Below are 115,343 nucleotides of genomic sequence, written 5' to 3'. Positions count from 1 at the left end.
CCGCCGCCGGTTCGGCCAAACTCTCGGTCGCCGCGCATCCCGGCTATGCCGCCACCGGCCTGCAATCACATACCGACTCCTTCTACGACGGTCTCATGGCCGTGGGTAACCGGGTATTCGCGCAGAGCGCGCACATGGGCGCGCTGCCGACGCTGTACGCCGCCGTCGCGCCCGAGGTCGAACCCGGCGGCTACTACGGACCGGGCGGCCCGCTGGGGCTGCGCGGCCATCCGGCCCGCAGTGGTTCCACCACCGCCTCCCGCGACGAGGTCACCGCGCGGCGCCTCTGGGAACTCTCGGAACAACTGACCAAGGTCACCTTCCCCTTCACCCGCCGCTAACCCCGCCCGGCCCCGCCACGCCCGGCCTCGCCACGCCCGGCCCCGCCACGCCCGGCCCCTCGAATGCGCGGCCGATACTCCCGCTCAAAGGTTCGCGGCCGTCTCGGTCTGGACTGACGGAGCGGAGGAGCGAAGCGGGGGAGCGGAGGAGGGAAGACCGAGACCTCGGGGCCGCGAACCCCGGCCCGGAGCGCAGCGGAGGGCCAATTAGACACAGTGTCGGACGCCACACGCATGAAGTGTCATTTCTGGTACGGTGCAGGACATGCAGCGCGTGTATTTCTGGTTTAGCCAGCCGGCCCCGGGTGGGTCGAGCGGCGTGAACCTGCGCTGACTTCCTCCACCCCGAGCCGGACACGAGACCGGCTCCACGGGGAATTCGAAACCCTCTGCGTGGGTCGGCCTGAGAAAAGGAACCCACGATCATGACACTCGCCGCGGATCTGACACGGCACGCCGACCTCGACGACCAGCGCACGCTGAGCGTGAGCCCGCTGCTGTCGCCCGCCGACGTGCGCGCCTCGCATCCGATCGACGACACCCTCGCCGACGTCGTGCGCGCGGGCCGCAAGGCCACCGTCGACGTTCTCAACGGCGACGACGACCGCCTCATGGTGATCGTCGGCCCGTGTTCGGTGCACGACACCGATGCCGCCATGGATTACGCGCGCCGCCTCGCGGCCAAGGCGCAGGAACTCGGCGACCGGCTGCACGTGGTCATGCGCGTCTACTTCGAGAAGCCGCGCACCACGCTCGGGTGGAAGGGTCTGATCAACGACCCGCACCTGGACGGCAGCTTCGACATCAACACCGGTCTGCAGGTCGGCCGCCAGCTGCTGGTGGACATCACCGCGCTGGGTCTGCCCATGGCGGTGGAATACCTCGATCCCATCACCCCGCAGTACATCGCGGACCTGGTCTCCTACGGCGCGATCGGCGCCCGCACCGCCGCCAGCCAGGTGCATCGCCAGCTCTCCAGCGCCCTGTCCATGCCGGTCGGCATCAAGAACGGCACCGACGGTGACGTCCAGGTCGCGGTCGACGGCGTGCGCGCCGCGGCGGCCAGCCACGTCTTCCCCGGCACCGACCTCGACGGCCGCTCGGCGCTGATCCGCACCGCGGGCAACCCGGACTGCCACGTGATCCTGCGCGGCGGCAGCAACGGCACCAACTTCGACGCCGACTCCTGCGCGGAAGCCCTGCTGCGCCTGGAGAAGTCGTCGCTGGCCCAGCGCCTGGTGGTGGACGCCAGCCACGGCAACAGCAACAAGGACCACAACAAGCAGGTCGACGTCGTCACCGACATCGCCGAGCGCATCGCCGGCGGCGAGCGTACCGTCGTGGGCCTGATGATGGAGAGCTTCCTGGTGGCCGGCCGCCAGGACCTCACCCTGGGCAAGGCCGAGGAGCTCACCTACGGCCAGTCCATCACCGACGCCTGCCTGGACTGGAACGTCACCGCCGAGCAGCTCGACCGCCTGGCCGACGCGGTCGCCCGCCGCCGCGCGCAGGCCTGAAAACCCGCGCCGCCGAGCGTTATTCGCCGCCCCGCGGGGTGGCGATGACGCACAGCAGGTCCCCGGCGTGCGCCACGCGCTGATCGAAACCCGCCGCCGACAAGTGTCCGAACAGCTTGTCCGGGGCGGGTTTCGGGCTTTCCGGAGGATCGTCGGGCCCGCCGTAGCCGTACCCGAGATACAGGATTCCGCCGGGCGCGAGCAGCTCGCGCACCATCGCGAGTCCGCCATCGGCGTCGCGAGTCCAGAACAGATTCACGTTGCACGCCAGGATCCGGTCGAACGGGCCGCCCGCCGCCCGGAGCAGCGCGGTCGTGCCCGGGCCCGGCACATCCGCGTGGACCAGGTGCAGCCTGCCCGAATCGAGCAGGGCGGCATGCTTTTTCGCCGACCGGGCGATCGCGGTGGCGGACCGGTCGACGACCACCAGCGTGCCGGTGCGCAGCCCAGCGGCCAGGTATGCCGCCGACGGACTCGACCCCGCGCCGATCTCCAGGATCCGATCGCTCGCCCGGATGTCCAGCATCCGTGCGATCCATTCGAACCGGTCCTCGCCGGCCATCAGGCGGGCCGCGGGGAGATCGGCCAGGCCGGGGCGGGGCCCGGGGGATCGCTGATCAGGCGGCTCGCTATCCAGCAGTCGTGGCGGGTGCCGCGCTGGAGGGTGCCGCCGCGCAGCAGGCCCTCGTAGCGGAAACCCGCGCGCCTGGCCACCGCGGCCGAGTCGTGATTGCCCGCAAGCGCCCGCCATTCGATGCGCACCAGGCCCAGGAAGCCCGGGTCGAAACCGGCCGCGCAGACCAGGTTCACCGCGCGGGTCATCAGCCCGCGTCCGCGCAGTTCGGGGGCGAGCCAGAAGCCGATCTCGCTCGCGCCGTCGTCGCGGCGGGACTCGCTGGGGCCCAGGCCGATCATGCCCCGCACCGCCCCGTGCTCACCCAGCCGCAGCGCCCATGTGGGGGTGCGTGCGGCCCAGCCCGGGATCACCGCGTCGCACACGAAAGTCTCGGCGTCACTGCGGCGGTAGGGGACCGGCATGGTGGTCCAGCGGCCGACCGACGGCTCCTGACAGCAGGCGGTGATGGCGTCGATGTCGTGCACGGTCGGCGGGGAGAGCCAGAGCGGGCCGTCCGAGAGCGTCTGCGGATCCACCGGGCCATGCTGACACGGAACCGCGCACGGGCGCACCGGGTTTGCGGGTCCGGTGCGGGCCGGGCCGGGTCCCCTCCGTAGCATCGGAGCGATGGTTGCCGCTCTGCTCGCCGACTTGTTCGAAGGCCACAGGTCCCACCTGCTGTCGGTGGCCTACCGCCTCACGGGCAGTGTCGCCGACGCCGAGGACGCCGTGCAGGAGGGCTGGCTGCGCCTGGCCGTGGCCCGGCAATCGGAGATCGAGGACCTGCGCGCCTGGCTCACCACGGTCGTCAGCCGCATCTGCCTGGACCGGCTGCGCAGCGCCGCCGTCCGCCGCGAACAGTACGTCGGGCAGTGGCTGCCCGAACCCATCGTCACCTCCGCCGCGCCGTCCAGCACCCCCGATCCGCTGGCCGCGCTGGTGCGCAAACAGGACTGCCGATTCGCCGCCCTGGTCGTCATGGACGCGCTGACCCCGCCGCAGCGGGTGGCCTTCGTGCTGCACGACGGCTTCGGGGTGCCGTTCGACGAGATCGCCGGCGTGCTCGACATCTCGGTCGAGGCCGCGCGGCAACTGGCGGTGCGCGCCCGGAAAGCCTTGGCGCACACGCCCGAACCAGTCCCGGACGAGGAACACAACCTCGCCGTGCAGCAGTTCCTGGAGGCGCTGCTGCGGGGCGATGTGAACAGCGTGATCGCCGCGCTGCACCCGGACGCGCGCACCATCGGCGACGCCGGCGGCACCACCGGCACCGCGATCAACATCGTGGAGGGTGCGGAGAAGAACACCCGCCTGTGGCTGGGCCTGCGCGCCCGGTACGGCTTCAACGATCCCGAACGTCTCGCGGGCGGTTTCGAACCCGTGCTGGTCAACGGGCAGCTGGGCATGCTCATTCACGAGCGCGCCTCGGAGAACGGCTACCCGGGCACCCCCATGCGGATCTACGGCTACACCGTGCGGGACGGAAAGGTCTGGGGCATCTACGATCTGGTGAATCCGGCCAAGCTCACCGGCGTCCGGCTGCCGAATTAGCTCGCGCTGATCCGAATGCGCGCCGCGCCCGGCGCACCCCCGGCGAGCCGTGTGCTCGGCGGGGGAAATGCCGACGTGAACCCGTCGCCGAGCTGCCCGGCCCGCGCTCGAGCCCCGCGGGACATCGCGCTGAGCTGGGAGCGAGCGGCCGCGCCGAACCCGGCCGGGCGGCTCGGCGCGCCCGGTTCGACTATTCTCCGGGCATGCCCGAAATTCCCACCGTCGCCCGGCTGCGCCCGTACGCGTCGACGATCTTCGCGGAGATGACAGAGCTCGCCGTGCGGCACGGTGCGGTCAATCTGGGGCAGGGTTTCCCCGACACCGACGGGCCCGCGGGCATGCTGGAGGTCGCCCGTCAGGCCATCGCCGACGGCTTCAACCAGTACCCGCCCGGCCGCGGGGTGCCCGCGCTGCGCCAGGCCATCGCGGTGGACCGGGTCCGGCGCTACGGCACCCACTACGACCCGAACAGCCAGATCCTGGTGACGGTCGGGGCGACCGAGGCCATCGCCGCCACGATCCTGGGCCTGGTCGAGCCCGGCGACGAAGTGGTGCTCATCGAGCCGTACTACGACTCCTACGCCGCGGCCGTGGCGCTGGCGGGCGCGCACCGCCGCACCGCGCGACTGGTGCCCGACGGTGACGGCTTCGTCCTGGACCTGGACAGCCTGCGCGCCGCGATCACGCCGAAAACCCGGATGCTGCTGGTGAATTCGCCGCACAACCCCACCGGCACCGTGCTCTCGCTCGCCGATCTCACCGCCATCGCCGAATTGGCCATCGAACACGACCTGTACGTCATGTCCGACGAGGCGTACGAGCACCTGACCTTCGACGGGCATCGGCACCACAGCATTTCGACGCTGCCCGGCATGTACGAGCGCACCATCGTGATCTCCAGCGCCGCGAAGACCTTCAGCGTCACGGGCTGGAAGATCGGCTGGGCCTGCGCCCCCGCCCCGCTGCTGGACGCGGTGCTCGCCGCCAAGCAGTTCCTCACCTTCGTCGGCGGCGGCCCGTTCCAGCCCGCCATCGCGCACGCCCTCACCCACGAACAACACTGGGTCGAGGCGTTGCGCGACACCATCGCCGACAAGCGCCTGCGCCTGTCCGCGGCCCTGTCCGAGGCGGGCTTCGGCGTGAAACGCAGCGACGGAACCTATTTCGTCTGCGCCGACATCACCCCCCTCGGCGCGACCGACGCCTACGACTTCTGCCGCGAACTCCCCGCCCGCCTCGGCGTGGCGGCGGTCCCGGTCAGCGTCTTCGCCGACGACAAGGCGAGCTGGAATCACCTGGTGCGCTTCACCTTCTGCAAGAAAGAGGAAACGATCGCCGAGGGCGTCCGCCGCCTGCGCGCGGGCAGCACCGCCGCGACCAGGTAGCCCCGCCCCCGGCCGCCGAGCAGTGGTCGGACATCGGCGGATTCGTTCCTGACGCCCCCCGCGCTTCTTCTGGCCTGCGAGCAGCGGGGACGGCTCATGTCGGTTCGGATGCGGCGTGCGCGGCCGCCCGCGCCGTCGGATGGCCGGCGAGCTCGCGTCGTGCCGTGTTGGTCGCCGTGCGGTCCAGCGGTCGCCGACTGGACCGCGACAGGGCGCGGCCGGTCGCGCAGGATCGAGGACATGATCGGAACTGCGGCGGTGCTCGGGGTTGCGGCGGCGGCACTGACGATGGTGCTGACGCCGGGGCCGAACATGATGTATCTGGTGTCGCGGACCGTCTCGCAGGGGCGGCGGGCCGGTTTCGTCTCGCTGGCCGGGGTCGCGGTGGGGTTCGCGGTGTATCTGGCGGCGGCCACGGCCGGGATCACCGCGGTGTTCGCGGTGGTGCCCGGGTTGTATCTGGCGCTGAAGCTGGCCGGGGCGGCGTATCTGGGCTGGCTGGCGTGGAAGACGCTGCGGCCGGGCGGGGTGTCGGCGTTCGCGCCGGCCGAGCTGCCTGCGGACCCGGCCCGGCGGCTGTTCACCATGGGCCTGGTCACCAACCTGCTCAATCCCAAGATCGCCATCATGTACATGGCGCTGATCCCGCAGTTCGTGGTTCCCGCGGCCGGGAGCGTGTGGTTGCAGAGCCTGTCGCTGGGCGCGGTGCAGATCGCGGTGGCCCTGACGGTCAACGCGCTGATCGTGGTGAGCGCGGGCGCGGTCGCGACCTTCCTCGGCGGCCGCCCGCTCTGGCTGCGCGCCCAGCGCTACGTCACCGGCACGGTGCTGGGGGCGATGGCCGCCCTCGTCGCCACCGACCGAGCCCGTCCGCTGCCCGCCTGAGTCCACGCGAATCCTGTTGCGCGCGAGCGGCAGTACACCGGCGGCGACTGGTGCGCCGTCGCCGGGCCGCACCCGCACCGGCCCGGGACTCGCGCTACAGGTGCAGGCTGCCCGGGTACAGGTACTCGTCGGCGGGCGGCTCGGTGCGATCCAGCCACGCCTCGAAGAATCCGGTCAGCTCGTGGGTTGTCCTGGACTGCATGAACTTCCGGAACTCCGGCATCGAGGCGTTGCCGAAGCGGTGCGTGCTCACGAACTCCTGGATCGCGGGGAAGAACACCGCGTCCCCGATCGTGCGGCGCAGCGCGTGCAGGAACAGCGGCCCCCGGTAGTAGACCGAGGTGAATTCCTTTCCGGCGCCGGGGTTCTGCAGCGCGTTCTGCCAGAACTTGGGATTGCCGTAGAACTCGTCGAGGGTCTCGTGGTACATCGCGTCCACGTCCTTACCCTCCTTGCGCTCGGGCCACAGGTAGTCCGCGGTGTAACTGGCGAAGCATTCGTTCAGGCAGATGTCGGACCACTGCTTCACCGACATGGAGTCGCCCCACCACTGATGGGCGATCTCGTGCACCACCGTGTCGAGTTCGGTCCAGGGCGCGTAGATGGGCCGGGACTGCGTCTCGAGCGAGAACTCGAGTTCGGTGTCCACGTAGATCCCGCCCGCAGTGTCGAACGGGTAGGGCCCGTACAGCTCCTCGCTGAAATCCAGGATCTCGGGCAGTCGCCGTTCGGTCTCCATCGCCTTCATCGCCTCCGGCGCGAACGCGCTCAGCAGCGGGGTGCCGTTGGCGCGCCGCTGCTCCAGGAATTCGAACCGGTCGATGGCGATGGTGGTCAGATAGCCGATCACCGGCTGGCGCATCTCGAAATCCACGGTGCGATCCGCGCCGCGCACCTCGTCCCGCACCTTCGCCCCGATCGACATGACCTCCCATTCGGCGGGCACCGTCGCGTGCAGCGTGAAAGTGGCCTTGTCCAAAGGCGTGTCGTTGAGCGGATACCAGCTGCTGGCCGAATGCGGTTCGCCCGCGGTGAAGGCCCCGCCGCTGGGGGACAGCACCCAGCCCTCGCCGTCGGTGTCGGTCACCGCGCCCGCGTAGTCGACCTGCACCGAGAACGGCAGCCCGGGCAGCAGCGGCAGCAGCGGCGTGAGCACCAGTTCGTGCTCGCCGGTGCGCTCGAACCAGGCGGGCAGATTGTTGACCGACACCTTGGTGACCGGCGGCCCGCTGTAGTCGAGGTTGAACATGCGCAGCGGCTGCGTCGCGGTCGCGTCCACCCGGGTGGAACCGGTCAACTCGTGCGTCTGCGGCACGTAGCCGAGAGTGACGTCGTAGTGCCGGACGTCGTAACCGCCGTTGCCGTCCAGCGGATAGTAGGGGTCGCCCACACCCGCCGCGCCCACGAACGGATCGCTCACCTCGGCCCGCGCCGGACTCGCCGTCGCCACGGCCAGCGCCGCGACGCCGATCACGGTGTACCGCCGCCACTTCGTGCTGCTCATGCGCCGCGCAAACCCCTTTCCGGCGTTCATCGCCGATGAGGCGATGCTAGCCGCCGTGCGCTCGTGAGCCCGGCAACCGACTCGTTGCGGCCCCTTCGCTGGGGCGCCGATCGCGGCCGGCGGCCCCGGCGTCAGTGGCTGGTGGAGCCGGACACCGCGACGCTCGCGCCCAGCCCGATGATCATCACGCCGCCCGCGCCGCCGACCGCCTCCAGCCGCTTGGGCGAGCGCGCGAACCACTCCCGGGCGAGCCCGGCCATCAACGCCCACGAGGAGTCCGAGACCAGCGCGATGCCGATGAAGATCAATCCGAAGATCAGCAGCTGCAGCGGGACGGGCCCGCCCTCGGGCGCGACGAACTGCGGCAGCACCGCCGAGAAGAAGATGATGGCCTTCGGGTTGCTCACTCCGACCAGGAACGCCTGTCGCAGCATCCGCCCGCCTTCGCCCGGATCGGCGGACGCCTCCCAGGCCTCGCGCAGCGACCGGCGCTGCCGAATCGCCTGTATTCCCAGGTGAATCAGATACACCGCGCCCGCCAGTTTCACCACGGTGAGCGCGATGGCCGAGGCCGCGATCACCACGCCGAGACCGGCGGCGACGAACAGCAGGACCACGAGCACCCCGGCGGAATGCCCGAGCACGGAGAACATCGCGGCCCGGCGGCCGTGGGTGAGTGCGCGGCCGATGACGAACAGCACGCCCGGACCGGGGATGACGATCAGGGCCACGGCGGCAACGAAGAAGGCCACCAGATTCGCGCCGGGGATCATCCTGTCGATGCTACTCAGCGGCACAAGCCTTTTCGCCGGAACGACGGCGGGCTACCCGCGCAGTTCCTCGGGCAGCTGCTGGGGATCGAGCAGCAGTCGCTTGGCGTCGACCCGGCGGGCCTTGGCGGCCAGGTCGAGATTATCGGTGAGCAGCTGCCACTCCACTTCGCGGATGGCGGCGCGAGCCCGTTCGATGACGTTCAGATCCCGGGTGCCCCAGGCGATGGGCATGGCGCTGACCGTCTGCCGCAGATCGACCGACCCCGGTGCCCGATCGACCCGGACCGTGACCGCGGGCACCCGCTCCCCGGCGCGCGCGTGATGGCCGGGCAGCGTGCGCACCGAGCGCGTCACCAGCGCGTAGCGCGGCCCGTCCGAACTGGGTTTGGCCAGCTTCACGAGCGCCAGCAGCAGGACCCCGCGGCCGTTGATCTCCGACACCACCGCCGGCACGAGTTCGCCTGCGGCGTACAGCTTGTCGACCCGGCCCCGGTGCGGGGTCCACAGCCCGATGAACAGCGAGGTGGCCGCGCCCAGCGCGAACGCCACCGCGAGCAGGTACGACCACGGATGATCCAGCCACACCAGGTAGGCGGTGCCGACCCCGAGCAGCACGGCCGCCCCGATCGCCACCACCCGCAACCGCCGCAGATCCGCGACGACTTCGTTGACCGCCCGGGCATGCTCACGGTCCACCGCGAATTCGAAGCGTCGCACGTGCGTTCCCTCTCGCCTACTGGAGGCTGTCTCTCCAGTTATCCTAACGTCGGCCCCAGCAGGTCGTCCGCATCGGTGATGCGGTAGGCATACCCCTGCTCGGCCAGGAAACGCTGCCGGTGCGCGGCGTATTCGGCGTCCAGGGTGTCACGCGCGACCACCGAATAGAAGTGCGCCTGGCCGCCGTCCTGTTTGGGTCGCAGCAGCCGCCCGAGTCGCTGCGCCTCCTCCTGCCGCGAGCCGAAGGTGCCCGAAACCTGAACCGCCACAGACGCTTCCGGTAGATCGATGGAGAAGTTCGCGACCTTGGACACCACCAGCACCGGGATCTCCCCGCGCCGGAAGGCGTCGAAGAGCTCCTCGCGCTCCTTCGTGCGGGTGGAGCCCTGGATGACGGGCGCGTTCAGATGCGCGCCCAGTTCCTCGAGCTGATCCAGGTACGCCCCGATCACCAGGCTCGGCGAACCCTGGTGCCGGGCCAGAATCGATTCCACCACCGGCAGTTTGGTGCGCGCGGTCGAGCACAGCTTGTAGCGCTCCTCCGGCTCGGCGACCGCGTAGGCCATGCGCTCGGCGTCGGTCAGCGTCACCCGGACCTCGACACAGTCGGCCGGGGCGATCCAGCCCTGCGCCTCGATGTCCTTCCACGGCGCGTCGTAGCGCTTGGGGCCGATGAGCGAGAACACGTCGCCCTCGCGGCCGTCCTCGCGCACCAGGGTCGCGGTCAGGCCGAGGCGGCGGCGCGACTGCAGATCCGCGGTCATACGGAACACCGGCGCGGGCAGCAGGTGCACCTCGTCGTAGATGACCAGGCCCCAATCGCGGCTGTCGAACAGCTCGAGATGCCGGTACTCGCCCTTGGATTTCCGCGTGATCACCTGGTACGTGGCGATGGTGACGGGGCGGATCTCCTTGCGCTCGCCGGAGTATTCGCCGATCTCGTCCTCGGTGAGCGAGGTGCGCGCGAGCAGCTCGCGCCGCCACTGCCGCCCGGCCACGGTATTGGTGACCAGGATGAGGGTGGTCGCCTTGGCCTTGGCCATCGCCGCCGCGCCGACCATGGTCTTGCCCGCGCCGCAGGGCAGCACCACCACGCCCGAGCCGCCCGCCCAGAACGAGTCGGCGGCCAGTTCCTGATAGTCGCGCAGGTGCCAGTTGCCGCCGGAGTAGTCCAGGTCGATGGTGTGCGCCTCGCCGTCGACGTACCCGGCGAGGTCCTCGGCCGGCCAGCCGATCTTGAGCAGCATCTGCTTGATGCGCCCGCGCTCGGAGGGATGCACCACCACGGTGTCCGGGTCCACACGCGCGCCGAACATGGGCGCGAGCTTCTTGTGCCGCAGCACCTCCTCGAGCACCGCGCGATCCAGGCTCACCAGGGTCAGGCCGTGCGCGGGATTCTTCACCAGCTGCAGGCGGCCGTACCGGGCCATGGTGTCGACGATGTCCACCAGCAGCGGCTGCGGGACCGCGTACCGGGAGTACTTCACCAGCGCGTCCACCACCTGCTCGGCGTCGTGCCCGGCCGCGCGCGCGTTCCACAGCGCCAGCGGGGTGATGCGATAGGTGTGCACGTGTTCGGGCGCGCGTTCGAGCTCGGCGAAGGGTGCGATGGCCTGGCGGGCGGCGTTGGCCGCGGCGTGGTCGATCTCCAGCAGTAGTGTCTTGTCGCTTTGAACGATGAGCGGACCCTGGACCGAATCGGTCACGGCACCTCCTGGCTTGTCGGACCCGATCGGGCCGTTGTCCATTGTTCCTGATCGCGCCGACAGGTTGTCGCGCGGAGCGCGGGTCCGCTACCACCGGCGCGAGCACCGCCGGTGACGGGCAGGGGGCCGGGCGGGTGGGGACGGTTCTGGTGTCCGGCACGGCCGGGCGCGCTCGTCGAGCGTGGACAACGTCCACCGCGGCTCGAGTATTTCGGCCGAAACGATCAAGCCCCCAGTTTTCGTGGCTACGATCACACCCAACTTGGGCAACTGTCCAAGTTGGACGATTGATCCACACCGCCCGGTGCACGAGATCGGGCGGCGACACCTGAATAGAGGTTGCCGATGCGCAGGGGACACCGAGGCGGACGATGGGCGGCGGGTCTGATCACCGCGGCGCTCGGGGCCGCGCTACTGACCGCGCCGCCGAACGCGACCGCCGCACCGGCGGGCGAGACCCTGCACATCGAGGGCGGCGACTTCGTCGACGAATCCGGACGCGTCGTGCTGCTGCACGGTGTGAACAACGTGGACAAGGACGCGCCCTACGTCGAACTCGGCGACGGCTTCACCCTCACCGACCAGGACGCGGCGCTGCTGGCCGGGCACGGCTTCAACACCGTGCGGCTCGGGGTCTCCTTCGACGGCCTGATGCCCACCCGCGGCGTGGTCGACACCGCCTACCTGGACCGGGTCGGCGCGGTGGTGGACACCCTGGCGCAGTACGGAATTCACACCCTGCTCGACAATCACCAGGACGGGCTGTCGAAGATCTGGGGCGGCAACGGCTTTCCCGAATGGTCGCTGAGTTCCCGCCCGAGCGCCCTCGAACCCAACCTCGGCTTCCCGCTCTACTACCTCATGCCCAGCATGAACCTGGGCTGGGACGAGGTGTGGAACAACAACAACGGCGTCCTGGACTACCTGGGCCAGGCGCTCGGCGCGCTCGCCGCCGAAATGAACGGGCGCGCGGGGGTACTCGGCATCGAGTTGATCAACGAGCCCTGGCCGGGCACCCCGTTCCTGTCCTGCTTCCCCAACGGCTGCCCCGGCTTCGACGCCAAATATCAAGGGGCCATGCAGAAGTTGACCGACGCGGTGCGAGCGCGCAACGGCGACATCATGGTGTTCTGGGAACCCAACGTGACCTGGAACGAGACCATGCCCACGAACCTGGGCAAGAATCCGCCGATCACCGCGCCGCAGATCGCCTTCGCCCCGCACGACTACTGCATCCCCAGTCAGCTGGCGATCTATCTCGGCCTGCCCGCGTTCCTGCGCGGCCTGTGCCCGGTGCAGCAGGACAAGACCTGGGGCAACATCGACAGCTTCACCGCGCGCACCGATCTGCCCACGGTGGTCACCGAATTCGGCGACGGCGACCCGACGGTGCTGCGCAACACCCTGAAACGCGCCGACGAGCGTTTCATCGGCTGGCAGTACTGGCACTACTCCTCGCGGTTCGGCGCGGGCGGCCCGCGCCCGGATCCGTTCCTCGGCGACATCGGCCGCGAACTCGTGCGCACCTATCCGCGGGCGACCGCGGGCACGCCGGGGCGCATGATCTTCGATCCGGCCGACGGCGATTTCGCCTACCGCTACACCCCGCGCGCGCTCGCCGCGCCGACCGAGATCTACGTATCGGATCTGCACTACCCCGGCGGCTACGAGGTGCGGGTGGACGGCGGGACGGTGACCTCCGCGCCGGGTGCGCGCCTGGTGACCGTGACCGCCGCCGGCTCGGGGCCGGTCAGCGTCTACATCAACCGGCCCGGCTCCCCGGGCGCGACCGTGCCCACCGGGCCCGTGGGCACCGGATCGGGCGGTTCGTCCGCGGGTTCCGCGGACTCCGGATCGGGTTCGGGTTCCGCGGATTCGGGTTCGTCCCCGGGTTCGGCCGACTCCGGTTCGGCGGGTAGCGGATCCGGGCGCTGACCGGGAATATTTTCTGGGTTCGCGGGTGTAACGACCGTTCGCCCGGGAACGACACACGTGCGAGGCGCCGCTGCTGGACATGCGCCCAGATCGAGAGGGAACACATGATCGCCTTCAGCCCGCAGCTGTTCACCCAACTGCTCCCGATGATGCTCGGTTACGCCTGGTTGGGTATGCGCGGACTGTCCATGCTCTGAGATCTTCGGCTCGCACGTCGGAAACAGGCGGCCGCGGTGCTGCGGCCGCCGATCTCGCACAGGTATCCTCACCGCGTTCACGGCAGCCGTGAATGGTTCGGTGAGAAAGGTTTTCGCACGTGAAGTTCGCAGGTACGAGGCTGATCACGCGCCTCGTCATCGCCCTGGTGGCGATGGCCGTGGCAATGTTGGCCGTCACCGGGTGTTCGATGATCAAGGACGCCAGCAAATCCGAGACCGCCAAGTCGAAGGTCGGTGACTGCATCAACGTCATCGAGGGCTCGATGGTCGATTCCAAGACGGAGCCCATCGACTGCTCCTCGGAGAAGGCGGTCTACAAGATCGCCCAGGTCTTCGACACCAAGACCGAGTGCAAGGACGAGCAGACCTCCTACGAGGAGACGCTCAACGGTGGCACGACCGCGTTCCTGTGCCTGACGCCCAACTTCAAGGAGGGCGCCTGCTACAACGAAAGCCCCACCACCGGTTACAAGTTCGTGGATTGCAACGCCCCCGAGGCGAGCTTCAAGGTGACCAAGCGGGTCGACGGCCAGGCCGACGAGTTCCTCTGCGATCCGGCCACCGACACCAACTTCCACGCCCTGACCGAAGCCAAGATCACCTTCTGCCTGGGCAACCCCAAGTAGATCGGCCGACTCTCGGGGGCTTCGCCCCCCGAACCCCCGACGGAACCTGGCTTCGCCCGAACCCGGGCGGGCGGCGAATTCGATCGTGGCCTTCGGTGAAACCCCGGCGGCGGCGTCCCAGTGACGTTGTCCCGGGGTTTTCGCGTTCGCGCGGACGTCAGTCGATCAGGGCGACCGAGGCGATGCGATGCAGGGTGAACTGGCGGACCGCGCCGGTCACCGGATCGACGGCGTCGAGTTGACCGCTGGTGATGTTCAGCGGTTCGACCACGCGCTGGGTCGCGACGCCGGCGGCGTCCACGTAGCTGATGTGCACGCTGCGGCGGGTGCGGGCGGCGAGCTGCAGCAGGTTCATGGTGGCGGTGGTGGTCGTGCGGGAACCGTCCGCGCGCACGGTCTGCCCGCCCCGGGCATGGGCCGCGCGCTCACCGGCGCGCAGTTCGGCGACCAGTGACCGGAGTTGGTCGGGGGAGGGCGGATTGGGCCGCCACTGCTGCTTCTGCTGCCCGCGCCCGGCGATGCGGGCGCCCCGCGCACGAAGGTCCACGATCGCCCCGGAGGAATCCTCGCCCGCCGGGCTGAAACCCGCGGCGCGCAGCTTCTCCAGCACCTCGCCGAGCGCGGCCTGGGAGATCGCGACCGTAGGCGCCACCGCGCGCAGCGCCAGCTCACCGGCGACGGGCGCGGCCAGCACCTCGGCCAGCAGCGCGGGATCCTCACTGCGCACGAAGGATTGCGCCATTCCCGCGCGCAGGCGGCCGTGCCTGCGGGCCACATCGTCGATGAGATAGGTCAGCGCCTGGGGCACGGGGGTGCGCGAGTGGGTGGTGAACAGGTGGTGCAGTTCGGCCGCGGTCGCGCCCGCGTCCAGCGCCCGCCGCACCGAGTTCTCGCTGACCCGGTACACCGTTGCCGCACCGGCGGATTCGACGTCCGCGACCAGCGACACCCGATCCTGCAGGTCGGGAATCAGCGGCCCGGGCGCGATGACCGTCAGATCCGCCTGCACCAGTACGTGATCCACGGGTGCGGGCAGCGCGGCCGCCATCTCGGACTCGGCGTCCTCCTGGCTACCGTGCAGCAACGCACGGCCGGCGGAGGTGATCGCCCCGCGTGCCACCAGGCCGAGCGCCTGCGCCTCGGCCAGGGTTCGCTCCACCGACTCCAACCGGTAGTGCCGCCGCCAGCGCGGCTGCCGCCACGCCAGCGCGCGGCCCAGATCGGCGGTGGACACGGTGGTGCCGGTGGGATATTCGGCCAGCAGGCTCAGGATGGCGCGGCGATCGCGCACCGCGTGCGCGTTCCGCAGCTCGGGGGAGAGCGCGGCCAGGGGTTTGTCGTTGGCGTCGCGCAGCCCGATCATCCACGGGAAGCGGTCCAGCTCCAGCCAGGCCTGGGCGAGCAGCACCCAGCGCCGCGCCGGCGGCACGGCCAGCCAGGCGTCGGACACCGCGGTGGGCGCCCAGAAGTCGTCGTCGCCCGCGTCCGGGGCCGGCTCGGGCGTGCCCCGATCCAGCAGCCGTGCCGCCGCCAGCACCTCGGCGAGCAGGCCGACCCGCTGTTCGTCCACCCCGGTCTGCTTGACCACGCGCCGCGCCTCGCGCACGCCGAGTCCGCCCGAGCGCAGCACCGGCGCGGGCGCCTGGCCCAGCACCTCGAGCACGGCGGCGCTGTGCCGCAGCAGTTCACCGACCTCGCCGGCGGCCGCGGCGTTCACGTCGGCGGCGGCCAGTTTGATCAGCGCGGGTTTGGGGGCGGCGAGCGCGTGCGGATCGGTGACCGGTTCCCCGCGCAGCACCTGACCCACCGAGACGGGCAGCTCCACCGTCTCCTCGTCGATCCGGTTCAGCAGGCGCAGCCCCAGCAGCCGGGGCACCGGCCGGTCCGCCGGGGTGCCGGGCGCCGCGTCCCGGGTGCGCCCGCGCGGGCCCGTGGTGGCCAGCTTCTCCAGCAGGCCGCGTTCCTGGATGCTCAATTCGCCCAGGGCCGCGGCGATCTCGGGTTCGGTGAGCGCGTCCGGCAGCTCGGTGGTGCTGCCCAGCGGCCACGGCAGCGCTTCCTGGGCGGCCGGGGTGAGATGCAGTTCGGCGTCCGCGCCCCAGATGATCGCGCGGGCGCGCAGTTTGTCCACGCTCGCGTTCAGCGCGGTGACGGTGACCCGATCGCCCAGCAGTTCGCGCAGGCGCGGCCTGGGCACGGGCGCGCCGGTGCGCGGATCCGCGGCGCCCTGCACCACCAGGGTCTCGATGACCGCGAAATCGAGGGTGTCGAGTTCGTCGGTGGCCCGCAGCACCGAGGCCCGCTGTTCGGTCCGGCCCGCCAGCACGGCCATGGTGCCCGGCAGCGGCACAGCCAGATCCGGGCGCAGCTGCAGCAGGGCGACCAACTGGTCGTCGCTGAGCGCGGCCAGCCATTCGGGGAGGGTTGCCGGAATCGGAGCGGCCTTGGCGGCGCGGCTCTTTCGGGCCTTGGGGGCGGTGTCGGTCACTTCACCCGACCCGGGACACGGGTACGACGCAACGGCGGAATCGGGCGCGGTTCAGCGACCGCCGCGGCGACCGGGGTCGCGTCCGCGGCGGTCGCCGGACAGTGTGCCGCGCCGATAACCGCATGGTTGTCGGATGTGAGGCGAATCAGCGGTTGATGACCGTGTGCGGATGCACGTAGGGCAGCTGATCGACCGGAAGCGGGAACTCGGTGTCCTCGCCGTACGGCGAGAGTCCACCCGAGCGGGTCGAGGAAAGCTCGGTGACCGCGTGGTCTCCCTGGGCCGTCTCCGGCCAGCCATTGTCGACGTAGGGTTTCTTCGATTTGTTCACCACGGCCTCATTCTGGCATGCGAATCACAAACGCCCCGCATCGACATTGATGCGGGGCGTTTGCGCAGTGCGAACGGTGACGGCTCAGCCCGGGAGCAGGCCCTTGTTCGCCTGGTAGAAGTTCACGATCTGCGGGTCGAGCTGCCCGCCGGCCTTGGTGGCGTTGAAGAAGTCCATCACCGGCTGCGGGATCGCAATGCCCTGCTGCTGGACAACTTCCACCGCGCGATCCACGGCCTGGAAGACTTCCTGGGCGCCGTTGGCGGCCTGGGCGGGACCCGGGTTCGGGTTCCAGCGCGGCGCTTCCTGCTGCGGCGCGGGCGCGGTGCGCTGCGTCGGGCCGCTGGTCAGGCCGAGGCTCGACGAGCAGGACGGCCACGCGCCCCAGCCCTGGGTGGCGAGCACCTTCTCGGCGACGGCGATCTGCTGCTCGCGGCTGGCCTGGTTGGCGGTCGCGGCGTAATCGCCGCCGCCGTGGGCCTTCCAGGTGCTGGGCGAGAACTGCAGCCCGCCCTGGTAACCGTTGCCGGTGTTGATGCCCCAGTTACCGCCGGCCTCACACTGTGCGAGACGGTCCCAGTCGGAGTCGGGTGCCGCACTGGCGTTTCCGGCCAGGGCCACTCCTGCACCGCCGACGATCGCGCTGGTCAGTGCGACCTTGGCGACGGTGCGTCCGGTGTTACTCGGCTTGCGATGGCGTCCACTCATGTTCGGGTCGTTCCTCTCGTACGCTCCTGCGAGACCGACTACCGGGGGCGAACTGAGAGGTCGTCCGGCCCGGCGCGCTGCTGCGCGCTGTTTCTCGCCCTCACCCCTTCGTCCAGTTGGGGGTCCGTACCCGCGGGGTGAGGTTGGTGCGGCGGGCCGGTGGCGCCGGGCTGACCCGGCTGATGAGTGACCATACGGCGGTCTCGGTCAAAAATCACCATTTGGTAACCGTCGTGTCCGTCGGGTCGCTATCCGGCGCAACGGGTTCCGTTTCGCTTCTGTGCAGGTGGTCGCGGCGAGCCCGCGCCGATAGGCGTCCGTCACCCTGCCGTGACCGTTTCGTTATGTGATGAAGATCACAAGTGTGCAGCCGTGGCGAACGGGGCAATCCGTCGTGTCGGCGTCGGCCGGTACGGTGAATTGCGCGGTACGCCACGGCATCGGAAGCGGTGCGCGCGCGGCATCGGAAATTGCCCCGCCCATATCCGTGCGACGGGTGTGCCGGACTAACGCGCGCGGCGGCCCGACCACAGCGCGTAGCCGATGCCGAGCAGAAATGCGAGCGGCGAGAGCATCGCGACCAGATAGAGCCACAACCATGGCTCGGTATCGGTCAGCAGACCGATGACGAAGATGGCGATGATCGCCAGCAACCCCACCGCGAATAAAGCGATGATGATGGTGAGCGGCCAGCCGCCGGACCTGCGCGGAGCCTGCCGCGAAGAAGAGTCGGACACGTGAAGACCGTAAAACTGATGTGCTCGCGCTATTCACACCGGGGTAGACTCGATGTCATTCGCGTCCTGCCTAGCTGTGGGGCGCGTTCTTTTCGCAAACGGTGAAGGTTGCGGACGATTGGTCCGACAATCACGACAGTGCCCGGATAGTCCCGGGCATCGAATAGTGAACGGGTGAGCGCAGTGCCGACCGGCAAGGTGAAGTGGTACGACGTCGAAAAGGGCTTCGGTTTCCTTTCCCAGGATGAGGGTGAGGACGTCTACGTTCGATCGTCGGCCCTGCCCGAGGGTGTCGAGGCGCTCAAGCCCGGGCAGCGGGTGGAGTTCGGAATGGCCGCCGGTCGCCGCGGGCCGCAAGCGCTGAGCCTCAAGCTGCTGGAGACCCCGCCGCCGCTGCGCAACGAGCGCGCCGAACGCGGTGAGCGCCGCCGCTCGAACGAGGCGCCGGTCGTCCGCAAGTCCACCGATGAGCTGCACGGCCTCATCGAGGACATGATCACCCTGCTGGAGACCAAGGTGCAGCCGGACCTGCGCCGGGGCAAGTACCCGGATCGCAAGATGTCCCAGCGGATCGCGGAAGTGGTGCGCGGCGTGGCTCGGGAGCTCGACCACTAGTTGTGGTCGCGTAGGACATTCGGGCCCCGGTGAGCTGACGCTCACCGGGGCCCGTTGTGTGAGTGGGGATTCCGGCCGGGGCCGGGTTCGCGCCGAAGGCCGGGCCTCGCATTCGTGGCGCGTGGTCCGGGGCGCGCGGCCCGGACCACGCGCGGGATTCGGCCCGCTAGGAATCCTTCTGGATGCTCTGGATCGACCAGACCGCGTGCGGGATGTAGCCCTCGTTGCCGTCCGCGTCGCGGGCCGGGACCGGGAGCTGGATCTCCACCACGGCCAGTTGCAGGCGCGGGTCGGGCGGGGTCTGCACCGTGATGGCGCGCGCGTTCTCCGGGTAGTCGCGGTGCGTGGCAACCTGTTTCACCGCGGTGCCGTCCGGCAGCGCGTAGACCATCACCATCTGCCACGGGGCGTCGGAGATCTGCTTGGGCAGCGACAGCTGCAGCGGGTAGCCCGGCGGCACGTCCAGCGCGGCCACGAACTGGCTCTCCTCGCAGTCGCGCAGATCGAGCATGTTGTTCTCGACGTGGACGGTGCAGTACATGAACGGGTCCACGGTCACCGACTTGCCGTGCGCGTACGCGGTGATCTGCGGGTCCGGCGCCTCCACGTCGCGGGCGACGTAGGCGATGACGGCGAAATAGGCCACGGCCACCACGAGCAGGGCCGCGAGCAGTGCGACGATCGTGCGGGCTTTGGGTGTGCTCACCGTTGGTTCCTGTCCGTCACTGAGTGGGTTCGCCGGCGCCGTGTGCGCCGGGGATCTCCTGCTTCGCGTGTTGCGGTCGGTTACCGCCCAAACCGGGCAGCAGCGAATGCCCACGGTAGCTGACGACGGTTTGTATCAATCCAAGTGCCATGACCGCCGTGACCGCGGCGAAACCTTCCCACCACACGGTCGGCAGCAGTACGCCCATGGAACCGCCCAGCACCCAGGACAATTGGAGAACGGTCTCCGAACGCCCGAAGCCCGAGGCGATGGACTCCGCGGGCAGGTCGTCCTGGATCGAGGCGTCCAGCGACACCTTGGCCAGGGCGCTTGCCCCCGCCGCGACCAGCGTCGCGACCGCCGCCCCGATGAGATTGTTCAGCAGCGCCGCCGCCACCGCGACGCCCACGCAGGCGCAGGTGCAGGCCAGCACGATCGGGGTCGGGCGGCCCAGCTTCATGCGCGCCCCGCTGAAGTTGCCGGCGAAATTGCCCAGCGCCGCGGCCGCGCCGACGATGCCGAGCATGGCGGCCTGCTGTGCCGGGCGGTGTTCGGTGGCCTTGGCGACGAAGGCGACGTAGAAGGTCAGGAAGCCGGTCAGGATGCGGACGGTGCCGTTGCCCCACAGGCCGGTCACCACGGCCCGGCCCAGCGGCTGGCGGCGGCGGCTCGGCTGCACCGTGACGTCCTGGCCCGGTTCCAATACCTCGGTGCGCGAATCGGACCCGTGATAGGTCAGGGTCGCGGGCACCTCGCCCTCGGTGACCTCGACCCAGGACGGAATCCGCAGACTCAGGTACGCACCGAGTGCGGCCAGGCAGGCGGCGAACACCAGCACGCCGGGCGAATGCGCGATCACCGCGATCAGGCCCGCGATGCCGCCCGCGCCCAGGGTCCCGCCCACCAGGCCGAACACGGTGAGCCGGGAGTTGGTGCGCACCAGGTCGATTCCCGGCGGCAGCACGCGCGGGGTCACCGCGCTCTTGAGCACCGAGAACGATTTGCTCAGGATCATCATGCAGAGCGCGAGCGGATACAGCGCCCAGTTGTCGATATTGAAGATCAGCAGCAGCGCCACGCCCACGCGGATCGCGAACGAACCCGCCAGCGCGAGTCGCCTGCCGCGCTGCAGGCGGTCCAGCATCGGCCCGATCAGCGGCGCGATCACCGCGAACGGGGCGATGGTGATGAGCAGATACAGCGCGACCTTGGTCTTGGATTCGGCGGTGGCGCTGGCGAAGAAGAGCGTGTTGGCCAGGGCCACCGCGACCGCGGCGTCCGTCGCGAAATTGGCCATGGTGGCGTAGACGAGCGCGGTGAGGCCCGATTCCTCCGCGCCGTCGGCCTTGGCCGCGCGCTGGAAGGTGGCTATGCCGCGTTCGGTCAGTTCCCGGCTGCGCCGCGCCGCGACCCGGGTGACGGTCAATTTCCGTGGCGGCTTGTGCAATCCGGTGTACTCGGGTTCGGCGGCCGCGCCCTGTGCGAACTCCTGGCCCGGCGACGTCTCCGGGCGGGTGGGATGCGGTTCGCCGCGGGCGGGCGGGGGATCCTGCTCGCGCGCACGCTGATTCGCGGCCGGGGCCGGGCGGGTCGGGTGGTCGTCGTGGTTCGCGGCGTCCCCGTGCCCGGCGAGGGGCCGGGTGGGCGGCGCTTCGACGCGGCGTCGCGACCAGCGCGCGGTGCTCCCGCGCGCCGGCGCGCTGCCCGGGGCGGCGGGCTGCGCCGCGCGTGCGCCGCCGGGGGCGTCCGGGGTCGGCGGGACGCGCTGATCCGGGGTATTAGCCGGGGGATAGCGGTCGAAGCCGGGGTGGCGATCGAGGACGGGAGACTCCTCGTCCCCCCACCGACCGGCGTCGGCGTTCGGGTCACGGGGAGTTGGCACGTACCCAATTCTTGCAGTGCCGAGCGACAGCGGCTGCACTACCGCCGGTGCGACCCGCCACAATCGCGACATTCACGCACCGCGTGCCGGGATTTTCCCCGGATCCGGCGGGAACGAATCGGACCTTGTGCCGGTCCTTCGCATACCGCCGCCCAGCAAGATTCGGGCCTCGTGCGGGAACCGGCGCACAACGTTCGCCGGCCTGAAACGCACCGGTGCGCCGAGGCCCGCATTCGTTCGCAACCGGTACGAATGGACCTCGTGTCGGGACCGGCGCGCAGCGTTCGCCGGCGCGAACTCACCTTCGTGCCGGGACGTTCACTCGTCCCCGGCCGGTACGAATCGGACCTCGTAGCTGGTGGGCCAGTTCTTGCCGGTGAGCAGGAAGCGGTCGGTGCCGGGCAGGTGGGCGATGCCGTTGAGGACGTCGGTGTCGCGGGTGCGGTCCTGCTTCGGGAGCAGGCCGGAGGCGTCGATGACGTCCAGGACGTCACCGGTGTCGGGGTCGATGCGGACGATGGTCTCGGTGGGCCAGTCGTTGGCGTAGATCGAACCGTCCGGGGCGCAGTCGAGTTCGTTGATCCGGGTGCCGGAACGGCTGGTCAGGGTGACCGTGCCGGTGGGTTCGAAGGTCACCGGGTCTCGGAAGGTCAGGGTGTCGCTGCCGTTGCTCATGACGATGCGGCCGTCGCGGGTGCACAGGCCCCAGCCCTCGCCGTCATAGCTGGTGCGGCGGATTTCGGCCAGGGTCGACGGATCGCGGGCGATGGCGATCTCCTCGCGATAGGTGACCTGCCAGAGCAGGTTTCCGGCCCGGGTGATGCCCTCGCCGAACAGCGGTGCGGGCAGATCGGCGCGGGCGAGTTCCCTGCCGGTCGCCAACTCGCTGGTCCGGATGAAGGACCGGCCGGGCAGCCCGGTGCTCTCGTACAGCACGGGGCCGTCCACTTCGAGGCCCTCGGTGAACGCCGCGGTGTCGTGCGGACGGGTCGAGACCACTTCGACACGCAGGCTCGGCGTGTCGCCGGGGTCGGAACATGCGGTGGTCGTGGCGGCCAAGGCCGTGGCGACGGCCACCGCGACCGGGACGCTCGCTACCGGTGCATGACGTTTGCGCTCCATACGGCAAAATGTAGGGCGTGAGCGCGGTTGGAGTTTCGGAGTCCGTTGTACGGCCGATCCTGGCGGAGGCGGTCGATCTGGCTCGCCGTGCGCTCCTGGAGCTGGAGCCGTTCGGCGTGGGCGTGCATGTGGGTGTGACGGCCGAGGGTGATTCGGCGGCCACGCATTACTTCGAGGCCACCCTGCCGGGCTATCGGGGCTGGCACTGGGCGGTCGTGGTGGCCGCGCCCCCGGAGGCCGGCCATGTGACGGTGAGTGAATCGGCCCTGCTACCCGGTCCCGAGGCGCTGGTCGCGCCCGACTTCCTGCCGTGGGATCAGCGCATTCGCCCCGGCGATCTGGCCCCCGGCGACCTGCTCGCCCCGCCGCTGGACGATCCGCGCCTGGTGCCCGGATACCTCGCCACCGGCGACCCGGAAATCGACGAGGTCGTGCTCGAACTCGGTTTCGGCCGCACCCAGGTGCTGAGCCGCGTCGGCCGCGAGGACGCCGCCGACCGCTGGTTCTCCGAGTTCGGCCCCGACACCGACATGGCCCGCGCCGCACCCTCGACCTGCGGCCGCTGTGGCTTCTTCGTGCCCCTCGCCGGCGCCCTGCACGCCGCCTTCGGCGTCTGCGCCAATGCCATGGGCGCGGACGGGCGCGTGGTGCACACCGAATACGGCTGCGGCGCGCATTCGGACACCGAGCTCCCCACCGGCGCGGGCTCCCCGGCCTACGAGGCCTACGACGACGCCGCGGTGGACCTGATCCCCAACAGCGAGTTCCGCCCGGCCGCCGCCCCCGAACCCGGCGAAACCGGTTCGGCCGAAACCGAATCGGCGCGGGTCACGGAGACCGCGCCGGAAGCCGCCACCGCCGAGGCGGATTCCGTGCCCGCTGCGGACGCCGCCACCGGCGAAACCGCGAGCGAGGGTGTTGACCCGTCCGCGACCGCTGGTGAGTCCGCGAGCGTTGGCGAGTCCGCGAGTGCTGGTAAGTCCGCGAGCGTTGGCGGGTCCGCGAGTGCTGTCGAGTCGGCGAGTGCTGTCGAGTCGGCGAGTGCTGTCGAGTCCGCGACCGCTGCCGAGTCCGCGAGCGTTGTCGAGACCGCGACCGCCGGAGAGACCGCGAGCGTTGGCCAGTCCGCGAGTGCTGGCGAGTCCGCGACCGCTGGCGAAGCCGCGAGCATTGTCGAAACCGCGACCGCCGGCGAGTCGGCAGCCGTCGGCGAGACCGCGACCGCCGCTGAGGTTGTCGCCGGAGCGAGCGCCGAACCCGCAGGGGCCGAGCCCGCTGCGGCGTCCGCCGGCGTCGAATCCGGCCCCGCGCCCGAGGTTCCCGAGTCCGCCGCGGCCGAGCCCGCCCCCGGGCTCTTCGACCTCGATCCCGACTCGGTCACCGATGACGCCTGGGCCGTCGCCGAGGTCAGGGTCGATGCCGAGTCCGACCCGACCGATTCGGGCGCTGCGGCAGAGTAGTTTCATCCGTTCGACATTGCGCGCGGTCCGTGTCCCGGGCCGCGCGCGCCGGTTTCCGGGTGCACGCCCCGCCGTGCCGGTAACGTGCGCGGGCCGGACTTCGACGTGAGGCTCAGGCGCGATCGCCCCGTGCGGGCCGGTCGGGACTCGTCGCTCCCGCTCGCGGGGCCGGTCCGCCGGTGGTCGTGCGAGAGTTGCCGCGGTGTGCGCGGTTCGGTGTGATCAGAGCGGAAGGGGTGCGTGGAGTGAACGGCGACAGGGGAGTGGGGGATCCGTTCGATACCGCTGCGCTGCGGGCCGGGGTGGTGGCCGCGTGGCAGGGGTCGCCGACCCGGTTGCGGGAGGACGCCACGACCGAGGCCGACCTGGTGCGGTCGGGGTATCGGGATCGGCTGCTGACCGAGCTGGCGCAGAACGCCGCCGACGCCGCGGCCAAGGCCGGGGTGCCGGGGCGGGTCGCGGTGTGGCTCGAGGGCCGAGTGCTACATGTCGCCAATACCGGTGTGGGACTTGACATTTCAGGTGTGCACGCGCTGACCGCGTTGCGTGCGTCGAACAAGCTCGGGTCCGAGCCCACGGTGGGCCGGTTCGGGGTGGGCTTCACCGCCGTGCTGACCGTGTCCGAGGAGATCGAATTCCGGTCGCGCGGGGGCTCGGTGCGATTCTCCCGGGCCGAAACCTGGGCGCTGCTGGGCGCGCAGGGCATCGCCATCCCGGAGACCGAGGCGGAGTTCGTGCCGCCCGCGCTGCGGCTGGCCTGGGCGCTCGACGAACGCCCGGCGGTCGGCTTCGACAGCGAGGTGGTGCTGCGCCTGCGCGACGACGTGGACGCCGCCGCCCTGCTCACCACCATGCGCGCCGAGGCGGTGGATCTGCTGCTGGAGCTACCCGCGCTGGCGAGTATTCGCATCGGCGACCACGAGATCAGCAGCACGGTGACCGAACTCGACGGCGGCCTGCAGGAACTGCGCGTCTCGGGCGCGGACCCGCAGACCGACGCCGACGAACGCCGCTGGTGGCAGTACCGCACCAAACATGCCCGCTGGCTGCTGCCCCTGCGGGCCGGCCGCCCGGTACCCGCGCGCCCCGACGTGCTGCGCGCCCCCACCCGCTCGGACGAGGAGCTCTCCCTCCCCGCGCTGCTCATCGCCGACATCGCCATGCAGCCGGACCGCCGCCGCCTGCTCCCCGGCGCACGCCCGGCCGAATTGGCCACCGGCTACGCCGATTTCGCCCGCGCCCTCCCGCCCGCCGACCGCCTGGTGCTGGTCCCGCCCCCCGCCTTCGCCCGCAGCGAGGCCGACAACCTCCTGCGTGAGGCGCTGATAGCCGAACTGCGCGACCAGGACTGGCTGCCGGTGCTCACCGTGGCCGCCCCCGCCGTGGCCGACCCGGTCTTCGACGTCGACGCCGCCCTGGCCGCCGCTCCGGAGCACCCCGCGACGCCCCCCGGCGAGTGGGATCGCCGCGTCGGCGATGCGCGGCCGGGTGACGACGACGCGGTGCTCGACGATGACCCCGTCACCGCGGACGACGAGTTCGGGGCCGACTCCTGGTCCGTGGTCAGCGGCGCCGTGCCCTCCGCCCCGACCTCCATCGTCCCGACCGCGGCCGTCGAGAGACCACGACGGGCCAGTGTATTCACGGGCGTGACAAAGGAATTGGCGGCCATGCTCGCCGATATCGTGGGCCCGCTGGTGATTCCGGAACTGTCGGGCCGCGCGGTCGCCGACGCGCTGTCGGTGCTGGACGTGCACCGGCTCGGGCTCGCGCGCATCGCGGAGCTCTCGGCGAGCCTGGACCGGGAACCGACCTGGTGGTACTCGTTCTACGACGCCCTCGAACCCTTCGTGCTCGACCCGCTCGCGGTCGAGGAGCTCGGCGCGCTGGCGGTCCCGCTGGCCGACGGGCGGCTCGTGACCGGCCCGCGCACCGTGGTGCTCGACGACCAGATGGAGAGCGCCGCCCCCGTGCACTGGGCGCGCCTGGTGCACCCGGAGGCGGCGCACGAGCTGCTCGGCCGGCTCGGCGCCCGCCCCGCCACCGCCGAGGATCTGCTCAACGACCCGGGCCTGCAGGCGATCCTGGAGGACGATCCGAGCGACCCGGACACCGTCGACGCGGTGCTGAGCCTGGCCGGGCACGCCACCGCCACCCCGGGCGCGTTGCCCACCTGGCTCAGCCTCATCGAATTGCCCTCCGGCACCGGTGAATTGCTGCCCGCCGACGAACTGCTGCTGCCCGGCGCACCCCTGGCGAGCCTGCTCGACGAGGATTCGCCGTTCGGCACCGTCGACCCGGAAACCGTTGCGCGGCACGGCGAGCAGGCGCTGCGCGCGATCGGCGTCGGCTGGGGTTTCACCGTCATCGCCGAAGCCGACCCGACCGGCCCGGACCATCACCTCGACGGCGCCGAGGAATGGTGGGAGGGCCTGGCCGAGGATCCGCCGGAGCTGCGCGCGGTCCGCGACCTCGACCTGGTGGACGAGGACTCGTGGCCGGATGCGCTGCGGCTGTTGCTCTCGGACCCCGACACCCGCCCGCTGCTGGCGGACCGGGCCGGCTACACCGCCTGGTGGTTGCGCCGCTACGCCCATATCGACGGCGTCCCACTGGGTTTCCACCGGCATCCCGACGACACCGACTTCGACGGCCTGCTACCCCGGCTCGACGGTTTCGGTTATCAGGACCTGGTCGTGCTGCGCGCGATCCTGGCCGATCCCGAGGTGATGACCGCGCACCTGGCCGAGGAGCTGCTCGACGCGCTCTCCGATCCCGCGAAAACCCCCTCGCCCGAGGCTATTTCGCAAACCCACCGGCGCATGTCAGCGGCCCTGGCCGACGGCACCCTGGACGTGGAGGACCTGGATCCCCCGCAGCGGGTGCGCGCGCTGTCCGGCGCGGTGATCGACGGCGCGGACGCCCTGGTGCTGGATCGCCCGTGGTTCGGTGCGGTGCTGCCGCCCGAGCGACTGGTGGCCGGCGACATCGAGCACGCGGAATCCCTTGCCGCCCTGCTGGATCTGCCGCTCGCCTCGCAGGCGGTCACCGCCGAGGTGCTGGGCGAGGGCAGGCACACCGACTGGGCCGCCGAACCGCTGGGTGTGCTGCTGCGCCTGCAATTCGGCGTGACCGCGCCCACCGGTGCGCTGGTGATCCACGACGACCTGCGCGTGCGGCTGAGCGGCGCGTACGAAGCGACGGTGGCGGTCACCCTGTGGCAGGACGGGGAGGTGACCCACGCCCAGGCGCAACCGCGCCTGATCACCGGCGGCGCGTAGCCGGTCGCCGGGGGCCGGTGCCGACCGGCCCCCGCTGCGCGGTCGCGGGCGTGCGGTTGCGCCGGAGTCGGAGCAGCGCTCGATCGGCCCGCGAACTGGTCCGGCGCGGACGGCTCCGAAGAGCCGCCCGCGCCGGGATGCGGTGGATGGGCTTGCGGCCCAGGGGAATCGATTCAGGAAGCGTGCGTGCTCACCATGCCGGCGAGCACATCGAGCTGCTCGCGGACCGCGGCGCTGTCATTGTCCACGAGCCAGCGCAGCACGATGCCGTCGATGGTGGCCAGGACGAAGCGGCTGAGCGTGCCGACGGGAACGTTCCACTGGGTGCCGGTGGCTTCGCGGGCATGCTCGATGACATCACCGAGGGTGGAGTCGTTGAACGTGTACTGCTCGCGGGCAATCGCGAGTTTTGCCGGAGTTTGTTCACCTTCGCGAAGTGCGTAGGTAGTCGTTTCGTACGTGAGTAGTTGGCGTTCCGGTGTGGCTTCGATGTTCAACCACATGAGTTCCAGGGCGACGCGCACCAATTTTTGAAGCGCTTCTTTTCCGGTTCCGACGTCTTGCCATACCGTTTCGTTGGCGTCGACGGAATCTCGCAATTCCATCGAAAGCGCCTTGACCAGCTCGGTCATCAGCTGGTCCTTGTTTTCGAAACAGTAATGCACCACACCGAGCGAAACACCGGCAGCCTGCGCCACATCGCGCGTGGTAACTCCTGCCACGCCCTTTTTTTCGGCAAGGCCGATGGCTGCCTCGATAAGGTGGGCCCGTCGTTCTTCGACGCTCAATCGGGAGGACACTCCAGGGAGTTAAGCCTCCGCGAAGCGCCCAGTCAATTCGCGTGCTCGGAAAATCTCGCCTGGACGAATGTCCAGTTGTATGGTTCGCTCGCACCCAGGACGAGAGGAGGCGCGAATGGCGCTGTCGGACAACGGAACGGCCGGGGACGATCGGACCGAGCCGGTTTCGCGTGCGGTGTCGCGCCGGACGGTGCTCGCCGGAGCGGGCGCGGGCGCGGCCGTGCTGGCGGTGGCCGCGAACCTCGCGCTACCGGAGACTCCGGCGCGCGCCGAATCCGGCGAATACCTGGTCGGAGTGGGCATTTCCGACATAACCGGCCCTGCGGCCGAGTGCGGCATGATGGGCTACTCGCAGTTCGGCCAGGACACCGCCGGCATCCATCTGCGCCCCCGCGTGCGCGCGTTCGTCTTCGTCACCGACGGTCAGCGCCTGGCCTACGTCGTCGCCGACAACGGCATGATCTTCCAGTCCGTGCACCGCGGCGTCATGCAGGCACTGGCCCAGCGCTTCGGCGACCGCTACACCGAGCAGAACGTGGTGCTGACCTCCACGCACTCGCACGCGACCTGCGGCGGAGCGGCCCACGACTACGCCTACAACCTCTCCATCCTCGGCTTCCAGCAGCAGGTGTACGACATCGAGGTGGCCGCGATCGTGGAGGCCATCGCCGCCGCGGACGCCGATCTCGCACCCGGCACCCTGGAATTGGGCCACGGCGAATTGCACGACGCCAGCGTGAACCGCTCGAAGATCGCCTTCGATCGCAATCCCGAAGCCGACAAGGCGCACTTCCCCAATGGCATCGATCCGAATGTCACCGTGCTCTCGCTGCGCCGCGGCGGCCGCCCGGTCGGCGCGATCACCTGGTTCGCCACCCACAACACCTCGATGAGCAACAAGAACCGGCTCATCAGCGCCGACAACAAGGGTTACGCCTCGTACGCGTTCGAGCACACCGAGCACGGCGTGCGCTATCTCGACGGCGCCGACTTCGTGGCCGCCTTCCCGCAGACCAATCCGGGTGACATCTCCCCGAATCTGAATCTGAGCCCCACCTCCGGGCCGACCGAGGACGAGTTCGAGAACACGCGCATCATCGGCGAGCGCCAGTACCACGCCGGAAAGTCGGCGCTGAGCGCCGCGCGCTCGATCGGGGGCCCGGTCGGCAGCGTGCTCTGCTACATCGACATCGCCGACACCGCGGTGGACGGGCGCTGGACCGACAGCGGCCAGCCCCGGCACACCGCGCCGGCCTGCGCGGGCGTCTCGCTCATCGCGGGCAGCGTGGAGGACGGGCCGGGCCTGCCGGGCGTCCCGATCCCCGAGGGCGTGCGAAACCCGTTCGTGGACGCGCTCGGTGGCGCGAACGCGCCGGTGCCGGGCTGGCTGGCCGACGCGCAGGCGCCCAAGGCGATCGTGGCGCCGCTGGGCCTGATGCCGCCGGTGGCGTGGGTGCCGAGCGTGGTGCCGCTCCAGCTGGTGCGCATCGGAGAGCTCTACCTCGCCTGCGGCGGTGCGGAATTCACGGTCGTGGCCGGCCTGCGTATCCGGCGCACGGTCGCCGAGGCGCTGGGCGTGCCGCTGGAGCGGGTGCTCATGCAGGGCTACGCCAACGCCTATCACGAATACGTCGCCACCCCGGAGGAATACGACGCGCAGCAGTACGAGGGCGGCTCGACCCTGTACGGCCGCTACACCCTTCCGGCCTACCAGCAGGAATTCCACCGGCTGGCAACGGCTTTCGCGCAGAACCAGCCGGTTCCCCGCGGCCCGGCCCCGCGCGACGTCTCCGGCATGCAGCCGAACCTGGTGTCACCCCCCGGACCGGACGCCACCCCCGCGGGCGCGGCCTTCGGCGATGTCCTGACCCAGCCCGCCGGGTCCTACGCGCCGGGCGACCAGGCCTCGGTCGAGTTCGTCTCGGCCCACCCCAAGCACAACCCGCGCCGCAACGGCACGTTCCTCGAGATCCAGCGCGCGGCTGGCTCCGGCTGGACCCGCGTGGCCAACGAGGGCGAATGGCCGGTCAAGTTCTTCTGGAGCAAGCGCGACAGCGCGGCGTCGGTGGCCCGCTTCACCTGGGACATCCCCGCCGACACCGCTCCCGGCCGCTACCGCTTCCAGCACTTCGCCGACAACCTGACCTCCGACGGCGCCCTGCACCCCTTCACCGGCGTCAGCGCCGAATTCGATATCCGCTGACCACTTACTCCAGGCCGAGCTGGGCGCCCTTGTCGCCGCGGCGGGAGCCGCGGCGCTGGATCGCGAACAGGGTGTAGCCGAGCAGGCCGACGGCCATGCCCATGAGGCAGACCGGGCGGGCGGTGGCCCAGTCGTCGTTCACGTAGACGGCGATGGTCGCGAGCAGGAAGCCGAGACCGCCGATGGCCAGGACCGGGCGCGGATCGGTGAAGCGTGCGGGGATCTCGGGCACGGCGGGCGGCTCGGGCTGGTTCACGGGATCCAGCCTAGAACTTCGCGAGCAGGAAGGCCGGGCGGCCCGCGCCCGGGTGTGCTCCCGGCCGGGCCTGGTACCGGTGTGGCGCACCGGCTCGCGATCCGCTGCCCGGCGACCGGGCAGGGCTGCTGGGAGGGTGCTGGGCGGCGATAGGGGGAGCGCGGCCGGGGCCGGGGCGAGTACGGGGTACCGGTCGGTTCCGCGCCCGTCCGCGCGTACGGGGTCCGGTACGGGGAGAAGGGGTGGAGCGGACCCCCGCGAACCGCCGTCCCGGGCGCGGGTGGTCCCGTATCGTTTGCCTCTGTGACAACGCCTTCCGATATTCGAGCGCTCGCTGGTGAACTCTCACTGGCGGTGGTGCGCTTGACGCGACATCTGCGGGGGAGGCGCGCCGATGCCCAGATTTCGCTGACCCAGCTCTCCGCGCTCGCGACGCTCAATCGCGATGGCGCCATGACCCCCGGCGCCCTGGCCGCCCGGGAGCGGGTGCAGCCGCCGTCGATGACCCGCGTGATCGCCTCGCTGTCGGAAATGGATCTGGTGGAACGCAATCCGCATCCGACCGACGGCCGCCAGATCATCGTGTCGCTGTCCGAGCAGGGCCGCGCTCTCATCGCCGATGAGACCCACGCCCGCGAGGCCTGGATGACCGAACAGCTGGGCGGGCTGACCCCGGATCAGCTCGCGGTGCTCGAAGAGGCCGTCTCCATCATGAAGACCATCGTCGCCGAATCGGAGTGAGCGAGCGCGGATCGGACCGCGCTCGCCTCGAAACCGCCTCGCGCGCCGCGGGTCTCAGGCGGCGGCGCCCCAGGCACGATCGCTGGGCACGATCTCGCGTCCGAGCGGGAACAGCGACACCGGGATCAGCTTGAGATTGGCCCAGGCGAACGGGATTCCGATGATGGTGATCGCGAGCGCGATGCTGGTGAACAGGTGCCCCAGCGCCAGCCACCAGCCGGCCACCACGAGCCACACGATATTGCCGAGCATCGAGGGCACGCCCGCGCCGGGCTTCTCGACCGCTTCGCGGCCGAAGGGCCACAGCACGAAGGTCGCGATCCGGAAGGACGCGATGCCCCAGGGGATGGTCACGATGAGGATGCAGCAGATGAGTCCGGCGATCACGTAGCCCACCGCCATCCAGAATCCCACCAGTACTAACCACAGGATGTTCAGAATCAGCTGGATCGGCTTCACGTCCTCCAGCATGCCAGCGCGCAGCGTTGCCGACCACCGGGAAAACCCTGACTTATCGGTGGCGGGCGCTGCCGGGGGTGGATGCGGAAGCACGGGGATCACCCGGCGAGGGTAGGTTGCGCCCTGCGTCAGCGTTAATCTTCGGCAATTCGCTAAGTAACGACCTCTCTATCGAGAATGGTGTCCGTACAGGAATGCCGAGTGATCAGAGGCAAAGCATGAGCAAACATTCTCGATGAGGGACCTGTCCGGCGCCGGATTCGGCATCACCCGCATCGACTCGAGCCGGAGCGACAGCTCCCCGGCCGCCGTCCCGCGCGGCACGTTCACCGCCGACCCCGTGCGGATGCCACTGGCCTCCGACGGCGAGACGCTGTTCGACAGGACCGGCGGCCCGTTCCGGGCGAAGATCGCCGAGAAGTAGGCGAGCCCGCCGGACCCCGGCCGGGGATCGACCCGGCCGGGAGATCGACCCGGCGGGGACCCACCCCGGCGGGACGGAAACTGCCGGGCGGCAGTCTCTTTGCCGCCCGGCCGCGCCGCCCCCGGAATCAGTTGCGCTGTGGCACTGCGCCTCCGGCCACCGGATCAGAAGAACCAGCCGAGCTCCGCGTCGCGTTCGGTGCTCAGCGCCCGATCGAACGCGGCCAGCTGCGCACCGTCCTTGGCCTGAATTCGGTTGGCGGCGGCCAGCACCCGGGCGCGGTGCGCGCCGAAGTAGAGGCTGCCGAGGGTATCGATGCTCAGTTCGATGTCGGCCGGGCGCGTGGTCGGCTCGCATTCGGCCACCCCGTCCCGCACCCGCAGCGCGAAGGCGCCGCCCGCGTCGCGGAACGAATCCTCCACGCCCAGCACCAGATCCAGGTTGCCGCCGTAGGTGCGAGCGGTGAGCGCGGCGGGCACGTCCATGACGCGCAGCCACAGGCCGTCGTAGCGGCCCTTGACGCGCACCAGGCGTGGATCGGTCACCAGGTGGGGGAGCGGGTCGTCGTCGGTGAGCGAGGCCTCGATCCGGTCGGTCAGATCCAGGCTCAGCAGCACCCGCCACAGCGCGATGTGCGCCTCGGTGGTCACCGCGCGCAATTCCACGACGGTGGTGACGTTCTCGTGCTCGCCCCACTTGCGGCGGTAGAGCGCGTAGCCGTCCGGATGGGTCAGCACGAACAGGGTGGAGGCCCCGTCGCGGTAGCGCTCGGTGTCGGCGAACCAGATGTTCCAGTTGGCGTCCGGGCGATCCTGCCCGCCGGGCGTCTGCCGCCGCCAGCGGTCGTACACCGCGCGCAGATGGTCCCTGGACTCGTCCAGCGTCGCCAGCCGCACCCCGCCGGGATCCGGTGTGGTGGGGCGGAATTCGGCCCGGTGCCGGTCGATCGACACCTCGTTCATCGCGGTGGTCGGGCCGTAGCCGAAGCGGCCGTAGATGGTGCCCTCGCTGGCGGTGAAGATGGTCAGCGGAAGGCCCTCGGCCTCGGTGCGCGCGTGCTGCTCGATGTAGAGCGAGCGCAGGATGCCGCGCCGGCGATGGGTGGGCGCGACGGTGACCGCGGAGACGCCGGCCGCCCGCACGGTGTCGCCGCCGGGCACGGTCAGGGTCATGACGCGGTCCACGGTGTGGCCGACGATCTGCCCGTCGTCGACGGCGACGATCGCGCGCTCGATGGGGAAGATGCCGGGGATGTTCTCGATCTCGGGCGGGTCGTAGCGCATGCCGAAGCAGATCTCGGCCAGCTGCACGATCGCGGGGAAGTCCTTCTCGGTGGCAGAGCGCAGGGTGATGTTCGATGCCATGACCGAACCATCCCATGAATTCGGGTCCACTCGCATCGGCTTTTTCCTGAGAATCGCCGGGCGCCCCGTAAAGATCATCGGGAGAACGAAAAACCGCCCCCGGAGATCCGGGGGCGGTTTCGAGTGTTCAGGTCGCCGAGCTCACTACCGCTCGTTGATGCCCACGTAGGGGCGCTCCTCGTAGCCGGTGTAGATCTGGCGCGGGCGGCCGATCTTGAGCGGCTCGGAGTGCATCTCGCGCCAGTGCGCGATCCAGCCGGGCAGGCGGCCCATGGCGAACAGCACGGTGAACATGCGGGTCGGGAAGCCCATCGCGCGGTAGATCACGCCGGTGTAGAAGTCGACGTTCGGGTACAGGCGACGCTCGATGAAGTACTCATCGGTGAGCGCGGCCTCTTCCAGCGCCTTGGCGATATCGAGCAGCTGGTCGTCGCCGCCGATCTTGGCCAGGATGGTGTCCGCGACCTGCTTGACCAGCGCGGCGCGCGGGTCGTAGTTGCGGTAGACGCGGTGCCCGAAGCCCATGAGCTTCACGCCGTCTTCCTTGTTCTTGACCTTGCGGACGAACTCCTTGACGTCGCCGCCGTTCGCCTTGATCTCGTCGAGCATCTCGAGCACGGCCTGGTTCGCGCCGCCGTGCAGCGGGCCCCAGAGCGCGTTGATGCCGCCGGAGACGGAGGTGAACAGGTTGGCGTCGGACGAACCGACAAGGCGCACAGTCGAAGTCGAGCAGTTCTGCTCGTGGTCGGCGTGCAGGATGAGCAGCATGTCCAGCGCCGCGGCGACCTCGGGGTCGACCTCGTACGGCTCGGCCGGGAAGCCGAAGGTCATGCGCAGGAAGTTCTCGACCAGGCTCAGCGAGTTGTCCGGGTACAGGAACGGCTGGCCGACCGACTTCTTGTAGGCGTAGGCCGCGATGGTGGGCAGCTTGGCCAGGAGTCTGATGGTGGACAGCTCGACCTGCTCGGGATCGCGGGGATCGAGCGAGTCCTGGTAGTACGCCGACAGCGCGTTCACCGCGGACGACAGCACCGGCATCGGGTGCGCGTTGCGCGGGAAGCCGTCGAAGAACCGCTTGAGGTCCTCGTGCAGCAGGGTGTGCCGGCGAATGCGGTTGGTGAAGTCGTCCAGCTGGGCCGGGGTCGGCAGCTCGCCGTAGATGAGCAGGTAGCTCACCTCGATGAAGGTCGACTTGCCCGCCAGCTGCTCGATCGGGTAGCCGCGGTAGCGCAGGATGCCCGCTTCGCCGTCGATGTAGGTGATGGACGACTTGGTCGCCGCCGTGTTCATGAAGCCGGGGTCGTAGGTCACGAACCCGGTGCTGGCGAGCAGCTTGCCCAGGTCGATCCCGTCGTTGCCCTCGACCGCCTTGGCGACCGTCATGGGGTACTCGCCACCGGGGTAGGACAACACCGGCTTGGCGTCTGCGTCGACGTTGATGATGTTCTCAGCGGGCACGGAAGGATCCCTCTCAGGCTTGAAACCATAGGCATCGGACGCGGATGGCGACGACGCGCTTGGTTCAACGCTAGTCGCTGTCCAGTACGCCCGAGTAATGAGGGTGGTCGATTACTACCTCACAGTCGCTTCGTTCGGACGTGAGGTGCGGTGCGGTCATGTGCTATCCGCATGAACCGCCCCCTCCGCGCGATCGGCCACGTTGATCACAACACCCGGGCGTGTCTCCCGGGCCGCCGGTGTGCGCGCGCGTCGGCCGTGGTCACGGCCATCAGCCACGCACCTCCGAATGGGCCCGGGCCACGCGGTAGCGGATGAAAGCGGGGAAGACCAGGGCGGCCACCACCATGCCGATCACCACCAGCACGCCGCCGCCCGCCGCGGCCGCGGCAGTACCCACGGCGGCTGCCGCGAAACCGTGCGCAACATCACCGATGCGCGGACCGCCCGCGACGACCACGATGAACACGCCCTGCAGGCGGCCGCGCATCTCGTCGGTCGCCACCGACTGCAGCATCGTCGTGCGCAGGGCGGCGGAGAACATGTCGACCGCGCCGCCGAAGGCCAGGCAGGCGAAGGCGATCCAGAGGGCGACCGTGACGGTGAGGCCGTGCCCCGCCGCCCCGACGGCCACGCCGAAACCGACCATGGCCAGGCCCCAGAGCACGATCAGCCACACGACCGCCAGGCCCTGGCGCCGGATGCGGGTGAGCCAGCCGGAGAACACCCCGCCCAGCACCGCGCCCACCGACATGGCCGCGAACAGCAGCCCCAGGGCGTGCCCGCTGGTCTCGGTGTCCCCGAAACTGTCCTGCGCCATCTCCGGGAACAGCGCGCGCGGCATGCCGAACACCATGGCGACCACGTCGACGGCGAAGGAGGCCAGCAGGATTCGCTGCGTCGCCAGGTAGACGAACCCGTCCGCGACCTCGCGCAACCCGGCGCGCCTGGCCTCGCCGGTGGGCGGAATGGGCGGCAGCTTCCAGGTGGCCCACAGCGTGGCCAGCAGCGCCAGGGCGTCGAGCAGGTACAGCGTGGCCAGCCCGCTGAGCGGAATCATCATGCCCGCCATGACCGGTCCGGCGATGGCGCCGAACTGCATGACCGTCATGGACAGCGAATTGGCCGCGGGCAGTTGCGCTTCGGGCAGCAGCCGGGGATAGATGGCGGCGCGGGCGGGCTGATTGACCGCGAAGAACGCCTGCTGCACCGAGAACAGGCCCAGGATCAGCCACACGTTGTTCAGCTCGGCCGCGGCCTGCGCCCAGAACGCCAGCGCAGTGAGGCCGGTGCCCGCGCCCGTGATGAGCAGCAGTTTGCGCCGGTCCATCACATCGGCCAGCGCCCCGCCCCAGAGGCCGAAGACCACGAGCGGCACCAGGCCGAAGAGCCCGGCAAGGCCCACATACGAGGAGTTGTGGGTGATGTCGTAGAGCTGCTTGGGCACCGCGACCACCGACAGCTGCGCGCCGATGACCGTGACCACGCCGGTGGTCCACAACCGGCGGAAGTCCGGGTTCTTCAGGGGGGTGATGTCGGCGAGCAGCTTCACCGGCGTGAGGTTAGCGGCGAAAAACCCCAGCTGCCTAGGGGTTTAGGTAGAAACATCCCATCATTTGGACGTGATTCATCCCACGAGTTTTTACCTTGTCGGACGGCGTCGTCGATGCGGTTGTGCGGCAGTGCCGTTCGGGCGCGCACGGGTGGCCCGGCGGGCACTGCGCATCGTTCAGCCCCCGTGACCCGGGATGGGACGCGGGAGTGGCCGTCCGCCTCCGGTCACGGCTGCAATCGCTCCACCTTCATGGCCGCGACATCGGTGTTGCCCGGCTCCAGGGTGACCCGCAACCGGTTGTGCATCCGGCTGCGCCGCCCCTGCCAGAACTCCAGGTACTCCGGCCGCAGCTGGAACCCGCCCCACTGTGGCGGCACCGGAATCGACTCGACGTCCTCGAAGCGGGCCTCGGTGTCGGTCAGCTGCCGATCCAGCTCCGCGCGTGAGGGCACGGTCCGCGACTGCCGCGACGCCCACGCCCCCAGCTGCGAGCCGCGCGGGCGCGACCGCCAGTAGACCTCGGTCACCTCCGGCGCGACCCGGTGCACCGGACCGCGCACCGTCACCTGCCTGCCCAGCGCGGGCCAGGCGAAGGTGGCCGACGCGTACGGGGTCGCCAGCAGCTGGCGACCCTTCGCGGAGTCGTAATTGGTGTAAAAAGTCACACCCTCGGGCGAGAGCCCCTTGCACAGCACGGTCCGCGAGGCCGGTCGCGGACCCGTCTCGGCGAGCTCGACCGTCGCCAGCACCATGGCGTTGGGATCGACCACCCCGGCCTCGGTCGCGTGCTCGATCCAATTGCGCAGCAACGGTTCCCAGCCGTGCGCCAGCCAGCTCTCGTCGAGGTCGGTATCGCGGCCCGGATGGTTGCTTCCGGCGTCCACGCCGTACTCCACCCGCAGGGCCGAGAGGTCGAGGTCGGGAGTGGCGTAATTCTCCTGGTCGGGCATGGGCCAGAGGTTACTCCGGAGTAATGCGCGCGTTAAGGTCTAGGAGATCGGCGTGGCCGCCCAGAGACCGGGCGGCCCGACTTGCAAGGAGAGTCACAACATGACTGCCAGCGCTGCGGCCAGCCCTGTCATCCCAGCTGATTTCGTCAGCGGCCTCGAAGGCGTGGTGGCGTTCACCACCGACATCGCCGAACCGGACAAGGATGGCGGCGCGCTGCGCTACCGCGGCGTGGACATCGAGGACCTGGTCGCGAACCGGGTCACCTTCGGTGACGTGTGGTCGCTCCTGGTCGACGGCGAGTTCGGCCACGGCCTGCCGCCCGCCGAGCCCTTCCCGCTGCCGATCCACACCGGCGACGTGCGCGTCGACGTGCAGGCCGGCCTGGCCATGCTCGCTCCGATCTGGGGTTACCAGCCGCTGCTGGACATCGACGACGACACCGCCCGCGACAACCTCGCGCGCGCCTCGGTCATGGCGCTGTCCTATGTCGCGCAGTCCGCGCGCGGCATCTACCAGCCCGCCGTGCCGCAGAAGCAGATCGACGAGTGCACCACCATCACCGAGCGGTTCATGACCCGCTGGAAGGGTGACCCGGACCCCAAGCACACCGAGGCCATCGACGCCTACTGGGTCTCGGCCGCCGAGCACGGCATGAACGCCTCCACCTTCACCGCCCGCGTCATCGCCTCCACCGGCGCCGACGTGGCCGCCTCGCTGTCCGGGGCCATCGGCGCGATGTCCGGCCCGCTGCACGGTGGCGCACCCGCCCGCGTGCTCCCGATGATCGAGGCCGTCGAGAAGTCCGGCGATGCGCGGGCGCTGGTCAAGGGCATCCTGGACCGCAAGGAAAAGCTGATGGGCTTCGGCCACCGGGTCTACCGGGCCGAGGATCCGCGCGCCCGCGTGCTGCGCGCCACCGCCCAGCGCCTGGACGCCCCGCGCTTCGAGGTGGCCGCCGCCCTGGAGCAGGCCGCCCTGGCCGAGCTACGCGAGCGCCGCCCCGATCGCGCCATCGAGACCAATGTCGAGTTCTGGGCCGCGGTCATCCTGGACTTCGCCGAGGTCCCGGCGCACATGATGCCCGCGATGTTCACCTGCGGCCGCACCGCCGGCTGGTGTGCGCACATCCTGGAGCAGAAGAAGCTCGGCAAGCTCGTCCGCCCGGCCGCCATCTACACCGGCCCGGCCCCGCGTCTGCCCGAGACCGTGGTCGGCTGGGAGACCGTCGTCCGCAAGTGAGTCACCGGTAAGTACCCGGGACGCAATGACATTCGCGGCTCGCAGCGGGATTCCGCTGCGAGCCGCGAGTCTGTGTTCAGGGGGATTGCCGGGTGGTCCCCGGATTACTGGGTCTTCACCACGATGCTCTTGACGATCTTGTCACCGAACGTCTGCTTCTTGTCGTCCCACAGCGGCCACAGGAAGCCCAGGTAGCACGGCAGCGCGTCGAGGATGTGGGCGAAGCGGCGGCCGATGGCAGCCCCGGCGCCGAGCAGCTGACCGTCGGCCTCGCGAATCACGCGCAGCTTGAGGGCCTTCTTGCCGGGAGTCTGGCCGGAGGTGCCTTCCAGATAGCCCTGGAAGAGCATGCCCGCGATACTCGCGCCGATCGACAGCAGGAGCAGCACCAGTCCGATGGCGGACAGGCCGCCGCCGGTGCAGGGTTCGTAGCTCGTGCTGTCGAAGTCGCAGCTGAGCGGCTCGGTGAACGCGGCGCGCGCGATGACGTTCAGCAGCGCGCCCGGCAGCCCGAAGATGATCGCGTCGATCAGGAACGCGCCGACGCGAGAGCCCCAGTCGGCCAGGGCGCCCTGCGGTGCGCCGTAGGGCGAGTACCCGGGTTGCGGTGCGCCGTAAGCGGGTTGCTGGGGAGCGCCGTACCCCGGCTGCGCCCCGTAGGCGGGTTGCTGGGGAGCGCCGTATCCGGGCTGGGGTGCGCCGTATGCGGGCTGCTGCGGCGCCCCGTACCCCGGCTGCGGTGCTCCGTATCCGGGTTGCGGTGCGCCGTAACCCGGTTGGGGCTGCTGCTGCGGGTAGCCGCCGTATCCCGGCTGCGCGTCGTAGCCGGGCGCGCCCTGCTGCGGGGGGTAGGAGAATCCGCCGGGCTGCTGAGGCTGCTGCGGATAGGGGTTGTTCGGGTAGGTCAATGTAAATCCTTGTGCGAAGGACGAATCAGCCGTGCGGCCGTACCGTGCGGCAGTTGCCGCTGATTGGCTCGGCCACCTGGCGACCCAACCGGTCACAGTCTGGTATACGACGGCCCCGCCTGCGCGCCGGGGCTGGTCGGATGTGAGAAAAGCCGCCCCGGAACCGCATTCGCGCGCCCCGGAACCGCATTCGCGCAGCACGGTGGCGAATCGGTTGCCGGTGAGCGACATCTGGAAAAACGCTGATTCCGGCGCTGGCCACCGGGTTTGTATTCGCATAACCTGCATCGGTGCTGGACCACCGATTGCCGCGTCGCGGTTTCCTGGCCGCGGGCGCGGCCCTGGCTGCCGGACTCGTGACCGCCGGCTGCGGTGTGGCGAACGGTAATTCGTCCGACCACATTCTCGAATCCGAACCCAACCCCGCCGATCCGCGGCTGGTGCCCGCGAGTCTGCCGGTCACCCTGACCGACGGCGGCACCGCCGCGGTCGTGGCCAAGTACGCCGGGCACAAGCCGAGCCAATGGGGCGCGGACCTGTCCGGGGTCCGCACCTCCTTCGCGGCGCAGGGCAAACAGTTCGCGCTGACCCTGGACGCCTGCGGCGGCCCGGGCAACAACGACATCGACGAGAATCTGCTGAGTCTGCTCATCGCGCAGCGGATTCCGGCCACGCTGTTCCTGAACAAGCGCTGGATCGACGCCAACCCGGCGCGCGCCGAGCAGCTGGCGGGCAACCCGCTGTTCGAGCTGGCCAATCACGGCGTCGCGCACAAGCCGCTCTCGGTGAACGGCCGCGCCGCCTACGAGATCAAGGGCACCGCCTCCGTACAGGAGGCCGTGGACGAGGTGTGGCTCAACCACGAGCGCCTGACCGCCGTCTCCGGCCGCGCCCCGCGCTTCTTCCGGCCCGGCACCGCGCACTACGACGATCTGGGCGTCTCGATCGTGCAGGACCTGGGGGAGACCCCGATCGGCTACACGATCAACGCGGACTACGGCGCCACCGCCACCGCCGCCCAGGTGCAGGCCGGCCTACTGGCCGCCAAACCCGGCGGCATCGCCCTGGCCCATATGCACCGCCCGCGCTCGGGGACGGCCGCCGGGCTATTCGGTGCCCTGCCCGCGCTGCGCGACAAGGGTTTCCAGTTCACCCACCTGCCGTAGCCGAAAGGGCGCCGGTCCGTGCCCGGCCGTGCGGCCGAGCGCCGATGCGGATAGCGCTCGCGCACAGTCGTTCCCGCCGGGCGGGCCGCTCAGCGCGGGAGCGCCCGTGAGACGGCCCAGTCCACCGCTACCGATTCGCCGCGGTCCACGGTGAAGAAGGCGACCTCCAGCCGCCCGCCCAGGTCGATCAGCTCCAGTGCGGCCAGCGGCACCGGCGTGGTGAGCCGTACCCGCCACGGACCGGGCTCGTCCCACGCCCGTAGTTCCAGATCCAGGCGCAGCACCGGATCCTCGCGCCCCGAGTAGTCGGCCGCGACCGGGCTCGCGGTCAGCACGGTCGCCCGTGCCCGGCGGCCGTCGCTCAGGATCTTGGCGATGTTGGCGCGGGCGGACTCGCCGGGCGCGGGCACGTAGACCACCACCCGGTGCGGGTCGCCGGGGTCGACGCGGCACGCGACCGTGTCCCCGGGCTGGGTCCACTCCAGATCGGCGGCGGTCATCCGCTGGCGGACCCGGGTCTCGTAGGGATGGCGGCCGGACAGGCGCACCCGGACCCGGATCTCGTGCCGATCGCCCGCGCCGGGGGAGTCGGGGCCGGGTGCTCGCACGCTCAACACGGTCGCGATGCCCTCGCTGCCGTGCAGTAGCAGTTCCCGGCGCGCGGCCTCGTCGAGATCGGGCCCGCGCCGGGCGAGACCGCGGGAGCCGAATTGGGTGGACAGCCGCGTCAGAAATCCGCCCCGGCGCTGTCCGCTCGATGATGCCGTAAGGCTATAACCTTGTGGCCCAGCCGAATTCGCGAGCGCGTCGGACTCGGCGGCGGTGGCTCCTGATCTCCCGTGCTCGGCCGTGTTCATGGCAGTGAACCGTAACGGCTGTGTGGCTCGCACCACAGCGATACTCGCCGGTTGCCCGGGGGCGGCCGCCGATCCCTCCGCGGGGCCCACCCACTCGATTCACCCGGCACCGGCAGGCTTTAGTCTTGTCGCCATGACCTCTGCGTTCCCGACCATCCCCGACGATCTCAAGCCCGCCGACGGACGGTTCGGCTGCGGACCCTCCAAGGTGCGTCCCGAACAGCTGCAGTCCCTGGTGGATACCGGCGCCTCGGTGTTCGGTACCTCGCACCGGCAGAAGCCGGTCAAGGACGTGGTGGCCCGGGTGCGTTCCGGCCTGCGCGAATTGTTCGCCCTGCCCGACGGTTACGAGGTCGTGCTCGGCAACGGCGGCACCACCGCGTTCTGGGACGCCGCCGCCTTCGGCCTGATCCGCGAGAAGTCGCTGCACCTGACCAACGGCGAGTTCTCCTCGAAGTTCGCCTCGGTCGCCAAGGCCAACCCCTTCATCGGCGACCCGATCGTGGTCAAGGCCGAGCCGGGCAGCGCGCCCGAGCCGACCTCCGATCCCTCGGTCGACCTCATCGGCTGGGCGCACAACGAGACCTCGACCGGTGTCGCCATCCCGGTGTCGCGTCCCGCGGGCTCGGAGAACGCGCTCATCGCCATCGACGCCACCTCCGGCGCGGGCGGTCTGCCGGTGAACATCGCCGATTCCGACGTGTACTACTTCGCGCCGCAGAAGTGCTTCGCCTCGGACGGCGGCCTGTGGATCGCGCTCATGAGCCCGGCCGCGCTGGCGCGCGTGGAAGAGATCAAGAACTCGGGTCGCTTCACCCCCGAATTCCTGTCGCTGCCCATCGCGATCGACAACAGCACCAAGGACCAGACCTACAACACCCCGGCGCTCGCGACGCTGTTGCTGTTCGCCAACCAGATCGAGTGGATGAACGGCAACGGCGGCCTGGACTGGGCCGTGAAGCGCACCGCCGATTCCTCCTCGCGGCTGTACTCGTGGGCCGAGACCAGCGAATACGCGACCCCGTTCGTCGCCAACCCCGATCACCGCTCGCAGGTTGTCGGCACCATCGACTTCGCCGAGTCGGTCGATGCCGCACAGGTTGCGAAGGTGCTGCGCGCCAACGGAATCGTCGACACCGAGCCGTACCGTAAGCTGGGCCGTAACCAGCTGCGCGTCGGCATGTTCCCGGCCATCGACCCCGAGGACGTGTCGCAGCTGACCCGCAGCATCGATTGGGTCGTCGAAAACATCGGCTGATACCCGTGATTCGGTGCCCCGCCGCTCCGAGCGGAGGGTGCCGAAAGAGACACCATATGCGGCGCGAGAGTCTGGCGACAGATTTTCGCGCCGCGTGTCTTGCCCCACGAATCACAGAAGTGCACTACTGTTCCAGAACGTGGGCGGTGTCGCGAGCCTGTCAGCTGTTTATAGAAGCAGCACTGTGCTAGATGCAGTGACAAGGAGGTAACGGTGCGTGAACTTCGAGTAATCGGATTGACGCCCGATTCCACACACATCGTGTGCATCGATACCGAGAGCGGTCAGAAGTACCGCCTCGCCGCCGACGACAAACTGCGCGCCGCTGCCCGCGGAGATCTTGCCCGGTTCGGACAAATCGAGATCGAAACGGAAGCCACGATGCGCCCACGCGATATCCAGGCTCGAATCCGTGCCGGTGCCTCGGTGGAGCAGGTCACCGAAGAGTCCGGCATGCCCGCGAGCAGAGTCGAGCGTTTCGCGTACCCCGTACTGCTCGAACGCGCCCGTGCCGCCGAACTGGCGCAGAAGGCCCATCCCGTCCGCAACGACGGCCCGGCCATCGAAACCCTGATCGAGATCGTCTCCGCGGCGTTCGCCGAGCGCGGCCACAATATCGAGGTCGCCGAGTGGGATGCCTGGAAGGACGAGAAGGGCTACTGGGTCGCCCAATTGCAGTGGCAGGCCGGACGTTCGGTCATCGCCGCGCACTGGCGCTACCAGCCCGACGCGCACGGCGGCTCGGTGGTGCCGCTCGATGATCCGGCCGCCGACCTGATCGACCCCGACTTCGGCCGCGCCCTGCGCGGCCTGGCCACCATCCTGCCGGACCAGACCGCGTCCGCCGTGGTCGAGACCGTGTCCGCCCCCGCCCCGCGCGAGGAAAGGGCCGAGTACGAGCCCGCGTCGGCCCGGGCGGCCGGCCAGCAGGATCTGGACGGCTACTACGAGCAGCGCGCAGCCGTCGGCGACGGCACCGTGCCCGCGGTGACGGCGGCCGCCCCGGCGCCCGCGCCGATCGCCCCCACCGCCCCGGCGACCCCGAATCCGCCCGCCGCACCGGCGCATTCGGCTCCGGTGCACACCGCGCCCGCGCATACGGCGCCCACGCACACCGCGCCCGCTCACCAGGCGCCCGCACAACCGGCCCCCGAGCCCGTCGCTCCGGCCGCCCCCGCTCCGGCGCCCGCGGCCCCGCCCGCCGAGCCCGCGCCTGCCCCGGCTGCCGCCGCGGCATCCTCGACTCCGGCCGCGAGCGCGGACAAGCCGGCGGCCAAACCCGCCGCGCCCAAGCAGAACCGCGCCAAGCGTGGCGGCAAAGCGCCCATGCCGTCCTGGGAGGACGTGCTGCTGGGCGTGCGCAGCTCGGGTCACTGAGTTCGCGCGACACCGAAGGACACCCGGTCACGGCCGGGTCGCCGCGGTCGCTGCCCGCGGCGGCCGCCCGGCCGTTCTCGTTCGGTCGGCCGCCGAGTTCGCCGCGCCGGTAACAACGTTGGGCAACGGCGACAATTCGGCCGCCGGTGCGGGTAGATTTTGACGTGGTGGCGGTGGTTGCCGGGTTGACTCCACGCCGACGCCGACAACGGCCACCGGGTGTTGCTCAAGAGTTGCCAACTTGGGTCGCAACAATCGGGAGGTGCCGTAAGTGCCGTCCACAGTCTCTTCGCTCTGGTACGTCGATGCACCCGACCCCGCCGCCGTGCTCCGCGCACACCCCGGGCCCGATCCCGAGGCGGCGCTGGCCCTGGCCAGACAGCTCAACCCCGACCGCGACGTGGTGCCCGCCGCAGCCGGCACCATGAAGGTCTGGGGCGGACCGGATCCGGAATCGACGTACATAGGCTGCTATCCCGGCGTCACCGTCGTGTGCTCGGCGCAGGCCGCGCTGCCCCGGCCCACGGCCCTGCCCGAACTGCTGGTCCGCCCGCTCGCCTCCGAGCACACCTATCTCGTCTCCTACGACCTCTCCCTGGGTTGGGGCGCTTTCGCGTACTGGGAGCGCGGGGAGTTCCGACGCTCGTTCAGCGCCAGCCGCGTCAACATCCTGGAGGACGAGGGCATGCCGATGGTCTGGGAGCGGCCGTACTGGGCGGGGGAGCACCCCATCGCGCTCGCGCCGGGCGTGCTGCCGGATCCCCAGCTGCTGCCCTTCGACCCACCCGATTTCGCGGACGCTGCCAACGGGCTCTGGCTCGGTTTCCGCTATCGCGGGCCGCTCGCGAGTCCCGGCGCCACCGAGGCGGGTGCCGCGGAGCCGCTGACCTCCGATCAGATCCAGGTGTGCGGCTTCTCGCTCTTCCCCAAGGGGCGGGCGCCCGCCGCCGATCCCGGACCCGAGCCGATCGCGGAGCACAACGGCAGACGCGGGCTGCTGGGCTGGCTGCGCGGCGGGCGCGATCGGCACCACGTGTCCTAGCCCGGCGCCGGCGGGGGCACACCGGATGGCGTGCGCCGGTACGGCGATCACCGTCCCGGCGGGCCGAACGTCCGTACCCGGCGGGCCGAACATCCGCGCGGACGGGCCGAACGTCCGAGCGGCGGGTGGATCGCCTAGGCCAGCAGGGCGATCCAGCCCAGCAGCACGCCGGTGGCCAGGCCCGCGATGACCCAGCGCGTCACCGGCTGGAACCGCCAGCGCCAGGCGGTCGGGGCCACGCCGCCGACCGCGATCAGATTCACCAGTGCCGCCAGCAGCGGATGGATCTCGGCCAGGGCCGTGCCGAAGGAATACACCCCCGCCGCGGTCAGCGCCGCCACCAGCACGCTGACCGGCACGCCCATCGCCCACGGGGTGGGTTCGGAGTAGCCGTAGCCGTAGGGTCCGTCCGGGGGATAGCTCACTGGGTTCGCACTCTCTCGTAGAAGGCCATGGCGGCCGCGGTCGCCACATTGAGCGAATCGGTGCCCGGGGTCATGGGGATGCGCGCGCGAATATCGCTGGCGCCCATGGTCTCCGCGGTCAGGCCGGGGCCCTCGGCGCCGAGCAGCAGCGCCACCCGCTCGCCGGTCATGGCGGTGGCCAGGTTGCTCGCCGCGGGATCCGGCGTGAGCGCGATGATCTGAAAACCTCTCTCGCGCAACACATCCAGGCCCTGCGGCAACGGCGGCAGCGGGGCGAAGGGTATGCGCAGCACATGGCCCATGGACACCCGCACCGAGCGCCGGTACAGCGGATCCGAGCACCGGTCGCCGAACAGCACCGCGTCCGCGCCGAGGCCGGCGGCGTTGCGGAAGATCGAGCCGATGTTCTCGTGGTCGTTCACGCCCTCCAGGACGGCGACCGTGCGCGCGCCGTCGAGCACCTCGGCGGCGGTGAGCGCGGGCGGGCGGCGGGCGACTGCGAGCACGCCCCGATTCAAATGGAATCCGACGATCTCCGCCATCACCTGCGCGCTCGCCCGGTAGTACGGCACGTCGAGATCGCGCAGCGGCTCGGCCAGCACCTCGTGCTTGCGGGCGACCCCGAGCAGTGCGATCGGCGTGAACCGCGACGCCAGCATGCGTTCCACGACCACGGTGCCCTCGGCGACGACCAATCCGCGGCCGCCCGGCAGATCCGGTCGCCGGTCCGCGTTGGCGAGATCGCGGAAGTCGTCGGCGCGCGGGTCGCTGGGGTCCTCGATATCGATCACGTCGGCCACGATCGTCCATATTGCCGCTGTGCCCGCCCGGCCCCGCGCGCGGTGCCTGATTACGGGGTGGCGGCGCGCCAAGGCATAAGGTGATCAACGATCCCGATCCCCTAATCGAAGAGGACAACCCATGAGCAAGCCCGAAATCGAATTCCAGGAGGGCGACGCCCCCACCACGCTGGTGATCAAGGACCTGGTCGTGGGCGAGGGCGCCGAGGCCACCCCCGGTGCCACGGTCGACGTGCACTACGTGGGCGTCGAGTTCGCCAGCGGCGAGGAGTTCGATTCGTCCTGGAACCGTGGCGAGTCCATCACCTTCCCGCTGCGCGGCCTGATCCAGGGCTGGCAGGAAGGCATTCCGGGCATGAAGGTCGGCGGCCGCCGGCAGCTGACCATCCCGCCGGAGCTGGCCTACGGCAAGGCCGGCGCGGGTCACCACCTGTCGGGCAAGACCCTGGTCTTCGTCATCGACCTGCTGGACGTGCTGAGCTGACCTCGAGCTCGTCGCACGATCGCGCCCGCCTCGCTGTTCGCGAGGCGGGCGCCGTGTTTCGAGCGGGGCCCCGGCGTCCTCAGCCGACGATCGTGTTCATGATCGTGCCGGCGCTGGTGGCCGTCGCGCCGCCGATCATGGCGTTGGCGACCATCTTCGGCGAGCCGGCGCCGCCGCCCCACTTCTCCCAGGCGAACTTACCGCCGCCGTAGGTGATGGCGGCGATGCCGGACATCTGGGTGAACCAGGTGAAGTAGCGGAACATCTTCATCATCTTGTCCGCCATGGGCGGGGTTTCCGCCGTGGGATTGCCGATTTGGGCCAGGACCGTGCTGTACATGTCGTGCGCGGCCAGCATCATGCTCACGATCGTTTCCTCTCCGGTACCGGGGGCGCTGGGGTGGAGCCGTGGCGCGGGGCAGGGCGGGAGCGAGTTGTGAAAACGGATCGATTAGAACAATTCGGACATGATCTTAGCTCGGCGAACCGCTGAATGTTGCTGATTGTTTGCGAAACTTAGGTTCGAACGATGTCGACCGGATCGGTCAGCGCGGTGGCGATCACCGACTGCTGGGCGACGCCGCGCTGGGGGAGCGCGCTCAGCGCCTGATTCGCCTGCTTGCCCAGGGTAGTGGTGACGGCCTGCAACTGGGTCACCCCCGCCGTGAGCGCCTGCAGCGCGCCCTGCAACTGCGCACTGCCCTCGTCGGCGAGTTGCGGAATGCTCGCCGCGAGCGAGCCGCCCTGATTCAACTGCGCGCCGGCCTCACCCAGCCGGGTCGCCGCGTCGCGCAGCAGCTGACCCAGCGACGTCTCCGGGGTCACCGTCGCCCCGACCAGCTCGCCCACGCCCGAGAGCTGCGCGCCCGCCTGCCCCGCCACCGTCTGCAGACCCTGCAGCTGGGTGATGACGCTCGCCAGCCGGGGATCGCTCGCGAAGGGCAGCCCCTGCAGCAGCGGCACCACGGTATCGATGCCGGTGCTGAGCTGATCGGCCGCCCCGGAGACCTGCCCGACCGTCACCCCGGTCGAATCCAGCGCCGCCGCAAGCTGATTCGCCTGCGTGGTGGCCGCCGATACCGTGTCGTTCAGCGTCGCGATCGCCGAGGTCAGCTGACCCGCACCGGCTTTGGCCTGCTCGAGGAAACCGAGCATGTCATCGGCGCCGGAGCTGAACTGCTCGGCGCCCGCGGCGGCGGCCTGCACGCCCATGTCGAGCATCTGCGTGGTCAGCGCGACCTGGGTGACCGACCCGCGGGCGGCGTTCATGGCCGCGAACACGGTGTCGAGCCCCGTCGCGCTGATCCGCCGGGTCACCTCGTGCACGGCGTCGGTCACCAGCGCCTCGTCCGCGTTCTCGTGGGTGCTCACGGTGACCTGCGCCCGCTGCGGCTTGTCGGTGGCCAGCGAGGTGATGGCGGTGGACAGGTCGGGCGGCAGGGTGATGACGGCGGCGTAGTCCGCGGTGCTCGCCTCCTGCACCACGTCCCATTCCCGCACCCCGCCGTCCTGCAGGGCGATCGCGATGCGCTGCCCCATGGGACCGGTGTCGCCGTTGACGAGAGCCACCCCGGTGGGGGCGGGCGCGTCGCGCAGCAGGGCGACCGCGCCCGCGGTGACCGCGGTTGCCAGCAGCGTGACGAACAAGATCCAGCGAGCGCGTTTTCCGAACACGGTTGACACCGTAGAGGGCCGAATTGGCGCTAGCTCTGGCGTTTTTCTGAGAGTTCGGTGAAGTTCGGCGGCAATCCCGCTCCGGGCGCGGGCAATTCGAGCACCAGGCGTACACCGCCGAGGGTGCCTTCGTCGAAGTAGGCACGGCCGCCGTGCAATTGCGCCTGCTGCGCCACCAGCGCCAGGCCGAGTCCCGAGCCGCCCTTGCTGGCCAGACTGCCGCGCACGAAGCGTTCGAAGACCGCCGCGCGCTCGTGCTCCGGAATACCGCGGCCATTGTCGTCCACGGTGATGACGATGTGCCCGAACAGATCCCGATGCGCGGACAGCAGCGCCAGCGTGGCGTGCCCGTGCCGCGCGGAATTGGCCAGCGCGTTGTCCACTGCCAGCCGGAGCCCGGTGGGCAGGCCGCGGGTGATCAATTCGGCGTCGGTGTCGATGAGCACCTTCAATTCCGGGAAATGCCGCATGGCGTCGTGCGCGGCGGCATCGCAGAGCTCGGCCACGTCGGTGTCCACGTGATCGCGTTCGTGGGTGAGATCCCCGGCGGCCAGGCGTTCGAGCGCGGCCAGGGTGGATTCCACCCGGTTCTGGCCGCGGTGCAGGTCGGTCAGGATCTCGATGCGCTGCGCCTCGTCCAGGTCCAGGGTGCGCAGCACCTCCAGATCGGTGCGCATCGCGGTGAGCGGGGTGCGCAGCTCGTGCGCGGACACCGCCGCGAAATCGCGTGCGGTCTCGAGCGCCGCGGCCGTCTCGGCCTGGGCCCGGTCTATGCGTTCGAGCATGAGGTTGACCGCGTCCGCGAGCTGTTCGGATTCGCGCACACCCGCGCCGTCGACCGGCAGCGGCCCGCCGGGCTCGCCGTGCCTGCTCAGCTGCCGGGTGAGATTCTCGATGGGCCGCACCGCCCGCCCGCCGAAGAGCCAGCCCAGTCCGGCCGCCGCCGCCACCGCCAGCCCGGCCGCCCACAGCACCCAGCGCCGCTGGGTGGCGGTGACCCGCTCGGTCTCGGTGGTCGGAATGCCGAGGGAGACAATGCGTCCCGGCGGCTGGTTCAGGGTGGTGGTGAGCACGCGATAGGTGTTGTCGCCGACCGTGACGGTATGGCTGCCGACCGGCAGCGCCGGCAGCTGCACCGAGGTGCTGGCCATCGAACCGTCGTCGTTGCGCACGGTCAGCGCCAGGTCGTTGGTGGGCCCGAGCACCCCGAGCACGGTCACCGCGACCACCGGCTCGATGAGCACCACCCGCGAGGTGAGCGCGAGCTGCTGATCGGCCTGGGTCATGTTGTTGCGCTCGATGGCGTACATGGTGAACCAACTCAGCACGGCCACAATGATTGTCGCGCCCAGCGCCGCCGCGGCCGCCACGCGTGCGCGCAGCGAGAAGGTGCGCCGGGCACGCCGCCGGGCCGGGCTCATTTCGGGGTGCGCAAGACGAATCCGACGCCTCGAATGGTGTGCAGCAGCCGGGGTGTGCCGTCCACTTCCAGCTTGCGCCGCAGATATCCGACGAACACGTCCACCACATTGGTGTCGGCCGCGAAGTCGTAGCCCCACACCAATTCCAGCAGTCGCTCTCGGCTCAAGACCACACCGGCACTGCGGGCCAATGTGGAGAGCAACTCGAATTCCCTTTTGGTGAGCTCGATTTCCGTGCCGTGCAGCAGTGCGCGATATCCCGCGACATCGACTTCGAGCGGCCCGACGGTGATAGCGCCGGGAATGGTGGAGACCGGGGTATCGGTGCGGCGGCGCAGCAGCGCCTTGATACGCGCCACCAATTCCGCGAGTACGAAAGGCTTTACGAGATAATCGTCGGCGCCGGATTCGAGGCCGGCAATTCGATCGTCGACCGAACTGCGCGCGGACAGCACGCAGATCGGGACCTCGTTGCCCATTGCGCGCAGGGCCGTCACGACGCCGGCGCCGTCCAGCACCGGCATGTTCATGTCCAGCACCACCGCGTCGGGCGGATCGTCGGTGACCGCGCGCAGCGCCTGCGCCCCGTCCCGGGCGATGATCACCCGGAAGCCGGAGAGCCGGAGCCCGCGTTCGACCGAAACGAGCACGTCCTCATCGTCATCGACGACCAAGACAGTAGGTACCTCGCCGCGTTCGCCCACGGGTTCCATTCTCGCAGTCTCTGCCTCAGTAGTTGTGGCAGGTGTCGGCGACGAGTTGGATCGTCGCGCCGATGCCGGAGGCGTTCGGGTTGGCCTCGGCCTGGGCGGCGGCCTCGGGGTTGGCGCGGACGTAGGCGTCGAACTCGGCCTGCCGCTGTTCGATCGGCTGGTTGAACTTGGCTTCGAGTTCGGCCTTCTGCGCGGGGTTCTGATCGAGCATCGACGCCAGCGCGGGCGCCTTGTCGTGCAGTGCGGCATCGACCTGCGCGAAGCTGCACGTCGAATTCAGCAGGGGCGCGGCCATATCCAGGGGGCCGGCGGAGGCGGTGGCGGGAACGAGTGCGAGGGCGAGGGTGGCGAGGGCGCCGGCGCCCAGGACCGCTCCGGTCCGGCGACTACGGACGAAACTCATGCATCGACCTTTCTAGGCTGCGCGCGGATCAGGTGATCCGCGCCCGCACGACGCTAGGGCACCCGCTCGAGAGGGGCGTGAGCCCTTTCTGAGAAAACCCTATGGGTGGCGCCGGGCGTGGCGGCCCGGGTCAGGACGTGGCGGCCGGGTCCTCGGCAGGTGCGGCGGGCGCCGTGGGCGTCTCGGGCTCGATCCGGCTGAACGGCATGGTGGCCGCGTCGGCCGCGCGGATCCGCTCCCGATCGTCCATGACGGTGACCGCGTCGCGGATCTGCCGTTCCAGGGTGGGCAGCATGGCGGCGTCCTCGATGGTCGGCGGCACCTCGTACTCACCGCCCGCCGCGATCTGGCGCATGGTGCGGCGCAGGATCTTGCCCGAGCGCGTCTTGGGCAGCGCGGTCACCGGCACCACGTCGTAGAGGGTGGCGATGGCCCCGACCCGGTCGCGGACGCGCTCGATCACCTCGGCGCGCAACTGGTCGGCGTCGATGTCGACCCCGGCCTTGAGCACCACGTACCCGATGGGCCGCTGCCCCTTGAGCTCGTCCGGCACCCCGACCACCGCGGTCTCGGCGACCAGCGGATGCCCGGCGATCGCGGCCTCGATGCCGCCGGCCGAGAGCCGGTGCCCGGCCATGTTGATCACGTCGTCGCTGCGGCCCAGGATGTAGAGGTACCCGTCCTCGTCGAAGTACCCGGAGTCGCCGGTCAGATAGTGCCCGGGATAGGCGGCCAGGTAGGAGCGCTCGAACCGGGCGTCGTCGCGCCACAGGGTGGTCAGGGCGCCGGGCGGCAGCGGCAGCCCGATGACGATGTTTCCTTCTGTATGGGGGGCTACCGCGTTGCCGTCGGAGTCCAGCACGCGCAGCCGGTAGCCGGGCACCGGCACGGAGGCCGAGCCGACCTTGATCGGGAGTTGTTGCAGGCCCAGCGGATTCGCGCACACGGGCCAGCCGGTCTCGGTCTGCCACCAGTGGTCGACGACCGGGCACTCCGGATTCCCGCTCAGCAGGGTCCCGGCGGTCCATTCGTAGGTGGCCGGATCCAGGCGCTCGCCCGCGCAGAAGAGCGCGCGCAGGGTGGACATGTCGTGCCGGTGCGCGAACTCGGCCTCGGGATCGGCCCGGCGGATGGCGCGCAACGCGGTCGGTGCGGTGAACATCACCTCCACCCCGTAGTCCTGAACCAGCCGCCAGAAGGTGCCGGCGTCGGGGGTGCCGATCGGCTTGCCCTCGTAAAGGACGGTTGTCGCACCCACCAGCAGCGGCGCGTAGACGATGTAGGAGTGCCCGACGACCCAGCCGATGTCGGAGGTCGTGAGCATGACCTGCCCGCCCGAGACGTCATAGATGTTGCGCATCGACCAGGCCATGGACACCGCGTGCCCGCCGTTGTCGCGCACCACGCCCTTGGGTTTACCGGTGGTTCCGGAGGTGTAGAGGATATAGAGGGGATCGGTCGCGGCCAGCGAAACCGGTTCGGCCGGTTCGGCGCCGAGCAGCGCGGCGTCCCAGTCCAGCCAGCGCGCGGCCACCGTCTGTGACGAAGCGGGCAGGCTGTCGGTGGCGGCCTGCTCGGCGGGGAAGCGGATCGCGGGAAACCCGTCGCGCTGTTTGACCAGGACGGTCCGCGGCGCGGTGGTCCGGGCCAGGTCCAGGGCCTGCAGCACGATGGGCGGGTACTCGATGCGGCGGCCGGGCTCCAGGCCGCCGGAGGCTGTGATGATCAGCACAGGCTCGGCGTCGTCGATGCGGGCGGCCAATTCGTGGGCCGCGAAACCGCCGAAAACGACAGAGTGGACAGCACCGATGCGGGCGCAGGCGAGCATCGCGATCACCGACTCGGGAATCATCGGCATATATATGACGACTCGATCGCCCGTCCGAACACCCAGGCGCAGCATGGATCCGGCAAATCGGGCGACTTCGTCGAGTAATTCGGCATATGTATAAACACGCCTGGCGCCGGTCATAGCGGAGTCGTATATTAGGGCGGGCTGATTGGCGCGACCCCCCTCCTGACCGCCGAAAGTGCCGTCCGGATCTGTGATCTCGCGCACATGCCGATCGAGTGCGTTGTAGGAGGTGTTGAGGCGAGCGTCCGGGAACCAGCGCGTCGTGGGGCGGGCGGTGGAGTCGACAATCTGGGCGGGCGGTACGTCCCAGCTGATGTATTCGGCCGCGGTGCGCCAGAACTCCGAGGGGTCGACCAGGCTCAATTGATACGCCGGTCGGTACTCCTGCTTCGCGTTCAACCCCGTGACTCCCTAGCTCCGCATCAGCACGCATGTGAAGGGCAGCGATGCCCGCCTCGATAGATCAGCCTGATTGTGGCAGACTTCACGCGACGTCCGGGCGGACGCCGCGACCTTTGATTTTGCCTGCAAACGGCTGGTCAGAGACCGGTGGTTGCCAAGAGGTCACACAAGAAGTTATTGATCCGTTAGAATCGCATGTCACATATTTCGGCCGTCTTGGACGCAATTTCTCGGCCAGCCGCAGTTCTCGCCTCGCTCCGCTCGCCGGGCCCCGCGTGCGATCGCGGAGGCTCGCCGATGGCGCGTGGCTGGGGCCAGTTTGGAAAGTGAGTGGGAGATGCGTGACGCCGCAAGGTCGTCCGGCAGCAATAAGCGCTGGGCGCTGAGCAACTGGGACCTGCGATGGAAGGTGACGGCAGTACTGGCCGTCCCGCTTTTGGTCGCTGTCGTCCTGGGTGCGTCGAGGATCTCGGCAGAGTTCTCAGAGTCGACGAGGCAGTCGACCGCAGTGGAGCACGTCGCCGTCATTCCGGCGATCACGGGTTTGAGCGCGGCCGCCGGTCAGGTGGTCGGCGGGCAGATGGTGAAGATCGGAACCCAGTCGTTCACGACCGAGCCGGAACTGGCGACGCTGGACACCGCCATCAAGTTCGCCGAGCGGGCGACGGGTGAGCTGAACTCGATGCCGACCGCGAAGGCCGCGCTCGAAGACATGATCGTCGCCTCGAAGGCGGTACTGGCGCAGGGGCTCGCACCCCTGGCGACGACCGTCGAGGGCACCAATCAGATCGAACGGATCCGCGCCAACAGCGTCCGGACCGTGGAGACCATCGTCTCGACCATCGCCGACAAGTCCGTCGACCAATCCAAACTACGTCTGGTCGACGCCCTGAACACCCGCGTCGTGCTCGTCGGTCAGATCGCCGGTTTCGCCGAGGTGCTGCGCAGCAACACCAAGGACGGCCTGCGCGACATCCAGATCTCGATCAGCACCGAGCGTCAGATGCTCGGGGTCATCGGCCACCGCTTCCCCGACGGTGACGCGCTCATCTCCGACCTGCAGGGTCAGATCGACACCCGGCTGCAGCTGATCACCAGCCCGCAGGCGCAGGCCGGGCAGCTGCCCGCGACCGAGCTGAAGGACTCGCTGGTCGTCAGTATCGGCAAGTACCAGGAGATCAGCACCAACGCGACCCGGGACATCGTGGCCCGAGTCGACTCGCTCGCCTCCACCGCGCGCGGCGACGCCGTCCGGTACTCGATCGTCGTCATCGCCACCATCCTCGGCGCGCTCGCGCTGGCCGTGCTGATCGCGCGCGCGATGATCGTCCCGCTGCGCCGCCTGCGCCTGGCCGCGCTCCGCGTCGCCGAATACGACCTCGCGCAAGAGGTCACCGCGCTGCGTGACGGCGCCGACCCCGAAGACGTGCCGCTGGAACCGATGCCGGTGCACACCGACGAGGAGATCGGCCAGCTGGCCCGCGCGGTCGACGACATCCACGGGCAGGCGCTGCGCCTGGCCGCCGATCAGGCCGCGATCCGTACCCAGGTCAACGACATGTTCGAGACCCTGGCCCGGCGCTCCAAGTCCCTCGTCGACCATCAGCTCACCCTCATCGAGGCGATGGAGTACGACGAGAAGGACCCGCGCCTGCTCGAAAACCTCTTCCGCCTGGACCATCTCGCCGCGCGTATGCGCCGCAACGGTGACAACCTGCTGATTCTGGCCGGCACCAAACAGCGCCGGACCAAGTCCGCGCCGGTCGAGATCGCCGACGTGCTGCGCGCGGCCATCTCCGAGGTGGAGGACTACGAGCGCGTCAAGCTCGGCGCCACCCCGCGCGGTTCGCTCACCGAACCCGCCGCCTCCGACCTCGCGCACCTGTTCGCCGAGTTGCTCGACAACGCGCTGCGCGCTTCGCCGCCGGAGACGGACGTGAAGTTCACCTTCGCGCAGGCGCACGACACCGGTCTGCTCATCGAGGTCGCCGACCGCGGCATCGGCATGCCGCCCGCGGAGATGGCCGAGATCAACCGCAGACTCGAGACCACCGCCGAGGTGGGCCCCGACACCGCTCGCCACATGGGTCTGTTCGTGGTCGGCCGGCTGGCCGAGCGGCACGGCCTGACCGTGCGGCTGCGCCCGACGTTCGACACCGCGCGCGATCCCGGCGTGACCGTGACCGTGCACGTGCCCAAGGCGCTCATCGTCGGTACCGGCGGCGGCGCGATTTCGGTACCGCCGCAGCCGAATCAGCAGGCTCCGGCCCCGCAGGGCGCGGGCAACCAGGGCGGCACCCCCGCTTCCATGCAGATGCGCGCGGTCACCCGTACCGCGACCGGCAACGTCATGGTCACCGTGGATCCGGGTGTGAGCGGGCCGATTCCGGCCGGCCAGGGCCCGGCGCCGGCCCCGGCCGCCCCGGCTCCGGCGGCTGCCAAGAACACCGGCGGACTGCCGCAGCGCAGCCCGGGCACCCAGATTCCGGCCGGCCTGGCCGGTACCGGCCAGCCCGGCGGCGGCGGTCTGCCGCAGCGGCAGCCGGGTACCAACGGCCCGACCATGAAGCATTCGGTGGCGGCTCCCGGCGCGGGTGCGCCGGGCGGCCTACCCCAGCGCGCGCCGGGCGCGCAGATTCCTCCCGGCGCCGACGCACAGCCGGGCGCGTCCCTGCCGCCGCGGCAGCCGGGCGATGGTCCGGCCCGCCCGGGCGGCGGTCTGGCCGCGAACATGATGCGCCGCCAGGGCGCTCCCGGCGGTATGCCCCAGCGTCCGGCCGGTCCGGGTGCGCCCGGCGGTCCGGGCGAGCCGGGTGGTCTGCAGCAGCGCGGCCCCGTGCCGCCGCAGCAGCGTGATCCCAGCGGTCTCGCACCGCGCGGTGACGGCCCGGGCGGGCTGCCGCAGCGCGATCCGTCTGCCGGTGGGCTCGCCCCGCGTGACCCCGGTACGGGTGGTCTGCCCCAGCGTCAGCCCGGTTCCAACGGCGCCCCGTCGCGGGAGCCGAGTGTGGGTCTGCCGCCGCAGCGTTCGGCCGCGGGCGGGCTCCCGCAGCGTGATCCGGGCAAGAATGGTGCGCCGCAGCGTGATTCCGCGCTGGGCGGCCCGCAGGGTCCCGGCGCCGGTGGCAACCTGCCGCCGCGCGAGGGCGGACTGCCGCAGCGCGGCGCCGCCCCGCAGGGTCCCTCCGGGCTCCCGCAGCGCGAGGCCGGTCAGAACGGCGCCCCGCAGGGCGGGCTGCCCGCACGTGACGGATTGCCGCAGCGGGACGGTGGTCTCCCGCAGCGCGGCGAGGCCGGTGCTCCGGGCCTGCCGCAGCGTGATGTCCCGGCGCCACGTGACGGTGAGCCGAACGGGTTGCCGCAGCGCGGCCCGGGTGGGCTGCCGCAGCGTGGCGAGGCCCCGAACGGCCTGCCGCAGCGCGGCGACGCCGCCGGTGGTCTGCCGCAGCGTGATTCGGGCCCGGCCCGGCGTGAGCCCGGGAACGGCCTGCCGCCGCGCGACGGTGGTCTGCCGCAGCGCGAGAACGGCCTGCCGCAGCGTGAGAACGGTCTCCCGCAGCGCGGTGACGCCGGTGCTTCCGGTCTGCCGCAGCGGGATCCGAACGCGGGCGGTCTGCCGCGGCGCGGCGCCCCCGGCGCGCAGCCGGACCCCTTCGGCGGTCTGCCCCAGCGTGGCGAGGCCGGTGCTCCCGGTCTGCCGCAGCGTGGCGAGGCCCCGGGTGGTCTGCCGCAGCGTGGCGCGACCGGTGGTCTGCCGCAGCGGGATCCGGCGTCCGGCGGGTTGCCCCAGCGCGCCCCCGGTGGCGGTCTGCCCCAGCGGGAGCCGGGTGCGGGTCTGCCGCAGCGTCCGGCGCCGCTGCCGGGTGTCGGTCTGCCGCAGCGGGATCCGGCCGCGTCCGGTTTGTCCCAGGGCGAGGAGTCCGGTGATCCGAAGGATCGCGGACGCCACAGCTTCCGTTCCAATCCGCAGAAGGCCGCTTCGTTCTTCCAGACCCGGCTGCAGCCGGCCGGGGAGTCCGAGGCGTCGATGGGTACGCCGATCTTCGCTGAGATGATGTCGGCGTGGCTGTCGGATCCGAGTGCGGACCGGTCCCAAGTGGCCTCCTCCTTCGAATCACCCGGTGATGAGGGTTGGCAGGCCGCACAGCGCGCGGTGCAGGCCGAACCGCAGCGGCGTACCGCCGCGGGTCTGCCGCAACGTGATCCGGGCAACCGACTCGTGCCGGGCGGTGTCAACGGAAACGCTGACAAGGCCGCCCATCGCGACCCAGAATCCATCAGGTCGAGTTTGGCAAGGCATCAGCAAGGTGTCCGGGATGGCCGCGCAATGAAAGAAATGAACCTAACCGGAGATAAAGGAGACCGATGAACCCCGATCTAGGTGGTACGAAGCGTCAGCTGGATTGGCTGGTTTCGAACTTCGCCAATGAGGTTCCCGGCGTTGCGCACGCGGTTCTCGTGTCGGCCGACGGCCTATTGATGGCCGCGAGCGCGCAGCTGCCCGTGGACCGTGCCGAGCAGCTGTCCGCTGTAACCGCGGGCCTCGCGAGCCTGTCGGTGGGTGTGTCGAATCTGTTCGAGGGCGGCACGGTGCTGCAGTCCGTCGTGGAGATGGAACACGGCTACCTGCTGCTCATGGCAGTCGGCGACGGCTCGTACCTCGCGGTGCTCACGAATACCTCGTGTGACATCGGTCAGGTGGGTTACGAGATGGCGTTGTTGGTCGAGCGAGTGGGCCAGACGGTTCAGGCCACACCTCGCGTCACGATGGGTTCCTGATGGCGGGATGGACATAGACAACGAACGCGTTGGGAGCGCCGAACCCAGCCTGGTTCGCCCTTATTCGCTGACCGCCGGTCGCACGCGGCCGAAGGTGGAATTGGCGTTGGAGGCGCTCGTCGCATCGCATCCGGTCGCCCTCGAGCGGCAGTTCGAACTCACCAACATCGAAACGTCCATCGTGGAGTTGTGCAGAGAATCGCCGTCTGTCGCGGAGGTGGCAGCGCGCCTGGGCATTCCCATCGGGGTCGCCCGGGTGCTGGTCGCCGACCTCATCGAAGCCGGCCATGTGCGGGTTTCGGCGACATTGAAAGACGATTCCAGCGACGATGAACGTCGCGAGCTGATCGAAAGGGTTCTCAGTGGACTCCGGCGTATTTGATTCGACGACACAGGTCGATACGCGCACCAGCAAGCCCACGTCGGCCAAGATCGTGGTCGCCGGCGGCTTCGGTGTGGGCAAGACGACCCTGGTAGGTGCCGTCTCGGAGATCGTTCCGCTGCGCACCGAAGCTTTGGTGACCAATGCCAGTGTGGGCGTTGACAGTTTGACCGGAGTGCCGTCCAAGGCCACCACCACGGTGGCCATGGATTTCGGTCGCATCAGCCTCGCCGACGATCTGGTGCTGTACCTGTTCGGTACACCTGGCCAGTACCGCTTCTGGTTCATGTGGGACGACCTCATCCGCGGCGCCATCGGCGCGGTGGTGCTGGTCGACACCCGCCGGCTGGAGGACAGTTTCGCCGCGGTCGATTACTTCGAGGCGCGGAACCTACCCTTCCTGGTGGCGATCAACGAATTCGACGACGCGCCACGGTATCCGGTCGAGGACATCCGCCAGGCGCTGGCGGTGCCGGCGGACACCCCGATCCTGTCGATGGACGCCCGTCGCCGGGAGCCGGTGAAGCAGGCGCTCGTCGCGGTGACCGAATACGCCCTGCGCAAGGTCGTGCAGGGGTACTAGCGGGACGCGACCGCCGACGTTGACCGCAGCGACGTCGGGGTCAACTATGCTCGCGCGCGTGAAGATCTCGGCGCGCGAGTGGCTCGGCGACATGCTCGATCCCGGTTCTTTCGAGAGCTGGGATCGACCGCCGGTGGCCGTCGACGCCGCGCCCGGGTACCGGGCCGAACTGGCGCAGGCGGAGCGGTCGGCGGGCACCGACGAGTCGGTGCTCACCGGTTCCGGGTTGCTGCGCGGGCGGCTGGTCGCCGTGATCGCGTGTGAGTTCGGGTTTCTCGCAGGCTCTATCGGCGTCGCCGCGGCCGAGCGGATCACCGTCGCGGTGGAGCGCGCGACCGAGCTCGGCTTGCCGCTGGTCGTCTCGCCGACCTCGGGTGGCACCCGAATGCAGGAGGGCACAGTCGCTTTCGTGCAGATGGTGAAGATCGCCGGAGCTGTCGCGGCGCATCGAGCGGCCGGGCATCCGTATCTGGTGTATCTCCGCAATCCGACCATGGGTGGCGTGTTCGCCTCGTGGGGATCGCTGGGGCACATGACATTCGCCGAACCCGGAGCGCTGATCGGGTTCCTGGGGCCGCGCGTCTACAGGGCGCTGTACGGCCGGGACTTCCCGGACGGGGTGCAGACGGCCGAGAACCTCTATCGCAACGGGGTCATCGACGGTGTGGTGCCGGTGCGTGTCTTCCGCCGCATCGCGCATCGCGCGCTGAACGTGCTGTGCGGGCCGGCCGCCGCGTTGCCCGAACGTCAGGGCGACGCCAGGGAATTCGACACCGGCATCGGGGTTTTGCGCGCCGGGAGCGAGCTGTACGGGCCCGCGCTGCGCGGCGCCGATGACATGCCCGCCTGGCAGTCGGTGCTGGTCTCGCGCCGGGGGGATCGGCCCGGCGTCCGAGAGTTGTTGCGGCACGCCACCGATCGGGTCCCGCTCTCGGGTACCGGGCAGGGCGAGGCCGATCGCACCGTGGTGCACGCCCTGGGCTCGCTGCGCGGTCAGCCCTGCATCCTGTTCGGCCACGATCGCGCGGGCCAGTCCGCCGATCAGACCATGGGTCCCGCCGCCCTGCGCGAGGCCCGGCGCGCCATGCACCTGGCCGCCGAACTGCGCGTTCCCCTGGTCCTGGTGATCGACACCATCGGCGCGTCGCTCTCGCGCGAGGCCGAGGAACGCGGTCTCGCTCCCGAAATCGCCCGCTGCCTGGCCGATCTCGTCACCCTCGACACCCCCACGGTCTCGGTCCTGCTCGGTCAGGGCAGCGGCGGCGGCGCCCTGGCCCTGCTGCCGGCCGACCGCGTGCTGGCCGCCGCCAACGGCTGGCTCGCCCCCCTCCCGCCCGAGGGCGCGAGCGCGATCGTCTACCGCGACACCCTGCACGCCCCCGAACTCGCCGCCGCCCAGGGCATTCGGTCGAAGGACCTCCTTGCGAACGGCATAGTCGACGCGATAATCCCCGAATACCCCGACGCCGCCGACGAACCCGTCGACTTCGCCCTGCGCACGGTGTCCGCGATAGCCGCCGCCCTGGCCGACCTGACCACGAAGCCGGTCCCCGAGCTCCAGTCCCTGCGCCGCAACCGCTACCGCCGCCTGGGCCTGCTCACCCCCTGACGCCCCCGCCGGGATTGTTGCCGCCACCGACTTCGGGGGCTCCCCGAACTCGCTGTCCCGCACTAATTTCCTCCGTGACAGCAATTAGCCGCGTGCGCCAGGGGGTCACGCCGCAGTCGAATCACGGAGGTTCTCCCATGCGCACCACAGCTCGTCTACTCCTGATAGGCACGATCGCCGCTGCGGCGTTCGCGAGCGGCGGCGCCGTGGCGTCGGCCGACACCCGGCCCGCGGAGGTGGCGGATTCGGGATCGGCCGCCGGCTCGTCGCAAGCATCGGTCGCCTTGGTCGTGGGAGACCTCCTGCGGTTGCTGCAAGCGGGTTCCGGCCCGGGCGGCGACCAGGCCATCGCCGGATTGCGGGAACTCCTCGTCGATTCCGGCTCCTTCACCCGATGCCAGCTCGACCCGCCGAGAACGTTCCCTTGCCTGGGCACCCAGTAAACCGTCGGCCGGCTCCGCGCAGCCGGCCGCTACTCGAACCAGCACTTGCAACGAATTACCTGGAGGCCCAATGCGTTCGACAGCTCGTTTACTCATGATCGGCACGATCGCCACCGCGGCACTCATGAGCGGTTCCGCCGCTGCGTCGGCTGATACCGCGCCCGCGGAAGTGGCGGGATCGGGATCGGCGGGTAGCTCCTCGGGTTCGGGCGCCCTCGAAACGAAACTCCTCCTGGATCTGCTGGCAGTGGGCTCCGGTCCGTCGGGCGGCGTCATCCCCGGATTTCGGGAGTTCCTCATTGATTCCGGGTCCTTCACCCGATGCCAGCTCGACCCGCCGATTCTGGGTCCCATCTGCTTGGACCCCCGGTAGCCGGCCTGCCGACGCGAACCGTGGAAGCTGAAAGTTAGCTACTTCACAAAGCCTCTGCCAGGGCTAACACGCCGGGGAGCGTGGTTGACGTGCGCGGAAAGGGCTCCTACCGTCGGAACGGTGACTTACCGGAGCGAGACCAGCGCAGTGCCGTCGATCGTCCTGGGGGACGGGCAGATCATGCCCAAGCTCGGATTCGGGGTGTTCAAGGTCGACGCCGACGAGACGGTGGAGATCGTGAGCGCCGCTCTGGGGGTGGGGTATCGGAGCATCGACACCGCGGCGGTGTACGGCAACGAGGCCGAGGTGGGGCGGGCCATCGGGAAGTCGGGGCTGGCGCGGGACGAGGTGTTCGTCACGACCAAGCTCTGGAATTCCGAGCAGGGGTACGACGCGACCCTGCGCGCGTTCGACGCCAGCATGGAGCGGCTCGGGCTCGATGTGCTGGATCTGTATCTGATTCACTGGCCGATTGCCGGGTCCAATCTGTACGTCGACACCTTCCGCGCCCTGCAGGCGTTGAAGGCGCAGGGCCGGGTCACCTCCATCGGGGTCTCGAACTTCCAGCGCGCACATCTCGAGCGTGTGATCGGTGAGACGGGGGAGACCCCGGTGGTGAATCAGATCGAATTGCACCCCTATCTGACCCAGAACGAGCTGCGCAAGTTCCACGCCGAGCAGAGCATCATCACCGAGGCGTGGAGCCCGCTGGGCCGGGGCGCGGAGTTCGAGGATCCGGAGATCCTGGCGATCGCGCAGGAGACCGGCCGCACCCCCGCACAGGTGGTGTTGCGCTGGCACATGCAACTGGGCAACGTGGCGATTCCCAAGTCGGCCACGCCTTCTCGTATCGCGGAGAACTTCGAGATCTTCGATTTCGAGCTCACCGGTGCGCAGGTCGCGCGGATCACCGGCCTGGACCGCGGCTCCCGCCTCGGCCCGGATCCGGACACCTTCGACGCGGGCGCGCCCGAGTAGCCTGCGGCGCCGGCGCGCCGGCGGGGCCTTCGACCCCTGGTGCGCCGGACCGGCCTGCGGCGTCAATTCACCGGCAGGCCAAGGTATTCGGTGATCTCCGCTGCTGCCGCGCGCCCGGCGCGATTCGCGCCGATGGTGCTGGCAGAGGGCCCGTACCCGATGAGGTGAATGCGCGGATCGGCGGCGACCTGGGTCGCCAGCCGCCCGGTCATGGTGATGCCGCCCCCCGGCCCGCGCAGGCGCAGCGGAGCCAGATGGTCCAGGGCACTGCGGAATCCGGTGGCCCACAGGATCACCTCGGCGGCCTGGAACTCGCCGTCCGCCCAGCGCACGCCGCCGGGTTCGATGTGGTCGAACATGGGTTTGCGGTCCATGACCCCGCGGGCGCGGGCCGCGCGCACCCGATCGGTCTCGAGCAGGCCGGTCACCGACACCACCGACCCGGGCGGCAGGCCGCGCCGGACGCGGTCCTCGACCAGCGCCACGGCCGCGCGCCCGTCCTCGGGTGCGAACGCGCCGTCCCGGAACACCGGTTCGCGCCTGGTCACCCATGTGGTCTTGGTCACCGCGGAGATCTCGTCGAGCAGTTGGACGGCGGTGATGCCGCCGCCCACCACGATCACGTGCTTGCCGGCGAATTCGGCGGCGTCGCGGTAGTCGTGCGCGTGTAATTGCCGTCCCGCGAAGGTATCCGCGCCCCGGTAATAGGGAATGAAGGGTTTGTCCCAGGTGCCCGTGGCATTGACGAGACCGCGCGCGCGAATGGTCCTGTCCGCGCCGCCAATAGAAACTGTTTGGTCTGAATTCGCGCCCGAGTTCGCACCGCCCGCCCGGGTCTCGGCGTGCAGCAACCCGTCCACTTCGGCATCGGGGCAGGTCGCGCCCGTCGCGCGGTCGCAGACCACACGCACCGAGCGCGGCCGCAGCACGCGCAGATCGAACCGCTTCTCGTAGAGCGCGAAATAGTGCGGCACGGCCGTCGCGGCCTGAACGTCGCCCGCGCCCACCGCATCGGCGGCCAATGTCTCCGCGAATGACATGCCCGGCAGATCGTGCACCCGATTCACGGTGCTCAATGTCAGTGACGGCCACCGGAATTGCCACGCCCCGCCCGGCGCGGGGGAGTGGTCGACGATGAGGAAGTCCCGTTCGGGCGTCAATCCGAGGCGGCGCAGGTGATAGCCGACCGACAATCCGGCCTGCCCGGCGCCTATCACCAGGATGTCGACATCGGGTGTTGCTGTCACGGACCCGACGGTACGCCCGCTTAGAGTGAAGCAAAGCACGGGTACGCAGCTCAGTGGGGAAGGACAAATGCTCGGAGTCAGCCGCGATGGCGAGGTCGTCACCATCGAACTGCAGCGTCCGCAACGGCGGAACGCACTCAACGAAGAGCTGGTGGGCTTGTTGCACGCCGCGATCGACGAGGCCGCGGCCACGTCGCGGGTCATCGTGCTGACCGGCCAGGGCCCGCTCTTCAGCGCCGGCGCGGATCTGGACGGTGTCTACTCGGACAGTTTCCTGTCCGGCCTGCTCGCCATGCTGCACGCCATCGAGACCGTGCCGGTGCCGGTGATCTCGGCGATCAACGGCGGGGCCTTCGGCGCCGGGGTGCAGCTGGCCCTGGCCTCGGATCTGCGGGTCATGACCTCGGATTCGTTCATCGCGGTACCCGCGGCGAAACTCGGTATCTCCGTTGATCGCTGGACCGTGCGCCGACTATCGTCGCTGATCGGCTCGAGCCCGGCCCGCACGGTGCTGCTGGGTGCGGAACGGATCTCGGCGCAGGACGCCTACACGTTCGGATTCGCCAACAAGATCGGCACGCTCGCGGACGCCCAGATGTGGGCGAAGCACATCGCCGAGCTCGCCCCGCTCTCGCTGCGGCACATGAAGCTCGTCTTCAACGACGACGCCACCCGCGGCGAGGACACCAACGCGCAGGCCGATGCCCTGCGCGCAGCCTGGACCAGCGAAGATGCGCAGGAGGCGCGAGTGGCACGGATGGAGAAGCGTCCCGCGAAATTCCAGGGCCGATGAACGGGGGGCGCATGACCGCGAATTCGCGGAAACTGGTGGGTATGGCAGCTGGTGCTTTCGGTATCTCCTGGTTGGTGCGGGCGGCGTGGGGCATTCCCTCCGCCATCGGTGCGTCGATGTCGGCCATCGCCCCGACCGCCACGGGTGCGGCGACCTATCGCAAAGGGCAGTTCCACAACACCGAGCCGAGCAGTCAGCTCACCGGCTCGGGTCTGGAACTGCTGTATCAACTTCTGACCCAACGCAATTCGGGCCGCCCGCCGGGCCGCATCCCGGTGCAGACGCCCGCGCTGCCCGAGCAGGCCGCGGATCTGGCGGTGACCTGGTACGGCCACGCCACCTGCCTGGTGGAGGTGGACGGCTACCGCGTGCTGACCGATCCGGTGTGGAGCGAGCGCGTCTCGCCCTCGCCGCTGGTCGGCCCGGCCCGGCTGCATCCGGTGCCGACCCCGATCGAGGCGCTGCCGCCGGTGGACGCGGTGCTGATCTCGCACGACCACTACGACCATCTGGATCGCGAGACCGTCGACGCCCTCGTCACCGGGCAGGACGCGGTCTTCATCGTGCCCATCGGCATCGGCGCGCACCTGCGCCAGTGGGGCGTGCCCCAGGATCGGGTCGTCGAATTGGATTGGGCCGCTTCGGTCGCCCTCTCGGATCTGAACCGCAATCGCGACGACGGCACCGACCTGGTGATCACCTGCTCCGAGGCCAGGCATTTCTCCGGCCGCGGCCTGGTGCGCAACACCACGCTGTGGGCGTCCTGGTCGATCGCCGGTCCGACCCGCCGCGTCTACTTCGGCGGCGACACCGGCTATACCAAGGCGTTCGCGGAGGCGGGCGCGCGCCTGGGACCTTTCGATCTGACGCTGCTACCGATCGGCGCCTACGATCGGCATTGGCCGGATGTGCACATGAATCCGGAGGAGGCGGTCCGATCGCACGCCGATCTGTGCGTCGGGGACGCCGGATACGGCCTGCTGGTGCCGATTCACTGGGCCACCTTCAATCTGGCGTTCCACGGCTGGTCGGAGCCCGTCCGGCGGCTGGTCGCGGCGGCGCAGGAGGCCGGTACCGAGGTCGCCGTGCCCAAACCGGGTCAGCGGATCGACCCGATTGGCCTCCCACCACGGGATTCGTGGTGGGAGGATGTGCGCGAATGACCGAAGACCGAGAGTGAAGGAGTGCAGCAGCTGTGAGTCTGATTGACACGCTCAAGGGATTGGTCGGCAAGGGCAAGGAAGTGGCGGCCCAGAACGCCGATAAAATTGAGAACGCGGTAGACAAGGCCGGTACGTTCATCGACGGCAAGACCGGGGGAAAGTACTCCTCGCAGATCGAAAAGGGTTCCGAGGCCGTCAAGAACGCGATTCCGGCCGACGCCGCAGCCGGAGCCGATGCCCCGGCTCCCGCCCCGGAAGCGGCTCCCGCGCCCGCCGCGACCCCCGCCCCCACCGAGGCCGTGGCCGAACCGGAGCCCGCGCCGGCGCCGGATCCCGTGCCGCCCGCCGCGGACGAGGCGCCGAAGAACCAGCCGCCTGCCTAGTCCGCCGCCGCACATCTCACGGGCCGTTCGGGTCCGGCGGATCGCGCTGCGCCGCCGGTGACCGAGCGGCCCGTCGGCGTTGTCGCCGGGCCGCATGCCGGGCCGGACGCTCGATCGGTGCCGGGTGCCCGGAATTCGCGCGGCCCGGCCCTAGACTGCACCCCATGAGGTCCCGGCGGGATTTCGGGGGCGTCGAGGTTGGGCTCACCAACCTCGACAAAGTGCTGTATCCGGCGACCGGGACCACCAAGGGCGAGGTCATCGACTATTTCACCGCAATCGCCCCCGCCCTGCTGCCGCATATCGCGCAGCGCCCCGTGACCCGCAAGCGCTGGCCGAACGGGGTTCGCGAGACCGCGTTCTTCGAGAAGAATCTGCCCGAGCACGCGCCGAAGTGGATCGAGCGGCGGTCCCTGGCGCACTCCGACCGCGATGTGGTCTATCCGCTCATCGATTCGGTGGCGGGCATGGCGTGGCTGGGCCAGCAGGCCGCGCTGGAAGTGCATGTGCCGCAATGGCGTTTCGCGGGGACGGCCCGGGGACCGGCCACCCGGCTGGTCTTCGATCTGGATCCGGGACCGGGCGCGGGGCTGGCGCAGTGCGCCGAGGTGGCGCTGATCCTGCGCGATGTGGTGGCCGAGGTGGGCCTGCGGGCGTTCCCGGTGACCAGCGGCTCCAAGGGGATTCACATCTATGTGCCCCTGGACCGGGAATTGGGTCCGGACGGGGCGTCGGCGGTGGCCAAGCAGGTGGCGACGAACCTGCAACAGCTGCGCCCGAAACTGGTGACCGCGACCATGGCCAAGGCCGCGCGCGCGGACAAGGTCTTCCTGGACTGGAGCCAGAACAATCCGGCCAAGACCACCATCGCGCCCTACTCCCTGCGCGGGCGCGAGGAGCCGTGGGTGGCCGCGCCGCGCGAGTGGGACGAGATAGCGGATCGGAAGAAGCTGCGGCATTTGCGCTTCGAGGAAGTACTGCGCCGCTTCGCGAGCGACGGTGATCCGCTCGCCGAACTGGACCCGCCGCTGGAAGCGGATTCCGTTGCCGCGCAGCCGGATCGGCTGCACACCTACCGTTCCATGCGGGATGCCGCGCGCACGCCGGAACCGGTCCCCGCGTCGCCGCCCGCCCCGAGTGCCGGGAATCGCTATGTGGTGCAGGAACATCACGCCCGCCGGCTGCACTGGGACGTGCGCCTGGAGCGGGACGGCGTCCTGGTGTCCTGGGCGGTGCCCAAGGGGCCGCCGGTCGATACGCACGAGAACCGGCTCGCGGTGCACACCGAGGATCATCCGCTCGAATACCTGGATTTTCACGGCTCCATCCCGCGCGGCGAGTACGGCGCGGGGGAGATGGGCATCTGGGATTCGGGGACCTACGAGACCGAGAAGTGGCGGGACGACGAGGTCATCGTCCGGTTCAGCGGGCAACGGCTGAACGGGCGCTACGCGCTGATCCGGACCGAGGGTAAACAGTGGCTCATGCACCTGATGAAGGATCAGTCCGCGGGTGTCTCGAAAGCCGTTGGCGGGCAATCTGATTCACCAGGAAGCGCGGCGATGCCGCGCGATCTGCTCCCCATGCGCGCCACCGACGGTGACGTCTCGGAACTGGACGCCGAGCACTGGAGTTTCGACCTCGTGCGCGACGGCGTGCGGCTGATCGCCGAGATCGAGGACGGCACGGTGCGATTGCGCGGCCGCACCGGGCGCACCGTCACCGGAAAGTACCCGGCCCTGGCGGAACTCGGTCCCGCGCTGACCGGACATCGCGTGGTGCTCGACGGCGCGGCCGTCGTCTTCGACGAGCACGGCCGCGCCGATTCCGCACTGTTGCGGGCGGATCCGAGCCGGGCCGTGTTCGTGGCCACCGACATCCTGTTCCTGAACGGCACGTCACTGCTGCGCAAGCGCTATGAAGATCGCCGGCGGGTACTGGAAGCACTGACCGGCGCGGCGGCCGTCCTGGTGGTCCCGGCGCCCCTGCGGGGCTCCGGCGCGCAGGCCCTGGCCCGCGCCCGCGCGGACGACGCGCCCGGGGTGATCGCCAAACGGCGGGACTCGGTCTACCTGCCCGGCAAGCACGGGCAGGCCTGGATCTTCACGCCGAGCGCACCGCCGGACGGCGAGCGCTAGCCGGACTTCTCCAGCAGCGGTGCGATGGTGTCCACATCGGTCTCGATGACGTGGCCCTGGAAGGCGAATTCGTCCCAGGCGCGGGCCAATCCGGCCTCGTCCTTGCCGCCGACGGCGTCGCGCACCACGATCGGTACGAACCCGAGATCGGTGGAGTGCGTCACGGTCGGCGCGATGCCGATCTCGAGGGCGACGCCGGTGATGGCGTACGCGCCGATGCCCAGATCACGCAGGGTGGAGGCGAGCGGCGTGCCCTCGAAGGCCGACATGGAGGTCTTGTCGAAGACGATCTCGCCCGCGCGCGGTTGCAGTTCGGGCACCAGCTGGAAGCCCGGGGTGTCGCGCTGCAGGATCGGCACGACGGCCTCGACCGAGTCGACCTGCTGCCAGCTCATGGCCATGCGCAGCGCGAAGGCGCCCATCAGCCGTTTCGGCAGGAACATGTGCCGCAGGAAGATGATCGGGTATCCGCCGCGGCGCGCCGCCTCGACCACCCGTACCACGCGTTCGATGATCTGCGGCCCGTGCTCGAGTTGCCCGAGCACCCCCACCTGCATGTCGTAGACGATCAGCGCCATGCGCTCGGGCGCGCACACGTCCTCGAGCGTCTCCGGAATCTCAACACCGTTACCGTGCCGCATCGCTCTCCGCTATCGGTAGCTCCCACAACAACTTTCGCCCGCCCACCCTACGCGTGTCCGGTCGCGCGCGAACGCGGTCCAGGTCAGGCCGGGGCCGGGGCGGCCGGGCCGGGCGCGGTGGCCGCGGGTGCGGGCTCGGGATGGAATCCGGGCAGGAAGCGATCGGCGAACGGGATCATCAGGTGGATGAGCGGCCCGATGCCGAAGGCGTAGACCAGGGTGCCGACGCCGATGCTGCCGCCGAGCAGCCAGCCGATACTCAGCACGGTGACCTCCAGGCCGCTCCGCACCAGCCACACCGGGCGGCCGGTCCGCCGGACCAGTCCAGTCATCAGGCCATCGCGCGGACCCGGCCCCATGCCCGCACCGATGTAGAGCACGGTGGCGGCGGCGTTGAGCACGACGGCCGCGACCATGGCCGCGATCCGGGCGGGCAAGCCGTCCACCTCCGGGAGCAGCCACAGCCCGGTGTCCACCGCGATGCCGATGACCACGACATTGCTGACGGTGCCCAGTCCGGGCCGCTGCCGCAGCGGAATCCAGGCCAGCAACACCACCGCACCGGTAATGGCGACCACGGTCCCGAAACTCAGCGGCACGTGGTCGGCGACGCCCTGGTGGAACACGTCCCAGGGGTCCAGGCCCAGCGCCGCCCGCAGCATGATCGCCATAGACAGCCCGTACCACCACAACCCGACGTAGAGGGCGATCACCCGGCGTAACAGCATCGGCCCATCATCCCGCCCACTGGCCTGTGGATAAATATCCAGTAACCCGCATCTGGACCCTTCGTTGATCCACAACCCCCGGTCCACACCCCGGGAAGACTGTGGATAACCGGCGACTGCCACTCGGCTCGGCCGACCGGCATCGGATCCGCGGCGGGGCGGACGGCCGGACCGGGACGCTCGCCCGCGGGGGAGGCGGCGGTGTCGCGATCCGAGCCGCCGGGGCGGCGCATCGATCCGAGTCGATACCGATCGGGTCGCTGTGTCGCTGTGTCGCCGGAGGCCGGGCGCCGCGGCGTCGTACTCTGACGACGGATGTCCGGTTTGCGAGTTTCGGTGAGTGTGTGAACCGGGGCAATAGGTATGAATCGCGCGACGGTGGGGTGCGTGTGGTGCGCTCCGAACGGGCCGTTCGATCCGCCTGTGAGGCAGTGTATTTCGGTCGCCTCGCCGTAGCTGCGACGCGCGGGAGCACGTTGACCTGCGGGTATTCCGGGCAGTACGTTTGAAACTCCGATGCGCTGGAATATGGAGGACGGCGTGACGCGCGTCTTCTCGTGCCCCGAGCGTCGGCGAAAGGGACGCTGGAGGCGTGTATATGCGGTGGGATGTCGCATCGGTCAGGGGAATCTCGAACAGCGCGCGAAGGGGTGCGGACAGAGTGCGAATGTGGGGCCGGATCATCCTGGTCGCGCTGGTGGCGATGGTCGCGGCCGCGGTGGCGATGCCGCTCACGCACGCGAACGTCCCGTTCCCCGATGACGATCCGTTCTACGCCGCGCCGGCCGGGCTCGGGGCCGCGGACAACGGCGCCGTACTGAACTCGCGCCCCATCTCGGTGTTCGGCCTGCCGCTGCCGGTCGCGGGCTGGCAGGTGCAGTACCGCAGCACCGATTCCGCCGGTGCGGCCGTAGCGGACATGGCGACCGTGCTGGCCCCGCTGCTGCCCTGGTTCGGCCCGGGCACCCGCCCGCTGCTGTCCTATCAGGTCGCCGAGGACAGTCTCGGCACCCGCTGCGCGCCCTCGTACGCGCTGCGCGGCGGCCGTGATTTCTCCATCGTCAACACCCTGCTGGACGTGCCGTTCCTGACCGAGATGCTGCGCCGCGGCTGGGCGATCGTGGTCTCGGACTACGAGGGTCCGCAATCGCGCTTCTTCGACGGCGTGAACTCCGGGCGCGGCGTCCTGGACGGCGTCCGCGCCGCCAAATCCTTTCCACCGCTGGGGATCACCGATGCCAGCCCGATCGGTGCGTGGGGCTATTCGGGTGGCGCGTTCGCGACCCTGTGGGCCATGCAGCAGCGCGCGAGCTATGCCCCGGACCTGTGGTTCGCGGGCGTGGCCGCGGGCGGGGTGCCCGCCGACATCGCCGCCATCGCGCAGCGGGTGAACGGTCAGGGGCAGGCCGGTCTGGCGGTGCTGATCCTGGTGGCGCTGGCGCGCAACGATCCCGGCTCCGGCCTGTACGACGCGCTGAATCAGAACGGCCGCGACCTGCTGGTGCGGGAGGCGAACGCGTGCGGAGCGGATCTGGTCGCCAGATATGTCAATCGACAGCTCGACGACTACTCCGACACCCCGAATCTGCTGTGGCACCCGGCATTTCGCACCGCGACCCTGCGTCAGGAACTGGGCGGCAACGCACCCGACGTGCCGCTGTACCTCTATCACAGCGTCGAGGACGACGTGATCCCGGTCGAGGGCTTCAGCGCCCTGGTGGAGAACTACTGCACCCAGGGCGCGAACCTGACCGCGGTGCATTCGGGCATCTCCGGCCACAATCCCGCCGCGGTCGTCGAATCTCTGGGCGTCCTGGGCTATCTGTCGGACCGATTCGCGGGGATTCCGGCCACGCCGGGCTGCAACGTGCGCTGATCCCCCCGTGTGTTTCGGCTACCGGCGCACCCGCCCGGGTCGGTGTGGGCTGACACCTCCCGGGCCGGTGATCATCGGGACCCGCGTCGCGAACCCTCGGGGGCGGCCGGAATCAACCGCGCCCCAAGTGATTCGGAGTAATCGCTAGAACTCGCTGACGCTCGCCCACTTGGTGGTGCCCGGGGCGGCCGCCAGGGTGGAGATCAGTTCGATACCGGCGACGAACAGCGTCGGACCACCCACCGCGAGCGAGCCGATGATGCTGCCGACCGCCGCACCGGTGATCAGCCCGGCCACGATGCCCGGACCGGTCGGGGAGCTGATCAGCGCGCCGATCAGGGCGCCGACCGCGGTGCCGATGAAGGCTCCGACCGCGGTGGCGATGCCGAACTGGCTGGAGAAGTTCGCCATCGCCTTCTGGTTCTCGATCGGCGAGGCGATCTCCTGCACGGCGGCGGGACGGGTCGCGGCCGCGTCCTTGACCGCGGTCAGCGACAGGGTCCGGGCGTCGTCGCTGATGGTGCTCGGCAGCGGGTGGACCAGGCCGTCCGCGACGAACGACAGCGGCAGGGCCACCACCGTGTTGCCCGCGGTGTCCTTGATGTTCACGGTGTTTCCGGCGTATTCGAACTCGCCGTCGGTGAGGGTGGTGACCACGGTGTTGCCGACCAGGCGTGCCTCGTAGCCGATGTCGGGCGTACCCGGCTCGGCCTGTGCGATCCCCGCCCCCGCGATGGCGACGGCGGTCACGACGGGTGCGGCGACAGCGGTGAATTTGCGCAGCATTGTGTTGTGTCCAATCTTCATCAGGTTTCCGGGCCAACGCACGCCCAACACGAACAATTCCGTTCCAGCCGGAAATATGTTGAGCCCCCGTGCTTTTGCGCTACCCCGCGTTCTTGGACACCACGTTAGCGTGCCGGACCGACACGTCGAATCATTTTCGGGACCGGTGTTGGTCAAATGAGCAGGTCGATACCGAATCCCAGGACGTATACCGCCGCGATGATCGCGAAGGCCACCACGTCGGCGCGGCCCGGCGCGCCCGGGCGTGCTGTGAGTTCGCCGGTGCCGCCGCGGGTGGTGATGGCCTCGCCGAGTTCGCCCGCCCGGCGGCTGGATACGGCCATGGCGGCGGTCAGGATGTCGACGAGCGGGTTCTGCTCGGCCATCTTCATTACCGAATCGCGGGGGCGCAGCCGGCGCGCCGCGCGCAGGATGCGCATCTCCTCGAGCAGCAGTGGCAGGCCGCGCAGGGTCAGCGCGATGACCACGGCCCATTCGTCCACCGGGATCCGGTGCCGCACCCCGTGCCGGGTCCAGCCGACGCGGCGCAGTGGCGCGGCGAGTTTGGCCAGCGCGGGCGCGACCTCGCCCATCGGGGTGGTCCAGGCGATCAGGAACGAGGCCCCGAGCAGGATGAAACCGAAGATGACGACCTTGGTGTACGACAGCACCGCGGTCATCCCCACCGGCGCGTTGATGAGCGCGCCGAGCGCGATGCCCGCCCAGAACCACCACGGGAAGCGCGGCAGGGTGCCCAGCGGAAGTTTCGCCAGCACCCACACCAGCACCAGGAAGGCGACGGCGATGGCGATCAGCGGCCAGGACGGCACGAACATGAGCAGCACGCTCACCGCGAACGCGCCGATCATCTTGGTGCCGGCCCAGAGCCGGTGCACCGGGCTGTCGACCGGCACTTCGCGCAGTACGACGCTGCTCATCGGAATCCTCCGGTGAAATCGTGGGTGGCGGGCGGCGCGGCGACGGTGTCGCTCTCGGCGATGCGGCCCGCGCGCAGGTGCACGATGCGGTCGCACACGGCGGCGACGTCGGCTATGTCGTGCGAGATGACGATCAGGGTGAGGCCCGAATCCCGCAGCCGGGCAATGAGTTCCACGACTCCGGCGCGGCCTTCGGGGTCGAGTCCGGCCAGCGGCTCGTCCAGTACGACCACCTGCGGGCGGCTGGCGACCATCGCGGCCAGCACCACGCGTTTGGCCTGACCGCCGCTGAGTTCCTCGATGGACCGCGAGGCCAGCGCCCGGTCCAGCCCCACCGCGTCCAGCGCCCGGGCGACCGCGGCGGTGCCGTTGCCGCCCCAGTCCTCGATCTCGGTGCCGACGGTCTGGCGCTGCAACTGCAGCCGGGAATGCTGAAAGGCCAACTGCACGGCGCGAATTCGCTTGTGCACCGGCTTGCTGCCGGTGAGTTCGCGCAGTTCGCAGCTGCCGGAGCTGGGCAGGGTGAGCCCTGCCATGATCCAGGCCAGGGTGGATTTGCCCGAACCGTTGCCGCCCACGATGAGCAGCGCCTCCCCGCGCCGCACGCTCAGGTCGACCCCGTGCAGGGCGGGCGCCTCCCACGGGGTGCCGCTGTTGTAGGTGTGCCGGACGTCGCGCAGTTCCAGCACGGGGTTGCCCATGGGCCGCCGGCGCTGATCGCGGACCGGCCGCGGCCAGGCCGGGAGCTGGTCGACGGTGCGCCCGCCGCGCAGGTGGATCACCCGGTCCGCGGCGGCGGCGTCGGCTTCGTGGTGGGTCACCAGCACCACCGCCATGTCGTGGCGGCGCGGCAGATCCGCGAGCAGTGCGACCAGGTCGCGGCGGCCCTCCGGGTCGATCATCGAGGTGGCTTCGTCGGCGAGCAGCAGCGTGGGTTTGCGGGCCAGGGCCGCGGCCACCGCCAGACGCTGCTGTTGCCCGCCGGACAGGGTGGCGGTCTCGCGCCCGCCCATGTCCTCGAGGCCGACCTCGCGCAGCAGCCCGTCGATGTCGACCTCGGCGGCGTGGCCGGTGGGCAGGCCCCACACCACGTCGTCGCGAACCAGGACGCCCAGGGTCTGGCTCTCGGGGCGCTGCAGCACCATGGCGGTGCCGCCGCGCAGGCCGAGTCCGGCCGCGCCGGGGCGGGTGACCGTGCCGCCGGTCGGCGGGCGGCCCGCGAGAATTCGGGTGAGCGTGGACTTTCCGGAGCCGTTGTGGCCGACGACGGCGATGAACTCGCCGCTGCGGACGGTCAGGTCGATGCCGTGCAGGGCGTCGGTGCGCGCGTTCGGATAGCGGAACGTGACCTCGCGCAACGTGATCGGCAGCGGTGCGATGGGGCGGTCGTCGGCGGGCGCGTCGAGCAGGTCGTCGCGGCCGGGCAGCCAGGCCAGCCGGTCCAGCACCGAGCCGAGTACGAACCAGGAGATGACGCCGCTGGCGAGCATCGCGAAAACCACGCCGCCGCCGACGAACAGCCACCACCAGCGCAGGACGTATTCGGTGGCCTCGGCGATGCCCCGGCCCAGCGGCTCCAGCGCCGACTGGCGCGCCGCGATGTTCTCCAGGCCCTTGGCCGTGTTGGCGATACTGTCGAACAGCAGTTGGCGCGCCCGGGAGAACAGCAGCAGCATTCCGACGGAGAACGATGCACCCAGCAGGCCGGTCAGCAGGGAGAGTCCGAGCACCGCGAGCAGGCCGCCGTGCCGTCGTTTGACGATGCCGATGATGCCGCCGACCACCGCGACGCCGACCAGGTTCACGGCGGGCACGAGTCCGCCGGCCACGAAGGTCACCAGGGTCGCGGCGATGGTCGCGGTGATCAGGGCGCGCAGGCGGTGCCGATGCGCGAGCAGTCCGATCGGCACGGCCGCCACCAGTTGCAGCGCGGCGGCGAACGGAACCAGCGAACCGACGGTCACCAATCCGACGGTCGCGCCGCCCAGGACCGCGCCGGTCGCGAGTTCGATGGGGCGCAGCGCGCCCGCGGGCAGCGGGGGGCCGGTCGCGGCGGCGCGGGTCTGGGACGAATCGGTCACGCACACCAGTCTGCCGTGTGTGCGGCCGGACCCGGGGATACCTCCACGACATCCCCACACAGCTGATTGCATTCATGCGCATTCGTGCATATATTGGTCGGCGTGGGACATGATCATTCGCACGGCGTCACGCCGTCCAGCGCCTCGGGCAAATACCTGCCCCGCCTGGTGCTCGCACTCGCCATCGCCCTGATATTCATGCTGGTCGAGTTCGTGGTGGCGATAGCCACCTCGTCCCTGGCCCTGCTCTCCGACGCCACGCACATGCTCACCGATGTGGTCGGCATCTCCATGGCGCTGTCGGCGATTCTGCTGGCGCGGCGCAGTCGGCCGACCGCGACGCGAACCTTCGGCTACTACCGCGCGGAGGTGCTGGCGGCCCTGGCGAACGCGCTGCTGCTGTTCGGCGTGGCGATTTACGTGCTGTACGAGGCCATCGCGCGGCTGGGGGAGCCGCCGGAGGTCCCGGGGTGGCCGGTGCTGATCGTGGGCGCGCTGGGGCTGATCGCCAATATCGTCTCGTTCCTGCTGCTGCGTTCGGGCGCGCAGGAGAGCCTCAACATCCGCGGCGCGTACCTCGAGGTGTTCGCCGATCTCATCGGCTCGGTGGGCGTGTTGCTCTCCGCGGCCATCACCCTGGCTACCGGATGGCGGTACGCCGACATGATCATCGGCGTGGCGATCGGCGTGTGGGTGCTGCCGCGCACCTACGTGCTGGCCAAGCGCTCGTTGCGAATCCTGTTCCAGCACAGTCCCGAAGGGCTCGACGTGGACGATATGACCGCCGCCCTGCGGGCGATACCCGGGGTGGCGGACATCCACGACCTGCACGTGTGGACCCTGACCTCGGGCATGGAGGTGGCGTCGGCGCACCTCACCGTGACACCGCCGCACCCGACGGGCCCGGTGCTGCGCGCCGCACAGGAGTTGCTGTCCAGCCGATTCCACATCGATCACGCGACCCTGCAGACCGAGGGGCCCGACGAGGCGAACCACTGCCGGGAGCTGTCCTGGTAGTGGTGGATGATGGGGTTGTTAACCCTTTCGGGGGGTCGTGTCGATGAACCAGTGTCCGCATCGTGTCCCGACGTGCAGGCGGAATGGTTACGACTGGTCGCACAGCGCGGGCAGGCAGGGCGAAGGTCCATGGCGCCGAGGGGGAATCGCAGGTGGCAGGGTCGCTCAGGGCGGGTGACGAATTCGCCGGGTACGAGATCGTGCAGGCGCTGGGCGCCGGCGGGATGGGCGCGGTGTACAAGGCCCGGGACCGGGATCTGCCACGCTTCGTGGCGCTGAAACTGCTGACCGTGCCGGGCGGGGGCGGGGCCGAGCATCACGCGCGATTCCGGCGCGAGGCCGATGCCGTTGCGCGGCTGGATCATCCGAACATCGTGACCGTGTACGCGCGCGGGCAGGACGATGACCGGCTCTGGATCGCCATGACCTACGTCGACGGCGAGGACGTGTCGGTGGCGCTGCGCGAGGGCCCGCTGAACCCGGGGCGCGCGGTGCGGATCATCACCGAGACCGCGGGCGCGCTGGATCACGCGCACGCGGCCGGGATCCTGCATCGGGATGTGAAGCCGGCCAACATCCTGCTGACCCGCGGACAGCCGGAACGGGTGCTGCTCACCGACTTCGGCATCGCCAAGACGCTGGACGAGAGCCGGCAGCTGACCGACATCGGCGAGGTGCTGGCCAGCTTCCACTACGCCGCGCCCGAGCGCTGGACGGGTCCGGGCGACGCCGACCACCGCGCGGACGTCTACTCCCTCGGCTGCACGCTTTACCACATGCTCACCGGCCGGCTGCCCTTCCCGGGCAAGAGCGTCGGCCAGCTGCTGTACAACCACGCCTACGGCGAGATCCCCCGGCCGACCCGCCACATCCCCACCCTGCCAACGGGTTTCGACGAGGTCATCGCCCGCGCCCTGCACAAGGACCCCGCCGGCCGCTACGAGAACTGCACCCAGCTGGCCCGCGCGGCCCTGCAGTCCCTGCGCGAGCCCTCACACCCCCGCTACCCCACCCCGCCCCGCACCGACCTGCTCAGCGCCGCCCCCGCCCCCAAAGACGCACCCCGCCACCCCAACCGTGCCCAGCCAACCCCCACGAGCGCCGCCACCCCACACCCCGCCCACCCGACCTCCGTCCCGACCCTCCACCCCGGCACCACCTCTCGCCCCGGCCGGCCCCCCGCAGGCTCGGCCGCCCACCCCGGCACGACCGCCCAGTCCGGCCAGCCGCTCGCAGGCCCGGCCGCCCACCCCGGCACGACCGCGCAGCCGGTCCACCCGACCTCCGGCCCGACCTCCCACCCCGGCCAATCTCCCGCGGGCACGACCGCTCGCCCGGACCCGATCACGCCCTCGCCCAAGGGTTCCGGCACCCCGGTCACGGACCCCCGCTCCCAGCCCACCCTCCCGAAATCACCACCCACCGGACACCATCCATCCGGCCCCCAGTTCACGGGCGCGACTTCACACCCGCCCCGCCAGGCCCCACAGCCCACCGGCGTCGCGGCCCGCCCGACCCCGTCCCCGCAGCTCACCGGCGCGGCCGCACCCGCGAATCAGCAAGGGGCGCAGCGCGCGTTGCCCGCCGAACCCGCGACTCGGCAGGGTGCGCCGTCCGGCGGTTCGGCTACCCCGGCGACGCGGCAGGGACCGCCCACGACCGTGGCAGCGAACAGGCAGGGGGTGCAGTACACCGGCACGGTCGCCCCCGCGAAACAGCCCGGCGCGCAGCACGCCGGGGACGCCGCGCAGCCGAATCGGCAGGGGCCGCAACCTGTAGGGCCGGGTGCCTCGGCCGGCCGCGCGGGTTCGACCGCGGCACCGGCCCGTCCGGCCGCGCCCGCTGCCGGTCAGGTATCGGGGCCGAATCGCCGGCCGCTGCCGCCCACTCGCCAGCTGCCGCAGATCGAGCGCGAGGCGCCGCGGGTCGAGCCCGTTCCGCGGTTTGCCGCGGCGGATTCCCCGCCCACGCTGCTCGACACCGCCGCCGCGGCGGAACCGCCGGATTCGCACGACCCGCCGCCGCGCGCGACCCGCGTACGGAACAAGGCGGTCTGGGTGCCGCCGCTGGTCGCGGTGCTGATCGTGGTGGTGGCCCTGGCGTATCTCCAGTCCCGGCAGTCGGATTCGACGACGCGGACGCTGCCGACCACCACCACGGTCAGCAGCGTCACCTACGAGTCGAGCACGACGGACGCGCCGCCGACCACCACGGTGGAAGTCACCGCGACCAGCTACCGCCCGACCCCCACCACCACGACCACCTCCTACAGCCCCGCCAAACCGCCCACGGTGACCGTGCCGGACGTGGTGGGCGCGCTGATCGCCGCGGCGAAGGCGAAATTGGAGGCGGCCGGCTTCGTCGTGGTCCAGGTCGAACGCAAGGACGCCGCCCCGAAGGGCACCGTGCTGGCCCTGGATCCGGCCGCGGGCACCGAGCGCGCCACCGGCACGAAGATCACCGCCTACGTCTCGACCGGCGAGACCACGACGACCGTCACGATGCCGAACCTCGTGGGCCACACCACGACCCAGGCCGCCGCCGCCCTGAAGGCGGCCGGCTGGACCGGCACCCTGCAGACCACCACGAAGAAAGTCACCGACGAGACCCAGTCCGACAAGGTCATCGCCCAGTCGGTCGCCGCCAGCACGACGATCACCCCCGACGCCCCCGTCACCGTCACCGTCGGCGAAACGGACCCCACCCCGTCCACCTGACCACGATGGAAACCGCGGTTCGCCCTGGCCTCCGACACACGGTGGCCGGACCACCGGCACGGACCGCACCGTAACGGGAGCGGTCGTGCCGTGCGACGCTCGCTACCGGCGCGCGTTCGCAGCGCGGTAGTGCGGGCGAATATCAGCTCTCACACGGGCAGCTTCGGCAGCCCCGAGACCAGGTGCCGGCCCAGCAGCGACAGAATCCGCCAAACAAGCCGTGCCGCACCGGCATCTGACAACCCGTCCGGCTGAACCGCCTGCCGCGCCGATTCTGTCGGCGCGGGCTCGTTCCGGCCGGACTCCGGCCGAGTCGCGGGTTCGGGTCGAGGGCTCTTCGATCCGCGCTGCTCGCCAGGACCCGGTCAGCGTCGGCGCGGGCGAACATCGGCATTCATGCGGGCGGTTTCGACAGATCCGAGACCGAGTGCCGGATTCAGCGGCGGCGGCTGTCGCAATAGTCGATCAAACACGCTGTGTTGCAGAGGCATTCGACAGTCGGCTCAGCCGAAGCGCCTCGCGCCGATTCTGTTGGCGCGGGCTCGTTCCGGCCGGACTGCGGCCGGGTCGCGGAGTCGCTTCGAGGGCTCTTCGATTCGCGCTGCTCGGCAGGGCCCGGTCCGTGTCGATTCGGAGCACGGATTCTTGACCGGCCGGGGGCACTGGGGCTGCGCGCGGTAGCTGTCCACTCGCGTCGAGCCGCTACGCCGGGGTCTTCGACAGGACCGAGACGAGGTGCCATGTGGCGGAGGGGGCGTCGGCCGGGGGATCGGCGCGGGGGCGTTGCTCGATCAGGAGGTGGTAGGTGTAGCCGGGTTCGAAGTCGAAGCCTTCGATGCCGGAGTAGTGATTCTCCCAGGCGGCGTTCGGGTCTCGGCGGACCCGGAGGCATTCCATCGGGGCTACGCCGGTGCACGGGACGGTGGCGGGGCCGACGTAGATCTCGAACTGTTCGGCGCCGGGGGCGACGGTCGGCAGGACCGAGGCCGGCGAGCCGGCGGGGGCGGTCGTGGTGGCCGCGGGCGCGGAGTTCGACGACCCGGTCACCGCGTGATTGGCGTGCTCATCGGAGGACGAGGAACAGCCGGTCAGGGGCAGGGCCGCGGCGAGCGCGGCGACGGCGATCAGCCTCGGGCGAGTGCGCATGGACGTGAATATGCCACAGGATCGCCCCGACCTGCGGTTTCAGCGTGCGCTGGTGAGTCGATAGTCGGCGAGCCGGACCCGTCGGGTCCGGCGCCGGTAGCTGCGGGTGGTGCCCGGCCAGTTGTTGGTGATGCGCCCGGCGGCGGTGCGGTACCAGCTGGTGCAGAAGTTCCACGGCGTCCGGGAGAGTCGTTGCTGCAGCGCGTCGTTGAACGCGAGCTCCGCCTCCGGCCGCACCTCGAGCACGTGCCCCGGATGTTCGGCCAGAATCTGGACGGCGTGCCGGATGTACCGGGCCTGCGACTCGATCATGTAGATGATCGACCCCACCCCGACGTTGGTGTTGGGCCCGTAGATCAGGAACAGATTCGGGAATCCCGGCACCGTGATTCCCAGGTGGGCGTGCGCGCCGTCGGCCCAGACCTTGGACAGCGTGGTCCCGCCCGGCCCGCGAATCTCCATTGGCCACAGGAACTCGGTCCCCTTGAACCCGGTCCCGTAGATGATCACGTCCGCCGCGTGCACGGCGCCATCCGCGGTGCGCACCCCCTCGGGCACGATGTCGATGATCGGCGCGGTCGTCACGCGCACGTTCGGCTGCGCCAGCGCCGGGTAGTAGTCGGAGGAGAACAGCGCCCGCTTGCACCCGATCGGATAGTCCGGGGTGAGCACGGCCCGCAGCTCCGGATCGGTGATCTGCTCGTCGAGCTGCTTCTCGGCGAGCTTGGCCACCGCCCGCGTGATCCCGGGAAACTCCACCAGCCCCAGCGCGACGAACTCGGCGATCGCCCACCACGAGAACCGCTCCGCCAGCGGCATTCCCGGCACCCGCTGCAGCACGCGGTGATGAACCGGCTTGTAATCGGTGTCGAACTTGGGCAGCACCCACGCCGGGGTCCGCTGGAACAGCGTCAGCGCGCCGGCCGCCGGCTGAATCTCCGGAATGTATTGGATGGCGCTGGCTCCGGTGCCGATGCAGGCCACCCGCTTGCCCGCGGTGTCGACGGTGTGATCCCAGCGCGCGGAATGGAAGGACGCGCCCGCGAAGCTCTCGATCCCGGGGATGGCGGGCATCGCGGGCCGGGACAGCTGCCCGACCGCCGAGATCAGCACGGTCGCCGTGCGCACCGTGCCGTCGGTAGTGCGCACCGTCCACTGCCCGGCGACCGCGTCGAACTCGGCCTCGCCGACCTCCGCCCCGAAGACGATCAGCTGTCCGAGCTCGTGCCGTTCGGCCACGTCCCGGATGTAGGACTGAATATCCTCGCGTCCCGAATACCGCTGCCGCCATTGCGGTTTGGGCTCGCGCGCGTAGGAGTACAGCGGCGAGGGCACATCGCAGGCCGCACCCGGATAGGTGTTGTCCCGCCACACCCCGCCCAGGTCATCCGCTCGTTCGAGAATGGTGACCTCGTGAAAACCGTTCCGCTGCAGTTCCATGGCCATCCCCAGCCCACCGAACCCGGCCCCGATGATGATCACCGACGGCATGCTGCCCTCCTCGCCTAGCGCAGACCCCTCCACTCTAAAACCGGGACCTCGTCCACGTGGGTGTCTTAATCGAGATTTTCGGCCATACTTTGGCTATGAGCACGGTTCAGGAGGCGGGGATTCGGGACTGGGACTTCCCCCGGGGCGTCGCGAGTATCGCGCTGATGACGGGGTTCGCGCGCGAGCACGGGGTCGGCGCCGGTCGGATACTGCAGGGCAGCGGGGTGAGCGAGCGCGGGCTGGGCGATCCGGACGCCCAGGTGGACGCCCAGGCCGAGTTGGCCGTCATCCGGAACCTGGTGCGCGAGTTGGGGGATCGGCCGAATCTGGGCCTGGAGGTCGGGCGGCGGTACCGGATCACCACGTTCGGGATCTTCGGTTTCGCGTGCGTCAGCAGTCCGACCCTGGGTGAGGCCATCGCGTTCGCCCTGCGTTATCTGGAGCTGAGTTTCACCTTCTGCATTCCGGTCGCTCGCTGGAAGCCGGGCGAATTCGTGGCCCGCATCCACGACGAGCGGGTGCCCGGCGATGTCCGGCGTTTCCTGGTGGAACGTGATGTCACCGCGATGTTCGGCATGTTGAACGACCTGCTCGGGCACCGGCTGGACCTGGTCCGCGCGGAGTTCGACTTCCCGGCTCCGCCCGATGCCGGTCTGTACGACGAAATCTACGGCCTGCGACCGGAATTCGAGCGTCCGCACAACCTGTTCGGCCTCGATCCGGCGGTGCTGGAACGCCCGCTGCCCCAGGCCAACGAGCACACCTGGGCCATGTGCCTGGCCCAGTGCCGCGAGCTGGTCTCGCGCCGGCGCGCCCGCACCGGCATCGCCGCGGAGGTGCGGGAGCTGCTCGTCCCGCGCGGGGGCGCCGACGGTTTCGCCGCGCCTCCCGGAATCGATTCCGTGGCAAGGGATCTCAACGTCAGCACACGTACGCTGCGCAGGCACCTGGATGCCGCGGGCACCGGCTACCGGCAATTGCTGGACGAGGTCCGCCGCGCGCTCGCGGAGGAAATGCTCACGGCCACACCGCTTTCGGTGAGCGATGTGGCCATCAGGCTGGGCTACGCGGAGGCGTCGACCTTCATCCACGCGTTCAAGCGCTGGACCGGCACGACGCCCTCGACCTATCGGCGCGCGCTGCTCACTCCGCCGGCGCGCTGAGCTGCCCGCGCATGGCGATGGGGCGGAACGCCGACAGCAGCCGCCCGTCCCGGATGGAGTGGAAGAGGATCGAGGGATCGGGCGCGAAGTCGATCGGCACGTGTCCCGGTGCGGCGGTTTCCCATTCGCAGCCGATGGTGGAGGAGATGCTGGGCGCCACGACCAGCGGTTTGCCCGCGAACGAGGTGACCAGCCCCGAGTGCACGTGCCCGGTCAGCACGGCCAGCACCCGGTCGTCCCCGGCGACGATCTCGGCCAGTCGTTCGGGATTGGTGAGCCGGATGGGATCGACCACGGTGCTGTGCACCGCGACCGGCGGGTGGTGCATGGCGATCAGCACGACGTCGTCGGCGGGGGTGGCGGCCAGCAGGTCGAGCAGCCACGCGTAGGTCTGCTCGTCCAGATATCCCTCGGGCCTGCCGGGCACGCTGGAGTCCAGCAGAGCCAGGGTGAGACCGTTCACGCTGTGCGCCTGGTTGATCGGCGCGTAGTCGGAGTCCACGCCGAACAGCACGGTGCGCATGTGCCCGCGGTCGTCGTGATTGCCCGGCATGATCAGCACCGGCACGTCGGCCACCAGCGCCGCGCGGGCCTGGCGGTATTCCTCGATGTCGCCCTCGTCGGCGATGTCCCCGGTGACGACGATGACGTCGGGTCGCTGCGGCAGTTCGGCCAGGAACCCCATCACCCGCTCGGCGCGTTCGACGTTACGGGCGCCCAGATCGAAGTGGGTGTCACTCAGCTGTGCCAGCAGAACCATCGGCGTTCGCTTTCTGTGAAGGGCCGCATCGTCGCGCCCGAACGTGCCGCACCCTTGCGCCACCGATTCAGGCTAGATGACCTGCCCATATGCGGTCTCGGTGAGACTCGCCACCGAATATAGCGGTTTCACATCAATGCACTTCGGGGGTGGCGGCGGTCACCGCGTCCCGTGCGATGCCGAGTAGTTGCCCGGGCGCGCCGGTTACGGGTTCGCCGCCGACTTGCCAGAAGTCCGGATCGGGATCGGCCTCGAGGTCGAGCACCGGCGGCGTGCGCCAGGAGGCGTCCAGTCCCAGGCGCCACGAGTGCAGATGCGTGCGAGCGTGCGCACCGGATTTGTCGAAGAGCGGATCGCCGACGATGGGATGCCCGATCCACGCCAGGTGCACCCGGATCTGATGCCGTCGCCCGGTGAGCGGCCGCAGCGCGAGCACCGTGTGGGTGCCGGTGTCGGCGAGGGTCACGAACTCGGTGACCGACGGATAGTTCTTGCCCGCGAGCAGCTCCTGCTCGGGGACCTGCCACCGATCGCCCACGCGCCGAATGCTTTCGCGCGGTGCGGCGATGCGCACCCGGTTCTTGCGCCCGACGCTCAGTGGCAGCTCGATGACCCCGCGTTCGGGCAGTCCGGTGGAGGCGGTCACCGCCAGGTACGCCTTGCGCGCGGTGCGCTTGTTGAACTGCCGCGTCAGCTCGCCGTGCGCGGGCAGCTCCTTGGCCAGCAGCACCAGCCCGGAGGTCACCTTGTCGATGCGATGCACGGGGTACAGCGTTTCCCCGGCGGCCGCGGCGAGTTCCACGATGTCGGTGTCGTGGCGTTCCCCGGTGACCGAGATCCCGGCGGGTTTGTTCAGCGCGAGCACCGCCGGGTCCTCGCTGATCAGACTTCGTTTCCGCAGTTCGGGCCAAGAGGTGTCCACCCGGCCAGCGTAGAGATCACGCCGCCGCGCGGCTCATCCCGGTGCGTCCGGGCCCGGCCCGGTGCGTCGGCCGCCGCGCGTGCCCTCAGGCGACGGCCCGTTCCAGTTCTGCCAGGCCGTTCTCCATGTGCTGCGGCAGCCGATAGAGATCGGGCACCGTGCGCCGGCAGCCCACGAAACCGAAGTCGAGGTTGTCGCCGTTGGTGGTGAGGGTGATGTTCATGGCCTGCGATTCGAAGGGAATCGACAGCGGGTAGTTCGCGTCCAGCCGCGCGCCGCGCATGTACACCGGTTTGCGCGGCCCGGGCACGTTCGAGATCACCAGGTTGAACGGCATGCGCGGCAGCGCTTCGAAGCCGGGCACCAGCGAGACCCCGAGCGGCGACATGAGCAGCGCCGACAGCGCCATCGCCTCGATCTTGGGTAGCTGGGTGAAGACCTGTTTGGTCTCGCGCATGGAGGTGCTGATGGCGGTGAGCCTGTCCACCGGATCGGCGATGTGGGTCGCCAGGTTCGCCAGGCACGCCGCGACCATGTTGCCCTCGGAGGTGTCGGACTCGGCGGCGCTGCGCACGTTGACCGGCACCATCGCGATGAGCGGCTCGTCGGGCAGCGCGCCGTGCTCGAGCAGGTACGAGCGCAGCGTGGCCGCGCTCATGGCCAGCACCACGTCGTTGACCGTGGCCCCGGTGGCCCGGCGGATCGCGTTGACCCGTTCGAGCGGCCACGACCGGACCGCGACGCTGCGCGCGCCGCCGATGGACACGTTGAGCATCGTGCGCGGCGCGGTCATGGGCATGGTGAGCCGCCCGTCGATGGCTCCGCGCAGCGGCGCGGCGATCGATGCGGCGCTACGGGCCATGCGCGGCAAGGCTTTTCGCAGCTGCTGCCATTGGTTGCGGGGTTCGGGGGTGCTGTCGGTCTCGACCGGGCGGGTGCCCCACGGCACGCGCACCCGGGTGTCGAGCGGGTCGTCGGTGAGGGTGCGCTGCAGCAGGCGCATGGCCGAGACGCCGTCGATGAGCGCGTGGTGCATCTTCATGTAGATCGCGAACCGGCCGTCGTCCAGACCCTCGATGAGCCTGGCCTCCCACAGCGGCCGGTGCCGGTCCAGCAGCGTGCCGTGCAGGCGTTCGGTCAGATCGATCAGATCGCCCATGCCGCCGGGGCCGGGCAGGGCGCAACGCCGCAGGTGATAGCCGAGATCGACCTGTTCGGCATGCGACCAGTTGACGCTGGAGAAGCCGCCGAAGCTCCGGCTGGGATGGCGCTGGAAGCGGGTGCGCACGTCGGTGGCGCCGGCCATGCCGGCGAACAGTTCGCGTGTGAAGTCCGGACCGGCCTCCGCGGGCGGTTCGAAGAGCTGCAGCCCGCCGACATGCATGGGGTGCTCGCGGGATTCGATTGCCAGGAAGATCGCGTCTAGCGGGTTGAGAAGATCCATCGGATTCGCCTATGCCGTGGGGGAGCGCTGTGCGTAGTGGAACCGGACACCGCTGCCTGGGAGATACGGTCAGGCGACGCTGCCCCCCGCTGCGTTGAGATGAATCAGGTTATCACTGCGCTTGATTCGTGATAACCCCGACGCGCGGCGCTAAACCTCGCGTACTCGAGCGCGCCGCGAGAGTAGCTTGTGATTCGCCATGGATGCCCTCATCGGTCGACGCTCGCTGCTCGGCTTGGCCGCCGGTCTGGCCGCCGCCGGGCTGACCGGTGCGTGCGGCAGCTCCGGCGAGGCGGACGAGGACGCGCCCCCCGGCGCGGACGAGGCACTGCAAATCGCCACCGACGCTTATGTTTTCGGCTATCCACTGGTGCTGATCCACGCGACGCGGGATGCCGGCGGTCCGGTCAACGCCTTCCGGCACAGCCGCGCCCTGCCCACCGACGAGGACCGCCTCATGGTTCGCGCCAACCAGGACACCCTGTATTCCAACGCCTGGCTGGACCTGTCCGGCGAACCCATGGTGCTGCAGGTGCCCGCCATGGAACCGGACCGCTACTGGATCATGCAGCTGCTGGACGCGTGGACGAACACGGTGCACCACCCGAGCGCCCCGCGCCCCGGGGTCGCGGGCACACCGGCGCTGTACACCTACCTGATCAGCGGCCCGGGCTGGGACGGCACGGTGCCCCCGGGCGTGACGCACCTGGCCGTGCCGACGAACACCACCTGGTTGCTGGGCCGGATCCAGGTCAACGGCGCCGCAGATGTGCCCGCGGTGCGGGCGCTGCAGGATCGGATGCGGCTCGCGTCCCTGCCCGACTGGCTCGCCGATCCCCAGGCCACCCGGACCGGTCCGGCCATCGTCCCGAGCGAGCAGCTCACGGCCCCGCTCGCGGATGTGGCCGCACTGGACGGGCGGACCTTCTTCGACCGGTTGTGCACCCTGATGACGATCGACGCCCCCGCGCCCGCCGATGCCCCCGCGCTGCGCCGCTTCGCCCGGATCGGCATCGAACCCGGCGGCCGCGTCGACGATTTCCCCATCGCCACCCTGGACGCGGCGGCCGCGGCAGCCCGCAAGCGCATCACCGCGCACATCGATCCGAGCACCCGCACCGAGAACGGCTGGCTCTTCTCCACCGCGCTGGGCGCCTACGGCACCGATTACCTCCAGCGGGCCGCGATCGCCCAGCGCGGGCTCGGCGCGAATCTGCCCGAGGACGCGCTCTATCCGTCCACGCCCGAGCTGAGTGCCGACGTCAACGGCGAACCGCGCATGTTCCGTATTCGCTTCGAGGCGGGCCGGTTCCCGCCGGTGGCGGCCTTCTGGTCGCTCACCGCGTACGACGCCGAGAATTTCCTGGTCGACAATCCGGACCGGATCTACGCCGTCGGGCACGGGCTGCCGGTGGTCCCGGCGCCGGACGGGTCGGCCGAGATCCTGATCCAGCACGCGGACCCCGGGCCCGCGGTTCCGCGCGGCAACTGGCTCCCGATTCCGGCCACGGGGATGTTCTCGCTGACCTTGCGGTTGTACGCGCCCCGCCCCGAGGCCGTCGACGGCCGCTGGCAGCCGCCGGAGATCCGAGCGGTGTCCTGACCGTCCGGTCGGAGTGTTCTCTGCCAGAATCGAATTGCTGTGCGTACGCTGAGCGCCGTTCATCGTGGGTTCCGAGGCCGATAACCAGTCCCGGACCGACCTCGAGGAGGATGTGGTGACTGCCGTAGCTCCCAAGCCGGAATCGGGGTTGGAGGCCGCCCGGCCCTACCCGCCGCGCATGGGCCCCAAGGGTTCGTTCATCTACAAGGCGGTGACGACGACCGACCCGAAGGTACTCGGCGTCATGTACCTGTGCACCGCCATCACCTTCTTCCTCATCGGCGGGCTCATGGCCCTGCTCATGCGCGGTGAACTCGCCCGCCCGGGCATGCAGTTCCTCTCGCCCGAGCAGTTCAACCAGCTGTTCACCATGCACGGCACGATCATGCTGCTCTTCTACGCGACCGCCATCGTGTTCGGTTTCGCGAACGTGATCCTGCCCCTGCAGATCGGCGCGCCCGACGTGGCGTTCCCGCGCCTGAACGCGTTCAGCTACTGGCTGTACCTGTTCGGCGGCACCATGGCCACGGCCGGTTTCGTGACCCCGGGCGGCGCGGCCGACTTCGGCTGGACCGCGTACACCCCGCTCTCGGACATCGTGCACTCGCCCGGCGTCGGCGCGGACCTGTGGATCCTGGGCCTGGCCGTCTCCGGCCTGGGCACGATCCTGGGCGGCGTCAACATGATCACCACCGTGGTCTGCCTGCGCTGCCCGGGCATGACGATGTTCCGCATGCCGATCTTCACCTGGAACATCCTGGTGACGAGTGTGCTGGTGCTGCTGGCGTTCCCGCTGCTGACCGCCGCCCTGTTCGGCCTGGCTTACGACCGGCACCTGGGCGGGCACATCTACGACCCGGCCAACGGCGGCGCCATCCTGTACCAGCATCTGTTCTGGTACTTCGGCCATCCCGAGGTGTACATCATCGCGCTGCCGTTCTTCGGCATCGTGTCCGAGATCTACCCGGTCTTCAGCCGCAAGCCGATCTTCGGCTACACCACCCTGGTCTACGCGACCCTGGCCATCGCGGCGCTGTCGATCGCGGTGTGGGCGCACCACATGTACGCGACGGGATCTGTTCTGCTGCCGTACTTCTCGTTCATGACGTTCTTGATCGCGGTGCCCACCGGGGTGAAGTTCTTCAACTGGATCGGCACCATGTGGCGCGGGCAGCTCACCTTCGAGACGCCCATGCTGTGGTCCATCGGCTTCCTGGTGACCTTCCTCTTCGGTGGCCTGTCGGGCGTCATCCTGGCCTCGCCGCCGCTGGACTTCCACGTGTCGGACACCTATTTCGTGGTGGCGCACTTCCACTACGTGCTGTTCGGGACCATCGTGTTCGCGACCTTCGCGGGCATCTACTTCTGGTTCCCGAAGATGACCGGTCGCATGATGGACGAGCGGCTGGGCAAGTGGCACTTCTGGACCACGTTCGTCGGTTTCCACACCACGTTCCTGGTGCAGCACTGGCTGGGCAACGAGGGTATGCCGCGCCGCTACGCGGACTACCTGCCCACCGACGGCTTCACGCTGCTGAACACGATCTCCACCATCGGCGCCTTCGTCCTCGGCGCCTCGATGCTGCCGTTCGTCTGGAACGTCTTCAAGTCCTACCGGTACGGCGAAGTGGTCACCGTGGACGATCCGTGGGGCTACGGCAACTCCCTGGAGTGGGCGACGACCTGCCCGCCGCCGCGGCACAACTTCTACGAGCTGCCCCAGATTCGTTCGGAGCGACCGGCATTCGAGCTGCACTACCCGCACATGGTGGAGCGCATGCGCGCCGAGGCCCACGTGGGCTGGGGCACGAAGTCGCATCGGGTGGACGAGCGGGAGTCGATCACCAGCTGATCCGTCCGTTCCGGAACGGCGGTCGTCCCTCGGGGCGGCCGCCGTTCTCGTTGTGCGGGAGCGGAGTACGGGCCCGACGGCGGCTGTCGCCGGGTTGCCGTCGCCGGGCCGCGCGGTGATCGGCTCGCCCGCCTGATCATTCGTCCACTTACGGCACGGATCGAATGACAGCAGACTTCCAGCAAACTTCCGGTACTGTCCGCAATCACGGGCGCGTAATTCGAACTCGCCCGGCGTTTTCCGCAGGTCTCGACTCCGGGAGGGACAGTGCTCGCCGATTCTCCGGACGTTCTCCACTCCGTGCCGTTCGAATTGTCCAGGGCCCAAATGGAATTGTGGCTTGCGGACGACCTCGGGCACCGTGCCGACGCCGCGGGCCGCCGCCCGCGCGCGCTGCCCGGCCAGGCGCACTACCTGGAACTGCGCGGCGCGCTGGACGCCGACCTGTTCGACGCCGCATCGCGGCGGGCCTTCGAGGAATTCGGCGTCGGCAGGCTCCGGATCGGTCAGGTCGACGGGCGGCCGTACCAGTGGATGGCGCCCGACATCGGCGGCGGCCTCGAGCGCGTGGACTGCGCCGGCGAGCCCGAACCGCATGCGGCCGCGCTGGACTGGATGAATCGCCGCCATCGCAGCGCCATCGAATTGCTCGACGCTCCGCTGTGGGCGGGCGCGCTGCTGCGGGTCGGACCCGAACACCACATCTGGTACGCGCAGATGCATCACGTGGCCATCGACGGCTACGGCGGCTTGAGTCTGATCGCCCGGATCGGGCAGTGGTACGAGGCGCTGCTGGCGCGGGCCGAACCGCCGTCCTTCGGCGGATTGTCCCCTGCCCGCATTCAGGCCGCCGACGCCGAATACCGGTCCTCGGCGCGCTTTCTCGCCGACCGCGAGTACTGGCGGGAACGCTTCTCGGACTGGACCGCGCCGCTGCCCGCGCCCGGCCCCGCGCGCGTGCGCCGCGGCCGGGCGCCGCTGCCGCCCGCGCTGCGGGCCGCCGGCGCGCTGAGTCCGGCGCGCTGGCTGGAGCTCGAACGCCTGGCCGCGGACTGCGGCGCGAGTCCCGCGCAGTTGCTGGTCGCGGCGATCTGCGCGTTCCAGGCGGGCTGCACCGGGGAGACCGAACCCCTGCTGCGGCTGGCCGCCTCGGCGCGCACCACCGCCGCGCTGAAGAAGTCGGGCGGCATGCTCGCCAACGTGCTGCCCGTCCGGCTGCGCTGCGCGGGCGCGGTGACGGTGCGCGAACTCGTGATCGCCGCCGCCCGCGACGTCACCGGGGGCCTGCGCCATCAGCGCTATCGCTTCGAGGAACTGCGCCGCGATCTCGGGGTCGGTGCCGAGCAGGTCGCGGGCCCGACCGTGAACCTGATGTTCTTCGAACGCACGAGCCGCTTCGGCGCGGCGATCGGCGAATACCGCATCCTCGCTTCGGGATCGGTCGCCGACACCCATTTCAACCTGTACCGCGCGGGCGCCGCGGAGGGTCTGTCGGTCGACATCCTCGCCAATCCGGACAGGTACGACCAACCCGAACTCGACGACCACCTGAACCGCTTCCTGCTATTCCTCGGCAATTTCGTGGCGGCCGGCCCGGATACCCCGGTGGGGCGGATCGGCCTGCTGTCCGAGTCCGAGGTCGCCGCACTGCGCGCCGCGCCCGGCGAGCGCGGGACGGACCCGGTCGCACTGCCCGAGCTGTTCGCCGCCGCCGCGCGCCACGACGTCGAGCAGGCCGTGGTCTGCGGCGATACCGTGCTCAGCGGCGCGCGGCTCGAAGCACTCTCGAATGCGCTGGCGCACAGGCTGTGCGGGCTCGGCATCGGCCCCGGTGACGTGGTGGCTGTCCCCGCCCGGCGCAGCGTGAACTGGCTGATCGCCCTGCGCGGTGTGCTCGCCGCCGGCGCCGCGTACCTGCCGATTGATCCGGGCCATCCCGTGGAACGGGTTCGCGCCCAGCTCGCCGAATGCGGCGTCCGCGTCGGAATCGATACCGGCACGGCCGAATTGGCCGGCGAAGTGCGCGCGGTCGCGGACTGGATCGTCCTGGACGAGCCGACGCGGAACCACGCCGCCGCCGGCGCGCCACCCGTGACCGACGCCGACCGCCCCCGTCCAGCGCACCCGGCCCATCCGGCCTACGTCATCTACACCTCGGGCTCCACCGGCGCGCCCAAGGGCGTCGCGGTGACGCACGCGGGCCTGGCGAATCTGCTGGCCGCCCAATCTGTTTCGCTGCCTGCCGGTCCCGGCGACCGCGTGCTGTGCGGGTCCGCGCCCACCTTCGACGCCTCGCTGTGGGAGCTGCTCTTCACCGCGACCGGCGCCACCCTCGTGATCGCCCCCGAGGACGCGTACGCGGGCCCGCGCCTGACCGAATTCCTGTGCCGCGAGCGCATCACGCACGCCTTCCTGACCCCGGCGGTGCTGGCGGCCACCGCGCCCGCGCCGGGTGCGCCGCGACTGCTGGCCACCGGCGGCGAAGCCTGCCCGCAGGCCGTGGTCGCCGCGTGGGCGCGCGGGCGCACCCTGGTCAACATGTACGGGCCCACCGAGGCCAGCATCGTCACCCACCTCGGCCCGATGGTTCCGGACCGCCCCATCACCCTCGGCGACCCGGTGCCCGGCGTGCGCGCCCACGTGCTCGACCCCTGGCTGCGCCCCGTGCCGCCGGGCGTGGTCGGTGAGCTGTACCTCGGCGGCCCGGGACTGGCCCGCGGCTACCTCGGCCGATTCCCGCTCACCGCGGCCCGTTTCGTGGCGGACCCGTTCACCGGCTCCGGTGCGCGGATCTACCGCACCGGCGACCTGGTGACCCGGGATGCCGCGGGCGCGCTGGTCTTTCACGGCCGCGCCGACGCGCAGGTGAAGCTGCGCGGTCTGCGGATCGAACTCGGGGAGATCGAGGCGGTGCTCGCCGACTGCCCCGGCGTCGCGCAGGCGGTCGTCGTGCTGCACGGTGGCCCGCGGGTCCCGCGCATCGTCGCGTACGCCATGCCGGAACCGGGATTCCTGCTCACCACGCGAGAGCTGGAAGTGGCCGCCGCCCAGCGACTGCCGGGGTACATGGTGCCCGCGATCGTACTGCTCGACCGGTTCCCGCTGTCCCCGAGCGGCAAGGTGGACCGGCGGGCGCTGCCGGCTCCCGCCGCGCCGGCGACCGTCTACCGCGCACCGGTCACGGTGGCGGAGAAGGCCGTCGCCGCCGCGTTCGCCGAACTCCCGGCCGCGCCCGCGGGTGGCGCCGCCCGCATCGGCCTGGACGCGGACTTCTTCGCGCTGGGCGGGGATTCGCTGAGCGCGGCCGTGGTGGCCGCTCGGGTGGGTGCGGCGCTGGGCGTGGCGGCGGGGGTGCGCGATCTGTTCGACGCGCCCACCGTCGCGGGCTTCGCCGAGCGCGTCGGCGCCCGGGATCTGCTGGCCGAGCGCGCGCGACCGGCGCCGCGGCCGCGTCCCGAGCGGGTGCCGCTGTCCTACGCGCAGCAGCGATTGTGGCTGATCAACAGGCTCGATCCGGCCGCGCCGTCCTACAACATGCTGCTCGCCCTGCACCTGACCGGCCCGCTGGACGCGAGCGCGCTGACCGCCGCGCTGACCGATGTGGTCGGTCGCCACGAGGCCCTGCGCACGGTGTTCCACGAGACGGACGACGGTGTGCTGCAGCGGCTCTCACCGGTCGGCGCGGTGGTGCGGGCGCTGACGCCGGAACCGGTGCCCGCGGCCGCGGTGCATCGTGAGCTGCGCGAATTCGGCGGTGCGGGCATCGATCTGGCGCACGGGTCCCCCCTTCGCATTCGCCTGCTCCGGGTGCTGGATTCCGCTGCCGCGGGGTCTGCCGCTGCCGGGTCCGCTGCCGCGGGGTCTGCTGCTGCGGGGTCTGCCGCCGCGGGGTCTGCTGCCGCCGGGACTGCCGCCGCCGGGCCCGCTGCCGCCGAGCCTGTCGTCATTGATATTCCAGCCGCCGAGATTGCCGCTGCCGGGACCTCCGCCGTTGAGATCGTCGTGGCTGGGACCACCGCGGCTGGGACCGTCGCCACTGAGATTACCGGCGTCGGGACCGTCACCGCCGGGACTGTCGCCGCCGAGAACGTCGCTGCCGAGACTGCCGCCCCCGGTGCCGAATCCGCCGCGCAGCCCGTCGCCGAACGCCACGTCCTCGCCGTCCTGGCGCATCACATCATCGCCGACGGCCTGTCGCTCGCGCCCTTCGCCCGCGACCTGGCGACCGCCTACCGCGCCCGGTTGCGCAGTGCCGCACCGGAGTGGACCCCGCTGCCGGTGCAGTACGCCGACTACACGCTGTGGCAGCGCGAGGTGCTCGGGGACGACACCGATCCGGAATCGGAACTGTCCCGCCAACTCGGCTACTGGCGTACAACCCTCGACGGCCTGCCACCGGAATCCGGTCTCCCGCCCCATCGTCCGCGCCCCGCCCGGCGCACCCGCCGGGCGGCGCGAGTCACCGGCGAACTGCCCGAGCGCACCGTGGCCGGCCTGCGCGAACTCGCGCACCGGCACGGCGCGACCCTGTTCATGGTGCTGCACACGGGCCTGACCGCGCTGCTTGCCCGGGTCTCTGGCGGCGCCGACATCGCCGTGGGCACCCCGGTCGCCGGGCGCGGCGACGCCCGGCTGGACGACCTCATCGGCATGTTCGTCAACGCCCTGGTGCTGCGCGTCCCGGTGGACCACGCCGAGTCGTGCGCCGAATTGCTCTCGCGGGTCCGCGATATCGACCTCTCGGCCTTCGCGCACGACGACGCGCCGTTCGAGCGGGTGGTGCGCGCGGCCGGGCTGCCGCACGCCCGCGACCGGCACCCGCTGTTTCAGGTCGGGTTGTCGCTGCGCGCAGCCGGAGCGACCGCGTTCGACCTGCCCGGCCTGCACGCGGAGTCGCTCGACATCCCGTTGCCGGTGGCCAAATTCGATCTGGAGTTCACCTTCGCCGAGACGGCGGCGGGGCTGTCCCTGACCCTGGACTACGCCACGGATCTGTTCGACGGGCCGGACATGACCGCCCTGGCCGATCGCCTGATCCGTGTATTCGACCAGCTGGCACGGGATTCCAGCGTGCCGGTCGGTGAACTGGAGCTGTTGTCCGCGGCCGAGCGCACGGCGCTGGGGGAGTGGAACGCGGGCGGCGAAGCCGTCCCCGCGACGCTGCCGCTGCTGCTGACCCGGGCCGCCGCGTACGCGCCGGGGGCCGCGGCGGTGGTGTGCGGGGACCGCGCGCTGACCTATCACGAGCTGTCGCTCCGGGTGAATCACTTGGCGCGCAAACTGATAGCGCTGGGCGCGGGCCCGGAGGACGTGGTGGCGATCGCGCTGCCCCGCTCGCTGGAATGGGTGGTGGCGATGTGCGCGGTCGCGCACGCCGGTGCGGCGGCGCTGCCCATGGACCCCGGCACACCCGCCGAGCGCGTCCGCCTCATGCTCACCGATTCCCTGGTGCGCGTGGGGATCACCGGTCCCGGCGCGGAGCCGGTGGACCTGCACGGCGGACAGTGGCTGTCCCTCGAGTTCGGCGAACTCGGCGAAAGCGCCGAGCCCGTCACCGACGCCGACCGGACCCGGCCGCTGCACCTGGCCCACCCGGCCTATCTCGTGTACACCTCCGGATCCACCGGCATCCCCAAGGCGGTGTGCATCACCCACGCCGGACTGGCGAACGTCGTGGTGACCCAGGCGCAGCGCTGTGACGCCGATCCGCGCGCCCGCGTGCTTTCGGTCTCCTCGCCCGCCTTCGACGCCTCGATCTGGGAACTGCTGCAGGCCCTGTGCTCCGGCGGAGCCCTGGTGATCGCGCCCCCGGACGTGTACGCCGGGCCCGAGCTGGCCGATTTCCTGGCCCGCGAACGCATCACGCACGCCATGCTGACCCCGCGCGTGCTGGCGACCCTGCCCGCGGCGGAGCTGGCGGACCTGCGGCTGCTGGCGGCCGGCGGGGAGACCTGCTCGCCCGAACTGGCCGGGCGCTGGTCGCCGAACCGGTGTTTCGTCAACGCCTACGGTCCCACCGAGACCACCGTCTGGGCGACGGTCACCCGTCCGCTGCGCGCCGCGGACGGGCCGGTCCCGATCGGCGCACCGGTGGCCGGAGCCCGGGTGCACGTCCTGGACCCGCGGTTGCGACCGGTCCCGCCCGGCGTCATCGGCGAGATCTACGTGGCGGGCACCGGGGTGGCGCGCGGTTACGCGCACCGGCCCGGCCGGACCGGCGCGCGCTTCGTGCCCGATCCCTTCGGCGAGCCCGGGTCCCGCATGTACCGCACCGGTGACACCGGGTCGTGGCGGACCGACGGCACACTGGACTTCCACGGCCGCAACGACTTCCAGGTCAAGGTGCGCGGGGTGCGACTGGAGCCCGGCGAAGTCGAGGCCGCGCTGTCGGCGGTGCCCGGCGTGGCCCAGGCCGCGGTGGTCCTGCGCACCGGGCCGGGGGACCCCGAACTCGTCGCCTACGTCGTGCCCGCACCGGGTGCGACCGCCGATCCCGAGCCGTTGCGCGCCGCGATCGCGCATCGGATGCCCGCGCACTACGTTCCGGCACAGGTGCGGATACTGGATCACCTACCGCTCACCCCGGCGGGCAAACTCGACCGCGCGGCCCTGCCCGCCCCCGAGCGAGCGCGGGTCGCCTTCCACGAACCGGCCACGGCCACCGAGGAACTCGTCGCGCGGGTGTTCGCCCGGGTGCTGGTGGCCGACCCGGTCGGACGGTCCGACGACTTCTTCGCCCTCGGCGGGAACTCCCTGAGCGCGGCCGCCGCGGTGACGCTGCTGCGGGCCGAACTCGCGGGCGCGGCGGTGGTCCGGTCGCGTGACCTCTTCGACGAACCCTCCGTTCCCGGCCTGGCCCGCCTGCTCGAGGAACGGTTGTCGGCGCGTGCCGACCTCGAATCCGATTCCGCCGCACCCGAACCGGTCGCGGAACCGGATCGGGTGCCGCTGTCCTGCGCGCAGCGGGGCATCTGGCTGCTGGATCGTGGCGGCGCGGGCGCGGCCTACCACATTCTGCTGGCCGTCCGGCTGGGCGGCGCACTGGACGTGGTGGCGCTGGCGGCGGCCGTTGCCGACGTCGTGCAGCGCCACGAAGCCCTGCGCACCTACTTCCCCGAACACGAGGGCGTGCCGTATCAGGCGGTGGCGCAGGAGGATGTCGGCGCGATGGACATCCGCCGCATCCCGCCCGCCCGGCTGGAACGCGCCCTGGCGAACTTCGAGGCCCAGCCCTTCGACCTGGCCGCCGCTCCGCCGGTGCGCGCCCGGCTCTTCGCGGTCGACGCCTCCGGCGACGCCGCGCACCGATCCGAATGGGTGCTCGCCCTGGTCGTGCACCATGTGAACGCCGACGGGTTCTCCCTCGCCCCGCTCGCGCGTGATCTCGCGGCGGCGTACACCGCCCGCACCACGGGCACCGCGCCGTACTGGCCCGTGCTCACCACCCGCTACGCCGACCACGCCCGCGCCCAGCACGAGCTGCTGGGCAGCCCCGGCGATCCGAGTTCCGAGCTGACCCGGCAGCTCTCGTACTGGCGCACGACCCTGGCCGACGCCCCGATCGAACTCGCGCTGCCCCTGGACCGGCCGCGCCCGGACGTCGCCGGCCACGCGGGTGCGAGCGTGGAATCGGTTCTGCCGCAACCGATCACGGCTCGGCTGCGCGCACTGGCAACAGCCCGCCGCGCCTCGATGTTCATGGTGACCCACGCCGCGCTGGCGCTGCTGCTGGCCAAACTGGCCGGCACCGGCGACATCGTCATCGGCACACCCACCGCCGGCCGTGCCGCGCCCGGTCTGGACGATGTGGTCGGCATGTTCGTCAACTCGGTGCCGCTGCGGGTGCCGGTCGATCCCGACGCGTCCTTCGCCGAGCTGCTGGACCGCGTGCGCGAGGTGGATCTGGACGCCATGGCCCACGCGCAGACGCCGTTCGAGCACATCGTCGAGGCGCTGCGGTTACCGCGTTCCGCCGCCCGGCATCCGCTGTTCCAGGTCGCGCTGTCCTTCCGGAACTTCGAGGTGCCCGAACTGCGCCTGCCCGGCGTGCGCGTGGAGACGCTCGCCGCGCCCGCCACGGCGATTCGATTCGACCTGGAATTCGAACTCACCGAGCGCGATTCGGGCCTGGTGATCCTGCTGCGCTATGACACCGAGCTGTTCGATGCCGGCACCGCGCAGTCGCTGATCGATCGATTCCGGCGGGTGCTCACCGCCGTCGCCGGTCATCCCGACCGCCCGATCCACAGCGTGGACGTGCTCTCGGCCGGTGAGCGCCGGCGGGTGCTGGCCGCGGGCGCGCACGAGGCGAACCCGGTACGGATCACCCTGCCCGAGATCCTCGCGCGGACGGTGGCCCGGTTCCCGGAGGCTCGCGCCGTGGCGTGCGGCGATCGCGCGCTCACCTATCGCGAACTCGACGAGCGCTCGAATCGACTGGCCCGCCTGCTGATCGGGGGTGGCATCGGCCCCGGCGACGTGGTGGCCGTGGCCCTGCGCCGCTCCGTGGAATGGGCGGTCGCGTTGTGGGCCGTGGCCAAGACCGGCGCCGCGTATCTGCCGGTGGATCCGGGCCATCCCGGGCAGCGGATCGCCCTCATGCTCGCCGATTCCGGCGCGGCGCTGGGCCTGACGGGCCCCGGCGCCCGGCCCGAACTCCCCGATCTGCCCTGGCTGGTGGTCGAGGACGGGCTGCCGGCCGACCCGGGCGGGGTCTGCGCCGGGGCCGTCACCGACGCCGATCGGGTGCGCCCGATCCGTCCGGCCGATGCGGCCTACGTGCTGTTCACCTCCGGGTCGACCGGAGTGCCCAAGGGGGTGATCGTCACCCACGCGGGTCTGGCGAACACGATCGCGGCACAGGCCGAGCACTGTGCGGTCGACGCGGATTCCCGCGTCCTGCAACTCGCCTCCCCGAGCTTCGACGCCTCGCTGTGGGAGGTGCTGCTCGCGACGGGCGCGGGCGCGACGCTGGTGATCGCGCCGCCGGAGGTCTACGCCGGCCCGGAACTGGCGAGCCTGCTGTCTGCGGCCCGCGTGACCCACGCCTTCATCACACCCGCGGTGCTGGCCACCATGGACCCGGGCGTCCTCGAAACCGCCGGGGGCGCACCCGTTCTGCGCACGGTGGTGACCGGCGGCGAGACCGTCGCCCCGGCCGTGGCCGCCCGCTGGGCCGCCGATCGCGACCTGCTCGTCGCCTACGGCCCCACCGAGATCACCATCGTCTCCAACATCAGCGCGCCGCAGGAATCGGATCAGCCCGTGACGCTCGGCGGCCCGGCCGCCGGAATGCGCTGCTACGTACTGGATCAACGGCTCGCCCCCGTGCCGGACGGGGTGCTCGGCGAGCTCTACGTCGCGGGTCCGGGTGTGGCGCGCGGCTATTGCGCGCGCCCCGGCTCGACCGCCGCGCGATTCCTGCCCGACCCGTTCGCCCCCGGCCGCATGTACCGCACCGGGGACGCGGTGCGCAGGCGCGCGGACGGTGCGCTGATCTTCGTCGGCCGCACCGATTCCCAGATCAAGCTGCGCGGGCAGCGCATCGAGCTCGGCGAGGTCGAGGCGGCGGTGGCGAGCCTGCCCGGTGTCGCCCAGGCGGTGGCGATGGTCCGGGCCGACGGTCCCGGCGAACCCCGGATCGTCGCCTACGTCACCTCCGCACGCGGCGTCGCGCTCGACCCGATTCGACTGCGCGCCAACGTGGCACGGCGGCTGCCCGGGTATCTGACCCCGGCGGTCATCGTCCCGTGCGAACGCCTGCCCTTGACCGTCAACGGCAAGGTGGACCGGGCCGCGCTGCCCGCGCCCGCACCGGACGCCGAGCTTTTCCGCGCCCCGGTCACCGCGCCCGAACGTGCGGTGGCCCGGGCCTTCGGCGAGGTGCTCGGGGTGCAGCGGATCGGTCTGGACGACGACTTCTTCCGGCTCGGCGGCAACTCGCTCAGCGCCACCCGGGTCGCGGCCCGGGTGGGTGCGGAACTGTGCGCCGAGGTTCCGGTCCGCGAGGTCTTCGACGCGCCGACCGTCGCGGGACTCGCCGCGCGCCTGGCGGATTCGCCGCGCCCGGCCCGGCCGGAACCGCGGGCGGTCGCGCGCGGGGACCGATCCCCGATGTCCTTCGCGCAGCAGCGACTGTGGCTGCTGAACCGCCTGGACCCGGAATCCCCGGCCTACAACATCCAGCTGGTCGTGCGCCTGACCGGAACCCTGGACGTCGCCGCACTGGGGACGGCCCTGCATTACGTCGTGACCCGGCACGAGGTGCTGCGCACGTTCTACCCGCACCGCGACGGCGTCGGCGAACAGCGGGTGGTCGCGGCCCGGCCCGTACCGCGCGAACTCGCCGTACAGCACTGCGACACCTTCGACGCCGAGGCGGCACTCGGCGAATTCTGCTCCGCCCCCTTCGATCTCACGACCGAAGTGCCGGTGCGTTACGCGCTGTTCGCGGTGGGCGAGGGCGCGGGGGAGCCTCGGGAGTGGCTGCTGGCCTTCGTCGTGCACCACGCCGGCGCCGACGGTTATTCGCTCGCGCCACTGGCCCGTGATCTGGCCGAGGGCTACGCGGCCGCCCTGCGCGGCGACCGTCCCGACCGCGAGCCGCTCGGTGTGCAGTACATCGACTACGCCCGGTGGCAGCGCGAGGTCCTGGGCGCACCCGAGGACCCGCGGTCCGAGCTGAACCGCCAACTCGACTACTGGACGGCGACTCTCGCGCGGTCGCCCGCCGAACTGGGCCTGCCCACCGACCGGCCCCGCCCGCCGGTCGCGGGCCTGCACGGCCGCACCGTCGCCTGCACGATTCCCGCCCCGGTCGTCACCGCGCTGCGGGAGCTGGCCGAACAGCACGACGCCTCGCTCTTCATGACCCTGCACGCCGGGCTGGCCCTGCTGCTCTCGGCGTGGTCCGGCGGCGACGACATCACCGTCGGCACCGCGGTCGCGGGCCGGGGCGCCGCCGCCCTGGACGAGCTGGTCGGCATGTTCGTCAACACGCTGGCGCTGCGGGTGGAAGTCGATGCCGCCGAGTCGTTCTCGGCGCTGCTGGCACGCGTGCGCGAGGCGGATCTGGGGGCCTTCGCGCACGCCGAGCTGCCGTTCGAGCAGGTGGTGGAGGCCCTGGATCCGCCGCGGTCCCGGGCCAGGCACCCGCTGTTCCAGGTCATGCTGGTGCTGCAGAACCTGGACCCGATTCGGCTCCGGCTGCCGGGCCTGCGGGCCGAACCGGTGCTCGCGCCGGTCGCCACCGCGCGCTTCGATCTCGAATTCGTCTGCACCCCGGTGGATTCCGACCTCCGCGTCGAAGTGCAGTACGCCACCGAACTCTTCGACCACGGCACCATCACCGCCCTGCTCGGGCGCTACCGCCGCCTGCTGGAAGTCGCGGCCGCCGCGCCGCACCGGCCCACCGCGCGGCTGGGCATCCTGGGCGGCCACGAGTACCGGCTGGTGGTGGAGGAGTGGAATCGCACCGAGACCGCCGAGGTCGATCTGCTGCTCCCGGATCTGCTGGACTCGGCCGTGCGCCGGGCCCCCGGCGCGGAGGCGCTGCGGTACGGCGACATCGCGCTGACCTATCGTGAGCTGGACGCGCGCGCCCTGCGCCTGGCCCGTCGACTGCGCGCACACGGCATCGGCCCCGAAGACGTGGTGGCCCTGGGTATGTCGCGCTCGGCGGCCTGGGCGGTGGCGTGCTGGGGCGTCACCGAGTCGGGCGCGGCCTTCCTGCCGCTCGATCCGGGCTGCCCGCCCGCCCGCCTGTCCGCCATGCTCGCCGCGACCGGCGCCCGCGTCCTGCTCACCACCGCCGCCGAGCACGCGGCCTATGCCGCGCTGCCGGACATCGAGGTGCTGATCCTGGACCCCGCGGGCGAGGTCGGCGCACCCGGACCCGAACGCTCGCGCATCCCGGCCCGTGACGCGCGCCCGGCCAACGCCGCCTACGTCATGCACACCTCGGGCTCCACCGGCAGGCCCAAGGCGGTGGTGGTGTCGCACACCGGCCTCGCGAACATGGCCGCCACCCAGGCGCGCTGCATCGGCGCCGATTCGACCTCGCGCGTATTGTGCCTGGCCGCACCGAGTTTCGATGTCTCGGTGTGGGAACTGGTGCTGGCCGCGGACGCAGCCGCGACCCTGGTCATCGCCCCGCCCGAGATCTACGCCGGCCCCGAGCTGGCCGAGTTGCTGCGCCGCGAACGGGTGACCCACGCCTGCGTGACCCCCGCCGTGCTGGCCTGTACCCCGGCCGCGCTGTTGCCCGATCTCGCCGTGGTGATCACCGGCGGCGAATCCTGCCCGCCCGCCGTCGCCGCGATCTGGGGCGAGCGCCGCCGGCTCGTCAACGCCTACGGCCCCACCGAGACCACGGTGCTCAGCACCGTGAGCGGAGCGCTCGACGGCAGCCGCCCGATCACCATCGGCGGGCCCGCCGTGGGCACGCGCTGCTACGTCCTGGACCGCTCGCTGCGCCCGCTCCCCGTCGGGGCGGTCGGCGAGCTGTACATCGGCGGCGCCGGGGTGGCGCGCGGCTACCTCGGCCGCCCCGCGGGCACCGCCGCCCGCTTCGTCGCCGACCCGTTCGGCGGGCCCGGCGAGAGGCTCTATCGCACCGGCGATCTCGTCTCCTGGACCGACGCGGGCGAACTCCGATACCAGGGCCGCACCGACTTCCAGATCAAGATCCGCGGAATGCGGGTGGAACCCGGTGAGATCGAGGCGGTGCTGGCCGGCGCGCCCGGCGTCGCCCAGGTCGTCGCCACCCGCACCGACGGCCCGGCGGGCGCGGCCCTGGTGGCCTACGTGGTACCGGAGCCGGGTCACACGCTCGACCCGGCCGAACTGAGCTCGGTTGCGGCACAGCGGCTCCCCGACTACCTGCGCCCGGCCATCGTGCCGCTGGACCACCTGCCGCTGTCCGCGAACGGCAAGGTGGATCGCTCCGCCCTGCCCACCCCGCCACCGGTCCGCACGGACTACCTGGCCCCGGTGCACCCCGCCGAACAGGCGGTGGCGGCCGCTTTCGCCGAGGTCCTCGGGCTCGACCGCGTCGGGCTGGACGACGAGTTCTTCGCCCTCGGCGGCAACTCCCTCGCCGCCGCCCGGGTCATCGCCCGCCTGAACGGCGCCGTGGCCCTGCGCGATCTCTTCGAAGCGCCCCGGGTGCGGGCACTGGCCGAGCGGTTCGCCGCCGCGGGCGCTGACCCGTTCGACGCCACCGCGAACGAGTCCTACCGGGTGCTGCTGCCGCTGCGCCGCACCGACGGGGATGTCCTGTTCTGCGTGCATCCCGGGGGCGGGCTGGCCTGGCCCTACGCCGGACTGCTCACCCGGCTCGACCCCTCGATCGCGCTGTACGGCCTGCAGGACCCCTGGGTCGCGTGCGGCGAGGAGCCCTACGCCACCCTGCACGACTACGCGGCCCGCTACGTGGACGAGATCCTGCGTGTGCGACCCACCGGGCCGTATCGGCTGCTGGGCTGGTCGCTCGGCGGGCGCATCGCCCACGAGATCGCGGTCCGGCTCCAGGATCAGGGGGCGGAGGTCGCGCTGCTGGCCTTGATGGACAGCGCGCCGCCCGACGGCGTCGCGGCCCCCGAACCGCACGACGCCGCCGCGGCCTGGGCCGAGCTGCACGGCATGGCGGAACTGACCCACGCGGCCGAGAGCTTCCCCCCGGACCTGGTCGAACGCGCCACCGCCGCCCTCACCCGGCCCGTGGCCGGCGAACCCGGCGGCCGTTTCCGCGGCGACCTGGTGCACTTCACCGCGACCGGCACGGCGATCGCCGACCGCCGGCCCGCGGCGAGCTGGCACGAGCACGTCACCGGCGACGTCCTCGACATCCCGATCCGGGCCACGCATATCGGTATGGCGCAGCCGATTCCGCTGACCGAGATCGCCCGCGGGCTGCAGCTGCACTGGAACGGCGGATGAGCACCGAGCACCTGCCCGCGGCCATCCACGTGGTCGGTGCGCGCGTGCACAACCTCGACGAGCTGACCGTCGACATCCCGCTCTGGTCCTGGGTGGCGATCACCGGGCTCTCGGGCTCGGGGAAATCCTCGCTCGCCATGGACGTCCTCTACGGCGAGGGCTATCAGCGACTGCTCGGCGGGCTGTCCACCTACACGCGCCGCCGGATCAGCCAGGCCGAGCGACCCGACGTGGACCGCATCGACTTCCTGCCCGCCACCCTGGCCCTGCGCCAGCGCCCGCCGATCCCCGGCCGGCGCAGCACCGTGGGCACCATGACCGAGGTCTACAACGTGCTGCGCCTGATGTACTCGCGGCTCGGTTCCCACCTGTGCCCCACGGGTTTCCGGCTGCCCCCGTCGCTGGACACCGCGCTGCGCGGCCGGGTGGACCTGCCCGAGTGCGGCGGCGAGTTCGAACTGCCGGGCGCGGAGTCCTTCGCCTTCGACAGCTTCGGCGCGTGCCCGCGCTGCGGCGGTCTGGGCACCGTCGAGGAGATCGACGACGCGGCCCTGATCCCGGATCCGGACCTGTCGATCGCCGACGGCGCCGTCGCGCCGTGGAAGCTGCCGCTGCGCGACTTCCAGCCGCAGATCGCCGAACAGCTCGGCGTCCGCATCGACGTGCCCTACCGCGACCTGACCGCGCGCGAGCGCGAGATCGTCCTGAACGGCCCCGCCGAGAAGCGGCACGTGGTGGTCACCACCAAATCCGGGCGGGCCGCCGAACTCAACGGCACCTACGAGAACGCCCGTGCGGCGGTGCGGCATTCACTCGCGAACAGCGCCAGCCAGACCACGCGCGAGCGACTGAGCAAATTCTTCACCCTGCACACCTGTCCGGCCTGCCACGGCGCCCGGCTGCGTCCAGAGGCGCTCACCACCCTGATCGGTGATCGCACCATCGCCGAGACCAGCGCGCTGACCCTGGCCGAATTGGAGCCCTGGGCAACCGAACTGGCCGCCGCCCTGCCCGCCGACATGCACGCCCTCGCCACCCGCCTGACCACCGAGTTCGTGCGCGCCATCGAACCGCTGCGCACCCTCGGCCTGGGCTATCTGAGCCTGGACCGCGCCGGTGAGTCGCTCTCGACGGGGGAGCGCCAGCGCATCCAGCTCACCTCGACCCTGCAAACCCGTTCCACCGGAATGCTCTACGTGCTGGACGAGCCCTCCATCGGCCTGCACCCGGCCAACGTCGAGGGCCTGCGCGCGGTGATCCGTGCCCTGGTCGGCAACGGCAATTCGGTGGTGATGGTGGATCACGAGGTCGAACTGCTGCGCTGGGCCGATCACCTCATCGAAATGGGACCGGGCGCGGGCCGCGCGGGCGGGCGGGTCATCGCCCGGGGCACCGCCGCCGAACTGGCCGCCGACCCGAATTCGATCACCGGCCCCTATCTTTCGGGCGCGGCCGAACCGCACGCGCGCCAGGCGCGGCCGGTGCGGGCGGCGGACCCGCACCTCGAGCTCACCGTCGGCGACTTCTACACCCTGCACGGGGTGACCGCGCGTATTCCGCTGGAGCGGCTCACCCTGGTCACCGGCGTCTCCGGCTCGGGCAAGACCAGCCTCATCCTGGACAGCCTGGTGCCCGCGCTGACCCGGACGCTGAACGGGCAGCCGCTGCCCGGACACGTCGCGGAACTGAACGCCGCCGGGATCACCCGGGTCGTCACCGTGGACTCCACGCCGATCGGCAACAACAGCCGTTCCACCCCGGCCACCTACTCCGGCGCGTTCGACGGGCTGCGCGCGCTGTTCGCCGCGGCCCCGCTCGCGCGCGAACGGCACTGGGGCGCAGGCCGTTTCTCCTACAACGTCAAGGGCGGGCAGTGCCCGGTGTGCACCGGCCTCGGCGAGGTGTCCCTGGACGTGCAGTACCTGCCGGACATGACGATCACCTGCCCGGCCTGTCACGGTGCCCGCTACAACGCCGAGACGCTCGAGGTGCGGGTGGACGGGCTGACCATCGCCGACGTGCTGGCCCTCACCGTCGCCGACGCCGCCGATCGCTACGCGGGCGTACCGCGGATCGGCGCGCCGTTGCAGGCCCTGCGCGAAGTCGGGCTCGGTTACCTGGCGCTCGGCGAGCCCACCCCCGCGCTGTCCGGCGGGGAGGCCCAGCGCATGCGCCTGGCCGGCGGCTTGCGCTCGGCGCAGACCCACGTGCTCTACGTCTTCGACGAGCCCACCACCGGACTGCACCCCGGCGACGTGCGCACCCTGGTCGGGGTGTTCGAGCGGCTGCTGCGGGCGGGGGCCACCATCGTGGCCATCGACCACGACCTGGATCTCATCGGCGACGCCGACCACGTGATCGACATGGGCCCCGGCGGCGGACCCGAGGGCGGCCGGATCGTGGCCGCCGGGACGCCCGCGCGGATCGCCGCGGCCACCGGCAGCCCGACCGGCCGCTACCTGCGCGGGCGCCTGAACGCGCGGCCTACAGACCCGGCACCCTGACGAAGACGGCCGCCGTGCTGTCCTGCCGGAAGTACGTGTCCAGTGGTGGCGTGCCGAAGGATTCGATGCCCGAGTCCGGCAGCCACGTGTAGTCCACCAGCGTCAGCGGCAGCGCCCCGGCCGGGGCCGACAGTTCCACCTCGACGCCCTCCGCGGGCGGGGCCCAGAAGCGGAAACCGTGCTCGGGCAGCGAATGCGCCGTGCGGCCCGCCACCTTCACCGACTCGACCGCCCCGTCCGGCCAGCGCAGATCCAGCCGATACGCGCCGCGCGTGGACCGCATGCGCAGGGTCACCGTGCGCCGGCCCGCCTCGGTCCGATCGGAGGTCACCTCGGCGATCGGGACCGAAAGCGCTTGGGCCGGAGCGTCGCCCGTGGCGACCGCGTAATCCCACAGCTCGGCGAAGGACCCCTCGGGCCCGCCCGTGCTCACGAAGTCCCGCGACCACGCGTCCGGGGCGAGCATCGAGAGCCATCGGGCCTGCGCCCGGTCGGCGTCCAGGGCGTAGATGATCTGCGACAGCCGCGGATGCCGATCGTCGAACCTGTCCACCGCCATCCCGGCGGCCGCGAGCACGACCGTGAGCACGAGGGCCGCACCGGGAACGAGCCAGCCCCGCCGGGCCGGCCAACTCCGGCTCAGTGTCAGCAACAGCAGCGCGCCCAGCAGCACGATCGCCGGCGCGGCCAGGAAGGGCGCGGTGACCAGTCCGGTCTGCACCCCGGCCCAGGCCGTGCTGCCGAGGAACAGCGCAGCGGGCGCCAGCAGCAGGGTCAGCACCGGCAGCCGCCACGGATCCCCGATGACGAAGCTCGCGCCGACCCCCAGCACCGCCGCGGCCGCGGGCAGCACCAGCACCTGTGCCGCGGGCGGGGACACCACCGCGATCCCGGCTCCCAGCAGTGTCACCCCGGCCAGCAGGCCGATCGCGGTGCCGGTGGGCCCGAATACCCGGCGCGCGAAGGCATACCAGCCGATGAGCACCGCCGTGGACAACACCAGCACCGCGATGTGGAAGAACTCCGGCCGATACGGATCCACCGGCGAGGCCTGATACGCGGGGCGGATCTCCTGCAGCAGCCACCACAGCCCGTAGGTCGCCGCGACCGCGATCGGCACCGCGACCACCAGCGTGATCGCGCCGCCGGCGATCGCCTTCACACTGGCCTCGCCGGCCCGCCGGACCCACCACGCCAGTCCGATCACCCCCAGCGTTCCCAGCGCGGCCAGCACCAGGATCACCCACGCCGGGATCACGACCAGACCGGCGAAAGGCAGTGGGAAATAGGCGGCGTCGGCGCCGTCGCTCGTTTCCGCCAGATCCCGCTGCCCGAAATCCCTTGTCAGCGCCAGCGTGTTCTCGCCCAGCTGCTGCACCGTGGGCAGGTTGACGTGCTCCGGGGTGTCCTCGCGATTGTGGTAATAGGCGCTGCTGCCCGCGAAAGCCCAATCCAGCACCCGCAACTCACCCGATTCGAAGGAGACGAAGTCGGTGCTGCTGGGGATGCCCGCGCCCGCGGCGGCCGTGGTCGTGGAATCGGTGTTGGGATACGGCGCGCGCGCCACCGCGCGGATCAGCGGGCCGTCGGGGTGGGTGATGCGCCACAGCAGCGCCGGACCGCTCGCGCCCCGCGCGTCGTGATTGATCACCACCCCGCGTTTGTCGTAGCCGCCCGCCGCCACGAAGGCCTCCGCCCCGAGCAGGCCGGGCTCCTCGGCATCGGTCAGCAGCACCACCACGTTGTTGCGCAGCGTGCCGTCGCCGTCCCGCAGCGCGCGCACCGTTTCCATGATCGCCGCGACGCCCACGCTGTCGTCGTTCGCGCCGGGGCCCGAGGTGACCGAATCGTAGTGCGCCGTCAGGTACACGGTGCCGGTCGAATCGGCGCCGGGCAGCGTGGCCACGATGTTGGATACCTGCGCGAAGGCCGACTCGGGGGCGCTCAGGCCACCGGGGTAGGTGCCGACGCCGCGCTGAATCTCGGTCGCCAGCCCCAGATTCCGCAGTTCGTCCGCCAAATGATCACGCACCCGGGCGTGTTCGGCCGAGCCGACCGCGTGCGGGGCCCGCGCTATCTCCTCGATGACGCGCTGCGCCCGTTCGGCGCTGAACACGTCCCCGGGCGCGGACTCGCCGCGGAAACCATGTGGTTGCTGATCCCACGCCGACATCACCGCCAACACCAGCAGTAGCGCGAATGCCAGAAGCCCGGAAATTCCTCGTCCCACCCGCATACTCCGATACTAGGCATGATCGTGCCCGGGGGTTCGAGCTCGCCGAGGAGAAGGGAGAGGCCGCTGCGCGCCTCCATCGATCACACCGCCGCCCGACCTGCGCCGGACGGTCCCGTCACGGTGGGCGTCGGGCCCGTCGGACGCGATGAGGTTCTCCGCGTGGCGCGGTACGGCGCCGCGGTGGAACTGGCCGCGGAGTCCGTGACCGCGATGGCCGTGAGCCACGCCCGGATTCGCGAGCTCGCCGCCGATCCGAAGCCGGTGTACGGCGTTTCCACCGGCTTCGGCGCGCTCGCCACCCGGCACATTCCGCCGGAGCTGCGAACGCGGTTGCAGCGCAGTCTCATCCGCTCGCATGCCGCCGGATCCGGACCCGAGGTCGAATCCGAGGTCGTGCGCGCGCTCATGCTGCTGCGCCTGTCCACCCTGGCCACCGGCCGCACCGGCGTGCGACCCGAACTCGCCCGGGCCTACGCCGATCTGCTCGCCGCCGGGCTCACCCCGGTCGTGTACGAATACGGCAGCCTGGGCTGTTCGGGCGATCTCGCCCCGCTGGCGCACGTCGCCCTGGCGGTCATGGGGGAAGGGCGGGTGCGCACCGCCGACGGCGAAATCCTGGACGCCGCCGACGCTTTGGCCCGGCACGGTCTCGGCCCGGTGGTGCTCGGGGAGAAGGAGGGCTTGGCGCTGATCAACGGCACCGACGGCATGCTGGGCCAGCTGGTGCTGGCGCTGGCCGACCTCGAGCACCTGCTGCGGCTGGCCGATGTGGCCGCGGCCATGAGCGTGGAGGGTCAGCTCGGCACCGATCGGGTGTTCGCCGCGGATCTGCAGGCCCTGCGCCCGCATCCGGGCCAGGCGGCCGCCGCGGCGAACATGCGTCGCCTGCTGGCGGATTCGGCGATCGTGGCCAGCCATCGCGGCGCGGACTGCGCCCGTGTCCAGGACGCGTACTCCCTGCGCTGCGCCCCGCAGGTCGCCGGCGCGGCCCGCGACACCCTCGCCCACGCCCGCACGGTCGCCGAGCGCGAACTCGCCAGCGCGGTGGACAATCCGGTGGTCACCCTGGACGGGCGCGTGGAATCCAACGGCAATTTCCACGGCGCCCCGGTCGCCTACGTGCTGGACTTCCTGGCCATCGCCGCCGCCGACGTGGCGAGCATGAGCGAGCGGCGCACCGACCGCTTCCTGGACGTGGCGCGCAATCACGGGCTGCCCGCCTTCCTGGCCGACGATCCGGGCGTCGACAGCGGCCACATGATCGCCCAGTACACCCAGGCCGCGATCGTGTCCGAACTCAAGCGGCTGGCGAATCCGGCCAGCACCGATTCGATACCGTCCTCGGCGATGCAGGAGGATCACGTCTCCATGGGCTGGGCCGCGGCCCGCAAGCTCCGCCGCTCCGTCGACGGCCTAACCCGGGTGCTCGCCATCGAGATACTCACCGCCGCACGGGGAATCGACCTGCGCGCGCCGCTGTCCCCGGCGCCCGCGACCGCCGCGGTCATCGCGACGCTGCGAGAGTCGGTCCCCGGGCCCGGCGCCGATCGCTATCTCGCGCCCGAGATCGCCGCGGCGGTGCGCCTGGCCGCCACCGGGGCACTGGTCGCGGCCGCGGAATCGATCACCGGCCCACTGGACTGATCAGTTGCCGCTCCCGCGCACCCCGCCCGCCCGGTTGGCGGAATCCGCTGCCGCGCCCGAATCCGGGGCGGCCGGGCTCCACGCCTCCACGACCCCGGGCACGCCGTCGCGCACCACGTAGCCCGCCCGGGTGGCGATGGGCGCGCCCGGTCGGCGGATGTACGGGACGACCCGGAAGTCGCTGTGCAACCGCTCGTGATCGAGGGTGACCCGCACGTATCCGCGCTGGCTGTTGAAGAACTTCACATCCGGATTGGCGGCCAGCAGGGTGCGACCGGTGTCGTTCATATCCGCGCCGTCGCCGCCGCTGCTGATCGAGGTGCCGGTGAATTCGGCCGCGACGACCGCGGATTCGAGATCGTCGAACTCGCGCCGCAGATCCGCCGCGTAGTTGTGGTGCCGGTCCCCGGTGATCACCACCAGATTGCGCACGTCGCGGTCGGCCGCCGCGCCCAGCAGCGTATTGCGGTCCGCGACATAGCCGTCCCAGGCGTCGGTGCCCAGGCGCACCGCGGGCCCGGGGTCGTAATCCGAGCGCGCCATGGCCACCTGATTGCCCAGGATCTGCCAGCGCGCGGGGGAGGAGGTGAGCCCGTCCAGTAGCCAATCCCGTTGGCGGGCACCGAGAATCGTGCGGTCATCGGCGTACCGATCGTCGCAGCCGGACACCAGGCTGCCGTCGCCGCACGCCTGTTTGCTGCGGTACTGGCGGGTGTCCAGCAGGGTGAAGTCCACCAGGTCGCCGAATCCGTAGCGCCGGTGCAGCAGCATGTTCGGGCCACTGGGCATTTGCGCGATCCGCAGCGGCTGATGCTCGTACAGGGCCTGGAAGGCCGCGGCCCGGCGCCGGCGGAAGATGGGGGACAGGTAGCGGTATACGTCCACGCCGATCCCGCCGGTATCGCCCGCCCAGTTGTTGTCCACCTCGTGGTCGTCCATCGTGACCAGCCACGGGAACGCGGCGTGCGCGGTCATCAGCGAATCATCGGATTTGGCCTGCGAATAGCGCAGCCGATAACCGCGCAGGTCCACGGCCTCACCGGTGGGCGCCTCCTCGTCCGGTTGCCCGCGGCCGTTGGTCCAGGCCCGTTCATAGATGTAGTCGCCCAGGTGCACCACGAGGTTCAGGTCCTCGCGGGCCATGTGGTCGTAGGCGGTGAAGTACCCCGAACTCCAGGACTGGCACGAGGCGAAGGCGAAGCGCATGCGCGCCATGGCCTGCCCGGCGGCGGGCGCGGTGCGCGTCCGCCCGATCGGTGAGATGTCCGCGCCCGCGCGGAAGCGGTAGAAGTACCACCGGTCCGGCTCCAGACCGGTGATCTCCGGATGCACGCTGTGGCCCAGTTCGCGGGTGGCTGTCGCGCTGCCGCGCGTGACCACGCGCGTGAACGCCTCGTCGTGCGCGACCTCGTACTCCACGGTGACCGGTGCGTTCGCCATCCCCGCGTGCCCGTCCGGGGCGAGCGGGTCGGGTGCGAGCCGTGTCCAGAGCACGATTCCGTCCGGCAGCGGATCACCCGAGGCGACCCCGAGCCGGAAGGGGTAGCCGCCCAGCGGACGGGTCCGGGTGAACCGGGAACCGGCGGCGACGCCGGTGCCGGCGAGCACCGCGGCGGATCCGGCGGCGCCGAATCTCAGTAACTGCCGACGCGACATGGCCATATCTCACGGTACGTCCCGGACGCGGGTGGCTCGTGAACACCGAGCGGTGCCCCGCGGAACTTCGGCTTACCGCCCGGTGTCCGGGGCCGCGATCAGGTGCGCACCGCTCCGGGCCGCACCGCCGTGCCGAGCAGGCGCAACTGCTCGGCGAGCTGCGCGACGGTGTCGGCGTCGTCGGCCGGATGCTCGTGCTCGGGCCGGTCCGCACCCCGGCCGATGGTCGCGCACGCGTTCTCCACCAGCACGCCCCCGGCCACGGTGATGATTCTGCGCAGGTCGACCAGGGCGCGCGCCTGCGCGCTCACCCCGCCGGCCGGTGCGAGCAGCGCGGTCTTCTTGCCCTCCAGCGCACCCTCGCCGTAGGGGCGCGAGGCCCAGTCGATGGCGGCGCGCAACGGGCCGGGCAGCAGATCGTCGATAGCGGGCGCGAACACCAGCACCGCGTCCGCGACCAGAATCGACTCGCGCAGCCGTGCGACCGCCTCCGAGTCCTCGGCGGATCCGTCGCCTTCCGCCGGGACGCCGGGCAGCTGGTCCAGCCCCTCGAAGATCGCCACCTCGATGCCGGGCGGCGCCGTCCGCTCGGCGGCCTCGGCCAGCAGTCTGCTCACCGGTGCCTCGCGCAGACTGCCGACGAGCGCGAGAACATGCAGCGGTGTCATGACTCCTCCGGTGGACGCGCGGGAACTTCACGGCAGCGATGGTCGAGATCGTGACGGGCCGATCGAATGTACCCGGCGGACTTGCCATCCGGTGGCGGGAACGGCATTTCGCCTCGGCGAATCGCCGGATTCGATCCGCCGTGCCCACCTCGGCGGACGCGAGCGCGGGTACCCCTGCCGGTGGTACCCGCCGGCGCCGGTATTCCGCCCGGTGGTACCGCCCGCCGATCGAGGTCATGACTGGGGTATCCGGCCAGTTGCCAACCGGCACTGCGCATTCAATATTTGCCTGATGAATTCCACCCGGCCGGACCAGTCGGCCCTGCGCCCCGGGCGGCTCACCGCAGCCGCCAAGAAATTCCTGACCTGGGACGCGAATCCGGGCGTATTCGGGATCACCATTCCCTGCCCCGTCCCGGTGTCGATGGGCGCGGACGAGGGCCGGAAACTGCTCGGCGCGCTCATCGACAATCATGAATCGCTGCGCAGCCGGTACAGCTACGGCGAACAGGCCGCCTGCCTGATCGACACCGAGATCGGCGCCGAAACACACAGCGACAGAATCGATTTGCGGCTCGTCGACATCGAGGACGTGGGCCCCGAGGAGATCGCGCAGGTGATCGCGCAGGAGACCGCGAAGAGTAATCTGCGCATCGATCCGCCGACCGGCAAGATCGTGACCGCCGCGCTGCTCACCCGCTCGTTCGACGTCAATATCCTGCTGCTCACCATTCACCACATCGCCATCGACGGCGTGGCCATGTGGGTCATGTGGGACGACGTCGCCACCTATTGCCGGCAATGGGAAGCGGGCGAAGCCATTTCGCTGACGCCCGAACCCATCACCGGTTCGGAGTGGGCGCAATTCCTGGATGAGCTCGCGCCCACCCGCGCCGGGGAATTGGAATCCTGGCTCGCGGCCTCGGATTCGGAACCCAACCTGCTCGAGCGCGCCGCCGAACCGGCCTCCGCGCACCGGGACGGCGTCATCGAGGGCGCGGTCGCCGCCCGCCTGCTCGACGTGCTGCCCGGCGCGTTCGACGCCTCCTACACGCGAATCCTGCTGGTGGCACTGGGATTGGCCATCGAAGACGTGCTCGGCGTGCCGCGCTCGATCCAGGTCCAGAAGCACGGCCGCTACAGCCGTCTGCGCCCCGGCACCGACCTGAGCCGCACCGTGGCCTGGCTCTCGGACGACTATCCCTGGCTGGTCCGCCCGGCGCCCGGCGATCACGGTGCCCGCCTGCGCGATGCCATCGCGCGCTATCCCGCCCACCCCGAGGACTTCACCCTGCTCTTCTGGCACGACCCGCGCAATTGGCCGCACGTGGCGCGATTCAATTTCCCGAAGTTCTACTTCAATTTCCTCGGCGATGTCGGCGTGTGGATTCCGGGCGCGCATTCGGCCGAACAGGCGCGCCTGACGGTTTTCGACCTGAGCATGTTCCTGGGCACCAGCGAACTCGGCGGCGTGCGCAGCGTGCACTACTCGGTGCACTCGCCCACCGGCGGCATCGGAATCGAGCGGGTGAACGAGATCGTGGCGCAGTGGCTTTCGATCCTGGCGACGGTGGAGGCGGGCGCATGAGCCGCATAGTCATCGTCACCATCGGCAGTCGCGGCGACATCGCGCCGCTGACCGGTCTGGGGGTGCGCCTGCGCGAGGCCGGGCATCGGGTGACGGTCGCCGCGCATTCGGTCTTCGAGGAACTGGTCACCGGCTGCGGGCTCGAATTCCGGCTCATGGCGACCAACCTCGACATCGACATGACCTCCCCGGACGTCGACAAGCGCAAGGCCGGTTGGGCTTTCGCCTCGCCCGCCGGGGTGCGCGCCACCGGCCGGGGCATCATCGAGGCTCTGCGCGACGAGCCCGCCGATCTGCTGCTGTGCTCCCAGCCCGCGGAGTTCGCCGGTCTCGCGCTCGCCGAGGCCAAGGGGATTCCCGCGATCGGGCTGCGATTCCAGCCGATGTCCGCGACCGCCGACAATCCGCCCTCGTCCATGGGTGCGTTCTCGCTGGGCGGGTTCGGCAACCGGATGGCCGCCGAGGCGGGCGCGTGGATAGTGGATCGCGCCTACGGCGGGGCAATCGCGGATCTGCGCGCGGAACTGGGCCTGCCCGCGGTGCCCGCCCGCGAACTGCGCCGCCGCCGTACCACGGCGGAATGGCCGGTGCTGCACGGGTATTCCGAGCACGTCGTGCCCCGTCCGGCGGACTGGCGGCCGGGCCTCGAGGTGACCGGGTACTGGTGGCCGCCGCGGCCGCTGGACTGGGAACCGCCCGCCGAGCTGGTGACATTCCTCGAAGCCGGTCCGCCCCCGGTCTTCCTGAGCTTCGGCAGCATGGTCGACAGCGCCGAACACAGCGCCCGGGCCTCGAAACTCGTGGGCGAGGCATTGGCCAAGGCGGGTGTGCGCGGCGTCGTGCAGGCGGGCTGGCTCCAACTCGACGTCACCGGCGAGGACATCCTCACCATCGGTGAGGTGCCGCACGACTGGCTGTTCCCGCGCATGGCGGCGGTCGTGCACCACTGCGGAGCCGGAACCACCGCGGCGGGCCTGCGCGCGGGGGTCCCCGCGGTCGCCGTGCCCGTGTACTCGGATCAGCCCTTCTGGGCCGAACGCCTGCGCCGGCTCGGGGTCAGCGCCGCGACGATTCCCTACCCGAAACTGACCGCAGACCGCCTGGCCGCCGCGATCCGCCTCGCGGTCACCGGCAGCGGAGTACGGATGAATGCCGCCCGCACGGCCGCCGCCCTCGCGGCCGAGGACGGGATCGGCGAAGCCGTGCGCATCATCGAATCGCACCTCGCGAATTCACCGGCATCGACCATCGCGGCATCGGGGGGAGCCAACTCGACACAGCCGCTCGTCACCCCGTCGGCCTCGGTGCATACCGTCGAGACCCCGTCGGTCACATCTCGGTCCGTTGAGACTGTGGCGGTTCCATCTCAGTCCGTTGAGACCTCGGCGATTCCGGCGCAGCCCACCGCGACCTCGGCATTCACGGAAGCGGGGGAACGATGAGCCGGATAGTGATCGTCGCGATCGGTACGCGGGGGGATGTCGCGCCGTTGACCGGGCTCGGCCTGCGGCTGCGCGACGCGGGGCACGAGGTGGCCATCGCCGCCCACGAGCCCTATGCGGCAATGATTTCCGGGTGTGGACTGCGCTTCATCGAACTGGGTCTGAACTTCGGGTTCGAGGGGACCGAGGCGGAGATTCAGGACCGGATCACCAAGGAGTTCAACACTCGGCTCGGCTTCCGCGTGATCGGCGAAGGGCTGATCGCGGCGCTGCGGAACGAGCCCGTCGACCT

Annotated in this window: 85 protein-coding genes and 1 pseudogene (2 of these 86 only partly in view); 42 read left to right on the top strand and 44 right to left on the bottom strand. The window is 70.6% G+C overall.

Annotated elements, in window-relative coordinates; all coding sequences use genetic code 11:
* Together ACFVBH_RS30355 and ACFVBH_RS30350 are read left to right on the top strand one after the other, a co-directional pair.
* A protein-coding gene (locus tag ACFVBH_RS30355; RefSeq protein ID WP_379006813.1) for an oxidoreductase crosses the window boundary here: on the top strand, window positions 1-341 show its 3' end. Its footprint begins 544 nt before the window's first position; 341 of the gene's 885 nt are visible here — the last part of the coding sequence; the start codon falls outside the window, past its left edge; its stop codon occupies window positions 339-341.
* A 425-nt stretch (window positions 342-766) separates the two neighbouring features.
* On the top strand, window positions 767-1,858 hold the full coding sequence (locus ACFVBH_RS30350) for a 3-deoxy-7-phosphoheptulonate synthase (RefSeq protein ID WP_354985810.1): 1,092 nt from the start codon (window positions 767-769) through the stop codon (window positions 1,856-1,858).
* A gap of 19 nt (window positions 1,859-1,877) precedes the next feature.
* On the opposite strand, the gene ACFVBH_RS30345 is transcribed toward ACFVBH_RS30350, so the two are convergent.
* Both ACFVBH_RS30345 and ACFVBH_RS30340 read right to left on the bottom strand, forming a co-directional pair.
* The gene (locus tag ACFVBH_RS30345) at window positions 1,878-2,384 is read right to left on the bottom strand and encodes a class I SAM-dependent methyltransferase (RefSeq protein WP_379006810.1); all 507 of its coding nucleotides are present in this window, start codon (window positions 2,382-2,384) and stop codon (window positions 1,878-1,880) included.
* Between the two features lie 35 nt (window positions 2,385-2,419).
* Window positions 2,420-3,010, bottom strand: a complete 591-nt coding sequence (locus ACFVBH_RS30340; RefSeq protein WP_354985808.1) for a GNAT family N-acetyltransferase — start codon at window positions 3,008-3,010, stop codon at window positions 2,420-2,422.
* A gap of 91 nt (window positions 3,011-3,101) precedes the next feature.
* On the opposite strand from ACFVBH_RS30340, the gene ACFVBH_RS30335 reads away from it, so the two are divergent.
* The 3 genes from ACFVBH_RS30335 to ACFVBH_RS30325 all read left to right on the top strand — a co-directional run bounded on the left by ACFVBH_RS30335 (window position 3,102) and on the right by ACFVBH_RS30325 (window position 6,295).
* Window positions 3,102-4,025 (top strand): sigma-70 family RNA polymerase sigma factor, encoded by a 924-nt coding sequence (locus ACFVBH_RS30335; RefSeq protein ID WP_379006808.1) that lies wholly within the window; start codon window positions 3,102-3,104, stop codon window positions 4,023-4,025.
* 203 nt (window positions 4,026-4,228) lie between these two features.
* The gene (locus ACFVBH_RS30330; RefSeq protein ID WP_379006806.1) at window positions 4,229-5,410 is read left to right on the top strand and encodes a pyridoxal phosphate-dependent aminotransferase; all 1,182 of its coding nucleotides are present in this window, start codon (window positions 4,229-4,231) and stop codon (window positions 5,408-5,410) included.
* A 240-nt stretch (window positions 5,411-5,650) separates the two neighbouring features.
* The gene (locus ACFVBH_RS30325; RefSeq protein WP_379006804.1) at window positions 5,651-6,295 is read left to right on the top strand and encodes a LysE family translocator; all 645 of its coding nucleotides are present in this window, start codon (window positions 5,651-5,653) and stop codon (window positions 6,293-6,295) included.
* Between the two features lie 94 nt (window positions 6,296-6,389).
* Here ACFVBH_RS30325 and ACFVBH_RS30320 read toward each other — a convergent pair whose 3' ends face one another.
* The 4 genes from ACFVBH_RS30320 to ACFVBH_RS30305 all read right to left on the bottom strand — a co-directional run bounded on the left by ACFVBH_RS30320 (window position 6,390) and on the right by ACFVBH_RS30305 (window position 10,995).
* Window positions 6,390-7,799 (bottom strand): M1 family metallopeptidase, encoded by a 1,410-nt coding sequence (locus ACFVBH_RS30320; protein ID WP_354985804.1) that lies wholly within the window; start codon window positions 7,797-7,799, stop codon window positions 6,390-6,392.
* Window positions 7,800-7,930: 131 nt separating this feature from the next.
* Window positions 7,931-8,572, bottom strand: a complete 642-nt coding sequence (locus ACFVBH_RS30315; RefSeq protein ID WP_379006801.1) for a LysE family translocator — start codon at window positions 8,570-8,572, stop codon at window positions 7,931-7,933.
* Between the two features lie 51 nt (window positions 8,573-8,623).
* Entirely contained in the window at window positions 8,624-9,289 is a 666-nt protein-coding gene (locus tag ACFVBH_RS30310; protein ID WP_379006799.1) for a DUF3239 domain-containing protein, read from the bottom strand.
* A 38-nt stretch (window positions 9,290-9,327) separates the two neighbouring features.
* On the bottom strand, window positions 9,328-10,995 hold the full coding sequence (locus tag ACFVBH_RS30305; protein ID WP_354985801.1) for a DNA repair helicase XPB: 1,668 nt from the start codon (window positions 10,993-10,995) through the stop codon (window positions 9,328-9,330).
* A gap of 345 nt (window positions 10,996-11,340) precedes the next feature.
* Between ACFVBH_RS30305 and ACFVBH_RS30300 the strand changes: the two genes are divergently transcribed.
* Complete coding sequence (locus tag ACFVBH_RS30300; RefSeq protein ID WP_379006796.1) at window positions 11,341-12,930, top strand: cellulase family glycosylhydrolase; 1,590 nt, start codon at window positions 11,341-11,343, stop codon at window positions 12,928-12,930.
* A gap of 316 nt (window positions 12,931-13,246) precedes the next feature.
* Window positions 13,247-13,774, top strand: coding sequence for a hypothetical protein (locus ACFVBH_RS30295; protein ID WP_354985799.1), 528 nt, complete (start codon window positions 13,247-13,249; stop codon window positions 13,772-13,774).
* 157 nt (window positions 13,775-13,931) lie between these two features.
* On the opposite strand, the gene ACFVBH_RS30290 is transcribed toward ACFVBH_RS30295, so the two are convergent.
* From ACFVBH_RS30290 to ACFVBH_RS30275, 4 genes are all read right to left on the bottom strand, one after another.
* Window positions 13,932-16,262, bottom strand: coding sequence for a helicase-associated domain-containing protein (locus ACFVBH_RS30290; protein WP_379006794.1), 2,331 nt, complete (start codon window positions 16,260-16,262; stop codon window positions 13,932-13,934).
* A gap of 145 nt (window positions 16,263-16,407) precedes the next feature.
* Window positions 16,408-16,596, bottom strand: coding sequence for a hypothetical protein (locus ACFVBH_RS30285; RefSeq protein ID WP_354985798.1), 189 nt, complete (start codon window positions 16,594-16,596; stop codon window positions 16,408-16,410).
* A gap of 81 nt (window positions 16,597-16,677) precedes the next feature.
* Complete coding sequence (locus ACFVBH_RS30280) at window positions 16,678-17,301, bottom strand: resuscitation-promoting factor Rpf1 domain-containing protein (protein WP_354985797.1); 624 nt, start codon at window positions 17,299-17,301, stop codon at window positions 16,678-16,680.
* A 506-nt stretch (window positions 17,302-17,807) separates the two neighbouring features.
* Complete coding sequence (locus ACFVBH_RS30275; protein ID WP_354985796.1) at window positions 17,808-18,038, bottom strand: hypothetical protein; 231 nt, start codon at window positions 18,036-18,038, stop codon at window positions 17,808-17,810.
* Between the two features lie 183 nt (window positions 18,039-18,221).
* Between ACFVBH_RS30275 and ACFVBH_RS30270 the strand changes: the two genes are divergently transcribed.
* Window positions 18,222-18,653: a cold-shock protein gene (locus ACFVBH_RS30270; protein ID WP_379006962.1), complete on the top strand. Its 432-nt coding sequence runs from the start codon at window positions 18,222-18,224 to the stop codon at window positions 18,651-18,653.
* A gap of 166 nt (window positions 18,654-18,819) precedes the next feature.
* On the opposite strand, the gene ACFVBH_RS30265 is transcribed toward ACFVBH_RS30270, so the two are convergent.
* From ACFVBH_RS30265 to ACFVBH_RS30255, 3 genes are all read right to left on the bottom strand, one after another.
* Complete coding sequence (locus tag ACFVBH_RS30265) at window positions 18,820-19,359, bottom strand: DUF2771 domain-containing protein (protein WP_354985795.1); 540 nt, start codon at window positions 19,357-19,359, stop codon at window positions 18,820-18,822.
* Between the two features lie 16 nt (window positions 19,360-19,375).
* Complete coding sequence (locus ACFVBH_RS30260; RefSeq protein WP_379006789.1) at window positions 19,376-21,241, bottom strand: MFS transporter; 1,866 nt, start codon at window positions 21,239-21,241, stop codon at window positions 19,376-19,378.
* Between the two features lie 318 nt (window positions 21,242-21,559).
* Window positions 21,560-22,363, bottom strand: coding sequence for a glutaminyl-peptide cyclotransferase (locus ACFVBH_RS30255; protein ID WP_354984435.1), 804 nt, complete (start codon window positions 22,361-22,363; stop codon window positions 21,560-21,562).
* A 17-nt stretch (window positions 22,364-22,380) separates the two neighbouring features.
* On the opposite strand from ACFVBH_RS30255, the gene ACFVBH_RS30250 reads away from it, so the two are divergent.
* Together ACFVBH_RS30250 and ACFVBH_RS30245 are read left to right on the top strand one after the other, a co-directional pair.
* Complete coding sequence (locus tag ACFVBH_RS30250) at window positions 22,381-23,823, top strand: DUF3027 domain-containing protein (protein WP_379006786.1); 1,443 nt, start codon at window positions 22,381-22,383, stop codon at window positions 23,821-23,823.
* A gap of 302 nt (window positions 23,824-24,125) precedes the next feature.
* The gene (locus ACFVBH_RS30245) at window positions 24,126-27,104 is read left to right on the top strand and encodes a sacsin N-terminal ATP-binding-like domain-containing protein (RefSeq protein ID WP_379006960.1); all 2,979 of its coding nucleotides are present in this window, start codon (window positions 24,126-24,128) and stop codon (window positions 27,102-27,104) included.
* A 173-nt stretch (window positions 27,105-27,277) separates the two neighbouring features.
* Here ACFVBH_RS30245 and ACFVBH_RS30240 read toward each other — a convergent pair whose 3' ends face one another.
* Window positions 27,278-27,892, bottom strand: a complete 615-nt coding sequence (locus ACFVBH_RS30240) for a TetR family transcriptional regulator (protein WP_354984436.1) — start codon at window positions 27,890-27,892, stop codon at window positions 27,278-27,280.
* A gap of 127 nt (window positions 27,893-28,019) precedes the next feature.
* On the opposite strand from ACFVBH_RS30240, the gene ACFVBH_RS30235 reads away from it, so the two are divergent.
* Complete coding sequence (locus ACFVBH_RS30235; RefSeq protein ID WP_379006782.1) at window positions 28,020-30,107, top strand: neutral/alkaline ceramidase; 2,088 nt, start codon at window positions 28,020-28,022, stop codon at window positions 30,105-30,107.
* Between the two features lie 4 nt (window positions 30,108-30,111).
* Here ACFVBH_RS30235 and ACFVBH_RS30230 read toward each other — a convergent pair whose 3' ends face one another.
* Window positions 30,112-30,363: a DUF2530 domain-containing protein gene (locus tag ACFVBH_RS30230; protein WP_354984438.1), complete on the bottom strand. Its 252-nt coding sequence runs from the start codon at window positions 30,361-30,363 to the stop codon at window positions 30,112-30,114.
* Window positions 30,364-30,666: 303 nt separating this feature from the next.
* Here ACFVBH_RS30230 and ACFVBH_RS30225 point away from each other — a divergent pair, with 303 nt between their 5' ends.
* A complete protein-coding gene (locus tag ACFVBH_RS30225; protein WP_354984439.1) occupies window positions 30,667-31,104 on the top strand; it encodes a MarR family transcriptional regulator in 438 nt (145 codons plus the stop codon).
* Window positions 31,105-31,158: 54 nt separating this feature from the next.
* Here the strand turns inward: ACFVBH_RS30225 and ACFVBH_RS30220 are convergent, their stop codons facing one another.
* Window positions 31,159-31,575, bottom strand: a complete 417-nt coding sequence (locus tag ACFVBH_RS30220) for a YccF domain-containing protein (RefSeq protein ID WP_379006777.1) — start codon at window positions 31,573-31,575, stop codon at window positions 31,159-31,161.
* A gap of 223 nt (window positions 31,576-31,798) precedes the next feature.
* Here ACFVBH_RS30220 and ACFVBH_RS30215 point away from each other — a divergent pair, with 223 nt between their 5' ends.
* Entirely contained in the window at window positions 31,799-31,987 is a 189-nt protein-coding gene (locus tag ACFVBH_RS30215; protein WP_379006775.1) for a hypothetical protein, read from the top strand.
* Window positions 31,988-32,151: 164 nt separating this feature from the next.
* Here the strand turns inward: ACFVBH_RS30215 and ACFVBH_RS30210 are convergent, their stop codons facing one another.
* The 4 genes from ACFVBH_RS30210 to pdxH form a co-directional block, all read right to left on the bottom strand.
* Entirely contained in the window at window positions 32,152-33,351 is a 1,200-nt protein-coding gene (locus tag ACFVBH_RS30210; protein ID WP_379006773.1) for a GNAT family N-acetyltransferase, read from the bottom strand.
* A 144-nt stretch (window positions 33,352-33,495) separates the two neighbouring features.
* Window positions 33,496-34,809: a citrate synthase gene (locus tag ACFVBH_RS30205; protein ID WP_354984441.1), complete on the bottom strand. Its 1,314-nt coding sequence runs from the start codon at window positions 34,807-34,809 to the stop codon at window positions 33,496-33,498.
* Between the two features lie 271 nt (window positions 34,810-35,080).
* Window positions 35,081-36,361, bottom strand: a complete 1,281-nt coding sequence (locus tag ACFVBH_RS30200) for an MFS transporter (protein WP_354984442.1) — start codon at window positions 36,359-36,361, stop codon at window positions 35,081-35,083.
* 227 nt (window positions 36,362-36,588) lie between these two features.
* Window positions 36,589-37,314, bottom strand: coding sequence for a pyridoxamine 5'-phosphate oxidase (gene pdxH / locus ACFVBH_RS30195; protein ID WP_354984443.1), 726 nt, complete (start codon window positions 37,312-37,314; stop codon window positions 36,589-36,591).
* 100 nt (window positions 37,315-37,414) lie between these two features.
* Here pdxH and ACFVBH_RS30190 point away from each other — a divergent pair, with 100 nt between their 5' ends.
* Complete coding sequence (locus tag ACFVBH_RS30190; protein WP_354984444.1) at window positions 37,415-38,554, top strand: citrate synthase 2; 1,140 nt, start codon at window positions 37,415-37,417, stop codon at window positions 38,552-38,554.
* A gap of 104 nt (window positions 38,555-38,658) precedes the next feature.
* On the opposite strand, the gene ACFVBH_RS30185 is transcribed toward ACFVBH_RS30190, so the two are convergent.
* Window positions 38,659-39,462 (bottom strand): RDD family protein, encoded by an 804-nt coding sequence (locus tag ACFVBH_RS30185; protein WP_354984445.1) that lies wholly within the window; start codon window positions 39,460-39,462, stop codon window positions 38,659-38,661.
* Window positions 39,463-39,752: 290 nt separating this feature from the next.
* Here ACFVBH_RS30185 and ACFVBH_RS30180 point away from each other — a divergent pair, with 290 nt between their 5' ends.
* Window positions 39,753-40,628, top strand: coding sequence for a polysaccharide deacetylase family protein (locus ACFVBH_RS30180; RefSeq protein ID WP_354984446.1), 876 nt, complete (start codon window positions 39,753-39,755; stop codon window positions 40,626-40,628).
* An 89-nt stretch (window positions 40,629-40,717) separates the two neighbouring features.
* On the opposite strand, the gene ACFVBH_RS30175 is transcribed toward ACFVBH_RS30180, so the two are convergent.
* A complete protein-coding gene (locus ACFVBH_RS30175) occupies window positions 40,718-41,485 on the bottom strand; it encodes a hypothetical protein (RefSeq protein ID WP_379006766.1) in 768 nt (255 codons plus the stop codon).
* 133 nt (window positions 41,486-41,618) lie between these two features.
* Here ACFVBH_RS30175 and serC point away from each other — a divergent pair, with 133 nt between their 5' ends.
* The 3 genes from serC (at window position 41,619) to ACFVBH_RS30160 (ending at window position 45,162) form a co-directional block, all read left to right on the top strand.
* The gene (gene serC / locus ACFVBH_RS30170) at window positions 41,619-42,743 is read left to right on the top strand and encodes a phosphoserine transaminase (RefSeq protein WP_354984448.1); all 1,125 of its coding nucleotides are present in this window, start codon (window positions 41,619-41,621) and stop codon (window positions 42,741-42,743) included.
* 213 nt (window positions 42,744-42,956) lie between these two features.
* The gene (gene sepH / locus ACFVBH_RS30165) at window positions 42,957-44,120 is read left to right on the top strand and encodes a septation protein SepH (RefSeq protein ID WP_354984449.1); all 1,164 of its coding nucleotides are present in this window, start codon (window positions 42,957-42,959) and stop codon (window positions 44,118-44,120) included.
* A 271-nt stretch (window positions 44,121-44,391) separates the two neighbouring features.
* Entirely contained in the window at window positions 44,392-45,162 is a 771-nt protein-coding gene (locus tag ACFVBH_RS30160; RefSeq protein ID WP_354984450.1) for a DUF6928 family protein, read from the top strand.
* A gap of 134 nt (window positions 45,163-45,296) precedes the next feature.
* Here ACFVBH_RS30160 and ACFVBH_RS30155 read toward each other — a convergent pair whose 3' ends face one another.
* Window positions 45,297-45,587 (bottom strand): DUF2537 domain-containing protein, encoded by a 291-nt coding sequence (locus ACFVBH_RS30155; protein ID WP_379006760.1) that lies wholly within the window; start codon window positions 45,585-45,587, stop codon window positions 45,297-45,299.
* A complete protein-coding gene (locus tag ACFVBH_RS30150) occupies window positions 45,584-46,387 on the bottom strand; it encodes a TrmH family RNA methyltransferase (RefSeq protein WP_379006758.1) in 804 nt (267 codons plus the stop codon). The genes ACFVBH_RS30155 and ACFVBH_RS30150 overlap by 4 nt, the downstream gene beginning before the upstream one ends.
* Window positions 46,388-46,508: 121 nt before the next feature.
* Here ACFVBH_RS30150 and ACFVBH_RS30145 point away from each other — a divergent pair, with 121 nt between their 5' ends.
* On the top strand, window positions 46,509-46,871 hold the full coding sequence (locus ACFVBH_RS30145; RefSeq protein ID WP_354984452.1) for an FKBP-type peptidyl-prolyl cis-trans isomerase: 363 nt from the start codon (window positions 46,509-46,511) through the stop codon (window positions 46,869-46,871).
* A gap of 79 nt (window positions 46,872-46,950) precedes the next feature.
* Here ACFVBH_RS30145 and ACFVBH_RS30140 read toward each other — a convergent pair whose 3' ends face one another.
* The 6 genes from ACFVBH_RS30140 to ACFVBH_RS30115 form a co-directional block, all read right to left on the bottom strand.
* Entirely contained in the window at window positions 46,951-47,232 is a 282-nt protein-coding gene (locus tag ACFVBH_RS30140; protein ID WP_354984543.1) for a hypothetical protein, read from the bottom strand.
* Between the two features lie 155 nt (window positions 47,233-47,387).
* Entirely contained in the window at window positions 47,388-48,545 is a 1,158-nt protein-coding gene (locus tag ACFVBH_RS30135; protein WP_379006754.1) for a hypothetical protein, read from the bottom strand.
* A 29-nt stretch (window positions 48,546-48,574) separates the two neighbouring features.
* The gene (locus ACFVBH_RS30130; RefSeq protein WP_354984454.1) at window positions 48,575-49,966 is read right to left on the bottom strand and encodes a HAMP domain-containing sensor histidine kinase; all 1,392 of its coding nucleotides are present in this window, start codon (window positions 49,964-49,966) and stop codon (window positions 48,575-48,577) included.
* Window positions 49,963-50,679 carry a response regulator transcription factor gene (locus ACFVBH_RS30125; RefSeq protein WP_354984455.1) on the bottom strand — a complete coding sequence of 239 codons (717 nt, stop codon included), beginning with the start codon at window positions 50,677-50,679 and terminating at the stop codon, window positions 49,963-49,965. The genes ACFVBH_RS30130 and ACFVBH_RS30125 overlap by 4 nt, the downstream gene beginning before the upstream one ends.
* 16 nt (window positions 50,680-50,695) lie before the next feature.
* Window positions 50,696-51,082, bottom strand: coding sequence for a hemophore-related protein (locus ACFVBH_RS30120; protein WP_354984456.1), 387 nt, complete (start codon window positions 51,080-51,082; stop codon window positions 50,696-50,698).
* Between the two features lie 130 nt (window positions 51,083-51,212).
* Window positions 51,213-53,336 carry an AMP-binding protein gene (locus ACFVBH_RS30115; RefSeq protein ID WP_379006748.1) on the bottom strand — a complete coding sequence of 708 codons (2,124 nt, stop codon included), beginning with the start codon at window positions 53,334-53,336 and terminating at the stop codon, window positions 51,213-51,215.
* A gap of 511 nt (window positions 53,337-53,847) precedes the next feature.
* On the opposite strand from ACFVBH_RS30115, the gene ACFVBH_RS30110 reads away from it, so the two are divergent.
* From ACFVBH_RS30110 to ACFVBH_RS30080, 7 genes are all read left to right on the top strand, one after another.
* Window positions 53,848-57,708, top strand: coding sequence for an ATP-binding protein (locus tag ACFVBH_RS30110; RefSeq protein WP_379006746.1), 3,861 nt, complete (start codon window positions 53,848-53,850; stop codon window positions 57,706-57,708).
* Window positions 57,705-58,118, top strand: coding sequence for a roadblock/LC7 domain-containing protein (locus ACFVBH_RS30105; protein WP_029930951.1), 414 nt, complete (start codon window positions 57,705-57,707; stop codon window positions 58,116-58,118). Before ACFVBH_RS30110 ends, ACFVBH_RS30105 begins: the two co-directional genes overlap by 4 nt.
* A gap of 7 nt (window positions 58,119-58,125) precedes the next feature.
* A complete protein-coding gene (locus ACFVBH_RS30100; protein ID WP_067531005.1) occupies window positions 58,126-58,500 on the top strand; it encodes a DUF742 domain-containing protein in 375 nt (124 codons plus the stop codon).
* On the top strand, window positions 58,481-59,083 hold the full coding sequence (locus tag ACFVBH_RS30095; RefSeq protein ID WP_354984459.1) for an ATP/GTP-binding protein: 603 nt from the start codon (window positions 58,481-58,483) through the stop codon (window positions 59,081-59,083). Before ACFVBH_RS30100 ends, ACFVBH_RS30095 begins: the two co-directional genes overlap by 20 nt.
* Before the next feature lie 58 nt (window positions 59,084-59,141).
* Window positions 59,142-60,692 (top strand): carboxyl transferase domain-containing protein, encoded by a 1,551-nt coding sequence (locus tag ACFVBH_RS30090; protein WP_379006742.1) that lies wholly within the window; start codon window positions 59,142-59,144, stop codon window positions 60,690-60,692.
* Window positions 60,693-60,829: 137 nt separating this feature from the next.
* Window positions 60,830-61,135 carry a hypothetical protein gene (locus ACFVBH_RS30085; RefSeq protein WP_354984461.1) on the top strand — a complete coding sequence of 102 codons (306 nt, stop codon included), beginning with the start codon at window positions 60,830-60,832 and terminating at the stop codon, window positions 61,133-61,135.
* Between the two features lie 493 nt (window positions 61,136-61,628).
* Window positions 61,629-62,486, top strand: a complete 858-nt coding sequence (locus tag ACFVBH_RS30080; protein ID WP_354984462.1) for an aldo/keto reductase — start codon at window positions 61,629-61,631, stop codon at window positions 62,484-62,486.
* 62 nt (window positions 62,487-62,548) lie between these two features.
* On the opposite strand, the gene ACFVBH_RS30075 is transcribed toward ACFVBH_RS30080, so the two are convergent.
* Window positions 62,549-63,733 carry an NAD(P)-binding domain-containing protein gene (locus ACFVBH_RS30075; RefSeq protein ID WP_354984463.1) on the bottom strand — a complete coding sequence of 395 codons (1,185 nt, stop codon included), beginning with the start codon at window positions 63,731-63,733 and terminating at the stop codon, window positions 62,549-62,551.
* Between the two features lie 67 nt (window positions 63,734-63,800).
* Here ACFVBH_RS30075 and ACFVBH_RS30070 point away from each other — a divergent pair, with 67 nt between their 5' ends.
* The 4 genes from ACFVBH_RS30070 (at window position 63,801) to ligD (ending at window position 68,210) form a co-directional block, all read left to right on the top strand.
* Window positions 63,801-64,526 (top strand): enoyl-CoA hydratase, encoded by a 726-nt coding sequence (locus ACFVBH_RS30070; protein WP_354984464.1) that lies wholly within the window; start codon window positions 63,801-63,803, stop codon window positions 64,524-64,526.
* A 41-nt stretch (window positions 64,527-64,567) separates the two neighbouring features.
* Window positions 64,568-65,689, top strand: a complete 1,122-nt coding sequence (locus tag ACFVBH_RS30065; protein WP_354984465.1) for an MBL fold metallo-hydrolase — start codon at window positions 64,568-64,570, stop codon at window positions 65,687-65,689.
* Between the two features lie 32 nt (window positions 65,690-65,721).
* The gene (locus tag ACFVBH_RS30060; protein ID WP_379006735.1) at window positions 65,722-66,072 is read left to right on the top strand and encodes an antitoxin; all 351 of its coding nucleotides are present in this window, start codon (window positions 65,722-65,724) and stop codon (window positions 66,070-66,072) included.
* 164 nt (window positions 66,073-66,236) lie between these two features.
* Window positions 66,237-68,210 carry a non-homologous end-joining DNA ligase gene (gene ligD / locus ACFVBH_RS30055; RefSeq protein WP_379006732.1) on the top strand — a complete coding sequence of 658 codons (1,974 nt, stop codon included), beginning with the start codon at window positions 66,237-66,239 and terminating at the stop codon, window positions 68,208-68,210.
* Here the strand turns inward: ligD and ACFVBH_RS30050 are convergent.
* Both ACFVBH_RS30050 and ACFVBH_RS30045 read right to left on the bottom strand, forming a co-directional pair.
* Window positions 68,207-68,851, bottom strand: coding sequence for an isochorismatase family cysteine hydrolase (locus ACFVBH_RS30050; protein WP_354984468.1), 645 nt, complete (start codon window positions 68,849-68,851; stop codon window positions 68,207-68,209). The genes ligD and ACFVBH_RS30050 overlap by 4 nt on opposite strands.
* Window positions 68,852-68,934: 83 nt before the next feature.
* Window positions 68,935-69,579 carry a hypothetical protein gene (locus ACFVBH_RS30045; RefSeq protein ID WP_354984469.1) on the bottom strand — a complete coding sequence of 215 codons (645 nt, stop codon included), beginning with the start codon at window positions 69,577-69,579 and terminating at the stop codon, window positions 68,935-68,937.
* A gap of 667 nt (window positions 69,580-70,246) precedes the next feature.
* On the opposite strand from ACFVBH_RS30045, the gene ACFVBH_RS30040 reads away from it, so the two are divergent.
* Window positions 70,247-71,455 (top strand): lipase family protein, encoded by a 1,209-nt coding sequence (locus tag ACFVBH_RS30040; RefSeq protein WP_379006956.1) that lies wholly within the window; start codon window positions 70,247-70,249, stop codon window positions 71,453-71,455.
* 144 nt (window positions 71,456-71,599) lie between these two features.
* On the opposite strand, the gene ACFVBH_RS30035 is transcribed toward ACFVBH_RS30040, so the two are convergent.
* The 3 genes from ACFVBH_RS30035 to ACFVBH_RS30025 all read right to left on the bottom strand — a co-directional run bounded on the left by ACFVBH_RS30035 (window position 71,600) and on the right by ACFVBH_RS30025 (window position 75,260).
* Window positions 71,600-72,262, bottom strand: coding sequence for an ammonium transporter (locus ACFVBH_RS30035; RefSeq protein WP_379006729.1), 663 nt, complete (start codon window positions 72,260-72,262; stop codon window positions 71,600-71,602).
* Window positions 72,263-72,414: 152 nt separating this feature from the next.
* Window positions 72,415-73,179: a CbiQ family ECF transporter T component gene (locus ACFVBH_RS30030; RefSeq protein WP_379006727.1), complete on the bottom strand. Its 765-nt coding sequence runs from the start codon at window positions 73,177-73,179 to the stop codon at window positions 72,415-72,417.
* Window positions 73,176-75,260 carry an ABC transporter ATP-binding protein gene (locus ACFVBH_RS30025; RefSeq protein ID WP_379006725.1) on the bottom strand — a complete coding sequence of 695 codons (2,085 nt, stop codon included), beginning with the start codon at window positions 75,258-75,260 and terminating at the stop codon, window positions 73,176-73,178. The genes ACFVBH_RS30030 and ACFVBH_RS30025 overlap by 4 nt, the downstream gene beginning before the upstream one ends.
* 102 nt (window positions 75,261-75,362) lie before the next feature.
* On the opposite strand from ACFVBH_RS30025, the gene ACFVBH_RS30020 reads away from it, so the two are divergent.
* The gene (locus tag ACFVBH_RS30020) at window positions 75,363-76,277 is read left to right on the top strand and encodes a cation diffusion facilitator family transporter (protein ID WP_379006722.1); all 915 of its coding nucleotides are present in this window, start codon (window positions 75,363-75,365) and stop codon (window positions 76,275-76,277) included.
* Window positions 76,278-76,429: 152 nt separating this feature from the next.
* Window positions 76,430-78,994, top strand: a complete 2,565-nt coding sequence (locus ACFVBH_RS30015; protein WP_379006719.1) for a protein kinase — start codon at window positions 76,430-76,432, stop codon at window positions 78,992-78,994.
* A 702-nt stretch (window positions 78,995-79,696) separates the two neighbouring features.
* Here ACFVBH_RS30015 and ACFVBH_RS30010 read toward each other — a convergent pair.
* Both ACFVBH_RS30010 and ACFVBH_RS30005 read right to left on the bottom strand, forming a co-directional pair.
* Window positions 79,697-80,140: a DUF4377 domain-containing protein gene (locus ACFVBH_RS30010; protein ID WP_354984475.1), complete on the bottom strand. Its 444-nt coding sequence runs from the start codon at window positions 80,138-80,140 to the stop codon at window positions 79,697-79,699.
* Between the two features lie 39 nt (window positions 80,141-80,179).
* The gene (locus ACFVBH_RS30005) at window positions 80,180-81,631 is read right to left on the bottom strand and encodes a flavin-containing monooxygenase (RefSeq protein ID WP_379006717.1); all 1,452 of its coding nucleotides are present in this window, start codon (window positions 81,629-81,631) and stop codon (window positions 80,180-80,182) included.
* Window positions 81,632-81,726: 95 nt separating this feature from the next.
* On the opposite strand from ACFVBH_RS30005, the gene ACFVBH_RS30000 reads away from it, so the two are divergent.
* The gene (locus tag ACFVBH_RS30000; RefSeq protein WP_379006714.1) at window positions 81,727-82,794 is read left to right on the top strand and encodes an AraC family transcriptional regulator; all 1,068 of its coding nucleotides are present in this window, start codon (window positions 81,727-81,729) and stop codon (window positions 82,792-82,794) included.
* Here the strand turns inward: ACFVBH_RS30000 and ACFVBH_RS29995 are convergent.
* From ACFVBH_RS29995 to ACFVBH_RS29985, 3 genes are all read right to left on the bottom strand, one after another.
* Window positions 82,775-83,554: a metallophosphoesterase gene (locus ACFVBH_RS29995; protein WP_354984478.1), complete on the bottom strand. Its 780-nt coding sequence runs from the start codon at window positions 83,552-83,554 to the stop codon at window positions 82,775-82,777. The genes ACFVBH_RS30000 and ACFVBH_RS29995 overlap by 20 nt on opposite strands.
* A 133-nt stretch (window positions 83,555-83,687) precedes the next feature.
* Complete coding sequence (locus ACFVBH_RS29990) at window positions 83,688-84,476, bottom strand: RNA pseudouridine synthase (RefSeq protein WP_354984479.1); 789 nt, start codon at window positions 84,474-84,476, stop codon at window positions 83,688-83,690.
* An 85-nt stretch (window positions 84,477-84,561) separates the two neighbouring features.
* Window positions 84,562-85,920, bottom strand: a complete 1,359-nt coding sequence (locus tag ACFVBH_RS29985) for a wax ester/triacylglycerol synthase family O-acyltransferase (protein ID WP_354984480.1) — start codon at window positions 85,918-85,920, stop codon at window positions 84,562-84,564.
* 199 nt (window positions 85,921-86,119) lie between these two features.
* Between ACFVBH_RS29985 and ACFVBH_RS29980 the strand changes: the two genes are divergently transcribed.
* The 4 genes from ACFVBH_RS29980 (at window position 86,120) to ACFVBH_RS29965 (ending at window position 105,817) form a co-directional block, all read left to right on the top strand.
* On the top strand, window positions 86,120-87,523 hold the full coding sequence (locus ACFVBH_RS29980) for a DUF1254 domain-containing protein (protein ID WP_379006710.1): 1,404 nt from the start codon (window positions 86,120-86,122) through the stop codon (window positions 87,521-87,523).
* 115 nt (window positions 87,524-87,638) lie between these two features.
* Window positions 87,639-89,375, top strand: coding sequence for a cytochrome c oxidase subunit I (gene ctaD / locus ACFVBH_RS29975; protein ID WP_354984482.1), 1,737 nt, complete (start codon window positions 87,639-87,641; stop codon window positions 89,373-89,375).
* A 327-nt stretch (window positions 89,376-89,702) separates the two neighbouring features.
* Window positions 89,703-103,313, top strand: coding sequence for an amino acid adenylation domain-containing protein (locus tag ACFVBH_RS29970; RefSeq protein ID WP_379006707.1), 13,611 nt, complete (start codon window positions 89,703-89,705; stop codon window positions 103,311-103,313).
* Window positions 103,310-105,817, top strand: coding sequence for an excinuclease ABC subunit UvrA (locus ACFVBH_RS29965; protein ID WP_379006705.1), 2,508 nt, complete (start codon window positions 103,310-103,312; stop codon window positions 105,815-105,817). Before ACFVBH_RS29970 ends, ACFVBH_RS29965 begins: the two co-directional genes overlap by 4 nt.
* Here the strand turns inward: ACFVBH_RS29965 and ACFVBH_RS29960 are convergent.
* Entirely contained in the window at window positions 105,798-108,053 is a 2,256-nt protein-coding gene (locus tag ACFVBH_RS29960) for a M20/M25/M40 family metallo-hydrolase (RefSeq protein WP_379006702.1), read from the bottom strand. The two genes, ACFVBH_RS29965 and ACFVBH_RS29960, sit on opposite strands and share 20 nt — an antisense overlap.
* A gap of 120 nt (window positions 108,054-108,173) precedes the next feature.
* On the opposite strand from ACFVBH_RS29960, the gene hutH reads away from it, so the two are divergent.
* Entirely contained in the window at window positions 108,174-109,697 is a 1,524-nt protein-coding gene (hutH, locus tag ACFVBH_RS29955; RefSeq protein ID WP_379006953.1) for a histidine ammonia-lyase, read from the top strand.
* On the opposite strand, the gene ACFVBH_RS29950 is transcribed toward hutH, so the two are convergent.
* A complete protein-coding gene (locus ACFVBH_RS29950) occupies window positions 109,698-111,359 on the bottom strand; it encodes an alkaline phosphatase D family protein (RefSeq protein WP_379006700.1) in 1,662 nt (553 codons plus the stop codon).
* A 92-nt stretch (window positions 111,360-111,451) separates the two neighbouring features.
* Window positions 111,452-112,021, bottom strand: a complete 570-nt coding sequence (locus ACFVBH_RS29945) for an NAD(P)H-dependent oxidoreductase (protein WP_379006697.1) — start codon at window positions 112,019-112,021, stop codon at window positions 111,452-111,454.
* 292 nt (window positions 112,022-112,313) lie between these two features.
* On the opposite strand from ACFVBH_RS29945, the gene ACFVBH_RS29940 reads away from it, so the two are divergent.
* The 3 genes and pseudogenes from ACFVBH_RS29940 to ACFVBH_RS29930 form a co-directional block, all read left to right on the top strand.
* On the top strand, window positions 112,314-113,609 hold the full coding sequence (locus tag ACFVBH_RS29940) for a condensation domain-containing protein (protein WP_379006693.1): 1,296 nt from the start codon (window positions 112,314-112,316) through the stop codon (window positions 113,607-113,609).
* Window positions 113,606-114,814 (top strand): annotated as a pseudogene (locus ACFVBH_RS29935) (glycosyltransferase); the annotation flags it as partial. The gene ACFVBH_RS29940 and the pseudogene ACFVBH_RS29935, both read left to right, overlap by 4 nt.
* Before the next feature lie 233 nt (window positions 114,815-115,047).
* Window positions 115,048-115,343, top strand: the 5' portion of a protein-coding gene (locus ACFVBH_RS29930; protein WP_379006689.1) for a glycosyltransferase. The gene runs 961 nt beyond the window's last position; only the first 296 of its 1,257 coding nucleotides appear in the window; its start codon is at window positions 115,048-115,050; the stop codon falls past the right edge of the window.

It is taken from the genome of Nocardia sp. NPDC057668 (genome assembly GCF_042799795.1).
Lineage (GTDB): Bacteria > Actinomycetota > Actinomycetes > Mycobacteriales > Mycobacteriaceae > Nocardia.
The sequence above is the reverse complement of the archived record's forward strand: the minus strand, read 5'-3'. Positions and strand labels throughout refer to the sequence as shown.

Coding starts and splice junctions, on each gene's coding strand:
- serC (WP_354984448.1), top strand. CDS start 41,619: ATGACCTCTGCGTTCCCGACCATCCCCGACGATCTCAAGCCCGCCGAC.
- ACFVBH_RS30235 (WP_379006782.1), top strand. CDS start 28,020: ATGGCGCTGTCGGACAACGGAACGGCCGGGGACGATCGGACCGAGCCG.
- ACFVBH_RS30335 (WP_379006808.1), top strand. CDS start 3,102: ATGGTTGCCGCTCTGCTCGCCGACTTGTTCGAAGGCCACAGGTCCCAC.
- ACFVBH_RS29960 (WP_379006702.1), bottom strand. CDS start 108,053: ATGCGGGTGGGACGAGGAATTTCCGGGCTTCTGGCATTCGCGCTACTG.
- ACFVBH_RS30320 (WP_354985804.1), bottom strand. CDS start 7,799: ATGAGCAGCACGAAGTGGCGGCGGTACACCGTGATCGGCGTCGCGGCG.
- ACFVBH_RS30130 (WP_354984454.1), bottom strand. CDS start 49,966: ATGAGCCCGGCCCGGCGGCGTGCCCGGCGCACCTTCTCGCTGCGCGCA.
- ACFVBH_RS30300 (WP_379006796.1), top strand. CDS start 11,341: ATGCGCAGGGGACACCGAGGCGGACGATGGGCGGCGGGTCTGATCACC.
- ACFVBH_RS29965 (WP_379006705.1), top strand. CDS start 103,310: ATGAGCACCGAGCACCTGCCCGCGGCCATCCACGTGGTCGGTGCGCGC.
- ACFVBH_RS30345 (WP_379006810.1), bottom strand. CDS start 2,384: ATGCTGGACATCCGGGCGAGCGATCGGATCCTGGAGATCGGCGCGGGG.
- ACFVBH_RS30145 (WP_354984452.1), top strand. CDS start 46,509: ATGAGCAAGCCCGAAATCGAATTCCAGGAGGGCGACGCCCCCACCACG.
- ACFVBH_RS30000 (WP_379006714.1), top strand. CDS start 81,727: ATGAGCACGGTTCAGGAGGCGGGGATTCGGGACTGGGACTTCCCCCGG.
- ACFVBH_RS30085 (WP_354984461.1), top strand. CDS start 60,830: ATGCGCACCACAGCTCGTCTACTCCTGATAGGCACGATCGCCGCTGCG.
- ACFVBH_RS30315 (WP_379006801.1), bottom strand. CDS start 8,572: ATGATCCCCGGCGCGAATCTGGTGGCCTTCTTCGTTGCCGCCGTGGCC.
- ACFVBH_RS30125 (WP_354984455.1), bottom strand. CDS start 50,679: ATGGAACCCGTGGGCGAACGCGGCGAGGTACCTACTGTCTTGGTCGTC.
- ACFVBH_RS30010 (WP_354984475.1), bottom strand. CDS start 80,140: ATGCGCACTCGCCCGAGGCTGATCGCCGTCGCCGCGCTCGCCGCGGCC.
- pdxH (WP_354984443.1), bottom strand. CDS start 37,314: ATGCCCGACCAGGAGAATTACGCCACTCCCGACCTCGACCTCTCGGCC.
- ACFVBH_RS30040 (WP_379006956.1), top strand. CDS start 70,247: ATGTGGGGCCGGATCATCCTGGTCGCGCTGGTGGCGATGGTCGCGGCC.
- ACFVBH_RS30030 (WP_379006727.1), bottom strand. CDS start 73,179: ATGAGCAGCGTCGTACTGCGCGAAGTGCCGGTCGACAGCCCGGTGCAC.
- ACFVBH_RS30100 (WP_067531005.1), top strand. CDS start 58,126: ATGGACATAGACAACGAACGCGTTGGGAGCGCCGAACCCAGCCTGGTT.
- ACFVBH_RS29985 (WP_354984480.1), bottom strand. CDS start 85,920: ATGGATCTTCTCAACCCGCTAGACGCGATCTTCCTGGCAATCGAATCC.
- ACFVBH_RS30105 (WP_029930951.1), top strand. CDS start 57,705: ATGAACCCCGATCTAGGTGGTACGAAGCGTCAGCTGGATTGGCTGGTT.
- ACFVBH_RS29945 (WP_379006697.1), bottom strand. CDS start 112,021: ATGACACCGCTGCATGTTCTCGCGCTCGTCGGCAGTCTGCGCGAGGCA.
- ACFVBH_RS30050 (WP_354984468.1), bottom strand. CDS start 68,851: ATGCGGCACGGTAACGGTGTTGAGATTCCGGAGACGCTCGAGGACGTG.
- ACFVBH_RS29995 (WP_354984478.1), bottom strand. CDS start 83,554: ATGGTTCTGCTGGCACAGCTGAGTGACACCCACTTCGATCTGGGCGCC.
- ACFVBH_RS29950 (WP_379006700.1), bottom strand. CDS start 111,359: ATGGCCATGTCGCGTCGGCAGTTACTGAGATTCGGCGCCGCCGGATCC.
- ACFVBH_RS29940 (WP_379006693.1), top strand. CDS start 112,314: ATGAATTCCACCCGGCCGGACCAGTCGGCCCTGCGCCCCGGGCGGCTC.
- ACFVBH_RS30210 (WP_379006773.1), bottom strand. CDS start 33,351: ATGGCATCGAACATCACCCTGCGCTCTGCCACCGAGAAGGACTTCCCC.
- ACFVBH_RS30045 (WP_354984469.1), bottom strand. CDS start 69,579: ATGCTGTTACGCCGGGTGATCGCCCTCTACGTCGGGTTGTGGTGGTAC.
- ACFVBH_RS30220 (WP_379006777.1), bottom strand. CDS start 31,575: ATGCTGGAGGACGTGAAGCCGATCCAGCTGATTCTGAACATCCTGTGG.
- ACFVBH_RS30280 (WP_354985797.1), bottom strand. CDS start 17,301: ATGAGTGGACGCCATCGCAAGCCGAGTAACACCGGACGCACCGTCGCC.
- ACFVBH_RS30140 (WP_354984543.1), bottom strand. CDS start 47,232: ATGATGCTGGCCGCGCACGACATGTACAGCACGGTCCTGGCCCAAATC.
- ACFVBH_RS30215 (WP_379006775.1), top strand. CDS start 31,799: ATGAGGGACCTGTCCGGCGCCGGATTCGGCATCACCCGCATCGACTCG.
- ACFVBH_RS30190 (WP_354984444.1), top strand. CDS start 37,415: ATGACTGCCAGCGCTGCGGCCAGCCCTGTCATCCCAGCTGATTTCGTC.
- ACFVBH_RS30330 (WP_379006806.1), top strand. CDS start 4,229: ATGCCCGAAATTCCCACCGTCGCCCGGCTGCGCCCGTACGCGTCGACG.
- ACFVBH_RS30065 (WP_354984465.1), top strand. CDS start 64,568: ATGGCAGCTGGTGCTTTCGGTATCTCCTGGTTGGTGCGGGCGGCGTGG.
- ACFVBH_RS30350 (WP_354985810.1), top strand. CDS start 767: ATGACACTCGCCGCGGATCTGACACGGCACGCCGACCTCGACGACCAG.
- ACFVBH_RS30035 (WP_379006729.1), bottom strand. CDS start 72,262: ATGAAGATTGGACACAACACAATGCTGCGCAAATTCACCGCTGTCGCC.
- ACFVBH_RS30120 (WP_354984456.1), bottom strand. CDS start 51,082: ATGAGTTTCGTCCGTAGTCGCCGGACCGGAGCGGTCCTGGGCGCCGGC.
- ACFVBH_RS29980 (WP_379006710.1), top strand. CDS start 86,120: ATGGATGCCCTCATCGGTCGACGCTCGCTGCTCGGCTTGGCCGCCGGT.
- ACFVBH_RS30005 (WP_379006717.1), bottom strand. CDS start 81,631: ATGCCGTCGGTGATCATCATCGGGGCCGGGTTCGGTGGGCTGGGGATG.
- ligD (WP_379006732.1), top strand. CDS start 66,237: ATGAGGTCCCGGCGGGATTTCGGGGGCGTCGAGGTTGGGCTCACCAAC.
- ACFVBH_RS30255 (WP_354984435.1), bottom strand. CDS start 22,363: ATGGAGCGCAAACGTCATGCACCGGTAGCGAGCGTCCCGGTCGCGGTG.
- ACFVBH_RS29970 (WP_379006707.1), top strand. CDS start 89,703: ATGGAATTGTGGCTTGCGGACGACCTCGGGCACCGTGCCGACGCCGCG.
- ACFVBH_RS30070 (WP_354984464.1), top strand. CDS start 63,801: ATGCTCGGAGTCAGCCGCGATGGCGAGGTCGTCACCATCGAACTGCAG.
- ACFVBH_RS30175 (WP_379006766.1), bottom strand. CDS start 41,485: ATGAACACGGCCGAGCACGGGAGATCAGGAGCCACCGCCGCCGAGTCC.
- ACFVBH_RS30325 (WP_379006804.1), top strand. CDS start 5,651: ATGATCGGAACTGCGGCGGTGCTCGGGGTTGCGGCGGCGGCACTGACG.